Annotated in this window: 118 protein-coding genes, 1 other RNA gene, 1 riboswitch and 1 other annotated feature (1 of these 121 running past the window's edge); of the genes, 58 read left to right on the forward strand and 61 right to left on the reverse strand. The window is 35.1% G+C overall.

What is annotated here, in order from left to right:
* Window positions 1–125 precede the first annotated feature (125 nt).
* The 3 genes from RZ78_RS03135 to RZ78_RS03145 form a co-directional block, all read right to left on the reverse strand.
* Window positions 126–1010 (reverse strand): peptidylprolyl isomerase, encoded by an 885-nt coding sequence (locus RZ78_RS03135; protein WP_237756977.1) that lies wholly within the window; start codon window positions 1008–1010, stop codon window positions 126–128.
* 104 nt (window positions 1011–1114) lie between these two features.
* Window positions 1115–1426, reverse strand: coding sequence for a hypothetical protein (locus RZ78_RS03140; protein WP_034531224.1), 312 nt, complete (start codon window positions 1424–1426; stop codon window positions 1115–1117).
* Between the two features lie 2 nt (window positions 1427–1428).
* Window positions 1429–1857: an HIT family protein gene (locus RZ78_RS03145; protein ID WP_034531222.1), complete on the reverse strand. Its 429-nt coding sequence runs from the start codon at window positions 1855–1857 to the stop codon at window positions 1429–1431.
* 113 nt (window positions 1858–1970) lie between these two features.
* Here RZ78_RS03145 and RZ78_RS03150 point away from each other — a divergent pair, with 113 nt between their 5' ends.
* From RZ78_RS03150 to trmB, 3 genes are all read left to right on the forward strand, one after another.
* On the forward strand, window positions 1971–2708 hold the full coding sequence (locus RZ78_RS03150; protein ID WP_054483294.1) for an ABC transporter ATP-binding protein: 738 nt from the start codon (window positions 1971–1973) through the stop codon (window positions 2706–2708).
* Window positions 2701–3912 (forward strand): ABC transporter permease, encoded by a 1212-nt coding sequence (locus RZ78_RS03155; protein ID WP_054608105.1) that lies wholly within the window; start codon window positions 2701–2703, stop codon window positions 3910–3912. Before RZ78_RS03150 ends, RZ78_RS03155 begins: the two co-directional genes overlap by 8 nt.
* Before the next feature lie 121 nt (window positions 3913–4033).
* Window positions 4034–4684: a tRNA (guanosine(46)-N7)-methyltransferase TrmB gene (trmB, locus tag RZ78_RS03160; protein ID WP_034531218.1), complete on the forward strand. Its 651-nt coding sequence runs from the start codon at window positions 4034–4036 to the stop codon at window positions 4682–4684.
* On the opposite strand, the gene RZ78_RS03165 is transcribed toward trmB, so the two are convergent.
* Window positions 4685–4966, reverse strand: coding sequence for a hypothetical protein (locus RZ78_RS03165; RefSeq protein WP_054608106.1), 282 nt, complete (start codon window positions 4964–4966; stop codon window positions 4685–4687).
* A 140-nt stretch (window positions 4967–5106) separates the two neighbouring features.
* Between RZ78_RS03165 and RZ78_RS03170 the strand changes: the two genes are divergently transcribed.
* The 27 genes from RZ78_RS03170 to RZ78_RS03300 all read left to right on the forward strand — a co-directional run bounded on the left by RZ78_RS03170 (window position 5107) and on the right by RZ78_RS03300 (window position 30487).
* Window positions 5107–5424: a thioredoxin family protein gene (locus RZ78_RS03170; RefSeq protein WP_034531217.1), complete on the forward strand. Its 318-nt coding sequence runs from the start codon at window positions 5107–5109 to the stop codon at window positions 5422–5424.
* Between the two features lie 27 nt (window positions 5425–5451).
* Window positions 5452–6096, forward strand: a complete 645-nt coding sequence (gene ytpR, locus RZ78_RS03175) for a YtpR family tRNA-binding protein (RefSeq protein WP_054608107.1) — start codon at window positions 5452–5454, stop codon at window positions 6094–6096.
* A 64-nt stretch (window positions 6097–6160) separates the two neighbouring features.
* Window positions 6161–8731 (forward strand): DNA translocase FtsK, encoded by a 2571-nt coding sequence (locus RZ78_RS03180; RefSeq protein ID WP_191978836.1) that lies wholly within the window; start codon window positions 6161–6163, stop codon window positions 8729–8731.
* A 69-nt stretch (window positions 8732–8800) separates the two neighbouring features.
* Window positions 8801–10132, forward strand: coding sequence for a UDP-N-acetylmuramate--L-alanine ligase (gene murC, locus RZ78_RS03185; protein WP_034531212.1), 1332 nt, complete (start codon window positions 8801–8803; stop codon window positions 10130–10132).
* Between the two features lie 71 nt (window positions 10133–10203).
* Window positions 10204–10899, forward strand: a complete 696-nt coding sequence (locus RZ78_RS03190) for a Bax inhibitor-1/YccA family protein (RefSeq protein WP_054608108.1) — start codon at window positions 10204–10206, stop codon at window positions 10897–10899.
* Window positions 10900–11006: 107 nt separating this feature from the next.
* A complete protein-coding gene (gene polA, locus RZ78_RS03195) occupies window positions 11007–13655 on the forward strand; it encodes a DNA polymerase I (RefSeq protein ID WP_054608109.1) in 2649 nt (882 codons plus the stop codon).
* Window positions 13656–13675: 20 nt separating this feature from the next.
* Window positions 13676–14509 carry a bifunctional DNA-formamidopyrimidine glycosylase/DNA-(apurinic or apyrimidinic site) lyase gene (gene mutM, locus RZ78_RS03200; protein ID WP_054608110.1) on the forward strand — a complete coding sequence of 278 codons (834 nt, stop codon included), beginning with the start codon at window positions 13676–13678 and terminating at the stop codon, window positions 14507–14509.
* Between the two features lies 1 nt (window position 14510).
* On the forward strand, window positions 14511–15095 hold the full coding sequence (coaE, locus tag RZ78_RS03205) for a dephospho-CoA kinase (RefSeq protein WP_054608111.1): 585 nt from the start codon (window positions 14511–14513) through the stop codon (window positions 15093–15095).
* A gap of 14 nt (window positions 15096–15109) precedes the next feature.
* Window positions 15110–15580: a transcriptional regulator NrdR gene (gene nrdR / locus RZ78_RS03210; RefSeq protein ID WP_034531205.1), complete on the forward strand. Its 471-nt coding sequence runs from the start codon at window positions 15110–15112 to the stop codon at window positions 15578–15580.
* Window positions 15581–15592: 12 nt separating this feature from the next.
* A complete protein-coding gene (locus tag RZ78_RS03215; protein WP_081006887.1) occupies window positions 15593–16978 on the forward strand; it encodes a replication initiation and membrane attachment family protein in 1386 nt (461 codons plus the stop codon).
* Entirely contained in the window at window positions 16975–17907 is a 933-nt protein-coding gene (gene dnaI / locus RZ78_RS03220) for a primosomal protein DnaI (RefSeq protein WP_054608113.1), read from the forward strand. Before RZ78_RS03215 ends, dnaI begins: the two co-directional genes overlap by 4 nt.
* Window positions 17908–18229: 322 nt before the next feature.
* Window positions 18230–20173: a threonine--tRNA ligase gene (thrS, locus tag RZ78_RS03225; protein ID WP_034533642.1), complete on the forward strand. Its 1944-nt coding sequence runs from the start codon at window positions 18230–18232 to the stop codon at window positions 20171–20173.
* Window positions 20174–20217: 44 nt separating this feature from the next.
* Window positions 20218–20358, forward strand: a sequence feature (ribosomal protein L20 leader region).
* 36 nt (window positions 20359–20394) lie between these two features.
* Window positions 20395–20904: a translation initiation factor IF-3 gene (gene infC, locus RZ78_RS03230; protein WP_034533640.1), complete on the forward strand. Its 510-nt coding sequence runs from the start codon at window positions 20395–20397 to the stop codon at window positions 20902–20904.
* A gap of 47 nt (window positions 20905–20951) precedes the next feature.
* Window positions 20952–21140, forward strand: a complete 189-nt coding sequence (rpmI, locus tag RZ78_RS03235; protein ID WP_034531197.1) for a 50S ribosomal protein L35 — start codon at window positions 20952–20954, stop codon at window positions 21138–21140.
* Window positions 21141–21181: 41 nt separating this feature from the next.
* On the forward strand, window positions 21182–21538 hold the full coding sequence (gene rplT, locus RZ78_RS03240; protein WP_034531196.1) for a 50S ribosomal protein L20: 357 nt from the start codon (window positions 21182–21184) through the stop codon (window positions 21536–21538).
* A gap of 111 nt (window positions 21539–21649) precedes the next feature.
* Window positions 21650–22186, forward strand: coding sequence for a YqeG family HAD IIIA-type phosphatase (locus RZ78_RS03245; RefSeq protein ID WP_034531194.1), 537 nt, complete (start codon window positions 21650–21652; stop codon window positions 22184–22186).
* Window positions 22173–23306 carry a ribosome biogenesis GTPase YqeH gene (gene yqeH, locus RZ78_RS03250; RefSeq protein WP_034533638.1) on the forward strand — a complete coding sequence of 378 codons (1134 nt, stop codon included), beginning with the start codon at window positions 22173–22175 and terminating at the stop codon, window positions 23304–23306. Before RZ78_RS03245 ends, yqeH begins: the two co-directional genes overlap by 14 nt.
* Before the next feature lie 16 nt (window positions 23307–23322).
* On the forward strand, window positions 23323–23634 hold the full coding sequence (gene yhbY, locus RZ78_RS03255; protein ID WP_034533636.1) for a ribosome assembly RNA-binding protein YhbY: 312 nt from the start codon (window positions 23323–23325) through the stop codon (window positions 23632–23634).
* Between the two features lie 14 nt (window positions 23635–23648).
* Complete coding sequence (locus RZ78_RS03260; RefSeq protein ID WP_034531188.1) at window positions 23649–24266, forward strand: nicotinate-nucleotide adenylyltransferase; 618 nt, start codon at window positions 23649–23651, stop codon at window positions 24264–24266.
* Window positions 24259–24870, forward strand: a complete 612-nt coding sequence (gene yqeK, locus RZ78_RS03265) for a bis(5'-nucleosyl)-tetraphosphatase (symmetrical) YqeK (RefSeq protein ID WP_054608114.1) — start codon at window positions 24259–24261, stop codon at window positions 24868–24870. The genes RZ78_RS03260 and yqeK overlap by 8 nt, the downstream gene beginning before the upstream one ends.
* A gap of 14 nt (window positions 24871–24884) precedes the next feature.
* Entirely contained in the window at window positions 24885–25241 is a 357-nt protein-coding gene (gene rsfS / locus RZ78_RS03270; RefSeq protein ID WP_034531185.1) for a ribosome silencing factor, read from the forward strand.
* 4 nt (window positions 25242–25245) lie between these two features.
* Entirely contained in the window at window positions 25246–25980 is a 735-nt protein-coding gene (locus tag RZ78_RS03275; protein WP_054608115.1) for a class I SAM-dependent DNA methyltransferase, read from the forward strand.
* Window positions 25981–25984: 4 nt separating this feature from the next.
* On the forward strand, window positions 25985–27106 hold the full coding sequence (locus RZ78_RS03280) for a nucleotidyltransferase (RefSeq protein WP_054608116.1): 1122 nt from the start codon (window positions 25985–25987) through the stop codon (window positions 27104–27106).
* A gap of 87 nt (window positions 27107–27193) precedes the next feature.
* Entirely contained in the window at window positions 27194–27748 is a 555-nt protein-coding gene (locus RZ78_RS03285; RefSeq protein WP_034533630.1) for a DUF177 domain-containing protein, read from the forward strand.
* A 56-nt stretch (window positions 27749–27804) separates the two neighbouring features.
* On the forward strand, window positions 27805–27984 hold the full coding sequence (gene rpmF / locus RZ78_RS03290; RefSeq protein ID WP_034531177.1) for a 50S ribosomal protein L32: 180 nt from the start codon (window positions 27805–27807) through the stop codon (window positions 27982–27984).
* Between the two features lie 263 nt (window positions 27985–28247).
* Entirely contained in the window at window positions 28248–28934 is a 687-nt protein-coding gene (locus RZ78_RS03295) for a response regulator transcription factor (protein ID WP_034531176.1), read from the forward strand.
* Window positions 28931–30487 carry a HAMP domain-containing sensor histidine kinase gene (locus RZ78_RS03300; protein ID WP_054608117.1) on the forward strand — a complete coding sequence of 519 codons (1557 nt, stop codon included), beginning with the start codon at window positions 28931–28933 and terminating at the stop codon, window positions 30485–30487. Before RZ78_RS03295 ends, RZ78_RS03300 begins: the two co-directional genes overlap by 4 nt.
* A 43-nt stretch (window positions 30488–30530) precedes the next feature.
* Here the strand turns inward: RZ78_RS03300 and plsY are convergent, their stop codons facing one another.
* The gene (plsY, locus tag RZ78_RS03305; protein ID WP_054608118.1) at window positions 30531–31142 is read right to left on the reverse strand and encodes a glycerol-3-phosphate 1-O-acyltransferase PlsY; all 612 of its coding nucleotides are present in this window, start codon (window positions 31140–31142) and stop codon (window positions 30531–30533) included.
* 152 nt (window positions 31143–31294) lie between these two features.
* Here plsY and parE point away from each other — a divergent pair, with 152 nt between their 5' ends.
* The 7 genes from parE (at window position 31295) to msrA (ending at window position 39722) form a co-directional block, all read left to right on the forward strand.
* On the forward strand, window positions 31295–33265 hold the full coding sequence (gene parE / locus RZ78_RS03310; RefSeq protein WP_053791719.1) for a DNA topoisomerase IV subunit B: 1971 nt from the start codon (window positions 31295–31297) through the stop codon (window positions 33263–33265).
* Window positions 33266–33277: 12 nt separating this feature from the next.
* Window positions 33278–35746, forward strand: coding sequence for a DNA topoisomerase IV subunit A (gene parC / locus RZ78_RS03315; RefSeq protein ID WP_424580132.1), 2469 nt, complete (start codon window positions 33278–33280; stop codon window positions 35744–35746).
* A 128-nt stretch (window positions 35747–35874) separates the two neighbouring features.
* Window positions 35875–36843, forward strand: a complete 969-nt coding sequence (locus RZ78_RS03320) for a LysR family transcriptional regulator (RefSeq protein WP_054608119.1) — start codon at window positions 35875–35877, stop codon at window positions 36841–36843.
* Window positions 36844–36864: 21 nt separating this feature from the next.
* Window positions 36865–37791 carry a manganese-dependent inorganic pyrophosphatase gene (locus RZ78_RS03325; RefSeq protein WP_054608120.1) on the forward strand — a complete coding sequence of 309 codons (927 nt, stop codon included), beginning with the start codon at window positions 36865–36867 and terminating at the stop codon, window positions 37789–37791.
* 123 nt (window positions 37792–37914) lie between these two features.
* Window positions 37915–38622, forward strand: coding sequence for a nicotinamide mononucleotide transporter (locus tag RZ78_RS03330; protein WP_054605546.1), 708 nt, complete (start codon window positions 37915–37917; stop codon window positions 38620–38622).
* Window positions 38623–38745: 123 nt separating this feature from the next.
* Window positions 38746–39183 carry a peptide-methionine (R)-S-oxide reductase MsrB gene (gene msrB / locus RZ78_RS03335; RefSeq protein WP_054608121.1) on the forward strand — a complete coding sequence of 146 codons (438 nt, stop codon included), beginning with the start codon at window positions 38746–38748 and terminating at the stop codon, window positions 39181–39183.
* 17 nt (window positions 39184–39200) lie between these two features.
* The gene (gene msrA, locus RZ78_RS03340; RefSeq protein WP_034531164.1) at window positions 39201–39722 is read left to right on the forward strand and encodes a peptide-methionine (S)-S-oxide reductase MsrA; all 522 of its coding nucleotides are present in this window, start codon (window positions 39201–39203) and stop codon (window positions 39720–39722) included.
* 37 nt (window positions 39723–39759) lie between these two features.
* On the opposite strand, the gene RZ78_RS07605 is transcribed toward msrA, so the two are convergent.
* Entirely contained in the window at window positions 39760–40734 is a 975-nt protein-coding gene (locus RZ78_RS07605; RefSeq protein WP_054608122.1) for a DNA/RNA non-specific endonuclease, read from the reverse strand.
* A 73-nt stretch (window positions 40735–40807) separates the two neighbouring features.
* Between RZ78_RS07605 and RZ78_RS03350 the strand changes: the two genes are divergently transcribed.
* Window positions 40808–41353 (forward strand): metal-dependent hydrolase, encoded by a 546-nt coding sequence (locus RZ78_RS03350; protein WP_054608123.1) that lies wholly within the window; start codon window positions 40808–40810, stop codon window positions 41351–41353.
* A 27-nt stretch (window positions 41354–41380) separates the two neighbouring features.
* On the opposite strand, the gene RZ78_RS03355 is transcribed toward RZ78_RS03350, so the two are convergent.
* Window positions 41381–43093: an NFACT RNA binding domain-containing protein gene (locus RZ78_RS03355; RefSeq protein WP_054608124.1), complete on the reverse strand. Its 1713-nt coding sequence runs from the start codon at window positions 43091–43093 to the stop codon at window positions 41381–41383.
* A gap of 157 nt (window positions 43094–43250) precedes the next feature.
* Here RZ78_RS03355 and RZ78_RS03360 point away from each other — a divergent pair, with 157 nt between their 5' ends.
* From RZ78_RS03360 to RZ78_RS03400, 10 genes are all read left to right on the forward strand, one after another.
* Window positions 43251–44120 carry a DegV family protein gene (locus tag RZ78_RS03360; protein WP_053792674.1) on the forward strand — a complete coding sequence of 290 codons (870 nt, stop codon included), beginning with the start codon at window positions 43251–43253 and terminating at the stop codon, window positions 44118–44120.
* Between the two features lie 108 nt (window positions 44121–44228).
* The gene (locus RZ78_RS03365; RefSeq protein WP_054608125.1) at window positions 44229–45185 is read left to right on the forward strand and encodes a ketopantoate reductase family protein; all 957 of its coding nucleotides are present in this window, start codon (window positions 44229–44231) and stop codon (window positions 45183–45185) included.
* Window positions 45186–45249: 64 nt separating this feature from the next.
* A riboswitch (THF riboswitch) is annotated at window positions 45250–45344 on the forward strand.
* A gap of 65 nt (window positions 45345–45409) precedes the next feature.
* Window positions 45410–45955 carry a folate family ECF transporter S component gene (locus tag RZ78_RS03370; protein ID WP_054608126.1) on the forward strand — a complete coding sequence of 182 codons (546 nt, stop codon included), beginning with the start codon at window positions 45410–45412 and terminating at the stop codon, window positions 45953–45955.
* Between the two features lie 20 nt (window positions 45956–45975).
* A complete protein-coding gene (locus tag RZ78_RS03375) occupies window positions 45976–46443 on the forward strand; it encodes a glutathione peroxidase (RefSeq protein WP_054608127.1) in 468 nt (155 codons plus the stop codon).
* 54 nt (window positions 46444–46497) lie between these two features.
* A complete protein-coding gene (locus RZ78_RS03380) occupies window positions 46498–46953 on the forward strand; it encodes a hypothetical protein (RefSeq protein ID WP_054608128.1) in 456 nt (151 codons plus the stop codon).
* A 2-nt stretch (window positions 46954–46955) separates the two neighbouring features.
* Window positions 46956–47114, forward strand: coding sequence for a hypothetical protein (locus RZ78_RS07505; RefSeq protein ID WP_155451842.1), 159 nt, complete (start codon window positions 46956–46958; stop codon window positions 47112–47114).
* 247 nt (window positions 47115–47361) lie between these two features.
* Complete coding sequence (locus RZ78_RS03385) at window positions 47362–47892, forward strand: GNAT family N-acetyltransferase (RefSeq protein WP_054608129.1); 531 nt, start codon at window positions 47362–47364, stop codon at window positions 47890–47892.
* A 175-nt stretch (window positions 47893–48067) separates the two neighbouring features.
* Window positions 48068–48553, forward strand: coding sequence for a hypothetical protein (locus RZ78_RS03390; protein WP_054608130.1), 486 nt, complete (start codon window positions 48068–48070; stop codon window positions 48551–48553).
* A 141-nt stretch (window positions 48554–48694) separates the two neighbouring features.
* Entirely contained in the window at window positions 48695–49150 is a 456-nt protein-coding gene (locus tag RZ78_RS03395) for a hypothetical protein (RefSeq protein WP_054608131.1), read from the forward strand.
* 30 nt (window positions 49151–49180) lie between these two features.
* A complete protein-coding gene (locus tag RZ78_RS03400) occupies window positions 49181–49666 on the forward strand; it encodes a hypothetical protein (protein ID WP_054608132.1) in 486 nt (161 codons plus the stop codon).
* Between the two features lie 79 nt (window positions 49667–49745).
* On the opposite strand, the gene RZ78_RS03405 is transcribed toward RZ78_RS03400, so the two are convergent.
* From RZ78_RS03405 to RZ78_RS03435, 7 genes are read right to left on the reverse strand one after another with little or no spacing between them, the layout of a single operon-like run.
* Entirely contained in the window at window positions 49746–52247 is a 2502-nt protein-coding gene (locus RZ78_RS03405; protein ID WP_054608133.1) for a carbamoyl phosphate synthase, read from the reverse strand.
* 3 nt (window positions 52248–52250) lie between these two features.
* On the reverse strand, window positions 52251–53324 hold the full coding sequence (locus RZ78_RS03410) for a carbamoyl phosphate synthase small subunit (protein WP_041152254.1): 1074 nt from the start codon (window positions 53322–53324) through the stop codon (window positions 52251–52253).
* A gap of 33 nt (window positions 53325–53357) precedes the next feature.
* Window positions 53358–53885, reverse strand: a complete 528-nt coding sequence (pyrR, locus tag RZ78_RS03415) for a bifunctional pyr operon transcriptional regulator/uracil phosphoribosyltransferase PyrR (RefSeq protein ID WP_034531143.1) — start codon at window positions 53883–53885, stop codon at window positions 53358–53360.
* An 11-nt stretch (window positions 53886–53896) separates the two neighbouring features.
* Window positions 53897–54814, reverse strand: a complete 918-nt coding sequence (locus tag RZ78_RS03420) for an RluA family pseudouridine synthase (RefSeq protein ID WP_054608134.1) — start codon at window positions 54812–54814, stop codon at window positions 53897–53899.
* Window positions 54810–55262 carry a signal peptidase II gene (gene lspA / locus RZ78_RS03425; RefSeq protein ID WP_054608135.1) on the reverse strand — a complete coding sequence of 151 codons (453 nt, stop codon included), beginning with the start codon at window positions 55260–55262 and terminating at the stop codon, window positions 54810–54812. The genes RZ78_RS03420 and lspA overlap by 5 nt, the downstream gene beginning before the upstream one ends.
* A 12-nt stretch (window positions 55263–55274) precedes the next feature.
* On the reverse strand, window positions 55275–56930 hold the full coding sequence (locus RZ78_RS03430; RefSeq protein ID WP_054608136.1) for a formate--tetrahydrofolate ligase: 1656 nt from the start codon (window positions 56928–56930) through the stop codon (window positions 55275–55277).
* Window positions 56931–56959: 29 nt separating this feature from the next.
* A complete protein-coding gene (locus tag RZ78_RS03435; RefSeq protein WP_054605557.1) occupies window positions 56960–57343 on the reverse strand; it encodes an EbsA family protein in 384 nt (127 codons plus the stop codon).
* Window positions 57344–57374: 31 nt separating this feature from the next.
* Between RZ78_RS03435 and RZ78_RS03440 the strand changes: the two genes are divergently transcribed.
* Window positions 57375–57764, forward strand: a complete 390-nt coding sequence (locus RZ78_RS03440; protein ID WP_034533593.1) for a ribonuclease HI family protein — start codon at window positions 57375–57377, stop codon at window positions 57762–57764.
* On the opposite strand, the gene RZ78_RS03445 is transcribed toward RZ78_RS03440, so the two are convergent.
* From RZ78_RS03445 to RZ78_RS03460, 5 genes are all read right to left on the reverse strand, one after another.
* Window positions 57753–58877, reverse strand: coding sequence for an NAD(P)/FAD-dependent oxidoreductase (locus RZ78_RS03445; protein WP_054608137.1), 1125 nt, complete (start codon window positions 58875–58877; stop codon window positions 57753–57755). The two genes, RZ78_RS03440 and RZ78_RS03445, sit on opposite strands and share 12 nt — an antisense overlap.
* 12 nt (window positions 58878–58889) lie before the next feature.
* Entirely contained in the window at window positions 58890–60023 is a 1134-nt protein-coding gene (locus RZ78_RS03450) for a THUMP domain-containing class I SAM-dependent RNA methyltransferase (RefSeq protein WP_041152259.1), read from the reverse strand.
* Between the two features lie 85 nt (window positions 60024–60108).
* Window positions 60109–60484, reverse strand: an RNA gene (rnpB, locus tag RZ78_RS07435) — RNase P RNA component class B.
* Between the two features lie 18 nt (window positions 60485–60502).
* Window positions 60503–60889: a cell division regulator GpsB gene (gene gpsB / locus RZ78_RS03455; protein WP_034531132.1), complete on the reverse strand. Its 387-nt coding sequence runs from the start codon at window positions 60887–60889 to the stop codon at window positions 60503–60505.
* Window positions 60890–60958: 69 nt separating this feature from the next.
* Entirely contained in the window at window positions 60959–61525 is a 567-nt protein-coding gene (locus RZ78_RS03460) for a DUF1273 domain-containing protein (protein ID WP_054608138.1), read from the reverse strand.
* A gap of 101 nt (window positions 61526–61626) precedes the next feature.
* Here RZ78_RS03460 and recU point away from each other — a divergent pair, with 101 nt between their 5' ends.
* Together recU and RZ78_RS03470 are read left to right on the forward strand one after the other, a co-directional pair.
* Window positions 61627–62238 (forward strand): Holliday junction resolvase RecU, encoded by a 612-nt coding sequence (gene recU / locus RZ78_RS03465; RefSeq protein WP_054608139.1) that lies wholly within the window; start codon window positions 61627–61629, stop codon window positions 62236–62238.
* A 19-nt stretch (window positions 62239–62257) separates the two neighbouring features.
* A complete protein-coding gene (locus tag RZ78_RS03470) occupies window positions 62258–64573 on the forward strand; it encodes a PBP1A family penicillin-binding protein (RefSeq protein WP_054608140.1) in 2316 nt (771 codons plus the stop codon).
* A 57-nt stretch (window positions 64574–64630) separates the two neighbouring features.
* Here RZ78_RS03470 and RZ78_RS03475 read toward each other — a convergent pair whose 3' ends face one another.
* Genes RZ78_RS03475 through RZ78_RS03485 form a run of 3 tightly spaced genes read right to left on the reverse strand, consistent with a single transcriptional unit; the run spans window position 64631 to window position 68608 of the window.
* Window positions 64631–65365, reverse strand: coding sequence for a DnaD domain-containing protein (locus RZ78_RS03475; protein WP_054608141.1), 735 nt, complete (start codon window positions 65363–65365; stop codon window positions 64631–64633).
* A gap of 18 nt (window positions 65366–65383) precedes the next feature.
* Window positions 65384–65887 (reverse strand): DUF5590 domain-containing protein, encoded by a 504-nt coding sequence (locus tag RZ78_RS03480; RefSeq protein ID WP_054608142.1) that lies wholly within the window; start codon window positions 65885–65887, stop codon window positions 65384–65386.
* A 12-nt stretch (window positions 65888–65899) separates the two neighbouring features.
* The gene (locus RZ78_RS03485) at window positions 65900–68608 is read right to left on the reverse strand and encodes an exonuclease domain-containing protein (RefSeq protein ID WP_054608143.1); all 2709 of its coding nucleotides are present in this window, start codon (window positions 68606–68608) and stop codon (window positions 65900–65902) included.
* A gap of 159 nt (window positions 68609–68767) precedes the next feature.
* Here RZ78_RS03485 and mvk point away from each other — a divergent pair, with 159 nt between their 5' ends.
* Genes mvk through fni form a run of 4 tightly spaced genes read left to right on the forward strand, consistent with a single transcriptional unit; the run spans window position 68768 to window position 72813 of the window.
* A complete protein-coding gene (gene mvk, locus RZ78_RS03490) occupies window positions 68768–69697 on the forward strand; it encodes a mevalonate kinase (protein WP_237756978.1) in 930 nt (309 codons plus the stop codon).
* A 21-nt stretch (window positions 69698–69718) separates the two neighbouring features.
* A complete protein-coding gene (mvaD, locus tag RZ78_RS03495) occupies window positions 69719–70687 on the forward strand; it encodes a diphosphomevalonate decarboxylase (protein WP_054608144.1) in 969 nt (322 codons plus the stop codon).
* Window positions 70688–70707: 20 nt separating this feature from the next.
* Entirely contained in the window at window positions 70708–71772 is a 1065-nt protein-coding gene (locus tag RZ78_RS03500; protein WP_054608145.1) for a phosphomevalonate kinase, read from the forward strand.
* A gap of 3 nt (window positions 71773–71775) precedes the next feature.
* Complete coding sequence (gene fni, locus RZ78_RS03505; RefSeq protein WP_054608146.1) at window positions 71776–72813, forward strand: type 2 isopentenyl-diphosphate Delta-isomerase; 1038 nt, start codon at window positions 71776–71778, stop codon at window positions 72811–72813.
* 148 nt (window positions 72814–72961) lie between these two features.
* Here fni and RZ78_RS03510 read toward each other — a convergent pair whose 3' ends face one another.
* From RZ78_RS03510 to RZ78_RS03520, 3 genes are all read right to left on the reverse strand, one after another.
* The gene (locus tag RZ78_RS03510) at window positions 72962–74482 is read right to left on the reverse strand and encodes a TcaA 3rd/4th domain-containing protein (RefSeq protein ID WP_054608147.1); all 1521 of its coding nucleotides are present in this window, start codon (window positions 74480–74482) and stop codon (window positions 72962–72964) included.
* A gap of 21 nt (window positions 74483–74503) precedes the next feature.
* Window positions 74504–75298 (reverse strand): zinc ribbon domain-containing protein, encoded by a 795-nt coding sequence (locus RZ78_RS03515; protein WP_054608148.1) that lies wholly within the window; start codon window positions 75296–75298, stop codon window positions 74504–74506.
* A gap of 149 nt (window positions 75299–75447) precedes the next feature.
* Window positions 75448–76791 (reverse strand): RsmF rRNA methyltransferase first C-terminal domain-containing protein, encoded by a 1344-nt coding sequence (locus tag RZ78_RS03520; protein ID WP_054608149.1) that lies wholly within the window; start codon window positions 76789–76791, stop codon window positions 75448–75450.
* Window positions 76792–76877: 86 nt separating this feature from the next.
* Here RZ78_RS03520 and RZ78_RS03525 point away from each other — a divergent pair, with 86 nt between their 5' ends.
* A complete protein-coding gene (locus RZ78_RS03525) occupies window positions 76878–77684 on the forward strand; it encodes a Cof-type HAD-IIB family hydrolase (RefSeq protein ID WP_054608150.1) in 807 nt (268 codons plus the stop codon).
* A gap of 37 nt (window positions 77685–77721) precedes the next feature.
* On the opposite strand, the gene glpK is transcribed toward RZ78_RS03525, so the two are convergent.
* A complete protein-coding gene (glpK, locus tag RZ78_RS03530) occupies window positions 77722–79227 on the reverse strand; it encodes a glycerol kinase GlpK (protein WP_054608151.1) in 1506 nt (501 codons plus the stop codon).
* Window positions 79228–79243: 16 nt separating this feature from the next.
* Entirely contained in the window at window positions 79244–79432 is a 189-nt protein-coding gene (locus RZ78_RS03535; protein WP_034531102.1) for a 2-hydroxymuconate tautomerase, read from the reverse strand.
* 117 nt (window positions 79433–79549) lie between these two features.
* Between RZ78_RS03535 and RZ78_RS03540 the strand changes: the two genes are divergently transcribed.
* A complete protein-coding gene (locus tag RZ78_RS03540) occupies window positions 79550–80980 on the forward strand; it encodes a C69 family dipeptidase (protein ID WP_054608152.1) in 1431 nt (476 codons plus the stop codon).
* A 91-nt stretch (window positions 80981–81071) separates the two neighbouring features.
* Here RZ78_RS03540 and rplS read toward each other — a convergent pair whose 3' ends face one another.
* The 18 genes from rplS to RZ78_RS03630 all read right to left on the reverse strand — a co-directional run bounded on the left by rplS (window position 81072) and on the right by RZ78_RS03630 (window position 99095).
* Entirely contained in the window at window positions 81072–81428 is a 357-nt protein-coding gene (rplS, locus tag RZ78_RS03545; RefSeq protein ID WP_034531098.1) for a 50S ribosomal protein L19, read from the reverse strand.
* A gap of 126 nt (window positions 81429–81554) precedes the next feature.
* A complete protein-coding gene (gene trmD / locus RZ78_RS03550; protein ID WP_054608153.1) occupies window positions 81555–82301 on the reverse strand; it encodes a tRNA (guanosine(37)-N1)-methyltransferase TrmD in 747 nt (248 codons plus the stop codon).
* A complete protein-coding gene (gene rimM, locus RZ78_RS03555) occupies window positions 82291–82815 on the reverse strand; it encodes a ribosome maturation factor RimM (protein ID WP_034533544.1) in 525 nt (174 codons plus the stop codon). Before rimM ends, trmD begins: the two co-directional genes overlap by 11 nt.
* A 55-nt stretch (window positions 82816–82870) precedes the next feature.
* Window positions 82871–83128, reverse strand: coding sequence for a KH domain-containing protein (locus RZ78_RS03560; RefSeq protein WP_034531095.1), 258 nt, complete (start codon window positions 83126–83128; stop codon window positions 82871–82873).
* Between the two features lie 13 nt (window positions 83129–83141).
* Window positions 83142–83417, reverse strand: a complete 276-nt coding sequence (gene rpsP / locus RZ78_RS03565; RefSeq protein ID WP_034531094.1) for a 30S ribosomal protein S16 — start codon at window positions 83415–83417, stop codon at window positions 83142–83144.
* 92 nt (window positions 83418–83509) lie between these two features.
* Window positions 83510–83797, reverse strand: a complete 288-nt coding sequence (locus RZ78_RS03570) for a hypothetical protein (RefSeq protein ID WP_054608154.1) — start codon at window positions 83795–83797, stop codon at window positions 83510–83512.
* 4 nt (window positions 83798–83801) lie between these two features.
* Window positions 83802–85031, reverse strand: a complete 1230-nt coding sequence (locus RZ78_RS03575) for a VWA-like domain-containing protein (protein WP_054608155.1) — start codon at window positions 85029–85031, stop codon at window positions 83802–83804.
* 5 nt (window positions 85032–85036) lie between these two features.
* Complete coding sequence (locus tag RZ78_RS03580) at window positions 85037–86137, reverse strand: hypothetical protein (RefSeq protein ID WP_054608156.1); 1101 nt, start codon at window positions 86135–86137, stop codon at window positions 85037–85039.
* Window positions 86138–86190: 53 nt separating this feature from the next.
* Entirely contained in the window at window positions 86191–87669 is a 1479-nt protein-coding gene (gene ffh, locus RZ78_RS03585) for a signal recognition particle protein (protein ID WP_054608157.1), read from the reverse strand.
* A 14-nt stretch (window positions 87670–87683) separates the two neighbouring features.
* Window positions 87684–88025, reverse strand: coding sequence for a putative DNA-binding protein (locus RZ78_RS03590; protein ID WP_034531089.1), 342 nt, complete (start codon window positions 88023–88025; stop codon window positions 87684–87686).
* 25 nt (window positions 88026–88050) lie between these two features.
* Window positions 88051–89274, reverse strand: a complete 1224-nt coding sequence (gene ftsY, locus RZ78_RS03595) for a signal recognition particle-docking protein FtsY (protein WP_054608158.1) — start codon at window positions 89272–89274, stop codon at window positions 88051–88053.
* A gap of 3 nt (window positions 89275–89277) precedes the next feature.
* Complete coding sequence (smc, locus tag RZ78_RS03600) at window positions 89278–92829, reverse strand: chromosome segregation protein SMC (RefSeq protein WP_054608159.1); 3552 nt, start codon at window positions 92827–92829, stop codon at window positions 89278–89280.
* Between the two features lie 21 nt (window positions 92830–92850).
* Window positions 92851–93543: a ribonuclease III gene (gene rnc / locus RZ78_RS03605; protein ID WP_034531086.1), complete on the reverse strand. Its 693-nt coding sequence runs from the start codon at window positions 93541–93543 to the stop codon at window positions 92851–92853.
* 62 nt (window positions 93544–93605) lie between these two features.
* The gene (acpP, locus tag RZ78_RS03610) at window positions 93606–93854 is read right to left on the reverse strand and encodes an acyl carrier protein (RefSeq protein ID WP_034531085.1); all 249 of its coding nucleotides are present in this window, start codon (window positions 93852–93854) and stop codon (window positions 93606–93608) included.
* Between the two features lie 49 nt (window positions 93855–93903).
* Window positions 93904–94944, reverse strand: a complete 1041-nt coding sequence (gene plsX, locus RZ78_RS03615) for a phosphate acyltransferase PlsX (protein WP_054608160.1) — start codon at window positions 94942–94944, stop codon at window positions 93904–93906.
* A gap of 13 nt (window positions 94945–94957) precedes the next feature.
* Window positions 94958–96991, reverse strand: coding sequence for an ATP-dependent DNA helicase RecG (gene recG / locus RZ78_RS03620; RefSeq protein WP_054608161.1), 2034 nt, complete (start codon window positions 96989–96991; stop codon window positions 94958–94960).
* A 51-nt stretch (window positions 96992–97042) separates the two neighbouring features.
* Window positions 97043–98719 carry a DAK2 domain-containing protein gene (locus RZ78_RS03625; protein WP_054608162.1) on the reverse strand — a complete coding sequence of 559 codons (1677 nt, stop codon included), beginning with the start codon at window positions 98717–98719 and terminating at the stop codon, window positions 97043–97045.
* A 16-nt stretch (window positions 98720–98735) separates the two neighbouring features.
* Window positions 98736–99095 carry an Asp23/Gls24 family envelope stress response protein gene (locus tag RZ78_RS03630; protein ID WP_034531081.1) on the reverse strand — a complete coding sequence of 120 codons (360 nt, stop codon included), beginning with the start codon at window positions 99093–99095 and terminating at the stop codon, window positions 98736–98738.
* Between the two features lie 227 nt (window positions 99096–99322).
* On the opposite strand from RZ78_RS03630, the gene rpmB reads away from it, so the two are divergent.
* Window positions 99323–99508 (forward strand): 50S ribosomal protein L28, encoded by a 186-nt coding sequence (rpmB, locus tag RZ78_RS03635; RefSeq protein WP_034531080.1) that lies wholly within the window; start codon window positions 99323–99325, stop codon window positions 99506–99508.
* 87 nt (window positions 99509–99595) lie between these two features.
* Here the strand turns inward: rpmB and RZ78_RS03640 are convergent, their stop codons facing one another.
* The 16 genes from RZ78_RS03640 to xseA form a co-directional block, all read right to left on the reverse strand.
* Window positions 99596–100243 (reverse strand): thiamine diphosphokinase, encoded by a 648-nt coding sequence (locus tag RZ78_RS03640; protein WP_054608163.1) that lies wholly within the window; start codon window positions 100241–100243, stop codon window positions 99596–99598.
* Window positions 100244–100245: 2 nt separating this feature from the next.
* Window positions 100246–100896 (reverse strand): ribulose-phosphate 3-epimerase, encoded by a 651-nt coding sequence (gene rpe, locus RZ78_RS03645; RefSeq protein ID WP_053791762.1) that lies wholly within the window; start codon window positions 100894–100896, stop codon window positions 100246–100248.
* A 10-nt stretch (window positions 100897–100906) separates the two neighbouring features.
* Entirely contained in the window at window positions 100907–101806 is a 900-nt protein-coding gene (rsgA, locus tag RZ78_RS03650; RefSeq protein WP_054608164.1) for a ribosome small subunit-dependent GTPase A, read from the reverse strand.
* Between the two features lie 45 nt (window positions 101807–101851).
* Window positions 101852–103747: a Stk1 family PASTA domain-containing Ser/Thr kinase gene (gene pknB, locus RZ78_RS03655; protein ID WP_054608165.1), complete on the reverse strand. Its 1896-nt coding sequence runs from the start codon at window positions 103745–103747 to the stop codon at window positions 101852–101854.
* Between the two features lie 12 nt (window positions 103748–103759).
* Window positions 103760–104491, reverse strand: coding sequence for a Stp1/IreP family PP2C-type Ser/Thr phosphatase (locus tag RZ78_RS03660; protein ID WP_054608166.1), 732 nt, complete (start codon window positions 104489–104491; stop codon window positions 103760–103762).
* Window positions 104492–104493: 2 nt separating this feature from the next.
* Window positions 104494–105831, reverse strand: a complete 1338-nt coding sequence (gene rsmB / locus RZ78_RS03665; RefSeq protein ID WP_054608167.1) for a 16S rRNA (cytosine(967)-C(5))-methyltransferase RsmB — start codon at window positions 105829–105831, stop codon at window positions 104494–104496.
* Window positions 105821–106777: a methionyl-tRNA formyltransferase gene (gene fmt, locus RZ78_RS03670; RefSeq protein ID WP_054608168.1), complete on the reverse strand. Its 957-nt coding sequence runs from the start codon at window positions 106775–106777 to the stop codon at window positions 105821–105823. Before fmt ends, rsmB begins: the two co-directional genes overlap by 11 nt.
* 13 nt (window positions 106778–106790) lie before the next feature.
* A complete protein-coding gene (gene priA / locus RZ78_RS03675) occupies window positions 106791–109205 on the reverse strand; it encodes a primosomal protein N' (RefSeq protein WP_081006893.1) in 2415 nt (804 codons plus the stop codon).
* A gap of 18 nt (window positions 109206–109223) precedes the next feature.
* Window positions 109224–110414, reverse strand: a complete 1191-nt coding sequence (gene coaBC / locus RZ78_RS03680; RefSeq protein ID WP_337589038.1) for a bifunctional phosphopantothenoylcysteine decarboxylase/phosphopantothenate--cysteine ligase CoaBC — start codon at window positions 110412–110414, stop codon at window positions 109224–109226.
* Window positions 110415–110511: 97 nt separating this feature from the next.
* Entirely contained in the window at window positions 110512–110715 is a 204-nt protein-coding gene (rpoZ, locus tag RZ78_RS03685) for a DNA-directed RNA polymerase subunit omega (protein WP_041152297.1), read from the reverse strand.
* Window positions 110715–111332, reverse strand: coding sequence for a guanylate kinase (gene gmk / locus RZ78_RS03690; RefSeq protein ID WP_034531069.1), 618 nt, complete (start codon window positions 111330–111332; stop codon window positions 110715–110717). The genes rpoZ and gmk overlap by 1 nt, the downstream gene beginning before the upstream one ends.
* A 63-nt stretch (window positions 111333–111395) precedes the next feature.
* Window positions 111396–113087: a DNA repair protein RecN gene (gene recN, locus RZ78_RS03695; protein WP_054608170.1), complete on the reverse strand. Its 1692-nt coding sequence runs from the start codon at window positions 113085–113087 to the stop codon at window positions 111396–111398.
* Window positions 113088–113105: 18 nt separating this feature from the next.
* Window positions 113106–113912, reverse strand: coding sequence for a TlyA family RNA methyltransferase (locus RZ78_RS03700; protein WP_034531067.1), 807 nt, complete (start codon window positions 113910–113912; stop codon window positions 113106–113108).
* Between the two features lie 11 nt (window positions 113913–113923).
* Window positions 113924–114817 (reverse strand): polyprenyl synthetase family protein, encoded by an 894-nt coding sequence (locus tag RZ78_RS03705; protein ID WP_054608171.1) that lies wholly within the window; start codon window positions 114815–114817, stop codon window positions 113924–113926.
* A complete protein-coding gene (locus RZ78_RS03710) occupies window positions 114817–115047 on the reverse strand; it encodes an exodeoxyribonuclease VII small subunit (protein WP_034531065.1) in 231 nt (76 codons plus the stop codon). The genes RZ78_RS03705 and RZ78_RS03710 overlap by 1 nt, the downstream gene beginning before the upstream one ends.
* Window positions 115047–115343, reverse strand: partial view of an exodeoxyribonuclease VII large subunit gene (xseA, locus tag RZ78_RS03715; protein WP_054608172.1) — the 3' portion only. The gene runs 1044 nt beyond the window's last position; 297 of the gene's 1341 nt are visible here — the last part of the coding sequence; the start codon falls outside the window, past its right edge; its stop codon occupies window positions 115047–115049. The genes RZ78_RS03710 and xseA overlap by 1 nt, the downstream gene beginning before the upstream one ends.

Below are 115343 nucleotides of genomic sequence, written 5' to 3' on the forward strand. Positions count from 1 at the left end.
TAATCTTTAATGGCAGCTAATTTTAATTCTTTAGAAAACATAAAAGAACCCCTTAAGTTAGATTTCTCCAACTCAAGGGGTTCAGTTCAACTCCGGAAAATTCCGGAGTCTTTTTTATTTAACTATTATTTGCTGCTTGATGAGCTAGTTAAGTATGATGATAGGATGTTTTGTAAGTCCTTATCCTTAATTTCAACTCCACCATTCTTAAGAACCTTAGTTACAACGCTCTTTAGAGTAGTGCTGTCGCTTAACTTAGAAGTAGCAATTTGATCTTTTAGATCATTGATGTGGTCATTGTATGAACCCTTCTTAGGGTGGTTAACCATTTGGATGATTTGGTATCCGTATTGAGTCTTAACAGGTGTCTTAGTGTATTCACCGTTTGATAGCTTGTAAGCAGCTTTTCTAAATGCTGAATCGATGCTTGAGTCTGTGTTATCAAATGGAGTTACACGACCTGATTTGTTCTTGTTTGAAGTGTCTTTTGAGTACTTCTTAGCAAGATCTGAGAACTTCTTACCATCCTTAAGTTCTGAGATAACTTTTTCAGCAGTTTTCTTGTCAGATACTAAAATTTCGTTAACAGTAACCTTTGGTTGGTAGCTCTTGAATTGTTTCTTTAGGTCAGCAGTTGAGTATGAAATGTTAGCTCTAACAGCCGCCTTTAGAAGTAGGTTAGATTTTAGTTGGTTCTTGAAACTAGTAGTAGTTAAACCTTGTTGTTCAAGTAAAGTTTCAAATTCTGAACCGTATTGACTCTTGTATTGGTTGTATTGAGCGTTTACTTCTGATGAAGAAACCTTGCTACCATATTCCTTGTTCAATACCTTGTCTAAAATCATTTGTTGTAGAACTTGTTTACCGTTTGAAGTGTTCTTCATGCTGCTGTAGTATTCGCTTTGGGTAATCTTACCACCGTTAGTAACGGCAACAGTCTTATCACCACAGGCAACTAATGAAACACTTAGTAATGCACCGGCAAGTCCAACTAGAACTTTTTTATTCATAATGTAATACACATCCATTTCTTTATTTTATCTATCATTAACTGATAGTTTTACGTTAACACATAGTAAATTCTATCACAAAAAAACTTAAGAAATTTTTAAATTTATTTGGTGATATTATTAATTCTTTGGTTAATTAAATCTACGTGTGGATTAATTTTGAATTGATATTCATCAATATCTCTTTGCATAGCTTCAATAGTGGGCTTTGACTTGCTAACTTCATCCTGTAACTTTGAGATGTTAGCAGTTAGCTTATTTTTTTGATCTAAAACGTTTGAAACGCCATTGATTTTATCCTTAGTAGATGAATAAACACTGTTGGCAAATTCTTTTGGATCACGTTTAGTAACAACTAGATAAGCGGCCAAACCAGCTGCAGATAATCCTAGTAGCTTTAGCATTGATTTAATCATGCTTATTCCTCCAATGAACTAATAATATTTGCTTTAATTTGTTCAAAAGCTTCTTCATTGTACTTATCTGAGTTGTCTTGAAAGCTCATAGAGAAGCCATCGTTTTCACTATATCTAGGAATAAGGTGGAAATGTGAATGGAACACAGATTGATATGCCAATTCACCGTTGTTATTTACGATGTTCATTCCTAAAATGTCTGGAGCTGATTTTTGAATCGCTCTAGCAATCTTAGGAATTCTTGAAAATACTTGTTCAGCAAGCTTTTCATCATATTCGTAGATATTAGCAACATGTTTTTTTGGCACAACTAAAGTGTGACCAGGTGTAGCTTGTGAAATATCCAAGAATGCTTTCACATATTCATCTTCGTAAATAGTGTAGCTAGGAATTTCACCATCAATTATTTTGCAGAATACACAATCACTCATATTATTCTTCCTTTCTTTGATATTACTGTGATTATATACATATTAACATAAATTAAGCTTAAAGGAACTTGTGATATAATTGACGTTAATAAATTTCATAGGGGTGATATTCCGTGTCATTAAAAGTGGATAATTTAGTGGGTGGATACTCACGAATTCCAGTACTAAAAGATGTATCATTTGACGTAAAAGACGGCGAATTAGTCGGCTTAATCGGTCTAAATGGTGCAGGGAAGTCAACCACAATCAATCATGTCATTGGATTGTTAAGACCATTTTCTGGATCAATTAAGATTAATGGAATCGCAATGCAAGATGATATTGAAGAATATAAGAAACAAATTGCATACATTCCGGAATTCCCGGTTTTATATAAAGAACTAACCTTAAAAGAACATATTGAAACTACCATTAAGGCTTACGATCTAGACGAACAAGCTGCTTGGGAAGATGCTAATAAAATGCTAAAGATGTTTCGACTAGAAAATAAACTTGAATGGTTCCCGGTCAATTTCTCAAAGGGAATGCGTCAAAAAGTAATGATTCTTTGTGCGTTTATCACAAATGCCAAATTATTTGTTATTGATGAACCGTTCTTAGGCTTGGACCCGGTTGCAGTAAATGACTTGCTTAACCTAATTGAAGAACAAAAGAAAAAGGGTAGCAGCATTTTAATGTCTACCCACGTATTAGATACAGCCGAAAGATTCTGTGATCGTTTTGTTTTGATTCACAATGGGCAAATCAGAACAGAAGGAAACATTCAAAAGCTACAGGATGAATTTGGTAGCAAAGATAGTTCCTTAAATGATATTTACTTGAAGCTTGCAAAGGAAGAAGCTAATGAATAGTCTTTTTAATCAGCGTTTGCAATCCCATTTCACGCAAATGTCTAAATATTTAAGATATGTATTTAATGATTTCTTTGTGATTGCATTAATGTTTATCATCGGTGGAATTGGCTATCAATATGCGATGTTTATTAAACACCTTCAAGCAGGCCAATGGTGGGAAAAACTAGTCTTAGTAGTTCTTATATTAGTTGTTATTCAACTAAATAATTTGGTCACTTTTGTAAAAAGAGCCGACTTCGTCTTCTGGTTGCCAAAGGAAAAAGAATTCTTTGCTTTCCTACGTAGTGGCTTAAGATACTCGAAGTCACTGGCAGTCGTTGTCCAAATTGTGGCATGGTTTGTCATGATTCCATTTATTGAAAAATCAATGGTAAATACTAACATCGCTATAATTTCGATGTTTTTAGTAGTCATGGTCTTTTTAAAGATGATGATTTTAAACTTTCAAATGATCGATAACTACCATCACAATCGTAATATTTTGAATAAAAAAATATTCTACCGCGTGATTATTCCTTTGGTTATTGTTGCCTTAGCCGCTTATATTAATGTTTATGTAGGTGTGATAATTGGTATTGCGGTGTTGATTTTGTCGCATTTATTGGTTGCCAAATTAAAGCAACAAAGCATCGATTGGCAAGTAGTGATTGAAAAGACGGAAAGCCATGAAAACAGTCTTAATCGCTTCTTCAACATGTTTACCGATGTTGAAAACATGCAAGGGGCAATTAAGAGACGCAGCTATCTCGATTCATTGTTCAAAATGTTCAATGATGACGTTTATTCAGTTCTATATTCAAGAGGAATAGTTAGAGATAAGGAAATCAGTGGTCTATTAACACGGGTTTCTGTCCTGGGAGCAATCATCATTGGGGCAATTAAACTAGACTGGATGGCTATTTTAATCGCATTGCTATTTATGTATTTGATTGTGTTTCAACTAATTCCATACTTTACTAACTTCGATGATAATGTTTTTACATCGTTGTACCCAATTACCTTTGATCAACAAGTAAAATCATTTACCAACGTGATTGGCAAGATAATGATTTTAGTGGTTATCGTATTGATGATTGGTTCCATCTTCATGTTTAATTTATTAGGGTCAATAATGTTATTATTGGCGTTAGTTATTGAATGGATTTTATTAATTAAAATATATGTACCAAAGAAAATAAAAAAAGCCAGTTCAAATTATTGATGTTGCTTGACGTAGCTATTAAAAAGCCAGTAAAATAGGTAACAGAATAAAAATAGAACATTTGGCAGATTTAATTAGTCAAAACCTTGGTTTTGGCTATTTTTTATGAGGAGGATAATTCGTGAGAGTTAGAAATAAGCCATGGGCAGACGGTTATATCAAAGATAACCAAAAATATATTGTGACTGATCCTGAAAACTGGATTGGCAAATGGTCACAACGTTTTGAAAAAGAACAACCAATTCATATTGAAATTGGAACAGGGAAGGGTCAATTCATCGTTGAAATGGCCAAAAAACATCCTGAAGTGAACTTTTTAGGTATCGAAATCCAAAAGACAGTTATCGCAATTGCTTTGAAAAAAGTTGTTGAAGCTGATTTACCAAACCTACAATTGGTTCATACCGATGGTGCAGGTGTAGATACTTTCTTTGGTAAACATGAAATTGATACAGTTTATTTAAACTTCTCAGATCCATGGCCAAAGAAGCGTCATGCTAAGAGAAGACTTACTTCACCAACATTCTTAGATAGTTACAAGACAATTCTAAAGGAGGACGCTCCTGTCGTTTTCAAGACTGATAACCGTGGCTTATTTGAATACTCTGTAATTACTTTCAATAATTACGGAATGTACTTCGATTTATTATCACTTGATTTACACAATAGTGAATACATGGAAGATAATGTTGAAACTGAATATGAACATAAGTTTAGTAGTAAGGGTCCAATCTACAAGATTGTTGCTTACTTCAACAAAAAAGAAGACTAATTAATAGTCTTCTTGAAGTTCGTTAATCCATTTGAATTGATAGTTAGAATTAATTTCAAAGTATCGTTCAATTATTTCATCGTTTTCTAAAACGTTGATAGCACCAACGTAATCTTTATTGTTATTCTTTTTCATAACCCAGCTACCGTAAACTTTGCTTTTGTTTAAAGTATTTTTTGCATGAGTTATTTGTAGGTTAATTTTTTTAATATGCTTTTCTTGCTTAATCTTTTTAGCAACTAAAACACTAGTGCCGATAACTCCAATGGCAAGGGTTGACACGATTGCATTTTTAGACTTAATGATATATCACATCCTTTTGTATAGGATACATTATATTACATTCAAATTTATAATCAAACTGCATCGAAAATAGCAAGAAATAAGTTATAATAAAGAAAAAATAATTGGAGTGAATAAACATGGAACAATTACCAACAATGAACTTAGATGAATTAAAGAAGACTGTTAGCGATGGCAAGTACATGCTATTCTTCTCAGCTGACTGGTGTCCAGATTGCTCATTTATCAAGCCAGCAATGCCAGAAATTGAAGCAGAATACCCAGATTACAAATTTATCGCAGTTGATCGTGACCAAAACATTGATTTAGCTGCTGATTTAGCAATCTTTGGTATTCCAAGCTTTGTTGCATTTGAAAACGGTGAAGAAATTGGCCGTTACGTCAATAAAGACAGAAAAACAAAGAAACAAGTAGAAGAATTTATCGATTCTCTATAATAATTAATATGTGGAAGGTAAGATTTAATGTTAATTGCAAGTTATAACCCAAAACAAACTGGTGACATTTTAGTTGTCATCTTGGATGAAGATGCTAAAGAACAAAAGGTAGAACAAATTGGTAATGTTGTCAGAATTTCTGATGCATCAAACGACCACGTTACTGGTTTTAACTTTACTAACGCTTCAGAAGTATTACCACGTCTAAAAGAAGTAAACGGTGAAGTTACCTTAACTCAAGAAGATTTAGACGCCCTAAACAATTCATTATCTGATAATGGAATTGAGGACACTATTGAATTGGATACTGATCCAAAGTTTGTTGTGGGATATGTAAAATCTGTTAAAGAACATCCTAAGTCTGACCACCTAAAGATTACTGAAACTGAAATTAATGATGGTAAGACACTACAAATCGTTAGTGGTTCTCCAAACATGCAAGAAGACATCAAGGTTGTTGTTGCCAAAGTTGGTGCAATGATGCCTGATGGTCTAATCATTTGGCCTGGTGAATTGAAGGGTGAAGAAAGTAACGGAATGATTTGTTCAGGTCGTGAACTATTAATTCCAAATGCACCACAAAGACCAGGTGCTTTGATTCTACCTAACGATTACCAAGAAGTTGGAGAAGCTTTTGATTTTGATAAAGCTGACACATTATTTTCAAAATAAGTAAGAAAAAGGGGATTTAAAATCCCCGCTATACATAAATTTTTAGATTAAGGATGACGCTTGAATGGAACACTATGACGGACCTGCTTTTTACCGTAAATATAACGTTTTAGGTGAAAACAATGAATTAAAACATAATAATAAGTCTAATAAAAGTGAATCCCGAACTAATAGAGATGCAACTGTAAGACAAAATGATGATTCTGAAGATTATCTTCTACTTAACAGAGATAATCCAATTGCTAAAAGAGCAGCAGCTTTTAAACCTAGTCATAATTCAACTAGTGGCTCAAAAGTTCAATTCTACCAAAACGAAACTTCTAGCAAATTCAGAAAAATTATGAATCAACTTGATCGTCACAATGAAGAATTAATTGGTATGACAAGTGATGATACTGGAGCTATTGATTTGGATCGAGAAGAAATTAGCACTTCTGAAGACGAATCAATTGCAACTAGTCAAGCTGATGCAGTTGATAAACAATCAATCGAACAATTTAATGACATAGAAGCAGAACCATACTCAACACCTTATATCGATAGAAGTAAGGCTGCTGAAAGCGAAGCGAAAGCTCAAGAAGCAGTTGTGGCTGATAGTGAATCTGTTTCGGTAAGTGATACTGTTGATGATGATACTGAGACTTCAAGTAATGAAGTCCCACAAAGTGCCGAACAAAGCAGTTCATCTAATCAATCTTCATTTGATAAGTTTATGGGGATGGTAAACCACGATGCTGATAATCAACTGGATTCAGAATCAGAAAACGATAATGAAGATGACACGCAAACTCATGACTATTACGATGATGAATCTGATGGTGATAGTTACGCTAATTCAGATAGTGATGTCATTATCTCTTCACATGCTGAAGTAAATAATTCATCAGTTGATGAAGATACTACTCAATATGTTTCATCTGATTATGATGTTTCATACAATGAAGCAGAGAGTGACGAAATTGATGCAACAGCAACGAAAACAAGTGGTAATGACGATAATGAACATATCGAAGAACCACATGAAGAAAAGAGAAATATTGAAAATCATGGATTAGGACACTCTTTAGCATCAATCTTGAATCAAGAACAAAACGTGCAAAAAGACTTGTCTATCTTTAATGATCGTCCAGTATCGGAATCAGACGTTTCTGAAGAAGATGATATACCTGAGGAAGAATATCACCATGATGAAAGTGTGTCTGCTGACTACGACGATAAGGGCTATCAATTCCCATCTATGAATTTGTTGGAACCATCAGATGAATTTGAAGATGATTCAATGGATGATTGGATTGAAAATCAAGCTGAAATCTTGGATGAAACACTCCGTGCTTTTAATGTGGATGCAAACGTTGTTGATTGGACCAATGGACCAACAGTTACACAATTCCAAATTAAACTTCAACTAGGGGTGAAGGTAAGTAAGATTACTAACCTGACAGATGACTTGAAACTAGCATTGGCTGCCAAAGACATCAGAATTGAAGCACCAATTCCTGGAAAGACAACTGTAGGTATTGAAATTCCAAATCCAAAACCAAGACCGGTTAGATTATCCGAAGTATTGGACACGCCACAGTTTGAAAAGACTGATAAACCACTTACTGTTGCTTTAGGGGTCGACCTAACAGGTAAACCTCAAATGACAGACTTGAGCAAGATGCCTCATGGTTTGATTGCCGGGGCAACTGGTTCAGGGAAGAGTGTGTTCTTAAATAGTTTGTTAATTTCACTACTATACAAGGCAACTCCTGCACAATTAAAGATGATTTTAATTGATCCAAAGGCCGTTGAAATGGCTCCTTACGATAAATTGCCACACTTACTTTCACCAGTTATTTCAGATCCAAAACAAGCATCTGCTGCTTTGAAATGGTCTGTTAAGGAAATGGACGAAAGATATGAAAAACTTGCTGCAGCAGGGGCAAGAAACATCGAACAATTCAATCAAATGGCTGAACAAGCTGGTGAATACACCAAGAAGATGCCATACATCTTGATTGTAATCGATGAGTTGGCCGACTTGATGATGGTCGCTTCTAACGAAGTTCAAGACTACATCGTTAGAATTACCCAAAAGGCCAGAGCGGCAGGTATTCATTTGATTGTTGCTACTCAAAGACCTAGTGTTGATATTATTACCGGTACAATCAAGAATAATATTCCAACTCGTGTTGCCTTCATGGTATCCAGTCAAGTTGATTCGAGAACCATTATCGATACCGCTGGTGCCGAAAGGTTACTTGGAAAAGGTGATATGTTGTACTTAGGAAATGGGGCAAGTCAATCTGCTCGTTTACAAGGTACATTTGTCACTAACGATGAAATCGAAAGAGTAACCGATGAAGTTAGAAAACAAGGTGAACCTAAGTATGCCTTTCAACCTGATTCATTGTTGAAGAGCGTAAACCAAGTTGAACAGCAAGACGAATTAATGCCAGATGTTTTGGAATACATTTCCAATGAAGAAACAGTATCTACATCAAAACTACAAAGAGTCTTCTCAATTGGATACAATCGAGCGGCCAGTTTGATTGATGAATTAGAGAAGCATAATTATGTATCAGGTCAACATGGCTCTAAACCGAGAGATGTATATTTAACCGAAAGTGATTACAAAAAGTTAAATATTTAAAAAAGGGGCGCCATATCAGCTCAAATCTGATATTATAAGATTAATGAGAGATAAAAGGAGCATTTAATTATGGATGCAAAGAAAATATATCACTTTGTCGGTGTTAAAGGTACAGGAATGTCGGCAATGGCAAGAATCCTTAAAGATAGAGGATACGAAGTACAAGGTTCAGACATTGATAAATACACATTTACTCAAGTGGGTCTAGAACAAGCAGGAATTAAAGTACTTCCTTTTAACGTAGATAACATTAAAGAAGGTTTAACTGTAATTGCAGGTAACTCATTTACAGATGATCAACCAGAAATCAAAAAAGCAAGAGAAATGGGATTACCAGTATTTAGATACCACGAATTCCTAGGTGAAATGATTAAAGGACACACTAGTATTGGTGTTTGTGGTGCCCATGGTAAGACAAGTACTACTGGTTTATTAGCCCACGTATTGTCAGGAATTGCACCTACTGATTACCTTATCGGTGATGGTACTGGTAAAGGTGTTCCGAATGCTAGATTCTTTGCATACGAAGCTGACGAATACCGTCGTCATTTCTTGGCAACTAGTCCAGACTATGCAATCATGACTAACATTGACTTCGATCACCCTGATTACTACACAGGAATCGAAGATGTTAAGAGTGCATTCCAAACATTTGCTAACCAAACAAAGAAAGGTATCTTTGCTTGGGGTGACGATGAAAACCTAAGAGACATTAAAGCTGATGTTCCAATCTATTACTACGGAACTAGAGAAGACGATGACTTTAGAGCTGTTAATGTTGTTAAGAGCACTTCTGGTTCAGAATTTGATGTTGAATACAAGGGTAAGAAATTAGGTCATTTCCAAATTCACTTATATGGTGAACACAACGTGTTGAACGCATTAGCAGTTATCGCTGTTTCATACTTCGAACACGACAACCTAGACGAAGTTCAACGTGAACTAGAAACTTTCAAGGGTGTTAAGAGACGTTTTGCACAAAGAAAAGTTGCTGATATGACTATTATTGATGACTATGCTCATCATCCATCAGAAATTGACGCAACCATTGATGCTGCAAGACAAGAATACCCAAACAAGAAGATTATTGCGGTATTCCAACCACACACATTCAGTCGTACAATCGCTTACCTAGATGATTTCGCTAAGAGTCTAAACAAGGCTGATGACGTATACATCACCAAGATTTACAGCTCACCACGTGAAAAATCTGGTAAGATTTCAAGTGCTGACTTAGCAAACAAGATTACTAAGAATGGTGGATTAATTGAAGCCGAAAACATGTCACCATTACTTGAATATCATGACGCTGTCGTCGTATTCATGGGTGCTGGAGATATTCAAAAGTACGAAAGAATCTACGAAAACTTGTTGAATGATGTAACAAATAACATGAATTAAACACTTGTAGTTTCTTACGATTCTGGTAGAATACTTCTAACACATCGTAAACAAGGAGGTTTATGGATTTTATGAATAACTATGATCAAGCTGGACGTCGTTTAGTAAACGATGCTTTCGGTATGAACAGATTTTTAACTAAAACATACGGATGGATGACTCTTTCAGTATTAATTTCTGGAATTGTTGCATATCTAATGGGTGGAATGTACCACGCTAGTTTTAGCTCTGGAGCAACTATCGTAGGTTTCATTCTATGGTTTGTGTTAGCTTTTGCTACTCAATCAGTTGCTATGCGTAATGCATTCGCTGGATTTATTATGTTAGTGGTCTTTTCAGCATTAACAGGTGGATTATTCTCATACGTATTTATGTTTTACAGTCCAACTGCAATTGCCGAAGCATTCTTCACTACTACCATTGATTTCGCCATTATGGCAATCATTGGTCTTACTACTAAGAAGAGCTTAGATAAGATTGGAACTCAAGCAATGGCTGCATTTATTGCATTGCTTGTTGTAAGTATCATTAATTTGTTCTTACACAATCCATTATTTGACCTATTCATTTCATTTATTGCTGTGATTATCTTTACCGCATTTACTGCTTATGACAGTCAAAAGATTAAGGAAGCATTTAACGAATATGGTTCTGAAGTATCAGAAAATGGTTTAGCCATTAATGGTGCGATGATTTTATACATGGACTTTATTAACTTATTCCTAAACTTACTAAGAATTTTTGGTCTTGGTGATGACAACAGATAATAAAAAAAGATGGTGTTTATACAACACCATCTTTTTTATTTTTTATATAATATACTATGCGTGCATGTTAAAATTAAATTATCGAAGAAAACGGTAAGGAGAATTATATGTCTGATAAGAGATTATTATTAATCGATGGAAATAGTATTACTTATAAAGCCTTCTTTGCTTTAATTAAATTAGTAGATCGTTTTACTAATAACGAAGGGGTACATACTAACGCAATTTACGGTTTCAATAACATGCTAAATATCATGTTAGATAAAGTGAAACCTACTCACGTTCTGGTAGCCTTTGATGCCGGAAAAACTACATTTAGAACAGAAATGTACTCTGATTACAAGGCTGGTAGAGACAAGACTCCTGAAGAATTAGTTGAGCAATTCGACTACGTAAAAGAGCTATTAAAAAATCGTGGTATTAAATATTACCAACTAAAAAATTATGAAGCAGATGACATTATCGGTACACTTTCAAAACAAGCTGATGGTCTAGGATTCGATACCACCATTGTTACTGGAGATAACGATTTAACTCAACTATGTTCAGATAAGACAACTGTATCAATTTCTAACCGTGGTGTTTCTGGTGTTGTAAGATACGATACTGACTATGTTAAAGAAACAATGGGGATTACTCCCGAACAAATTATTGATTGGAAAGCCTTGAAAGGTGATTCATCTGATAATTACTCTGGTGTTACCGGTGTTGGTGACAAGACATCCCTAAAACTAGTAAAGCAATTTGGTAGCGTCGAAAACCTATATGACCATCTCGATGAGGTTTCAGGTAAGAAACTAAAGGAACACCTAATTGAAGATAAGGATGAAGCTTTCCTAGCCAAGAAGTTAGCTAGAATTAATCGTGAAGCTCCAATCGAAATTTCAATTGATGATACAGAATACGAGGGAGATCATTTAGACGATTTAATCGCATTTTATCGTCAAATGAACTTTAGAAAATTCCTTAGTGAAATGAACACCACTCAAAATGCTAATATGAAGGATATTGAATACGTTGAAGTTAGTGATGATACATTATCTGAAATCGCTAAACAAGACAGCGACAAGGTAACATTTTACCTTGGTATGGATGGTGACAACTATCATGATGCTCCATTCATTGGATTTGCTCTAAAGATTAACGATAAGATATATGTATCAAACGATGCTGAATATCTAAAGAGTGATCAGATTAAACAAATCATTGAAAGCAATGATGTTAAAAAAGATGTGTTTGATGCTAAGAGAACCTATGTTGGTTTAAATCGTTTAGGCATTACATTAAACAACGTTGATTTTGATTTATTGCTATCTTCATATCTGTTGGACACAAACGACAATAGCAATGATTTAGGTAAGGTCGCTAATCGTCATGATTATTTTGATGTTCAATCAGATGATGATGTATATGGTAAAGGTGCTAAGCGTGAGATTCCTGAAGGCGACAAGTTATTTAACCACTTTGCTAGAAAGTTAAATGCCATTGACGCATTAAAAGATAAGTTATTTGATGGTTTAAAGGAAAATAACCAATGGGACCTATATACTGATGTTGAATTACCATTAACATTCGTATTAGCAAGAATGGAAATTGCTGGTGTGGTAGTTGATAAAGACGTTTTAAACGAAATGCAAAGCAAACTTTCAGAACGTTTGGAAGAAATCAAACAAACTATCTATAACGATGCTGGTGAAGAATTCAATATTGCATCCCCTAAGCAACTGGGTGTAATTCTATTTGAAAAATTACAACTACCTGTAATTAAGAAAACTAAGACCGGTTACTCGACTGCAGTAGGTGTGTTGGAACAACTTGCTCCTGACTATCCAATCGTTGAAGCAATCCTTGAATATCGTCAACTATCCAAGATTCTATCAACCTATGTTGAAGGATTATTATCTGATATTCATGGGGATGGTAAGGTTCATACTAGATACCTACAAACTCTTACCCAAACTGGAAGATTATCTTCTGTAGATCCTAATCTACAAAACATCCCGGTAAGAACTGAAGAAGGACGTAAAATCAGACAAGCATTCGTGCCTAGTCATGATAACTACCAAATCTTCTCATCCGATTATTCTCAAATTGAATTGAGAGTTCTTGCTTCTATCTCTGGTGACAAGAACATGCAAGATGAATTCATTCATAACGATGATATTCATGCATCAACCGCCAGAAGAATCTTTGGATTGAAGGATAACAGTGAAGTTACTCCTGAACTTCGTCGTCAAGCTAAGGCCGTTAACTTCGGAATTGTTTATGGTATTTCCGATTTTGGTTTAGCAAAGAATACTGGAATCAGTCGTAAAGATGCTAAGGAGTTCATCGAAAAGTACTTTGCTGAATATCCTGGTGTTAAGAAATACATGGATGAAAGTGTTGAAAGCGCAAAGAAAAATGGTTATGTTGAAACCATCCTTCACCGTCGACGCTATCTACCTGACATCAATTCAAAGAACTTTAACCTAAGATCTTTTGCAGAAAGAACAGCAATGAACTCACCAATCCAAGGTAGTGCTGCTGATATCATCAAGATTGCAATGATTAAGATGGAAAACGAATTAAACAAACGTGGCATGAAAGCCAAGATGTTATTACAAGTGCATGATGAATTGATTTTTGAAGCACCTGATGAAGAAATTGAAGTACTAAGCGAATTAGTACCAAAGGTAATGGACTCAGCTGTTGAACTTAACGTTCCGCTAAATGTTAAAAGCCATTACGGTAAAAACTGGTACAGTTTGAAATAAATTAAGTGAGGTTTAATGATATGCCTGAATTACCTGAAGTAGAAACTGTTAGAAGAGGTCTTACTAACTTAGTGGAAAGTGCTAAGGTTAAGACAATTGATGTATTATATCCAAAAATGATTAATGTTAGTGCAAAGGAATTCAAGGATACTCTAGAAGACCACACTATTAATCGTATTGATCGACGTGGTAAATACCTATTATTTAGATTTGATAACGCAATGACTTTGGTCTCACATCTAAGAATGGAAGGTAAGTATGACGTTGAACCAGATGGAACTGAACCAACTAAACATACTCATATTATTTTTCATTTGGATGACGACCGTGAACTAAGATACAAAGATAGTCGTAAGTTTGGTCGAATGTACTTAGTTAAAAATGGTGACGAAAAGACGCTTTCTGGGTTAGGAACAATTGGTCCTGAACCAACAGATGAAACTCTAACATTTGATTACATGAAATCAATCATGAACAAGGCTAGAGGAAAGATTAAGCCATTTTTACTAAACCAAAGTAATATTGCTGGATTAGGTAATATTTACTGTGACGAAGTTTTATGGTTGACCAAGATTCATCCTGAAACTCAAACAAACTTAATTACTGATGAAGAAATTGAAGAATTAAGAAAGAACATTATTGCAGAAATAAAAATGGCAATTAAGGGACATGGAACTACTGTTCACTCTTATTCAAATGCATATGGAGAAGCTGGATCATTCCAAAACCATCTACATGTGTATGGTAGAAAAGGTGAACCTTGCGAACGTTGCGATACCTTATTAGAAAAGATTAAGGTGGCTCAACGAGGCACAACATTCTGTCCTAACTGTCAAAGAAAAGTGGTTGAATAATATGACAAGAGTAATTGGTTTGACCGGTGGAATTGCCACTGGAAAATCAACAGTGGCTGAGTATCTAGCAAGTGTTGGATACGAAATCATCGACGCTGATAAAATTACTCACCAGGTTCAATCAAAAGGCAGCAAAGGTCTAGAGGCTATTGCTGCCTTTTTTGGTAAAGATATTATCAAAGAAGATGGTGAGTTAAATCGACAAAAATTAGGTTCAATCGTGTTTAATAACAAATCTAAACTAATTGAATTAACCAGAATCATTGATCCATTCATTCGCAGCGAAGTGATTAGAAGAATTAATGAAACTACAAATGAAGTAGTAATCCTAGATGCACCGACATTGTTTGAAAATGGTTATCACTTTATGTGTGACGACGTTATCAGCGTTGTTTGTGATTTCGCTGAACAGGAGAAGCGCTTGATGGAACGTGATTCTCTATCTAAGGAAGATGCAGACGCAAGAATTAAGAGTCAATGGCCTTTAAAAATTAAGGCTGAATTGTCCACTTATGTGATTGATAGTAATGGAAGCATTATGCAAACACGCAATCAAGTGGTAAAATTGTTTAATAACATAGATTAATTGAGGTGAAACATATGCAATGTCCTCATTGCCATAAAAACTCTTCGAGAGTAGTTGACAGTCGTCCTGCCGAAAATGGCCAGGTAATCAGACGTCGACGTGAATGTGAAAATTGTAATTACAGATATACAACATTTGAAAGAATTGAACAAACACCATTATTAGTTATTAAGAACAACGGCAATCGTGAAGAATTTGATCACGAAAAGATTCTTCGCGGAATTATTCGTTCTGCTGAAAAACGTCCAGTGCCAATGGACGCAATGACATCTATCGCAGATAAGGTTGAAAACCGTATCCGTTCTTTAGGTGAAAACGAAGTATCAAGCCAACTAATTGGTGAATATGTGATGAAAGAACTAGTGAATGTCGATGAAATTGCTTATATTAGATTTGCTAGTGTTTATCGTCAATTTAAAGATATGACGGTCTTTTATAATGAATTAAAAGAGGTATTAGATAAGGACCAAAAAAATAAGAAATAGCGGGGAATTAATATGACAGATCAATGGCGAGAGGTAGATCCTCTATCCAAGTTTATATTGTTGGCAGATGATGATTTATCTGACTTACAAAGAACTTCTTTGGATGTTTTATATCAGCCAATCATTGGTGTCTTGCCATATGCTTTGATTAACAATTTTTGGCGTATGAGTCATGAAAGAAAGACACATCAAGCACATAGTCATTTTGAAACCTTGTCTTATTTGAGTGTCGACATGAAATCATTTTACGAGGCCCGCTTAAGATTAGAAGCGGCTGGTTTGATGAAGACATACATCAAGACTAGTGATAAGGGCGAAAAACAATACGTCTATCGTCTGGTTAGTCCACTATCCGTTAATGATTTCTTTATTGATGATTTACTAAGCGTTTCACTTTTACAAGTAATTGGTGAAGATAGATACGTTGACTTATACAATGAATTTATCCGACCTGGATTTGATTTGTCCGAATATAAAGACGTTTCAAGAAACTTCCTTCAAGTGTTTAATATTCGTGATAGCGAAGTTACCAACACACCAAAGGCTGTTCAACAAGTTAAAAATAGTATTAATGATAATAGTAGTCACGTTAAAGCCGGTCCAGTCATCGAAAAAAGTGATGACTTTGACTTTAATTTACTATTAGACATGCTAAACCAGTCTTACGTTAATACATCCGATGTTAAGAAGAATATCAATTTGATTAATTCAGAACATCAATTGTACGGTATCGATGAGATTGAAATGGCTAAATTGATTGAAAAGGCAACTAATGTTACCAATAACGTCTTTGATCCAAACAACTTTAAGATTTTGGTATCTAGACAATTTCAATCAAATGCGGATAACATATCACGTGAAGCCACCAATGCTGATAAATCTACCGAGGCAGATAGCAACGATTTAAACGCCCAGGAAAGACAATTGATTAAATCGGCCAGTGAATATGCACCAATCGAATTTTTAAACTATTTGAAGAATGCTAAGGGTGGTTATGTTCATAGCAATGAGGAACGCATGATTTCTGACTTGGTTTCTAGACAAATTCTAAAACCAGAAGTAATCAATATGATTGTTTATCATCTACTAATTGATCAAGAAAAGTCCGGTTTAAATAAGAACCTCTTTGAAGCAATTGCTGATAACTGGTCACAAAACAATGTTTCCGATGCAAGCAAGGCAATTACTTTCATCAAGAACAGACAAAAAGAATTAAACAAACCTAGAAAATCACGTTTCAATAACAATCGTAAGATGACGGTTAAAGAAACCCTTCCCGATTGGGCAAAAGATAACGAAAAGCCAAAGGAATATGGTAAGGTAAACGAAGATAAGAAAAAAGAACTAGAAGCTAGAATTCAAAAGCTTCGTAACAGTAGAAAAGAGGGTAGAGAATGAAAAACTTAAGTGATGAATTTGCCAAGACTTTAAGCAAACCAAAATACAATGAACGTTACCAACAATCAGTCAATGCTGTTTTAAATAATGAAGACGTTAAATCATTTTTAAACAAGCACAAAGATGAGTTGGAAGACGATGTTGTAAAACGCTCAATGTCAAAACTATATGAATTTGTTCAAGAGAATAACAAACTAAAGAACAATCAACCAACAACGATTCCTGGATATACTCCAGTATTAGTTGTTAATAAGGGATTGGTTGATATTTCATACGTTCCTACACAAGAAACTAAGGATAACATGAAGAAGGCCAAAGTGCTTAAACGAATCCATGCAGTTGCCATGCCTAAGAACATTAAGAACGTCACTTTAGATCAATTTGATTTAAGTGAAAATGATTATCGTATGAATGCGATGGGATTAGTTACTGATTTCATCGAGGAATATACCAACACGCCTAAGAAATGGCACCAAGGGATGTATCTATACGGTGAATTTGGTGTTGGAAAAACATTCCTAATGGCTGCAATGGCAAATGAATTAGCCAAGAACGGATTTGAAGTAACATTGGTTCACTTCCCAAGTTTTGCAGTTGAAATGAAGAGTGCGATTTCAAGTAACTTGGTTGCTGACAAACTAGATGCAATTAAGAAGACACCAGTCTTAATCCTAGATGATATTGGTGCTGATTCTATGTCATCATGGGTAAGGGATGATATCTTAGGTGTTATTCTTGAATACAGAATGCAAAACTCACTAAGTACATTCTTTACTTCAAACTTCTCAATGCAACAATTTGAAGAAGAACACCTAGCTATTAACAATAAAGGTGACGTAGAACCACTTAAGGCTAAACGAATCATGCAACGTGTTCACTACTTGGCAAAAGAAGTAGGGATGTTTGGTCAAAATCGTCGCCCACAATAATTAATGCTTGACAATTTAAGCGTGACTGTCGATAATAAAGACAGTTGATAAAAGACATGATTTCAGATCTCGACTTACAGGGAGAGGATACATTTGCTGGAAGTATCTTCATGTTCAGGTTTGAAGTTACCACTTTTATTTTTAATCAGAGGAAAATTCTGAATCGGGTTGTTTCGTTATAGACTATTATGAGGCCTATTTGTTCGTGCAAATAGGTAGAATTCGGGTGGAACCACGTTTATAACGTCCCTAGTGTCTATTTATTTAGATGCTAGGGGCTTTTTTGTTTCTATTCGAAAATTACACAAGGGAGTGCTCTATTATGGCAAAGATTTCATTTGAATTTCCTGACGGTAGCGTAAAAGAATTCGATCAGGGAGTAACTACTGAAGATATCGCTAAATCAATCTCAATTAGTTTAGCTAAGAAATCAGTAGCTGGTAAGATTGACGGAAAAATGGTTGAAATTGATTTACCACTTGAAAAAGGTGGCAAGATTGAAATCGTTACAAAAGATACAGAAGATGGTCTAAAGGTTCTACGCCAAACAGCTTCACAATTATTAAAAGCTGCCCTTGCTGACCAATTTAATAACATCCAATTTGGTGAAAGTACTTCTGACGAAGATGGTTTCTTCGTTGATACTGACAAACGTGATTCACAAGTTAGTGCCGATGAACTACCACAAGTAGAAGAACGTATTAACAAAATGGTTTCAGACAATGTAAAAATCGAAAGAAAAGTATTATCTCTAGAAGATGCTTTAAAGCAAGTTGATGGAGATCCATACCAAGCTAAGCTAGTTAACGAACTAGCTGAAGATGGTCAAGTTGTCTTCTACCAAATCGGTGACTACCTAGGTTTAGGTGAAGGTGTTGTATTACCAGAAGCTAAGGCTGTTAAGGAATACAAGTTACTTTCAGTTGCCGGTGCATACTGGGAAGGTAAATCATCAAACCCAATGCTACAAAGAATCTTCGCTACAGCATTCTATAAGAAAGCTGATTTAGAAGAAGATCTAAAGAGAAGACAAGAAGCTAAGGAAAGAGACCACAGAGTTATCGGAAACAAGTTAGACTTATTCTTCGTTGACCCTAAGGTTGGTGCTGGTTTAGCTTACTGGATGCCAAATGGTGCTACTATCCGTCGTGTTGTTGAAAGATACATCATTGATAAGGAATTAGCTAACGGTTACCAACACGTTATTACACCAGTTCTAATGAACCTAGATGCATACAAGACATCTGGTCACTGGCAACACTACCGTGAAGACATGTTCCCACCAATGGACATGGGTGATGGTGAAGAACTAGAACTACGTCCTATGAACTGTCCTAGTCACATCCAAATCTTCAAGCACCACATTCGCTCATACCGTGAACTACCAATGAGAATTGCTGAACTTGGTATGATGCACAGATACGAAAAATCAGGTGCTTTATCAGGTCTACAACGTGTTCGTGAAATGACTCTAAATGATGGTCACACATTCTTAAGACTAGACCAAATCCAAGATGAATTTAAGAAGGTTCTTGGTTTAATGGTTGAAGTATACAAAGACTTCGATATTAAGAACTACCACTTCAGATTAAGTTACAGAGATCCTAAGAACACTGAAAAGTACTTTGATGATGAAGAAATGTGGAGCAAGTCACAATCAATGCTTAAGGGTGCCATGGACGACCTTGGCTTAGATTACGTTGAAGCCGAAGGTGAAGCAGCATTCTACGGTCCTAAGCTTGATGTTCAAACTTACACTGCAATGGGTAATGAAGAAACTCTATCAACTATTCAATTAGACTTCATGCTACCTGAAAGATTTGATCTACACTACGTTGGTGAAGATGGTGAAGAACACCGTCCAGTTATGATGCATCGTGGTTTAGTTTCAACTATGGAAAGATTTATTGCTTACCTAATCGAAGTGTACAAGGGTGCTTTCCCAACTTGGTTAGCTCCAAAGCAAGTTAAAGTTATTCCAGTAAGTATGGAAAAATACGGTGACTACGCTAAGGAAGTTAACAGTAAGTTAGCTGCATTAGGTATCCGTACAAGTGTTGATGACAGAAACGAAAAGATGGGTTACTTAATTCGTGATGCTCAAACTAACAAGATTCCATACACAATCGTTGTTGGTGAAAGTGAAATGAACTCAAACCAAGTTTCTGTACGTAAGTACGGTGAACAAGATAGTGAAAGTCTAAGTCTTGATGACTTCATCAAAGAAATTCAAGAAGATATTAGTAACTATTCAAGAGAAAAATAATAAATGTTATTGACATGTACCACTCATGTGGTATTATATAAGTAACGAAAAAGCAGAAGCATCCCGCTTCTCGCCTGAGTGATCGAAAGAGATGGCTAGGCATGATATCGGATTAACCTTTGATTTAATGTTCAAAGGACCAAAAGCGGGTGCTCAATTGTGGGCATCCGCTTTTTTCTGCTTTTTAATATACTTGGAGGTGAATTACCATAGCAAACGATATGATGGTTAATGATGGAATTCGAGCTCGCGAAGTTCGTTTAATTGGTGCTGATGGTGATCAATTAGGTATTAAGTCAAAGGACGAAGCAATGCAAATTGCTGAAGCTGCTGGATTAGATCTAGTAGTTGTTGCTCCAAAGGCTAAGCCAATGGTTGCTAAAGTTATTGATTACGGAAAATACCGTTTCGAACAACAAAAGAAAGCTCGTCTATCTCGTAAGAAGCAAAAGGTAGTTAGTGTTAAGGAAATTAGATTAAGTCCAACTATTGATACTAATGATTTTAATACTAAGTTGAAGAGAGCTAAGACATTCATCGCAAAAGGTGAAAAAGTTCGAGTTTCAATTCGCTTTAAGGGACGTGCCATCACACATAAGGAAATTGGTCGTGATGTTTTAAACAGAATGGCAGATTCTACATCAGATGTTGCTAGCGTTACTCAACGAGCAAAAATGGATGGAAGAAGTATGTTCCTAATGCTCGCACCTAAGTCAAGCGATAAAAATTAGATAGTATTTTTATAATACTTAAGTTAAATTAAGGGAGGATTTTTTCAATGCCAAAGACTAAATCAAATCGTGCAATTGCAAAGCGTTTCAAGAAAACTGCTAAGGGTGGTTTAAAGAGTGCTAACGCATTCACAAGTCACCGTTTCCACGGTAAGACAAAGAAACAACGTCGTAACCTACGTGGTACAAGCATGGTAAACGATACATTAGCAAGCAAATACACAAAGATGTTTTAATTAATACTTTTAAGTAAGACATAATTTAGGAGGATTTAAATATGCCAAGAGTTAAGGGTGGAACAGTTACTCATGCACGTCGTAAGCGTGTTTTAAAAGAAGCTAAAGGTTACCGTGAAGGTAAGCACAGTCTATTCAAGACTGCTAAAGATCAAGTTATGAAGTCACGTGAATACGCATTCCGTGATCGTCGAGCAAACAAAGGAAACTTCAGAAGATTATGGATTGCTCGTATCAATGCTGCTGCTCGTATGAACGGCTTAAGCTACAGCAAGTTAATGCACGGTTTGAAACTTTCAAACATTGAAATGAACCGTAAGATGCTAGCTGACTTAGCAGTTAACGATGAAAAAGCATTTGCTTCATTAGCAGAAACTGCAAAGAAAGCTATTAAATAATCTATAAAAACTTTCACCACTTAAGGTAAGTAGGTGGGAGTTTTTTTCTTATTATGGGCACCGCTAATTTTGGTGCTCATATAATACATAATATTATTGAGGAGAATTAAAATGATTTCTAAGTTTAAACCAACATGGATGATTCCAGTCGTATATAATATTTCACCATCAAAACTAAAAGACATGGGGATTAAGGCCGTTTTTAGTGATCTAGATAATACCTTGATTCCTTGGAATAATCCTGATGGAACTCCTCAATTAAGAGAATGGATATCTGAGCTCAAGAAAAACAATATTGAATTAATTGTTATTTCAAATAATAAACATAGCCGAGTTCAAAGAGCGTTAAGAAGTTTGAAATTAAACTTCATCTCACGCTCCTTAAAGCCATTACCTAGAGGTATTAATAAGGCTTTGAGAGATTACCATTTACACCACAAAGAAGTAATTATGTGTGGAGATCAATTATTAACTGATGTTTGGGCTTCAAACAATGCAAACGTTAGAAGTGTGTTAGTTAAGCCATTAATTGAATCCGATGCTTGGAATACTAAGCCTAATCGCTTCTTAGAAAAATTAATATGGAAAAAATTAAGAAACAAATATGATGATTTAGACTGGCAGGAGGATATAAATGACAGAAATTAATCAATTACAAGATGAAGAAATTAGATGTATTGGTTGTGGTGCGTTAATTCAAACCACAAATCCTGATGAACTAGGATACACTCCTAACTCTGCTCTTGAAAAGGGAAAAGAAAGTGGCGAAATCTACTGCCAACGTTGTTTTAGATTACGTCACTATAATGAAATTTCACCAGTTAGCTTAACTGATGATGATTTCTTGAAACTATTAAACCAAATTAGAGATGCTAATGCGCTTATCGTATACTTGGTTGATGTCTTTGACTTTAACGGAAGCTTGATTCCTGGATTACACCGTTTCGTAGGTGATAACCCAATCATGTTGGTTGGTAACAAGTCTGACTTGCTACCCAACTCACTAAAACGTTCTAAACTAAAGGATTGGATTAGACAACGTGCTAATGAAGCCGGAATTCGTCCAATTGATGTTGAACTAGTTTCTGCTAAAACTAATGAATCAGTTGATGATTTATTGAAGAACATCGATAAGTACAGAAATGATCGTGACGTCTATGTTGTAGGTGTTACTAACGTTGGTAAGTCAACATTGATTAACCAAATCATTAGACAAAACACTGGAATTAAGGAACTAATCACTACTTCAAGATTCCCTGGAACTACATTAGATAGAATCTCAATTGATTTGGAAGATGGACATGAATTAGTAGATACACCAGGTATCATTCATAAAGAACAAATGGCACATTACCTAAACGGTAAGGATCTAAAGATTGTTCAACCACAAAAGCCAATCAAGCCAAAAGTTTATCAATTGAACCCAGAACAAACACTATTCTTTGGTGGTGTTGCCCGTTTTGATTACGTTCAAGGTGACAAGAAGCATGGTTTTACTGTTTATGTTGAAAACAACTTACTAATTCACCGTACTAAGTTAGCAAATGCTGACAGCTTCTACGACAAGCATTTTGGTGAATTATTAACTCCACCAAGTAGTGAATCAATTGATGATTTTCCAGAATTGGTTCGTTTCGAATTCAAGACCGATCAAAAGAGCGATTTAGTATTCGAAGGACTTGGATGGATTACCGTTCCAGCTGGTGTAGTTGTAGCTGGATGGGCACCTAAGGGTGTAGACGTATTAGTTAGAAGAGCAATGATATAAAAAGCGAGGTACAAAATTGAAATTACGCGGAAAACAAAAAAGATATTTAAGATCACAAGCTAACAGAATGAAACCTTTATTCTCTGTTGGAAAGAATGGTTTAAACGAAACTTGGTTAGAACAAGTATTGGATGCTTTACACAGACGTGAACTAATCAAGGTTAACATTCAACAAAATTCTGATTTAGAAGTTAGTGATGTTCAAGAATACATTGAAGCAAACAGTGACATCAATGTTGTTCAAACAATTGGAAAGACATTACTATTATTCTTACCTGCAAGTAAGGAAAAGTTCCAAATTTACTCTGTAGAAGTTAGAAATATTTAGAGGAGTTCTTATCAATGCATAGTGAAAAGGTGCAAACTTTACCTAAGTTAAAATCTTTAAACAAGCGCAAAAAAATCGGGATTATTGGTGGAACCTTTAATCCGATTCATAATGGTCATCTATTTATTGCGGATCAAGTAAGGAGTCAATTAGGACTAGAAAAGGTATACTTCATGCCTGATTTCATCCCACCTCACGTTGATCATAAAGATGCAATTGATGCTGATGACCGCGTCAATATGGTTAATCTAGCAATCAACGATAATGATAAGTTTGATATTGAAATGCTAGAAATCATCAATCGTGGTAAAAGTTACACTTACAACACTATGGTAGAATTAAAGAGAAGACATCCCGACTATGAATACTACTTTATTATTGGTGGTGACATGGTTGAATACCTACCTAAATGGTATCGTGTTGATGATTTATTTAAACTAACTCATTTTGTAGGTGTTAGAAGGGAAAATTATCCAATGTCGACTAACTATCCAGTGATATGGGTAGATGTCGCCAAGCTGGACATATCTTCAACCTTAATTCGTAAACTGGTATCTAACCATCAATCAATTCGATACTTGGTTCCAGATGCAGTTTTAAAATATATAAAGGAGCATCATCTTTATGAATAATGTTGAATTAACATATACAAATAAGTACATCCCTTTATCCAGAGAAGAACTAATCGAAAAACTAAACAATGCTTTAACCCAATCAAGATTTGAACACGTTTTACGTGTTGAACAAATGGCGATTGAACTAGCAAAGAAAAATAATGTAGATGTTGAAAAAGCAAGTGTTGCAGGACTTTGCCACGATTATGCTAAGCAAAGACCTGATGACGATTTCATCCAACTAATTAAGAAATATCGTTTGGATGACTTATTGTTGCAATATGGTAATGCAATTTGGCATGGTGAAGTTGGTTACTTAATGGTTCAAAACGAATTAGGTGTTACTGATATCGATATCTTGAATTCCATTAAGCATCACACCACCGGTGCAAAGTACATGTCAAAGCTAGAACAAATTGTATACATGGCCGACTATATCGAAATGGGACGCGACTTCCCAGGTGTAGAAGAAGCACGTGAGATTACATTTAATAATCTAGCTGACGGGGTGGCATATCAAACTAAGCACACTCTACAATATTTAATTAGTGCCAATAAACCCGTTTATCCAAAGACCATTGATACCTATAACGAATGGGTAAATGGATCAAACATCAAATAACGAGGAGATTTCAAATGAATAGTAAAGAAAAATTAGAAGTAATTGTTAAAGCAGCGGACAGTAAGAGAGCTCACAACATCGTTGCTTTAAACGTCCACGAAGTTAGTTTAATGGCTGACTACTTCGTAATCATGGATGCAGCATCAAACAGACAAGTTAAGTCTATTGCTGATGAAGTTGCTGACCAAGCTGAAGAAGCTGGTATCAGTGTTAAAGAAGTAGAAGGTAAAGACACTGCTAAATGGATTTTATTGGACTTAGGTGACGTTATTGTGCACGTATTCCAAGAAGATGAAAGAGAATACTACAACCTAGAAAAACTATGGTCAGATGCTGATTCAGTAGACGTTTCAGAATGGGTTAAGGACTAGTCAAATGATTTATCAAGAATTCGCAAAATTCTATGATGAATTATTTGATGAAACTATGTATGATCAATGGCTTTCTTTTATAAAAGCAAATGTATCAAAGAATGATTCAATTATGGACATGGCTTGTGGAACCGGACGCTTATTAGCGCTGCTTGCCGCTCAAAACTATAATGTTTGTGGTATGGACTTATCTGAAGACATGCTTACACTAGCAGAAGAACATTTAAGAGATATTAAACCAGATATGCCATTAATTCAAGGTGACATGACTGAAATGGAAGGAATTCCTAACTTTGATGTGATTACCTGTTTTGATGATTCATTATGTTACTTGCCAGATCAAAACGTACTACAGACTGCTTTTGAAAAGGTACATGAACATCTAAATGATGAGGGACAATTCTTATTTGATGTAATTACGCCATATCAAACAGATGTCGTATATCCGGGATACATGTATAATTACCATGATGATAGCAATGCTTTCATGTGGCAATCATACTTAGGTGATGAAGATCACTCAGTAGAACATGACTTAGTATTTTTTAAGTACAACGAGTCAATCAATGCATATGATCAATTTAGTGAAATTCATTTGGAAAGAACTTATAAAGTTGATATTTACATTGATTTATTAAAGAATGCAGGATTCAAAGATATCAAGGTTAGTGCTAACTTTGGTAAAGACGAAATCACTGATACTACAACTAGATGGTTCTTTGTATGTAAGAAGGGATGATTCGATGAAAGCTGTTGGTATAATTGCTGAATATAACCCGTTTCATAATGGGCATAAGTACCAAATTGAGCAGGCAAGACAAGCAACCAATGCTGACGCAGTCATCGTAATTATGTCAGGAAATTGGGTACAAAGAGGCCAACCTGCTATATTAGATAAATGGTCTAGGGCACAAATGGCATTGAAAAATGGTGCTGATATGGTAATTGAGTTACCAGTGCAATGTGCCGTGCAGCCTGCTGATATATTTGCTAGGCACGCAGTGAACATTTTAGCTAGTCTTAAGTGTGAGTGGCTATCATTTGGTAGTGAACATCCAAACATTAACTTTAATGAGCTGGCTAATGTTGATTTAAAGGAAACTAAAATAGATCATGATTACACCAAAAGCTATGCTGAGTTAATCAGGGATGCATTAACTAATGCGACTGGAGAAGATGTCAGTGCACCAAATGATGTATTGGCGTTAAACTATGCAATTGCTAACCAAAAAAATAATCACCGAATGAAGCTAGTTCCGATTAAGAGAAACGGTGCTAACCATCATGATTGTGATTTAAATAATGATGGGGTAATTGCTAGTGCTTCTGCAATAAGAGCTGCTATCTTAAATAATGGTAAGGAATTGGTCCAATATCTTCCCGATAGCATTGATATCGAAGCTTTAAAGAATCATGTTGATTGGGAAGATTTCTGGCCATTATTAAAATATAAGATTGAAACATCAAGTATTGATGAATTAAATCATATCTATCAAATGACTGAGGGATTAGAATATAGACTAAAGAAGTATATCTATGAATCACATTCTTTTGATGAGTTTCTACACTTGGTTAAATCTAAACGCTACACATACGCAAGACTTCAACGTTTATTCGTTTATACGCTCTTAAATTGGCGTAAAAGCGATGATTTGAGTCAAGAGTATGTCAGAGTATTAGGCTTTAATAAAAGCGGTAGAGCGTATTTGAATGACATTAAGAAGCAAGTAGAACTACCTGTAATTACTAAGATTAATAAGGAACTATCTGAATCAGAATTAAATTTTGATGTAGTATCTGGTAGGATTTATGAAAATATAAATCATATTCCTCAAGATGCAGGAAAAATTCCATTAATTTATTAATTTTTAGGCCGGGTATCAAGGATATGACCTTGACAAACTAACTTCTTAATATGTATAATTAACGCTGTTGCATTAGGAGGAATAGACATGAAATGGTTCTTAAAGGAACTATCCGAATACAAAAACAAGCCACTTTCAGTATCAGAAGATATGAACTTATCTGATGATATTATGAGTAGATATAGCAAATATGTTATTTCTGCTGATGACGATATTCACGTTGCTGCTAACGTTTTCTCTGAAAACGGTGATGCAATTGTGACTGCTCGTGTAACAGGTAAGATTGTGGTTCCTTCATCAAGATCATTAACTCCGGTTGAGTTACCATTGGATTTCTCAATTAACGAAGTTTATGTTGAAACTAATTTGCGCTTGAAAGAACGTGAAGATGAAGGTGAAATTGCTTTCCTAGTAGATGACGAAGGCGAAATTGATTTTGATAAATCAGTTGCCGACAACATCATCCTACAAATTCCAATGCACATTTTGTCTCCTGAGGAAATCGAAACTGGTAAAATGCCAGAAGGAAATGACTGGGAAGTTATTTCCGAAGATGATTTAGCCGAAAAAGAGGCAAATGATAAAAAAGTAGATCCACGTCTTGCTAAGTTAAAGAACTTCTTTGACGATAGTGATAATTAAGCAAGACTTAAAAATTTTTCACTAGTGGATATTTTAATATAAAGGGGGTTTTTGCATTGGCTGTACCAGCAAGAAGAACTTCAAAAGCTAAGAAGGGTATGCGTCGTGGTCACATTAAGTTGGCTAACCCAGGTTTGAGTGCTTGCCCAAACTGTGGTGAATTACGTAAACCTCACATGGTATGTCCTAGTTGTGGATACTATGATGGAAAACAAGTTGTTAATGAAAACAACTAATTAAATAAAAAAGCTACCAGAACACCATGGGTCCTGGTAGCTTTTTTTGTTATGTAAGTATAATTATTTTATTTATTTAAACATTTATATTAAACTTAAATCGAGAGAATGGTTCGTTTTCTAATTTAAAATAGTAAATTGGTGAAAAAATTTAAGATTTTAATAATAATATTCGGATTAAGCTCTTCTATTATGAGAAAAAACGTGATAAAATGTACAAAGTAAGTTAAGATTTTCTAAAATAAATGGAGAGGTGTAATTTAATGAGCCGTATTTTGATAATTGAAGATGAAAAAAGCTTAGCTAGATTTGTAGAGTTAGAGTTGAAGCATGAAGGTTACGAAACTCAAGTAGCCTTAGACGGTCGCGAAGGACTAGAAGAAGCACTAAACAACGACTATGATGTTATTCTTTTAGATCTTATGTTACCAAAGCTTAATGGTATGGAAGTTGCTAGAAGACTTCGTGAAAAGAAGACAACTCCAATCATTATGATGACAGCAAGAGATTCTGTTATTGATAGAGTTTCAGGATTCGATCATGGTGCAGATGACTACATCGTTAAGCCATTTGCTATCGAAGAATTATTAGCTCGTGTTAGAGCATTACTTCGTCGTATTGATATCGAAGGTGACGAAAACGCTGAAGATCAAAAGGTTGTTTACTTTAAGGACATTACTGTCGAAAAAGAAAGTAGAATCGTAAAACGTGGAGACGATATTATCGACTTAACTAAGCGTGAATACGAATTACTACTTACTTTAATGGAAAACGTAAACGTTGTATTAGCTAGAGACGTTCTTTTAACTAAGGTTTGGGGATACGATTCAAGTGCTGAAACAAACGTTGTTGATGTTTACATCCGTTACCTAAGAAACAAAATTGATAGACCTGATCAAAAGAGCTACATCCAAACTGTTAGAGGAACCGGTTACGTGATGAGATCATGATTTCCAACCATGATGATAAAGTTTCAAAGACAGTAAGCAGCAATCGAAGATGGTTTTCTCTTAAATGGAAATGGTCAATTGGATCAGCAATTATAATTTTTGTAATTCTATCAATTTTTTCTTTTTTGATTTACAACCGTTTTTCTGATGTCTTATTACACCAGGAGAACTCACGTACTATTGAATCGGATGTAACGATATCAAATCGATTAAGAACGATTAATCGATCATTGGATGAAAAGACAGTTAGTTCTGCTTTAAATCCAAACAGTGGTTTTAGGGACGGCAACCCTAATAATGGAATGTCGACAGACGTTTATTCTGATTCTATTTATACTAACTTATTTAGTAAGGATATCGTGGTTAGTGTATACAATAAGAATTCAGACCAAATCTTCTCATCGAAGAAGTCGCCAAAAAAGATTTACAATTTCAAACCGGTAGATAGCCGTAAAACGGTTATTACCAAGAACTCAGGTAAGACAATCTTAGTTTTAGATTCACCAATCTATTCTGCCAAGACGCATGAATTAATTGGTTATCTAAGAGTAGTTGATTCAATGTCTGACTACAATTTGTACATTAACAAATTAGCCGGAATTTTATTTGTAATTTTAATTATTGGTATCTTCTTCTCTGCTGCATTGTCGTACTTTCTATCATCATACATGCTTCGTCCAATCAAGATTATCTCTAACACCATTCACAGTGTTAAAGAATCTCCTGAAACGGACAGTCGTGTGCCTAAGTTGACTCAAAACGATGAGTTGACTGACTTAGGGGACTTATTCAATGATATGATTGATACAATGCAAAGATACATTGATCAACAACAGCAATTCGTTGAAGATGTTTCCCATGAATTAAGAACTCCGGTCGCTGTAATTCAGGGACACTTAGACATGCTTTCTCGTTGGGGAAAGGATGACCCTGAAGTCCTAGATGAATCAATTAAATCTTCAATCTACGAAATTAATCGTATGAAGAGTTTAGTTCAAGAAATGTTAGATCTTTCTCGTGCTGAACAAGTTGAAATCAACTATGGAAACAAGACAACGGATGTTCAAGATGTTGTTCATCAACAATACAATGATTTCCAAATGATTCACCCTGATTACAAGTTCATCTTAGATGATGATATTGGGGAAGAAACAATCATTCAAATTTACCGTAATCACTTGGAACAAATCTTGATTATCTTGTTAGACAATGCTGTTAAGTATTCTAAACAAAGAAAGGAAATTCATATTTCACTTTCTCGTAAGTATCGTTATGTCGATATTGCGGTTCAAGATTTTGGTGAAGGATTAAGCCAAGAAAGCATTGATAAAATCTTTAACAGATTCTATCGTGTTGATAAGGCTAGAAGCCGCAACCAAGGTGGTAATGGTTTAGGACTATCAATCGCCAAACGTTTGGTAGAGGCCTATAACGGTAAGATCAATGTTGAAAGTTCATCGGGATATGGATCAATCTTTACAATTTCATTCCCAATCCTTTCAAAGGATAAGATTGAACATTTGAAACAACTAGATAAGAATACTAAGCAATAAGCGCAATAAAAAAGCACTGCAATTAAGCAGTGCTTTTTTGTGTTTATTTATTGTTTTGATGTTTGTATACCAAACCAAATGGAACTAAGTTTTCGTTACCTTCTTTAATACGTTGAATGTTACTTCTGTGCTTAATGAAAATAAAGATTGTTAGAATAATACCAATAACGCCAAGTACGTAATCATGATCCAATAAAATCAAGATTGTGATTAATGGAAATGAAATCATACTTGCTACACTAACCATACTAGTTAGGTAAGTAAATGAAAGTTCAAAGATAAAAGCACATAAGAATAAGATTGGATGAATTGCTAGTAACATTCCGGCACTAGTAGCAACGGCTTTACCACCCTTAAACTTAGCAAAGATTGATAATGTATGTCCCAATACAGCGAATAAACCAAATACGATTGGTGATACGTTAGAGATATGGAAGAATGTTGGTAGCAATGTTGCAATGGTACCTTTTAAAATATCTAATACCATAACAACAGCACCGGCAGTCTTACCAAGTTCTCTAAATGTATTGGTGGTTCCCATATTTCCAGAACCTAACTTGGTAATATCTTTATTGAAAAAGACCTTACCAATCCAGATTCCATTAGGAATTGCCCCTAACAGGTAGGCGACAATTAATAAAATTGTGATTTTCAAAAATGGTTCCTCCCAAAAATTAACTATCTATTAATTTTACCATTTTTAAGCATTATGACAACATCTTCTCTATATAGGACGTTTAATATTCCCTTTTAAAAGCGTTTTAAATAAGGTAATATATTATATTGTATGAAAGGGAGTGCGTTACGATGGCTAAGAAGTCAGAAAATTATAATGATGACTCCATCCAGGTCCTAAAGGGTCTGGAGGCAGTTAGAAAGCGCCCTGGTATGTATATCGGTTCTACTGATAGCAAGGGTCTTCATCATTTGGTATACGAAATTGTAGATAATGCAGTCGATGAAGCATTAGCAGGATATGGTGACGAAATTGACGTTACTATCCATAACGATAATAGTATAACTGTGGTGGACCACGGACGTGGGATGCCAGTGGGAATGCATTCATCAGGTAAGCCAACTCCCGAAGTTATCTTAACCGTGCTACATGCCGGTGGTAAGTTCACCGAAAATGGTGGATACAAGACTTCAGGGGGACTACACGGGGTTGGATCAAGTGTTGTTAATGCACTTTCAACTCACTTAAGCGTGACAATCGTAAGAGATGGCTACAAATATGAAGAAGATTTTGAAAATGGTGGTCAACCAATTGGAACTTTGAAAAAAATTGGTAAGACAAGTGAACACAGTGGAACAACTGTAACATTTAAACCAGATTCAGCAATCTTTACTACCACAATTTATAACTATGAAATACTAAAACAACGTTTAAGAGAATCTGCCTTCTTGTTAAACGGAATTAAAATTACTTTGACTGACGAACGTGAAGGACAAGAACGAAGCGATGAATTCTACTTCAAAGATGGAATCAAGGAATTCGTTCAATACTTAAACGAAGACAAACACACATTAGGTAACATTATGTACTTTGACGGATCAAAAGATGGTGTTGAAGTAGAAGTTGCTGCTCAATACAACGATGGTTATACAGAAAACACATTATCATTCGTTAATAATGTTCGTACCAAAGATGGTGGTACGCATGAATCAGGATTTAGAAGTGCCTGGACTAAATCATTCAATGACTTTGCTAGAAGGGTAAAGTTACTTAAAGATAAAGAAAAGAACCTAGATGGTAGCGATGTTCGTGAAGGACTATCAGCAATCATCTCTATTAAGGTGCCTGAAGAAATGCTTCAATTCGAAGGACAAACCAAGGAAAAGCTAGGAAGCCCAGAAGTGCGTTCTATCGTCGACAACATCGTTTCCGAACAATTAGGTTACTACCTAATGGAAAACGGTGAATTCGCCCATGAATTGGTTCATAAGTCCCTTCGTGCCCGTAAGGCCAGAGAAGCTGCGCGTAAGGCCAGAGATGAAAGTAGAAATGGTAAGAAGAAACACAAGAAGGAACGTTTACTGTCAGGTAAGCTAACACCAGCTCAATCTAAGGATGTTTCTAAAAATGAATTGTTCCTAGTCGAAGGGGACTCTGCCGGAGGTTCTGCTAAGCAAGGCCGTGACAGAAAACATCAAGCTATCTTGCCACTTAGAGGTAAGGTTTTAAATACCGAAAGAGCTAAGTTAGACGATATTCTCAAAAATGAAGAAATTAGTACCATGATTTACACAATCGGTGCCGGAGTAGGCCCAGAATTTAACATTTCTGATGCCAACTACGACAAGGTTATCATTATGACCGATGCCGATGATGATGGTGCTCATATTCAAATTCTACTTTTAACATTCTTCTACAAATACATGCGCCCGATGGTTGAACAAGGTCGTGTCTACATTGCACTACCACCGCTATACAAGATTCAACAAAAGGCAGGTAAGAAGAATCATGTTGATTACGCATGGACCAATGACGAATTGACTGACAAGTTAAAAGAATTTGGTCAACACCCAGCTCTTCAAAGATTTAAGGGTCTAGGTGAAATGAATGCTGATCAATTATGGGAAACTACTATGGATCCTGAAAACAGAACATTAATTCAAGTTCAAATCGACGATGCTGCATTAGCCGAAAAACGTGTTACTACATTAATGGGTGACAAGGTTGAACCAAGACGTGAATGGATTGAAGAAAACGTTAAATTCACACTTGAAGAAGACGGCAGCATCTTAGATACCACCAAAGAAACAGAAAACGAGTAGATAGGAGGAACTATAGTGGTTAATCATTCAGTTATTGAAAAACTAACGCTTGAACAAATCATGAGTGAAAGATTTAGTAGATACTCTAAGTCAATTATTCAAGAAAGAGCGTTACCAGACGTTCGTGACGGATTAAAACCGGTGCAACGTCGTATTCTATACGCCATGAATAAAGACGGAAATACTTATGATAAGGGATTTAGAAAGTCAGCTAAGTCCGTTGGTAATGTTATGGGTAACTTCCATCCCCATGGTGATAGTTCAATCTATGAAGCATTAGTACGTATGAGTCAAGAATGGAAAATCAGAGAACCATTAATCGAAATGCACGGTAACAATGGTTCAATGGATGGAGATCCAGCTGCGGCTATGCGTTATACAGAAGCACGTCTAAGTAAGATTGCTTCTGAAATGCTAAGAGATATTGATAAGGATACTGTTGACTGGGTGCCTAACTTTGATGACACCGAAAATGAACCAACAGTATTACCATCTCGTTTCCCTAATCTATTAGTTAATGGTGCAACCGGGATTTCATCAGGTTATGCAACCGAAATTCCTCCTCACAATCTATCTGAAGTATTAGATGCTTTGATTTACCTACAAAAGCATTCAGACGCTACCTTAGACGACTTAATGCAATTCATTAAGGGACCAGACTTTCCAACTGGTGGAATCGTACAAGGCCTAGACGGTATTAAGAAAGCATATGAAACTGGACGCGGTAAGATTATCATCCGTTCTAAGACAGATGTTGAAGAATTACGTGGTAACAAGACACTTATTCGTGTAAGTGAATTACCATACGAAGTTAATAAGCTACAACTAGTTAAGCAAATCGATGAAATCAGAATTAACAAGAAGATTGATGGAATTGCTGAAGTTAGGGATGAAAGTGATAGAAACGGTCTATCAATTGCAATTGAATTAAAACGTGATGTTGATGCAACTGGTATTCTTAACTACCTATTTAAGAACACTGATCTACAAATCAACTATCACTTTAACGTCGTTGCAATTAATAAGATGAGACCAGAACGTCTATCATTAAAGGAAATTCTAGAATCATACCTAGATTACCAACGCTTGATTGTTGCTAAACGTACTAAGTACGACTTAGACAAAGCAATGGCAAGACAACACATTGTAGATGGTTTAATTAAGGCCTTATCAATTTTAGACAAAGTTATTAAGACCATTCGTGCAAGTGATAACAGAAAAGATGCATGTAATAACTTAATCTCTGAATTCGACTTCTCTGAAAAACAAGCAGATGCGATTGTTAAGTTACAACTATATCGTTTAACTAATACTGATGTAGTCGAACTACAAGCCGAAAAAGATAAGTTAAGTGCAGACATTCTAGAATACAACACCATCTTAAATGACAAGAACGAACTAAATAAGGTATTAACCGAAGAGTTCAAAGACATTAAGAAGGCTTATGGTAACGATCGTCTTACTAAGATTGAAGCAGAAGTTGAAGAACTTAAGATTAGTAAAACTATCACTGTGCCAGAAGAAGACGTTGTTGTACTAGTCAGTCATGATGGATATCTAAAACGTAGTAGTGTTCGTTCATACAAAGCTTCAGAAGTTGAAGAAAATGGTCTAAAGGAAGACGATTATCCAATCTTCTTAGAACAAATGACTACACTACAACACTTATTCATGTTTACTAATAAAGGTAATCTTATCTATCGTCCAGTTCATGAAATTACAGATGCTCGTTGGAAAGAAACCGGTGAACATATTTCTCAAACTATCGGTCTAGCCGATGACGAAGAAATCATGAAGGTTATGTCATTTAAGACATTGAAAGAAACTGGTAAGTTTGTAATCTCTACTAGTGACGGATACATCAAACAAACTGAGTTTGATAAGTTAACTCCTGGTAGAAATTACCGTTCAAGACCTGCTGTATTTGAAAAACTAAAAGATGATAGTGCAAATGTAGTTAATGTTGATTACCTAGCAGATGCAAATGCTAATCCAAATGTCTTTATTGCATCTAACGTTGGACTAGCTACTTGTTTTGAATTAGATGAAGTATCATACTCTGGTGCAAGATCTACTGGTGTTCGTTCAATGGACATTAGGGATGAAGAACAAGTTGTTGATGTGCAACTAGTAGAACAAGACGATAAGATAGGGATGATTACCCAACGCGGATTCTACAAGAACATGAAGGTAGATGAAGTACCTCTTGCTAGTCGTGCAAGAAGAGGGGTTCAAGTTCTAAAATCATTGAAGAAGAACCCACATGAATTGGTTGACTTTGTAAAACTAGAAAAGGCAACTGATAGCTTTAACCCAATTAGAGTATTTACTAATAGACGCCGTGTCCATGATATTATGCCAGGTGACCATCCAGTAAATGATCGTCAATCAAACGGTTCTGCTGTGATGGATGTCGATGCTGAAGGTACACCAACCAGCATGGCTGTATTACATCCTGAAGTAGTGGCAAATATTAAGTAATATAACTCCAATAGAAATTTATTATTATTATTATAAAATATATTGTTATTTTATGATGAATAGGTTATTATATTTTAATGAACTATTAATAGATAATAATATGTAATAAATGATATAGGGGTATAAGCATGAAAAAAACTAAGCAAGAAAATATTTTCTCGTCTAAGACACTTTCATACTTTTTGCAATTAGCAGAAACTATGAATTACACCCAGGCTGCGCAAATTTTGGGAATTACGCAACCTGCATTAACTCAACAAATTAAAAAACTAGAAAAGACAGTTGGCGCTCCATTGTTTTACTCAATTGGTAAAAAGCTAAAGTTATCATCTGCCGGTAACATTATGCTTAAGTCAACTAAAGATATTTATGAAATTCTAAACCAAACTGCTGATGAAATTGAACAATCTAACAGTGCATCAACTGGTGACATTAACATTGGTGTTCTATCATCAATTCAAGTTAAAGTTTTTGAAAAGTTCATTGCTCAACTTTACAAGAAGAATCCTGAACTAAAGGTTAACCTAAGAATGTTAACTCGTAAGGAAATTTGGGAAAGTTTGGAAAACAACCGTATTGATTTAGCAATTATGTACTTACCAGATTCATCAATTAAGAACTGGAAGCCATACGAAGCTCAAAAAATTATGAGCGATGACTTAATGTACATTCATCACAACGAAAAATTAGCTGGTAAGGATAAGATTAAGTTCAAGGACACATTGGATCGTCCTTGGGTTACTTACCCAGAAGATTACTTCTTAGATTCAATCCTAAAGACTGAATACAAAGATCAACTTCTAGATAATCCTAAGAGTGGCGCTTGCTTCTCAACTCCTGACCAAATTTTACGTTTTGCTGTTAATACTGGATTAAATACTGCTCTTCCAAGTTCATTTATGATTGACAAAGATGTCAAAACATTGGAAGATAATAATACATGGGTTGCCCGTTTAAATCCAAATATCAATTTTGATTTAGCATTCGTTTACAGAACTAACAAGAAGATGATTCCTCGTGTTGGTTCATTCCTAGACGAATTCGATGCCTTCTTAGATGAAGAAGACTACCTATCAAGATTAAAGGACAACTACTAAAAATACGAAGGAAGTTTTATTATGGCTAAAGAATTAGTTTTCGGACACCAAAGTCCAGATACTGATGCAATTTGTGCAGCTATCGAATATGCATATTTACAAAATAAACTAGGATACGACGTTGAAGCCGTTGCTCTAGGTACTCCAAACGAAGAAACTAAATTTGTTTTAGATTACTTCGGTCAAGAAGCACCTCGTGTTATTACTGAAGCTTCATCAGAAGTAGACTCAGTTATGCTAGTAGATCATAATGAACCTCAACAAAGTGTTTCAGATATTGATAAATTAACAGTTACTCACGTAGTTGATCACCACAGAATTGCAGATTTCAACACTGAAAAGCCTGTATTCTACCGTGCTGAACCAGTTGGTTGTGTAAGTACTGTATTATTTGAAATGTTCAACGAAAAAAATATTGAAATTCCTGAAAAATTAGCTGGTCTAATGCTTTCAGCAATCATTTCAGATACTTTATTACTAAAATCACCAACAACTACTGATGTTGATAAAAAGGCCGTTGCTGAATTAGCTAAGATTGCTAAGGTTGATGCTGAAGAATACGGTATCAAGATGCTAAAAGCTGGTACTAACGTTGATGCTAGATCTGACAAGGACCTAATCGACGGTGACGCTAAGTCATTCACTATGGGTGGCAAAGCAGTACGTATTGACCAAATCAACACTGTTGATTTAAATGACGTATTAAAACGTAAAGAAGACTTATTAAAGGCAATGGAAGAAGAAGCCAAAGCAGAAGGCTACGACTTATTCTTAGTAATTGCTACTAACGTATTAGACAGTAACTCTGAAGCTATCGTTTATGGTGAACCAAAGGATGCTGTAGAAAAAGCATTTAACCAAAAAGTTTCAGAAGATACAATTGCACTTCCTGGTGTAGTATCAAGAAAGAAACAAGTTGTTCCTCAATTAACTGATGTTTTAGACTAATACTAGGACGTATTGAAAGGACACATCCTAATGGGTGTGTTCTTTCTTTATATATAAAAATATCTGACAGCGTTGCTTCCGGAATACGGCTGTCTCAAATAAAAACAATAGGAGATCTTCAAAATGGTAAAGGTATTTAGAAATTTAGCTACTTCAAAGACAATGGATTTATTAGGAATCGCAATCATCTTCTTATCAGCGTTTCTTTCAGGTTATTTATTCGAATCACTAAACGATGTGACTCATTGGGGCCATTGGGCAATATTTATTCCGTTTGGATTAATCAGTGCCTTTGACGCTTGCATGTCAATCATGTCTACTAGATTGGTCGGCCGTTTTAGTAACCTAGGTAACTGGATTGGTGTTCCAGAAATCATTCTTGGATGTGCAATTGATTATTTATTGGGAAACCATGGGGCAATCTTAACTTATCCAATTAGTTTTATTATCCAAATTTGGGCAATTAGAACATGGACTAACTCTGATAAATTCAAGAAATCTGATTTTATGAATACCAAAAAGGGACAAATTGTTTTTGTACTATTGTCATTATTATCATTAGCATTCAGTTTTGGTATTAATTACATTGGATACGGTAGTTTAAATTCATCTGATTCAGTTTTATATGTATTAACTAGTTTTGTATTTGGAATTTCATTGATTGCAAATATCATGAATGCAATGAAGATATCAACACAATGGAAATTCTGGCTATTATACGACTTTATTCAACTAGCTAAGGCAATTAGCCAATTCAACTTTGCAAACGTCGGTAAGTACATTTATTACATCCTAATGGCACTTGCTGGAAATGCATATTGGAAGGATTAATTACTATATTTTTCTGTGCTAATAATTTGCATTATTTTTTATAATCGTTATCATTATAGTTATGTCGTGTACGATATATCTCCACCGGATATATCAGATCAAGCAAAAGGAGCTGTTACGATTATGAAGAAATACAGTGAAGAAGAATTAAGAAGTAGATTAACTGACGAACAATATGAAGTTACTCAAAATGCCGGTACAGAAATGCCATTTTCAAACGAATATGATAACTTTTTTGAAGATGGTTTATACGTAGATATTGTATCAGGTGAACCTTTATTCACTTCAAAAGATAAATACAACTCTGGATGTGGTTGGCCAGCATTTACTAAGCCAATTCAACAAAGCAGCATTAAGAGTAATTTAGATACCTCACATGGTATGGTTAGAAACGAAGTAAGAAGTAGCGAAGCTAACTCACACTTAGGTCACGTCTTTCCTGATGGACCTAAAGACAAGGGCGGATTAAGATACTGCATTAACTCAGCATCATTAAGATTCATCCCAGTTGATAAGTTAGAAGAAGAAGGCTACGGCCAATACGCTGCAGAATTTAAATAGGAAGGGAGATTTGTTTTATGAGTAAAGATACAGCTATTTTCGCAGGAGGATGTTTCTGGTGCATGGTTGAACCATTCGATCAACAACCAGGAATTGAAAGTGTTATCTCAGGTTACACAGGAGGACACGTTGCAAACCCAACATATGAACAAGTATGTAGCCATACAACAGGTCATACTGAAGCCGTTGAAATTACATTTGATCCTGAAGTAATTTCATACAAGGATTTAGTCGAAATTTACTGGAGACAAACAGATCCAACTGACGCTTCTGGTCAATTCCAAGACAGAGGTGACAGTTACCGTCCTGTTATCTTCGTTAACAGTGAAGAACAAAGAAAAGTTGCTGAAGAATCAAAGAAGCAACTAGCTGAAAGTGGCATGTTCGATGAACCAATCGTTACATCAATCGAAGATGCTAAACCATTCTATCCAGCTGAAGACTATCACCAAGATTTCTACAAGAAGAACCCATTACGAGCTCAAATTGAAGAATTAGGTGGCCGTCAACAATTCAAGGATACAAAGTGGGCTAAATAATAAAAAAAAGGTTCCTAGCATAAGCTAGGAACCTTTTTTAATACTTATGTCTATAATAGTGACGACGTGAATGGTATTGGTAATGTTTAGTATTTTTCTTATATTCTTTTCGATACTTTCTTTCGTAGTGCTTTTTAATTTCGTGATGAACGACACCTGCTACAACAGCATCTCTTACGTAATGATGTTTCTTGTATGAGTTACGGTGATTATTGAACGATGGCGCGTTTGCAGGTGTAGGCACCTTAATCTCGTTATTTATCTTGGATCTACCGGTTGCATAGTCGAATTCAACACCAGGTTGAACATTGAAGATGTAAACGTTAAAGTTCAGACTTCCATCAGTTGAAATGGCTTGCATATGAACACCGCGAGCCATTAATTCATTTCCTCTAAAAATAGGGGTGACTTGGAAAATAACCTTTTTATCTTTTCTAAGTGCTTCTCTAACTTGTGATTCGTAAATTGTTTGTAGTTTTTGATTACTGAATGCAGTTTGCGTAAATAGGTTCTTCAAATTATTTTGATCACCAGATTGTACCGATGGTTCGTATTTACCATTTACGCTGATTCCCTTAGATAAACTGTAGGCAATTTCATGACCACGATTGATAATAGCGTCGTTGTTAACGAATTTTTGGTGCCATCCAGTTGGTTGAACCACTTGTCTGGTTCTTAGGCTGTCATTGGCAATATTACGCTTTTCTAAGTATGCAGTATTACCTTCAGATGTTCTGTTTAAGGAATCAAGATTGGTGTATTCTACGTGGTTATATTTCCAATCAAATGTTTTTAAATTAGACGCATCATTATTCACGGTCATGATTGCTGACGTATTATTTTGATAGTTAAGTGATGCTAAATCACTTGTATTAGTATTGGGCAAATCTTTGGTAACGTCTGATGACTTGCTGCTCTTGGTAGCAGTGCTTTCATTACTATTATTTGCACAGCCACTGAGGACTAATGAAAGTCCAATAGTAATAGTAGCCATTAGTTTAGTATATTTCAATTAAAAATCCTCCTAATAAACCTATGTATGATAAAATAGTTGTCTAATGTTAAATACGTAAGGAATGTTATTTTTGGCGCTAAGAAAAACGCATATTGCTTCAGCAGAAGCAGTAATGATGGGTTATGCCATTTCGACTAGTCAACCATTACCAATTATCATAACTGAGGCAATTGGTGTATGGATTGGTAGTCAACTTCCTGATATTGATCAAAGACAAACTAGAATAAATAAGAAAACCGGTGTAGAAACATCCTTTCTGACCTTATGGGGTCATCGAACCTGGTCACACAGTATTTGGATACCAGCTTTCCTATTTATTTTAGCACGCTACAGCTCTAATAGCCCAATCCTAAATGGAATAAGTGTCTATGGATATAAAGTGATGGGATACTTTTATTTTACGTTGGTTTTGGGATACTTCCTGCATGAACTATTAGATGCTTTTTCGGTTGAAGGAATTAGATGGCTATATCCATTAGGAAATCGTAAAATCATACGTAAAAAGGGCATATTTAGATATAAAGTTCATAGTATGAAAGAAATCATGATTAGATATGTTTCCGTTACGATAGTAGTGATTGAATTGATTTTCTATTTATATAAAAACTTAAAATAAAAAGGGGTGCATCAAAGATGCATCCCTTTATTTATTTTCTATTAATTGATCAACGAATTCTTTACTTGGCGTTACAAAGATAGTCTTTTGACCTTCGTAAATAACAAATCCAGGCTTAGAACCATTTGGTTTTCTGATTTTTTTAACTTGAACATAGTCAACGGGAACGGTTGCTGAATCTCTTGCTTTAGAGAAGTAGGCGGCCAGCATTGCGGCAGTTTCGATGGTTTCATCATCTGGATTGAAGTCCTTGATGATAACGTGAGAACCGTGAATCTTTTGCGTATGCAACCAAGTATCTCTCTTATCAGCATCCTTCATTGTTAACTTATCGTTTTGAAGGTTATTCTTACCTACAAGAATATGAATACCTTTGTCAGTAATAAATTCTTCGGGTTTACTAATCTTGGTATTCTTATTCTTGCTCTTAGTATTACGGTTGTTATGATGCTTTAAATATCCTTCGTTTTTTAGTTCGACTTTGATGTCGTCTAAATCAGATGGGTTAGCAATCTCAATTTGTGAAAGGATGTTTTCAAAGTAGTCAATTTCATCATTGGTCTTCTTTAATTGTTCAGTCACAAATGAGACAGCATTCTTTTCCTTTTGATAACGTTTAAAGTATTTTTGCGCGTTTTCTGAAGGAGTCAACTGATTAGAAATACTGATGTCGATCTCATTTCCATTATCATAGAAATTAGGAAGGGAAATCTTAGTCATTCCTTTTTGAATCTTGTATAGGTATGTGGTTAGAATTTCACCCTTAATACGATATTCATCAGCATACTTAGTGTTATCCAAAATCTTTTCAAGTTTCTTCTTCTTGTTTTTATTCTTCTTTAATTCGCTTTTAGCAACCTTAATTAATTGGCCACCTTGTTCACGGACACGATCCAATCTAGCCTTTGTTTCGTAGAAGTTGTCTAGTAATTCACTTAATGTATCATATTGAATGTTATTGTCTTCAAATGGATAGACATTAAAACTATTACTCTTACCATGTTCAATCATGGTTGGGATTGGATTGTCAAAGTGATCGAAGAACTTATCAAACTTATCTTTGACGGTACCATCTTGATGCATTGTTTGAGCAAGATATAATGATGTGTCTTTACCTAGTCCTTGGATTCTCTTACGTAGTTCAGAAGAAAGCACTTCTTGGTTAGGGAATTCCTTGGTTAAGTCTTCAATTTGTTGATAGTCAACGTTTTCATCAAATGGATTAACCATGTCTTGGTTTGGTGGGGTGATGTATGTGTCACCAGGTAAGATGGTTCTGTATCTATTCTTATCTGCGCCAATTCGTTTGATTGCATCGATGATTCGCATATCATCTTGTGTATCTACTAAAATAATGTTACTGTGTCTAGCCATGATTTCTACGACTAAACGCATTTCCTTTAAATCACCAATTTCGTTTCTAGTTGTGAAATGAAAAATCATTACACGGTCATTATCAATTTGAGATACTTTCTTTAAAACTGATCCACTAAGATGTTTTCTCAATGTCATTGTGAAAGTAGTTGGTGTGTGCGGATTCACGTATGGAATTCTTGAAACTTGCACACGTGCATAGTTAGGGTTGGCTGAAATTAAAATAGGATAGTTTTCATGGTTTGAACGAACTGTTAACACAATTTCGTTATCATATGGTTGGTTGATTTTAGATACTCGCCCACCTGAAACTAATCGATTTAATTCACCAGTCATTGCATGAGTAAATGATCCATCAAATGACATTATCTCATCTCTCTTTCGTACAAAGTATTACATTCTAGTATAACTGATATGAAGGCAAATTAGCAAAAATAACAGAGTTCTCATGATATAAATATGTTTTAATGTTATAATTTTATTTATAAATAATCGTATGTATTATGAAAAAGGATGAAAGATAATGAAAATTGCAATCGTAACAGATAGTACTTCTTATTTATCAAAAGAAGAACAAGAAAAATATGGAATTCATATTGTTCATATGCCTGTAATGATTGATGGTAAAAGCTATGAAGAAGGCAGCAACATCTCAACAGATGAATTCTATGAAAAACTAAAAAACTCACAATCATTCCCAAGTACATCACAACCACCAATGGGTGAGTTGATTAACTTGTATGATTCGTTGGCAGATGAAGGTTACGACACTGTAATCAGTATTCATTTAGCAAGTACCATTTCTGGTTTTTACAATTCATTGTCAGCACTTGCACCAACCATTGAAAACATTAAGGTAATTCCTTATAACTCAAAGATTACTGTAAAACTAATGGGTAACTTGGCAATCGAAGCTGCAAAGAAGGTACAATCGGGGGCTAGCGTCGATGAAATCATTGAACATTTAGATCACGTTAGAGACACAATTGATGAAGTATTCGTTGTTGATGACCTACAAAACCTTGTAAGAGGTGGAAGACTATCAAATGCTTCAGCATTTTTAGGAAGTTTACTTAAGATTAAGCCATTACTAACTTTCGATAAGAAGAGTAATGAAATTGTGGCTTTTGAAAAGGTAAGATCTCGTAAGAAGGCACTTAAACGTACTGAAGAAATCTTCAAAGAAGCTGCTTCTAAGGTTGATTATCCATTAAAGGCAATCGTGATTAATGGTAATGATCCAGAAGCTGGACATGAATGGAAAGAAAATATTCAACAATTATATCCAGATATGAGTATTGAAGAAAGTTACTTTGGACCTGTTATTGGTACCCATTTAGGTAACAAATCACTTGCTCTAGCTTGGATGATTGATACTGACAAAAAGGACTAGTTTTTACTAGTTCTTTTTTATTATTAAAAAACAATTAGAAAATACATTGCTTTTTCTAATAATTAGTTCTATACTCATAACAACTTATAAAGATATGAGGTGTTGTTTATGAAATACGGAATTATTGGAGCAGGAGCAATGGGATACAGGTATGGTGTTTTATTGCAAGAGAATGCCGGCGTGGAAGTAGATTTCATCGAAACCTGGGAACCTAATGTTGAAAAGGTAAAGGAACAAGGTGGTGTTTACGTTTCACGTGACCATGAAAATAAACATTTAGTGCCGATTAATATCTATTACCCAGAAGACTATAAGGGACATCCTGATGTTTTGATTTTCTTCAAAAAACAAATGCAATTGGAAGAAGAACTTAAACGAGATAGTGCCGCTGGAATCTTCCATGACGATCAATATGCTTTTGCAGCGATGAATGGTATGGGCCATTTTGATAAGATTGAAAAGTATTTTGATAAAGATAAAATTGTTTGTGGTACAGCAATGATTGCCACCGTTTTAAACGGACCTGGTGATGTTGATTTCATGGGACCAGTAAACGGTGAATCAATGCACTTAGCACCATACAATGATAAAGAACCTGATGAAACTGTTAAGGCTCTATTTAATGACTTGAAAGACGCGAAATTAGGACCAATCATGGCCAATAACTGGATTAACATGTGTATGACTAAAGTTGTGTTCAACGCTGTTGTTAACACTCTTTGTACAATGTTTGAAGTCCAAATGGGACAATTCATTCAATATCCAAAAGCCCCAGAAATGGCAAGACAACTGTTTAATGAATCATTTGATGCTTGTGAAAGAGCTGGAATCTATATGGATCAAACCAGAGATGAACAAGTACAAACAGTTATCGATAACTGTCATCAACTAAAATTCCATTATCCTTCAATGTATCAAGACTTCTCAAAAGGTAGGGAAACGGAAGTTGACTACATCAATGGATACATTGCTAAATTAGGTAGAGATAACGACTACGTATGTCGTACTCATGAATTTGTTGTAAATCAAGTTCATTTGGTTGAACAAATGAGACAATTCAAATAATTAGACACCAAATATAATTGTTTTGTAATTATAAAAATGATAATATTAAGTTGCAACAAAAAATTTGGGAGTAGGTAGTTATGCGTAAAGTGCAGACGGAACGGAATGTGAACGTCTGACGAAAACTTAGGTTGCGATGTAACTGCCGCATTCGCCACAACTTTTTTATAATATCAACTTTTTATAATTATATGAGTGGCAGCTCCACTAGGAGATGTCTTTTGATGAATGTTTCAACTTTATTCAGGGTTCCACGTATTAACGTAAGGGACGCCGCTACAATTGCTATTTTAATGGCAATGACTTATGTTTTAGGAAGAGTCGGTATACATACACCAATCGTTGTATTTACTTTCTCATTTTTAGCTACTGCTGTATTGGCTTCAATGTACGGACCAATCGTAGCAGGAATCGTAGGTGGGGTATATGACGTATTCGTTACAATCCTAAGCGGTCAAATGTATTTGCCTGGATTTACTGTGTCAGCAGTTCTATCAGCTTTCATTTTTGGTTTATTCTTATACAAAAATGAAAAGTTCAGTCCATGGAAAGCTATTTTAGCTCAATTGGTCATCACATTATTAGTTAATACTTTCTTGAATACTCTATGGCTATCAATGTCTACATTGACAGCAGGTTACAGTTTCAAAGTATTCCTAATGACTAGATTGATCAAACAACTTATTACAACACCAATCCAAATGGTGCTACTAGTAGTTGTGCTAGGTAATCCGATTATGCAAAAGTTGATAAAATCTCGTTGGAAATAATTTAGATTTGGAGTGTAATTATGAGTACTATCTATGATTACCAGTTAACTGAAATGAATGGTCAATCCATCAATTTCGGTGATTTAAAGGGTAAAGTTATCTTAATAGTTAATACAGCTAGCAAGTGTGGTCTTGCTGGACAATTAAAAGATTTACAATACTTATATGATAAGTACAAAGATCAAGGACTTGTCTTAGTTGGTGTACCATCCAATCAATTCCACATGGAATTAAATAGTGATGAAAAGACCAGCGAATACTGTCAATTACATTATGGGGTTACATTCCCAATGGCTAAACAAGCAAAGGTAAATGGCAAAGATGAATTACCATTATTTACATACTTGAAGTCAGCATCTGGTAAGGGTCGTATTAAATTTAATTACACCAAATTCTTGATTAATAAAAATGGTGAATTCGTAAAACGTTACTCGCCATTAAAGAATCCACGTAAAATTGAACAAGATATTATCAATGAACTAGATTAATAACTAAAAGCATCCGTTTCGGGTGCTTTTGTTGTATAAAGGGGGAACTTGGCAATGTTTAATCAGGAAACACTAAAAGAAACAAGATTAAGAACAATTGAATCGTTAAAGGATTTATATGGTTTGTTAGTTTCATCCGCAATTGCATGGTTAGTAGCGTTAATTGGTGTTGCACTAGAGACATTTCAAAACTCGTTAGAACGTGCATATTACTTTTTACCAAGTATGACACCTAAACATTTTGATGAAATCTATCATAATGATTTATCAAACACGTTCAAATATGGCTTTTTAATAATAATCAGCGCGATAGTATTATTTATTATTCTAATGTGGTTACAACGTAAGCACGCATCTGTGATCCGTCGTATGGGTTGGTCAATCATTATTATTGTTCTTGGTGGTTTGGTAATGGCACAAACACTTACTAATGTTTACATGAATCATGATAAAGGTATCAATTATTATCATCCAGAACGCATGTATGAACACCATAAAGGAGGAAAATAACTATGATTGATTATGGATCCAGCTATGTAATACAAGGTTTTATTGCATTAATTGCTAAAGCAATATATTTATGGTTTATAACAACAGCCGTGGTATTGATCATAGTTATAGCAATGTTATTTGTCAGAAATTACTGGCGCGTAATAAAAGGAAAATATTAAATATAATAAAAGCATCCAATTCGGATGCTTTTTTAATACATATATTGATGGGGAATACAGAGAACACTTCTCAGTTTACTTAAAATTATCTACTTTACATAATATATATTATGCGAAGTAGACTTAAAAAGAAGAAGTAGCAATGATTTTCAATTTTACATTTATTTATAACTTAATTTGATTTATATATTCCCGTAATATGTTTATGGTATGATTTGTATAAATTCTTTGGAGGTTTTATTTATATATGATTACCTTTAGCAATCTATCTGATAATAATGATTCAAGTTATTGGTTAGATCTTTATTCAGATTCGTTTCCAATTAACCAACGAATTGATTTCAATGATTTAACTAATATTGCTAATTCTAATGACTACGTTCAAATGCTGTTAATTCAGTTAAATGCTCAAAATATCGGCATTATTTATCTTGTTGATTTTAACGATCAAGCATTCATATTATATCTTGCTATTGATGCTAATATGCGTGGTAACGGTTTAGGAAAATCTACCATAAACGCCTTGAAATCAAGGTTTAAAGATGGTTTTATCCTTGAATCTGAGTCTGTTTTAGTCGATTCTGCTAATCCTAAACAACGAAATGCTAGATATCGTTTCTATACCAGTAACGGTATGATTGATACTGACTTAGCAAGCAAGGATTCTGATGACGAATTCCACCTACTTACTTCTAATAAGGATGCTGGTGTTGATCTATACAAGAAAGCTAACCAAATCCTTGGCTTAGACGTGGATGTAATTAAATACAATAAATAGCAAAAAATAGGACGCTCTCTGCTGCACGTTTAAATGTTTATATGTATAGTTATACATTTGCGTGCAGTGTGAGACGCCCTAAATACATAAGATTATTTTGATAAGACTTATAATCATGGTTTTTAAGTTTCATATGATAGAATGCATTCATACTTAAATTTTAAGGAGAAGCAAAATGAATGTTTTAAAGTTAAAAAGATCTACATATTTAATTATTGGGATAATAATTATATTGGTTGCTCTAGGAATCAGAAACACTATTGATAATGGTAAGTTCTATCAATTTACAAATAACAATGCTGGATTGCTCGTAAAAGCTGATGAAAGCAAAAAAGTTATTTGGAAAATGGTAAATCAAGACTCAGATGTTACATATCTATATTTCAACAAGAATAACCAAGTATTAATTGCTGAGGACAAATCTGATCTAAATGGAATCTATAAGAATCCAAACAATTACAGTGATGATATCGGAACATTTAAAAATAACGGTGGCGAAATTACTTTCAACATCAAGTACGATGAAGAACAAGTTAATATAAAACTTTACAATTTAAAGAAGGTTAACGATAACAAGTTTGTTGGTATTAGTGAAACCGACTCTGGTAGTACTTCATTCAAGAAGAATATCACAATTACCAAAGATGGTTATATTAAATAAATTATTAAATAAAAAGGGACTTTTTCTGTTTTAAAAGACAAAAAAGCCCCTTTTTTGTACTATATGTACAATTTTATGTTCTGAATACCTTAAATTATGATATACTTATACACGTATCATTTTTTAATTAAGGAGTTTTTTATGAATTTTATCAAGAATCTTAAAGCCAAAAGCCCTATGGCATTCTGGTCAATTATCGTTATCGTTGTAGCCATTTTATTAGTTGGATTCGCTAATAAGAACAACAACGGATCATATTTTAGTTTTACTAAAACACCTGAAAAGATGATCCAAGATGCTGGAACTGATAAGGTTTGGAAGTTATCTTCTAACGGAAATTCTGAATATATTAAGTTTGGTGAAAATAATAAAGCATATGGTGGAGAAGATAAAGATAATATAGCCAGCATAAGCAATGATAATTACAAATATTTGAGTAATAATGAATTAAAGATTACTGGATTTAACGCTGACGATGGTTACATTCTAGATCTTAAGAATTTAAAAGTTGAAAAAAATGAAATTAAGGGATCAATGGACTATTCATACAACGGTGAACATAAAAATACGGATATTACATTAACTCAAGCAAACTAATAAAATAATTTTTCTTAATAGGAGTTTTTTATGAATTTTATCAAGAATCTTAAAGCCAAAAGCCCTATGGCATTCTGGTCAATTATCGTAGTTGTTATAACAGTTGTTGTAGTAGGTTTTTCTAACAATAAAAATAATGGATCACCTATGAGTTTTAGTGAAACTCCACAGAAGTTTATCTCTGAAGCCGCAAATAAAAAGCAAATTTGGAAATTAACATTTCCTGATGGTGAGACAAACTTCTTTAAATTTAGTGCAAACAGCGATGTTTTATATTTTACTTCATCTCACATTAACTACCATGTTGATTATGATGCTCAAGCAAAATATGATTTTGTGAAACCTAATAGCTTTAAAATGATTGCTGTAGTTGGACCATATAAGGGTCAAGCTTTAAGACAATTTAATGATTTAAAAATAGTAGATAATAAAATAGAGGGTAATATATATCAAAAGATAGCTGGAAAAGTGAATACAGGTAAGATAACCTTTGAACCAGCTGGTAATGATATATAATAAAAGTATTAATAAAAACACGTCAGCCGCTTTGACTACATTTTGATAATAAAAAAGCATTCCGTTTTGGAATGCTTTTTTATTTGTCATCGACTAATCTAAATTTGATTTTAGCCCCTACTTCTTGGGAACTATTAGCGTGATCAACTTTGACATTTAATTGTTTGAATGGGAAGGTTGCTTGCATATGAGTAACTCTGTTAGACATATCAGGCATATTCTTCATTAATTCGTTAATATCCAATCGCTTGGTGTAGAAACGAACAAGTGCCCTAACCCAATTAATTCCAGTTGCTCTGCTTAAGAATATTGTTTCGGTTAAACGTAGCGGTCTAATACCAACATACTCTGATTCACCCTTCTTGTTTTGATTGAACAAGATTTGGACTAATCCAATCCAATTGGAACTTTGAATATGGGATTTAGATTCTTCGATATCTCTTTGTAATGCTTCATCATCTAATACATATGGTGTCTCGTATGCAGTTACATAATCTAAGTCACTCTTGTTATTACTAATTAGCTTTTCTGATGAGATAAAGTAACTTTCATCTTGAGTTACAAAGAAGTTCAATGCATAGGTAACGTCCTTAGGTAAAACAACCCCTGTTTCTTGATCAGGTGGCAATACTTGAACGTTTAAATCAGTGTATTGCTTCAATTGTTTTAGTAGGAAATGTCTGTTTCCTGGAATGAATACTCTAACTGGTTTTTCCAGTTCAATAATGTTTAGAATTGCCCCTAATTGAATTGGTTCAATATATTGCTTATCACTAATTTGCGGACTTAATGATAATGCATTTGGGTTATTATTCATCACAATTGTCTTGTAACCGATTCTGTGTAGTTGGATTAACATTTCAGCTGTGTAGTAATCAGCTGCTGTATTAGGACCAAGCTTATTACCACCACGGCCAATTACCAAAGCGGTCTTTTCTGATTCTTGACTAGATTCGTTTTCAATTTCATAACTACTGTAGAAAGAACGAATGTTTTGATCAAATTCACCAGCTGAAGGTTCAATTGCCTTATATGTTGGGTATTCACCAGCAGCGTGGTATAGCTCTCTAACTTTTTCAATTGGTTGATGCCATGTTTCAGCCATCATACCATCACCAAAACCATGATCATGAGCAACTTCAATGGTGCTTAGTTTCATTGGTTCTTTAATGATTAGTTCTTCTACATCCAATAATTCTTTTAGTTTGTAGAAATAGAATTGATTAATCTTAGTTAATTCCTCTAATTCATCAACTTGGTAACCACGTCTTAGCGCTTCAATTAGCACTAATAAACGGTCTGACTTAGGGTGAATCAATTGACTGATTAATTCATCACTACTGATTTCGTACATGCTTGGTAGAACATCACGAGGTGAGAATTGAGAACTACGCAAAGCTTTCAACATTGCTTCTTCAACAGTTCTACCTACCCCAATCGTTGAACCAACAGACTTCATAGTAGTATTTAGATGTTGATTAGCTTCTGGAACATTATCAAATGGCCAGACCGGCATCTTAATTACCACGTGGTCTAATGTTGGTTCCATGATGGGTGTTAAACGATGATAGTTAGCATGTAATTGAATTTCTGGTAATGAATTACCTAGTAAAAGATTTGTACATACGTAAACCAATGGATAACCCGTTGATCTAGCAGCTAGTGCTGAACTACTGTTAATCATTGGATTAATCTTTGTGATGTAGTAATTGCTACCATCGTTAGGATCTAGTGCAAATTGAATATGGCATAAACCAACGATATTCAATAAGTCCATCATCTTAAATGTTGCTGTTCTTAGGCTTTGGTACTCAATATCACCCAGTGTTTGAACTGGTGAAATTACGATTGAATCACCAGAATGGACACCAACAGCATCAATATTTTCCAAACCACTAATTAGAATCTTGGTGTTGGTTTGATCTCTAACCGCAACAGTTTCGATTTGTTTGTAACCAACGATGCTCTTTTCAATGATACATACGCTGTCATCTTCAAATTCGTCTTCTAGCATGTCAGAAAGTTCTTCAGCATTATTACAAATGATTCTTTCAGTACTTTCCTTATGGTTAACTTTTTTGATGTTAACAGGAAAACCAATTTCTCGAACGACTTCAAATGCTTCGGATTCACTTCTAACGATTTTAGAAGGTACTGCTGGTTCATCGATACTATTAATAGCAATCTTCATCTTGTCTGGATTATTAATAACCTTTAAAGACTCTTTAGAGATCCCTAAAACACGGACTCCTAAATCACTTAGAATTCCTTGGTTTAATAGTTCCTGTGTAACGTGAATTGCTCTTAAACCCCCAGCGATTGGAATAATTGCATCAGGAGATTCCTTCTTAATTACATCAAGAACATTTTTTAAATTAATTTCTTTTATAAAGACATTAGCCGGTTGAACTTCTGAAAGTGTAAGTGAAAAAGGATTATTATCAATCACTAAAACTTGAACGCCATTTTTCTTTAAGGCTGTCATCATTTGAAATGCAGCAGCATCAAGCTCAGTTTCACTACCAATTTTAGAAGGTCCACCACCTAAAATTAATACCTTCTTGATTTTATTATCTATCATTAGTTATCTCCTTTGTGAGCTAACGTTTTCTAGAAATTCTTCAAACAAGTCTGCACTGTCTTGTGGACCAGGTCCACCATCTGGTGAGAATTGAACAGAAAAAGCAGGATAATCACGATGTCTGATACCTTGGACAGTACCATTAACTAAATCAACATATGTAATCAATAACTGATCATGAATGATTGATTTAGGGTCAACAGCGTATCCTTCGCTTTGTGATGCATAGATGATTTGATTGGTAATAACTTGTCTAATTGGATGATTACTACCGTGATGTTCACCGTCTAATTTGTAAACGTTGGCATCATTAGCTAATGCAAACAATTCATGTCCTAATCCCATCGCAAACATTGGGATTTCTTTTTGGACCTCTCTAATCATCTGTAGGACAGAATCTGGTAAATCTCTTGGAGAACCAGGTCCGGTTGATAAAACAACACCATCAGGGTCTAAATCAAAGATTTCCTGACTAGTTGTTTCAAATGGCATCACAATAACATTACAATCAAGGTCAGCCAACTTACGTAAAATACCGTATTTAAGACCGAAATCAATCAATACAATATTGTATCCATCACCAGTATTTGGAAATGGCGCTTTGGTAGAAACTTGATTTACTTGTTGGTTAGTAAGCACCGTTGCATGAAGTTGATCAAAAGCATGTTCATCATCCATATCAACAATACTTGCCTTCATTGTTTGTTTTCGATTTAAGCGACGTGTTAATTCTCTAGTATCAATTCCAGCAATACCAGGAATGTTGTGTTGCTTTAAAAATAAATCTAAGTTTAAGTTTCCTAATCTATTGGTAGAAATATTGGAGTATTCTTTAACAACTACCCCTTTTGAATTAGTTACAATCGCTTCAAAACTTTTGTGGTTAATTCCAGTATTACCAATAGATGGCTGTGTAAACACAATGATTTGATTATGGTAAATTTGATTTGTTATAACTTCTTGATAGCCTAACATATTAGAATTTACAATAATTTCTCCAGTTGTGGTTGCTTCAGCCCCGAAGGCTTTACCTTTATATGAAGTTCCATCTTCTAATATTAAATATCTAGTGGTCATAACAACAATCTCCTTAAATATTTTATTTAAGAGTTACTTTTCATCAATTTCAACAGAATCTTGATCATCGATTTCATCAACTTGAACATTGATGATTTCTTGTTTTGAAGTTGGAATGTTCTTACCAACAAAGTCAGCTCTAATTGGTAATTCACGGTGTCCACGATCAACTAATACAGCTAATCTGATGTTCTTAGGACGACCTAACTCAGCAATTGCTGATAAGGCAGCGTTAATAGTTCTACCAGTGAATAAAACGTCATCAACTAAGATGATGTTTTTGTCCTTTAATGAAACAGCTTCATCAGAAAGGACTGCTGGTTCGTTGTCAGTGTGTTGAATATCATCACGATACTTTGTAACGTCGATTCCAACAACAGGAACTTCTTTGTTTTCAAGTTTTTGTAAACGGTTAGCAATGCGTTTAGCAAGATAAATACCACGAGTCTTAATTCCAACCAATACTAGGTTATTTACCCCTTTGTTTTTTTCGATAATTTCGTAAGTAATACGAGTTAACGCTCTTTGCATGGCCATTTTATCAACAACGACTTTACTCATTACAAATCCTCCTATTTTTGATTGTACTTATTTCTTAATTTAGTAATTGTTTGTTCAAAAATCTCTGGCAATGGTGTTTCAAAAATCATTTGTTCGTTGGTTTTTGGATGAACGAAGCCTAATTTCTTAGCATGTAAGAATTGCCCATTACCCTTTAAAGTGTTCTTTGGTCCGTATAGAGGATCTCCAGCAAGTGGATGACCAATATACTTCATATGAACTCTAATTTGGTGCGTACGACCTGTTTCTAAGACACATGAAACAAGTGTATATTCTCCACCGAATCGTTCTAAAACTTTAAAATGAGTAACGGCATTCTTTCCATCATCTACGATTGCCTGTTTTTTACGGTCTTTTTTAGATCTACCAATTGGTGCGTTAATAACGCCGCTATTTTCTTTGATATTTCCATGTACTAATGCAATATATTCACGAATGTTTGATTTGTCCTTTAATTGTTTTGACAAAGATTCATGAGCATAATTGTTCTTAGCAACCATTAATAAACCAGATGTATCTTTATCAATTCTATGAACAATTCCTGGTCTATAGGTTCCATTAATTGTTGAAAGTGGTGAATGATAAAGTAATGCATTCACTAACGTATGATCAGGATGCCCTGGAGAAGGATGAACAACCATTCCTTGCGGCTTATTGACGACAATTACATCGTCATCCTCATATACAATATCAATGTTGATGTTTTCAGGTTCAACGTTCATTGTTTCTGGTTCAGGAATGGTTACCTGAATTACTTCACCGTCTTTAACATCGTATTTTGCCTTTTTCTTTTGCCCATCCACCAAAACTAATCCGTCTTCAATCAAACTTTTGGCTCTTGAACGACTTAAATCTTCAACGTTATCAGTTAATGATTTGTCTAGTCGAACATTTCCTTTTGTGACTGTATAAGTTACTGTATCTTTAATCTAAATCACCATCTCTTAATATTGCAAAAAATAACAAGATAATTCCAAATGTAATGCAGATATCTGCGAAGTTAAACACTGGGAAATTAATAAAATCAACTTGGAACATATCAACTACATAGCCTTGTAAGAAGCGGTTAATGAAGTTACCTAAAATTCCAGCTAATAAGATTGTTGTACTTGTTAAATAAAGCTTTCTACCTTTTAATTTTATCATAAAATAAACAATCGCTACGACTGCTACTAAAGTAATAATGGAAAATAACCATTGTTGGCCTTCCAGGATACTCCAAGCAGCACCACTGTTATGCAGATTGGTAATTGATAATACTCCAGGGATGATTGTTGTACTTGATGTTTCTGAAATGTTTGCAGAAATCCAAATTTTGATTGCTTGATCAATTCCGACAAGAGTACATAGGCTAATTAAAATATATACAATTGGCATTGAAAAACTCCTTTAGAATAGTCCGGTAATCTTACCATCATTATCAATATCCATGTCTAAAGCGGCTGGATGTGATGGTAAACCAGGCATTGTTAGAATCTTACCAGTTAATACAACGATAAAACCGGCACCTAGTTTAGGTTGGATGTCAGAAACATTAATTGAGAAGTCAACTGGTGCACCTAATTCTTTAGCGTTATCAGTGAATGAGTATTGAGTCTTAGCTACACAAATTGGTAACTTATCCCAACCATTTTTAACTAGTTTCTTTAGTTGAGTCTTAGCTTTATTACTTAAAACAACACCATTTCCACCATAAATTTTAGTAACGATGGCATTTAACTTGTCCATAAAGTCATCATCGCTATTGTATAGTGGTTTGAATTCTTGATTGTTGTCACAAACGTTAACTAATTCTTCAGCTAATTCAGTAGCACCTGCTCCACCATTTTCCCATACAGTTGTATTGAATGGTTTCACACCTTGTTCTTTGATGTAATCGTTTAGTGCGTTAATTTCTTTTTCAGTATCGCTGGTAAATTCATTTACAGCAACTACAACCGGTTTGTTGTATTGCTTCATGTTAGCAATGTGTCTACCTAAGTTCTTAGCACCCTTTAGTAATGCATCTACGTTTTCTTGATCTAAGTCGTTCTTATTAACACCACCATTTAGCTTTAATGCTCTAACAGTAGCAACAATAACGATTGCATCTGGACGTTTGCCTAACTTTTCAGATGTAATGTCTAGGAACTTTTCTCCACCTAAATCAGCACCGAAACCAGCTTCGGTAATTGCGTAATCCGCATGTTGAATGGCTGCTTTAGTGGCTAAAATACTGTTACAACCATGAGCGATATTAGCAAAAGGTCCACCATGAATGAATGCTGGGGTGTGTTCTAGTGTTTGCACTAAGTTGGGCTTGATTGCATCCTTTAATAGTAATGCCAATGCACCAGTAACACCCAAATCACTAACAGTAACTGGTTGTCTATCGTAGTTGTAACCAATTAGGATTTTACCTAATTTTTCTTTTAAGTCGTTTAAATCTTCACTTAAACATAAAACTGCCATGATTTCACTTGCAACAGTAATGTCAAAGCCGTCTTCACGAGGGACACCAGATGTGCGTCCACCCAATCCAACGATTACGTTTCTTAATTCTCGGTCGTTAATGTCAACGACTCTCTTCCATGTAATTGTTCTAGGATCAATGTTTAACTTGTTACCATGATGAATATGGTTATCAATTAATGCTGATAATGTGTCATGTGCTTCAGTAATAGCAGGAAAATCACCAGTAAAGAATAGGTTAATATCTTCCATTGGAGCTACTTGAGCATATCCACCACCAGTAGCACCACCCTTAATTCCCATAACAGGTCCAAGTGATGGTTCCCTTAGTGCGATTGCAACAGACTTATTAATTCTGTGGAATGCGTCACCTAAACCGATGGTTAAAGTTGTTTTACCTTCACCAGCAGCGGTTGGATTAATTGATGTTACTAAAATCAGTTTACCGTTTTTTGAACCAGCAAATGGTAAGTTGATTTTCGCTTTATATTTACCATAAGGATCCATTTGATCGTCACTTATATTTAAACTTGATGCAATTTCGCTAATGTTTTTTAACTCAGCTGATTGTGAAATTTCAATATCTGTTTTCATGGTAAGAACATCTCCTAGAATTATGTAATTTATTTTTTAAGTAAGTTGCTTAGCTCAATTATTGAATTGACAGGTAATAACAATCTGTAGTGCTTTTTGTTAACTTCAATGTCAGCAGTATGCTTGGTGAAACTAACGTTATCAATATCGCTAATATTTGCTTCCAACCATTTTGGATTCATTAGCTTACTTACTGTTATTTTATCATTTTCAATGGTGATTCTTCTAAAAATAATTTGAAAAATCGCAAATAAGAAGAATACTAAAAAGAAAAAGATTGTAATCCATTGAATCACTGTTACTTCAAGCCAGAAAATAATTCCAATAAATAGAAGAGCAAAGGTCCAAGCCCAGGTGATTACTGTATACAAAGGTTCTGGCTGGTATAAAAATGTTCGTTTTTGGGTTATCATTAAGTAAAACCTTCCTTTGGAGAATTAGATTATGTTTAAATTATACACTGATGCGGCCACAATGAACAATTCTGGGAACAGTTCTTGTGGAATTTTAATTGTTCATGATAGTGAACAATACCAAGAAAAACTTAAATTAACTTCAAAAGACAATCATGAAGCAGAGTTTGAAGCTTGTCTCCTCGGCTTTAAAGCGATTTCACCTTTAACCAATAAGGACTCAATCATTGTTTATTATACAGACAGTAAAATTGTTCATGAAAGTTTGGAAAAACAATACGCTAAACATTATCAAGAATATGTTGATCAAATTCTAGAAGAACAAGCTAAGTACAGCATGGTAATCAATAATTGGATTCCGGATACAAAAAATGAAGGTGCCCATAATCTTGCGACACAGGCCCTTCACTTATTTTACTAATTTAATATAATTTTCAATTGGTTTGCGATACTCATCGAGATCGTAATCGACTTTATCAGCAATCATTTCTGCTAAAATCTTACCTACTAAAGGTCCAGTTGTTAAACCAGATGATCCTAGTCCACTGCCGACTAGGATTTTTTCGTATCCAGGGATGCGTCCAAAGAATGGAGCAAAATCGGATGTATAAGCTCTGGTTCCAATTTTTACCCTAATTAAGTTTTCAGCATTAATTTGATTAGACATACTGTGAGCACTATTTAATAGTTCATCAATAATATCCGCATCGGCAGATAAATCAAACCCCTTATCATTTTCATGACTAGCTCCCACAATTAAACGTCCATTACCTAATGGGATGAAATCTGATTCACCTTCAGGCATCACAACCGGCATATCAACGTTAGCACCAAGGATTTGAGTGGTAGATAATTCGATTAATTGTCCCTTTTGTGGTCTAACATCAACATCTAAAGGAAGTTCTTTTAAAATATTCTTTGTCCAAGCACCAGTTGCTAAGATGATATTATCGAATTCTAGGACTTGTCCATCTAATTCAACATTACCATCTTTATTAATTGATACAGGTTGTTTGATTATTGTTAAATTCTTTTTCTTAGCGATCTTAGTCAAATGACTGGCGTATTTATCACCATTCAATCTAGCACCACCTGAGACAAATACTCCAGGATATGAACTATCAATAATCGGAACAAATCTCATTACTTCATCTGAAGTGAGTTCTTTAATTTCACCAATTGTATCAGTTTCTGCGCGACGTTCTTCAGCTAATTGATAAAGTTCCTTTAACTTTTCAGAATCTTCACGCGTAATGATGGTACCGCATTGGTTGTAAATACTTCCAGGCATTTTGGATTGCTTAGATATTTGTTTTAACAATGTTGCGCCATCACGGGCTAAGTTATACCATTTTTTGTTTCTTCTCTTTGATAACCATGGTGAAATGATACCTGCAGCTGCCTTTGTGGCTTGTCCATTACCATCATCAAACATGGTTACTTCAAAATCATTACCAGAATCTAGTTGGCTTAGGAAATAAGCAGCCGTTGATCCGACAATTCCGCCACCAATAATTGCTATTTTCTTGGTCAATATATACACCCTTTATTTTCTAATCTTTTTACCCCAGAATTGGAAATAATCGGTTCTTAAGTAACCATTGTATAGTTTACGAGTCTTAGTTGGAGCTTGTCCGTAGAACTTATCAAATTCCAAATCTGATGTAAGGAAGTACTTAGACCAACTAGTCATTGGTTTAAATACGCGTCCTAATCCCTTGTATAGCTTACGAACTTCTTGTTTATCACTTAGTCGTTCACCGTATGGTGGGTTTGAAACAACTACGCCATTAATCTTGTCAGTCTTGAAATCTAGAACAGATAATTGCTTAAATTGAATATCATGAAGTAATCCAACTTCTTGAGCATTAACTTTAGCAATATCAATCATGTTTCCATCTACATCAGAAGCCATGATATCTAATTCTTTATCGTAGTCAGCTTTTTCATCAGCTTTGTTTCGAACATCTTCAACGACGTCTTCATCTACCCAATCCCATTTTTCACATGAGAATTCACGGTTAAAACCAGGTGCAATGTTTCTTGCAATCATAGCTGCTTCGATTGGAATAGTTCCAGAACCACACATTGGATCTAAGAAAGGCATGTCTGGGTACCAACTGGTTAACATGATTAGTGCTGCAGCCATGTTTTCCTTGATGGGTGCAGGACCTTTGGCAACACGGTATCCACGTTTGAATAAACTTTCACCAGTTGTATCTAGAGTGACCATAACGTGATCTTTATTAATTCTAGTTTCAAGCTTGTAAAGTTGACCGGTTTCTGGAAGTCTTGTACGACGGTGATAAGTTTCATTTAACTTATTTACTACAGCCTTTTTAGCGATTGCTTGAACGTCTGGAACACTGTGTAATGCAGAGTTGTGAGAACGTCCATTCATCGGAAATTGAGCATCCATTGGTAACAATTCGTCCCAAGGAAGTGCTTTAACATTTTGGAATAGGTCTTCAAAAGTCTTGGCTTCGAATTCACCAACAATAATTTCAACACGATCGGCGGTTCTTAACCAAAGGTTAGTATTGATAATGTCTTCAATTGTTCCTTCGAATCTAACTCTTCCGTTTTCGACCTGCACTTCATAACCCAAGTCACGAAGTTCTCTACCAACTAAAGCTTCAATTCCGGCGGCACAAGTTGCCATTAATTTAAAAGTTTTCATTTAATTCATCCTTTTTATGAATTATTTATTTTCAATAAAAAAAGGGAGGAAGAAAACTTCCACCCTTTTCCTGAATGGTGTACATTCCTGTAAGCCATGTTTTGTGCTTTATATTTAAGTCAGGCCTTTAAATATAAAGTAGTAATCATCTATCTGAGAAATAAATTTCTCCCCCACACTTGGTTCAATTTCCGTGTGTGAAGCTCCCCTACCAAAGTTTGGGTTTCCCGCTCGCGGGGTTTACCGCGTTCCACCAGTATCGTTTCCGATCCTGTATCGTCACTGTGGCACTTTCAGAAGTACTAAAGCATAGCAAAACCTTAGCTCGTTTCTTCGCCATTACTACAAATTGTAGTCCCCCGGCTTATTTTTTCACCGAGCACGAACACTACAAGCATCGCAGCTTGTGCGAGAGTGGACTTTCCTCAGCCAACATAAGTTGACCGCGATTACTCAGAACATACACCAGTTATTAACGATTAATATCTGTCGATGCTACTTGGTCCTTCAGTAGAACCAAATACACGTTGTTCTAGGTTAGATACACGTTTTAGAAGTTCATTTTCAATACGTGTTCTACCTAAAGTATCATGATTTGATGGTGCTGAATTTGAATCATTGAAATAACCAGATGGAGAAACGCTTGGTTCTGGTGTAACAGTACCAGCAGATTGCTTTAATCTTTGTACTTCCATTCTTAGTTGATTGTTTTCGTTTTCTAGACTATTGATTCGGTTATCGAATGCTTGGTAGTCCTTGATAATACCGTCCAAGAAAGTATCTACTTCATTTGGATCGTACCCTCTCATCTTTTGAGAAAATGTCTTTTCTAAGATGTCCTTAGGGGTAAATTGTATATTGTTCATTATTCACACCTCATATCATAAATAATCACGAACAAGTATTATTGTACCAGAAATTTAAACATTTTCAATTTATTCCTCAAAATTATTTAAATTATTTTGGTACTCATTCGCGGCTTCTTGTAGTTCGTCAAAGTCAATTAAATGATAATCATAGTCATGTATTTCTGAAAATCTTTTAATCTGCTCATAATCATATTGTGTTTTACCAGGATTGTCAACATCATAGATTAGTAGCGCTTTATCCGTGTGGTTGAGCATAAAATCCTGATATGCTCTTAACTGCATTGGTGATTTATATGGATCATTAGAAACACTGGCAGAGAAGTCTACTTTATTAATACTTTGTGATAATTTCATTTGATTTTGTTCGTTCCATTGCTTACCAAACTCCTTGAATGGTAGCATCATAGAAATTTGAAATTCATCTGGATATTCCTCTTTTAGCTGGTCTGCCACCTCGATTGTCCATTGTTCGACACCCATTTGACCACCAGTTATTATCCAATCAACCCCATCTTCAATTGCTTGTTTTAAATTATTTTCGATTACATTTTTGATAACTAGTTCTTTTGGATCCTTATCACCAAACACGCCTAGTTCATAACTTCGATATCCGGTTACCCAAAGTCTTGAGATAGTAACGCCCCCTACCTTATTATTAACTTTTCAATACTAATGGTATAATATCATTAATAAACTTACAGTAATAATTTATTATTTTTTGAAAGGTGGTACACATGGCTATCCGTTATCCAAATGGTAAGTCTTATAATACCGGCTTGGATAAAAAGAGTTCATCACCCAAGAGTAGATACGTAAAACCAACATTATATGGTGGTCGTGGAATGACTCTTGAAGAAGAATTGAATCGAAGCAATGAGTATTATTTAAGTAAAGATATTGCCGTAATACACAAAAAACCAACCCCTATTCAAATCGTTAAAGTTGATTATCCTAAAAGAAGTGCTGCTACGATAAAAGAAGCGTATTTTCGTAAAGCATCTACTACCGATTACAATGGTGTATATAAAGGAAGATACATAGACTTCGATGCAAAGGAAACCAAAAATAAGACATCGTTTCCACTATCTAACTTTCATGAACATCAGGTAGAACATATGAGAAAATGCATTGATAATGGTGGAATTTGTTTTGCAATTATCAAATTCGTAGTGTTGGATGAAGTTTATTTATTTAAGGCTTCCGACCTCTTTTATTTCTGGGATAAACAAAATAATGGTGGAAAAAAATCCATAAAAAAGGATATAATTGAGGAACTTGGTTATAAAATTAATTATTCATTAAATCCCACGATACCTTATTTGGATGCCGTGGATGAATTAATATAGACCGTAAAGGAGAATAGTAATGTCTCAAAACAATCCTAACTTGGACAGTCGTGTCCAAAGAAACCAAAAGCAACATAAATCGTCTAAACACGCTACATGGATCAAAAAGGTCATTGTAGGTGGATTAGGATTTATTTCATTGCTAATTGTGCTAGGAAGCATTGTCTTCATGATTTTTGCCTCTAGCGCACCTGAAATTAGCTATCAATCACTATCAAGTGATAACTCAACCAAGATTTACGACAATTCTGGCCATGTTATTTCACGACTAGGAGTTCAAGATCGAGATTATATTAAGTCCGATAAGATTCCTAGCCAACTAAAGAATGCGATTGTCTCAATTGAAGACCGTCGTTTCTACAAGCATCATGGTGTTGACCCAATCAGAATTATGGGAGCTTCATTATCAAACATAACTTCTGGTTCTTTAAATCTTCAAGGTGGTTCTACACTAACTCAACAATTAGTTAAGTTATCAGTGTTCTCCACTGCTGCTTCTGATAGAACTTTCAAGAGAAAGGCTCAAGAAGCATGGTTAGCACTTAAGATTGAACGCACATATTCAAAGCAACAAATTCTAGAATTCTACATTAATAAGGTATACATGGGTAACAATGTATACGGTATGGAAACTGCTTCAGAATACTACTTCGGTAAATCATTAAGTAAACTATCTATAGCACAAACTGCTTTATTAGCTGGTATGCCTCAATCACCAAGTTACTACAACCCTTATGTATATCCTCAATATGCAAAAGAAAGAAGAAACGAAGTATTGAACGCAATGGCATCATATGGTGCTATTACCCAAAAGCAAGCTGCAGATGCTAAAAAGACAAGTATCAAGTCTGGTTTAGTTAAGAATCCTAAGAGCAGTTCATTTGAATCTGTTAAAGAAAAATATATTGATTCATATCTAAAACAAGTGATTCAAGAACTTAAAGCCAAGGGTTACAACACCCAATCTGGTTTGAAGGTTTACACTAACTTAGATTTATCTGCGCAAAAGAAACTTTATGATTTAGCTAATAACGATGCATCCGTTGGATTCCCTAACAACACTATGCAAGTTGGTGCAACATTAGTAAATCCAAAGACTGGTGCTGTTAACGCCATGATTGGTAATAGAAAAACTGATATTCAATTAGGTTTAAATAGAGCCGTACAAACTGATAGATCAAGTGGTTCTACTGCAAAGCCATTAATGGATTACGGTCCAGCAATTGAATACCTAAACTACCCTACTTATCAATTAGTTCACGATACTCCTTACACTTATGCTGGAACAAGCACAACTCTAAAGGATTTTGATGGTAGATATGAAGGTACAATTTCAATGCACAAGGCATTGGTTGAATCAAGAAATATTCCAGCCATCAGAACTCTTGAAAACGTTGGTGTAAGTAAGGCAACCGACTTCTTAAGTTCATTAGGTATGTCATTCAGTGATCCACTATCACTACAAAATGGTATTGGTTTATACATCTCAACCGAACAAGAAGCTGCCGCTTACTCAGCATTCGCCAACAATGGTGTATACCACAAACCATACTTAATTAGTAAGGTTGTTACTCCTGATAACGAATCACATGACTTCAGTTCTGAAGGTTCTCAAGTAATGAGTCCTGCTACTGCATTCATGATGACATCAATGCTAAAGGGTGTTATGAACCAATCAAATGGTTCTGGTACAGCAGCTTACATTCCTGGTTTATACCAAGCTGGTAAGACAGGTACTACTCAATACCCTGACAACACTTACAACGGTTACCTACCTGCATATGCAGCAATGGATTCATGGTTCACTGGTTACACTCAAAACTACGCCCTATCTGTTTGGACCGGATATGATCACCCTTATCAAACCGGTAATTATCTAACGGCCGCTCAAACTGATATCGCTCAAAGAATTTACAAGTACGAAATGCAATACATTTCTCAAAACCAAACTAATAGCGATTGGGTAAAACCAAGCAATGTAACTGCTGTTAAGTCTGGTGGTCAAACTGAGTACTACAAAGACGGCTACTCATCTATTCAAGGTGATAAAACAACCGGTTACGCTGGTGGATCACTTTCATCAGTACTAGATAGTACCAAGAAGCAAACAAAGGATACTAAGTCAAACAAATCATCAGATGATGATGACGACAAGGATTCTCAAAAGGATAAAAACGAAGCTAAGAAGAGTGCTGGTTCAAACGGTAACAACAATAATGATTCAAACAAGAATCAACAAAATAATAACCAAAACCAGAACAACAATAATGGTAACAACACAAACAATGCCAACAATAATCAACAAAATAACAACAATGGCAATAACAACCATTAATTTATAGCTACGAAAAAAGCACCTAGAAAAATTCTAGGTGCTTTTTTATTTATATTCTTATTTATCAATCTTAAATAAAGGAATGTCAGGTTTGTTTTGTGTTCCCTTATCGCTAAATTTAGCGCTCTTGTTAAACTTTTGTTCATGGTTGCGACGATTACGTTCAACATCAGCTGGCGTCTTGATATTGGCTTTTTCCCAGTTGACTAGAATTCTATCCATATACTTCAAACTGTATACCTGATTTAAAACAGACTCTCTAAGTGCCAACTTAATCATTTGAGGATCGTATTCATCATCATTAATCCATTGATTGATAGTTTCAATTTCAATCGGTGATAATGGTCGACCAAATTCTGATTCAATAGAATTAAATACTTTTTTACGATCAGATTCTGTAATTTCATTGGAAGCCATGTTACCTTCGAAAACTTCACTTGAAGTTTCGTCTTCTGAGGTTTCTGGATCTAATTCTGATAACTTTTCGTACATTAAAGAGAAATCATAGACATCAAACGCTTGTCCCTTTGTATTTGATAGTGTCTTAATTCTCATTAACTTTTTCTCTACCAGTTCATGCAAGACTTGATAAGCCTTTGCACTTGAAAAACCAGTTGAATTTGTAATGTCGTTGATATCAGGGAAATAATTACCTATATCGATGTTTCTTTTAATTTGAAGATAAATCACCAGTTGGTCACTAGTCATTCCTAATTTAGGATAATTCTTTAATAGATAATTAGAAATAGTAGTTTGACCTGATTGAAGTATCGTCTTTGCAAATTTATCCATTAAAACATACCCCTTTATCTATACGTTAGCAATAAATCTAAGTACTTTACCCGACTTAAAGTCAATAACAGCATAGTTTAATTCATTTTTTGAATTAAAGTAACTAACTGCCCAGGCAGGTTTTTCGTTAAAGATTGTTGGAGCAACACTAATCAATTTTGCAATTCTTTGCTTTTGATTAGCGACGCTTTTAGCTTCATTTGCTGAAATCCCATCTTTAACGTTGGCAACATTAATGCTACCAGTCTTCTTTTCAATTATTACGTATTGTTTTTTGTTGTCTTTATTAGGACCTTCAATAGTGTAATAAGTTCTATTTAAATCAGACATGTAGAAATGATCGACTGATTTAATACCAACCTTCTTTTCCGCCAATGTAGTCGCTTGGTGCTTAGCAGATGAAAGTGGTTGTCTAGCCCATAGGAACAGACCCATGATTATTAAAAATAAAACGATTATGATTCCGATTAACCATTTAAAAATTCTGAAATAGTTAATCTTCTTTAAAAACGAAACGTTCATCTTCTGACTCCCTTACACCTTTTTTAGTTTTTCGATAATCTTTCTTTTATCAAGTAGTTGTGGCTTAATATGACTCGGAATTAAGTCAATTAGATTACTACCATATGGTCCTTCAATGACTTCCTTATCTCTTAGATAAATTAATCCCTTTGAACCAGATAATTCTATCACATCTTTAATCGCATCTTTGATATTTAGGATGCTCAATGGGATAGACAATCCATCATTTGGATTACCATGCTCACTGTTGATTAAATCATATTGCGCTTGTAAGTAGATATCATCAAAAGAATCGATAGCCATTGAATCAATGATTAGTGTATTGATTGGTTTATTCTTGTTGCGTAACGATTTTAATAAATCATTATTTCCAACAATTATGTTCTGTGAATCAACCACAATCTTCTTGACGATTTTGTCGTCATTTCCGCTGAAATCCTGACTTAAGATGACGTTGTGTTCGTTGACGTCAGATTCATATAAGGACTTAGCAATTTCTTTTACTCGTTGTTTCGAACGTGTAAGAATAAATGAATTGCTCTTATTATACTTCATCACTTTTTCAAGTGGCATCGGAATTTGTAAGGATTCATCCAAGATCAAATTAACCTGTCCGTTTAAATCATTTTCATCTTCGAACTTAATCATTCGTGTATTTTGACGTTTTAATTCCAATTTATCGTAGAAATATTGAGAACGTTTTGACGAATAGATAGCACTATCTAAGAAGATAATCCCTTTGAAGTATTTGTATAGCTCATTTGGTAGAATGTTTTCATTTCTAACTAATCCACCATACAACAGTCCATTTTCAACATCCTTATCTTCATTAACGTTAAAAGCAAAGACTAGTTGTTTACCAAGCTTATTTAGCTTAAATAAACGGACTAGGTTATTCTCGATAAATGAACAATATTCTTCTAACTTATCGAAGAACGCATATAAGATAGCTTTGTCGTGACCATTGAAATGATTAATTGATCTCTTCATGTCATCAACAATGTCCAAAATAGTTTGTTGGTTTCTAGAGATTGAGTTAAATAATGATTTCTTGTTCAAGACAAATGTCTTAAATCTTTCAACATCCGGTTTAACAATGTATCCATCAACAGTTCGATTAAGCTTGCTCTTGGAATAAAATGCATTAAGGAAGTCATCCTTAATCGTTTCGAACTGATCACTATTCTTTGCTAATAGGTTTTCAATCTTTTTAGCCATGCCAGCAAGCTTTTTAGCTTTACTAAAGATATCAAACACGTTTCTGTTATGAGTTTGATACATCAAGTTAGTAATGTGATTACAAATAATCTTGTTTTCACTTAGCTTAAATTGGATTCGGTAGTTATCTAGTGCATTATCACTTAGCCTTCTAGAATCTTTAATCACTAAGTATGGGTCGTTTTGATGCAACCTTTGGACGTTTTGCAATAAATAGTCATGAGATACCAAGATAACGTTAGCGCTTTGGTAATCATGAGCTAACTTCTTAATGTAGTATCCTCTATTTTGTTCATCACTAACAACGTTTAAGAAGTAGTTCTGGTTATTATCCTTATCCAATTTTAGTTCGTTAATATCACCGGTTTTGGTAAATGTTAACCAAACCAAAATTTTACACTTTAGAAATTCGGTATTCTTAGAGTTGCTAACCACATTTAAACTATCTGAAAACTTATCCAAATCGATATAATCAGTTACTGGTCGAACAATCAAACATCTAAGACGGTCAGAAGTGATTTTATTGATGTTCTTCACTTGAGTAACCAATGATGATTCTGAGTTAAAATCTTCATCGCCAGCAATAACAATCTTTTGATCCTTCTTAAGTAGATAACTAAGTGGGAATAAATAACTAAAGTCATAGTTAAACTCCCTATTTTCCTCAATTAATAAATTATTACTATCTGAAGCGGAATGATAGTTTCCGTAAATCGAATTCATCAGCTTATTTTCGGTATTATTAAACTGAGTAACCCCTTTAAACATTTTTGATTTCTTTCTTTTATTATTAGGGTATTTCAACTCAACAAAGTCACTATCAGTATGATATTTAATTTTTCTAACCTTAAGATTCTTAATGTTCATAATCTTAGGATTATCATCTTTGTGTTTTAAATGGTAAGCACGTGTAAACATGATTAAAGTATCCATCGGAAGGGAAGGATTAATGTCTAAAATCTGTTTAACGGTCTTCTTTGGTAAATTATCCAACTGATGTAATAGGATAATTAAGATTTTAGCAGTTGCTAATGCGTCACTGCTTGATGAATGTGGATGATCATGAACAATATTTAGGTTTTTACTTAAATCTGTAAGTTTGTAGCTAGGTTCTGTTGGTAATAGCAATTGACTTAATGTAACGGTATCAATTGCCTTATTAGTAAGTTCTTTATGATTCACCCTTTTAAATTCAAAATTTAAAAACGGGAAATCAAAATTGACGTTATGCGCAACAAAAATTGTCTTATCTAGTAACTGATAAATCTTATCTGCTACTTCGGCAAATGTTGGTGCATTAACGACTGTTTGGTTTGATATTCCAGTTAATTTTGTAATTTCAGTTGGAATACTAATTTCAGGATTAATAAATGAATTAAATGATCCAATAATCTTGTTGTTTTGTACAAAAGTACAACTAAATTGGATGATTCGATTAGTATAGTTGGACTGACTACTACCAGTAGTCTCAATGTCCACCACTGAAAAAATGGTATTACTCATGATTTCGTTCACCAATCTTTCAAAAAATACTTAACTTAATAATACTACATTTATTAGGTGTTTATCTATTATTTCAGGACACAAATATAAATATTTAAGTTATTTTTATTATGATGATTTTATGATAATATTAACATTAAGAGAAAGTGAGCGATAACATTGACAAATCAAGCAATTGGACATAGTCATGCCAAAATAATACTTATGGGCGAGCACAGTGTTGTATATGGTCAACCAGCCATTGCACTACCCGTTCCTAAAATTGACTTAAACGTTAGAATAATGGAAAAACAAAATGGTATTTACATTAATAGTAAGTACTTCATTGGTAACTTAAATAACGTCCCCAATGACCTATTAGGAATTAAAAACTTAATTGATAGCACCCTTGCTAAACTGCACAAAGAGGAAGCCTCTTTTGAAATGATTATTGATAGTTCAATTCCATCTGAACGTGGAATGGGTTCTTCAGCAGCAACATCAGTTGCCATCGTCAAAGCATTATTTCACTACTTTAACGTCAGTTTTGATAAGGATTTATTGCTTGATTTAAGTAATGTTGAAGAAACAATCACACACGGTAACCCTTCTGGTTTAGATACAGCAACCGCTGGATCAGATAATCCTGTATGGTTTATCAGAAATGAAACTTTAAACGAAATTAATTTCAACTTAAATGCCGTACTAGTAATTGCCGATTCCGGTATCAAAGGAAGAACAGACATTGCGATTAACTACGTTAAACAACAACTAAATAACAATAAAGAAGATACCATGAAGTCAATTAAACATATTGGTGAACTTGTTACTCGTGCTAAGTTTGATATCGAAAATGATAATCCAATTGAACTTGGTAAACTAATGACTGAAAATCAAAAAGAATTAAAGAAATTAAAAGTAAGTAACGATAAGATTGATGAACTAGTTGAAATTGCAAATCGAAATGGCTCATTAGGTACCAAGCTAACAGGTAGCGGACTTGGGGGATGTATCATTGCTTTAGCAAGAAACATTCATGAAGCCCAAAGTATTGAAAATGCGCTATTAAAAGCCGGTGCTTTAGATACCTGGATTCAACCTTTTAACTAAAACTCGGAGGAATTATACAAAATGTTAGGTGAAAAAATTACCGCAAGAGCACACACAAATATTGCCTTAGTTAAATATTGGGGAAAAGAAAATGAAGAGTTAATTATCCCTGCTAATAGTAGCCTATCGCTAACACTTGATGAATTTTATACTGACACAAGTGTTCAATTTGATGAGTCTCTTAGTTCCGATGAGGTTACCTTAAACGGGAACGTTGTTGATGATGAAAAAATCACCAAATTTATGGATATCATTCGTCAAAAAACAAACATCAATACATTTGCGCGCATTGAATCAACCAATCATGTCCCTACTTCAGCCGGACTGGCATCTTCTGCTTCTGCATATGCTGCTTTAGCTGCAGCTGGTAGTAAGGCTTACGGACTTAATCTAAGTCAAAAAGATTTATCCCGTTTAGCAAGACGTGGTTCCGGTTCGGCAACCCGTTCAATATTTGGTGGTTTTGCAGCATGGCATAAAGGAACTGATGATGAATCCTCATATGGTTACAGTATTGAAGATCCAGTAAAAATGGACGTTAATATGATTGCAATCATTCTTGATAATCAACCTAAGAAAATTAGTAGTAGAAAAGGAATGAAGATTTCTATTGAAACTTCTCCCTACTATCAAAGTTGGATTCAACAAACTACCGCTGATTTTCAAACAATCGAAGAAGCAATTAAGGAAAATGACTTTACCACTTTAGGTAAAACAGCAGAACTAAATGCGATGAGAATGCACTCACTAACATTAAGCTCTGATCCTTCATACTTATACATAAATGCCGATAGTCTTGAAGTCATTAACATGGTTAAAGAACTAAGAGAAAACGGCGTTGAATGCTATTACACAATGGATGCAGGTCCCAATGTCAAAATAATCTGTCAAAGTGATAAAATCAGTGCAATTACTGATAAGTTGTCTGATAAATTTTCTAATGACCAACTCAAAGTATCTGGACCTGGCGAAGGAATAAAGTATCTATAAATTGAAAGGACTAATTTAAAATGATTTCTGTAAAAGCACCCGGAAAGCTATATATTGCTGGTGAATATGCTGTGGTTGAAAACGGATATCCAGCTATCATTGTTGCAATTGATCAATATATTACAGCTAATATTAGTGAATCCGAAAATAATGTTGGTGTTATTCATTCAAAACAGTATGAAAACGACAAAATTGAATGGGTTTACGATAATAATCAAATCAAACCTCTAAACGATAACAGTTCTTTCAACTACGTAATTTCAGCAATGAAAACATTCGAGAAATATGTCGAAGAATTAAATATAAAACATAAATTATATAACATTGATATTGATAGTAATTTAAACAGTGAAGACGGTAAGAAATATGGATTAGGTTCCTCAGCAGCTGTCACTGTCGCAATAATCAAAGCTCTAAACGAACTATATGGTTTAAACTTAAGCAAACTACAAATATTCAAGCTAGCTGCCATTGCTCATTTAAGCATTCAGGGTAACGGTTCATTGGGCGACGTCGCTGCTAGTAGTTTTGGTGGTTGGATTGCTTATAGTTCATTCGATAAGAAATGGTTAGCAAATCAAACCAATTTAAAAGACGTGATGGAACAAAGTTGGCCTCATCTAATGATCGAACCACTTACCCCACCTTCTGACCTCGAATTACTTATTGGCTGGACAGGAACTCCTGCTTCAACTTCCAATTTACTTAAGAGCGTTGAATCATCATCAAATGTTGATAGATACAAGCAATTCTTAGTTAAGAGCAAGAGCTGTATCGATAAGATGATCAATGGCTTTAAAAATAAAGATATCGCTGTTATTAAGAATCAAATTAAAGAAAACAGAAATATCATCGTCGAATTGGCCAGTTTCACTGGTATCGACATCGAAACAAGTAAACTAAAACGACTATGTGAAATCGCTGAAGAATATAACGGTTCGGGAAAATCCTCTGGTGCCGGAGGTGGAGATTGTGGAATTGCCATTGTTGAAAAACAATCCCCCATTAAAGATATCGAATCAAAATGGACAGAAAATGGCATTATCCCACTTCATCTAAATATCTACTCAGAACAGGAGGCATAATCAATGGTTAGTATCCAATCTCATCGAAAAGATGAACACGTTTCATTAGCTATTAAGTTCTACGATAAAACCAGTCATGCAGGTTTTGATCAACTAAGATTTGTCCATCAAGGGATTCCAGAAATCAGTTTGGATGATATCGATACATCAACAACTATCGAAAATATCAAAATGGACTTTCCAATCTATATCGAAGCCATGACCGGTGGAAGCGAATATACAAAGAAGTTAAATCAAAAGCTAGCTAGAATCGCAAAGATTACTGGGATTGCTATGGCCACTGGTTCTCAAAGTGTCGCTTTAAAAGACAATTCAGTTGCTTCTTCATTTGAGATTGTTAGAGAAACCAATCCAAATGGAATTGTATTTTCCAATTTAGGCGCTTCAGCTGATGTTTCAAGAGCTAAGGCAGCGGTAAAAATGATGAATTCCGATGCAATTGAAATTCATATTAATACTCCGCAAGAAATGATTATGCCTGAAGGTGATCGTGAATTTAACTGGATTGAAAATATTAAATCCATTCAAGAAGAACTAGCTTGCCCCGTTATCGTAAAAGAAGTCGGTTTCGGTATGTCTAAAGAAACCATTCAACAACTAGTTGATGCTGGTATTAAAAATATTAATATCAGCGGTAAAGGTGGCACTAGTTTCAGTATGATTGAAAACTACCGTAGAAAGAAACAAGAAATGGACTACCTAGAAGATTGGGGACAAACAACCGTTGAATCCCTTCTAGAAGCTCAACTATTTAAAAACAAGGTTAATATCATTGCTTCCGGCGGTATCAGAACACCACTTGATGCTATTAAGGCAATCGCACTTGGTGCTAATTCCGTTGGAATTGCAGCCCCTATTCTATATTCACTAATCAAAGACGGTGAAGAAGAAACCATTGAATTCATTAATGACTTTATTTATGGAATGAAATCAATAATGACTATACTTGGTGCCAAAAACTTATCTGATTTACAAAGTAAAAAATTAATATTGAGTTCGGATCTTCTATCTTACGTTTCCCAACGAGGACTTCCCTACTAATTTAAGCAAGCGATTTTTGCTTGCTTTTTTCTTTTATTTTCACAAGTTAAAGTAACTTTATACTTTTAACCAAAATAGATTAAGTTAACTAATTTTACAAATAAAAAAAGACCTCTACATTTAAGTAGAAGCCTTATTTTTTTATGATTTAGTCATCATCGTCATCGCTTTTATCATAATCTTTAAGTTTATCTGGCGCCTTAAGTGTTTGTAGCTTAAGTGAACCATCTACCTTCTTCATGTTAGAAGTAAACTTGAAGATTTGAATGTGATCGTGTTCGTCACCGTCGTCGTCAGGAACATCGAAGGTATACTTCAAAGTACCAGAAACAACTGAGTGGTCCCCTGCAGGAACAACAGAATCCACTGATGAATCAATGCTTACGCTATCATATTTGTTATCGTTAACTTGATCAGCTTGTTGTTTTGCCCAAGTAATGAAACCTTGTGCATCACTGTTATTTGAACCATCAACGAAGTAATCACTTGGATCAAAATCGTTGTTGTCATTAACAGCAGAACTAAGGTCATTTGAGAAATTACTGATTAGATTTGAGGCATCGTCTTTATCAACTGCCCCTGGATAGTTTAGACTTACTTCTTGTCCATCGTCACTTTCACTCAAATGATACTTGTCTGAGGTAACTGACTTACCATCTGAATGCATTACACCATAGATGTAAATTGCAGATGAGAATGGCATGTCTGAAACCTTGTAGTCACCATCGCCGTTACTTGTACCAACTTTCTTATCATTGATGTAAATATCAGCATTGGGACCAGCCTTAACAGTGAACTTAATAGTCTTCAATGGCATGTAGATGTTGTCATTGTTATCAAGGTAAGTAGTTTGTGCGTTAGTAACTTTTTTACCTGATAATGTCTTTGAAACAGTAATGTCATAGTCACCTGGTAGGATGCGACCTAAACTAAATTCTGAATCTGAGTCAGATGTTTGACCAATCTTATTATTGTTCAAGGTAACATCTGCAGACTTTTCACTAGTTGTAATTGTTGGAACAACTGCTTTTACCTTAACTTGGTAGTTAGGGAATATTAACCATTTGCGTCCGTCTTGAACATATTCAAAATTACCATCCTTTGAAGTACCTGAATCACTTAGTTGGCCCTTCAATGATTGTAATTCGTCATTATTCTTGTTCATGTGTTTAGATAATGGTGCCATTGTGCTGTCATTTAAAGTAACGCGACTATCAGTTGATTCAAAGTATGAATCGGTATTCTCGTCACTAGTTAATGAAGTCATCGCACGATCTAAGACTGCACTCTTTGAGTAGTAGTGGTTTCCGAAAAGGTATCCGATAAAACCGAATACAACAACAACTGAAACCACGATTCCAATAATTAGGTTTCTAGTTTGATGTTTTTTACTCTTCTTAAAACCGTTCCTTGATGCCCTAACGTTCCCATTGTTTGCTGGTTGTTGAGAAACGTTATTACCGTTATTAAATTGTGGTTGTTGGGCAGCATTATTGTTATTACTTTGAGGTTGTTGGTAATCATTAACTGTATTATCAACACTTGCTTGACTAGATTGATTTGTTTGATCAGTTACTTCGTTGTCTAATTGTGCACCACAGTTGTGACAGAATTGTTCGTCAGCATCAACTTTAGCACCACAATTTTGACAGAATCTTGATTCCCCCATAATTTAACCCCCTAATTTAAATTAAGCTGTTAGTGACTTAATGAAAACAATAAAGAATACAATAACTAATGATAAGTGAGCTAATAATAGAACATACAACTTATCAAATTTGTTTGAGTTTTGACCATCGATAATTGCGTAAGTAAAACCAATTAGGTCGTTAATTACAACAAATAGGAAGATAAACATGTTTAATGGTAATGCGATAAGACCACCAATTAGTAGGAATAAGAACATGATAGCTGATAGCATAACTGAAATGTTAGTGTATGCAGCTAATTTGTTAATGAATTCGAAGAAATCAGTCTTTTCACCAGTACCAGCAACTGCAAAAGCTCTAAAACCATATGCTAATGCAACGAAAACAACGATCATTAATACTGAGAATAATTCAACTTTACCTGCACCATCACTTACTAAGTTTTGGAATACGACAACGAGTGATGAAGCTGTATCGCCACCAAGACCGCTTGAAGCTAGGTCAATTGCGCCGTTAATCTTTGAAGTGATCAACATAATAGATAAAATAGCAAATACTGCGCTGGCAACAAATGAAGTTAGACCAAAGTATTTGTTTGAAGCCTTTCCACTTAGTGAAGGATGTTTAACGCTACTCCAGAACCACTTAAAGAAATCCTTAGCATAGTTCTTAGCTTGTTCTGCGCTTTGGTTAGGAACAACGTTTTGATTTTGTGCACCGTTGGTGTTAGCACCATTTGGTTGTAGGTTTTGTACGATTTGAGCTCCACACTTAGGGCAGAACTTTGCTCCTTCCTTTAATTCGTTACCACATTTTGGGCAAAATTTAGCACTCATATAAAATACCTCCAGAAATATGTAATAAAAAATATTATACCAGTATTAATCATAACACATTTTTATTTAATTATCTTATCATTCAATAAATTATTTTATATACAAACGTATAAAAAAGAGCTGCAATTTAGTGCAGCTCTTTTGATTTATTAATCTACGTTAAATCTTAGTCCCTTAGGGAAGAAGTTTTTAATCGTACCATTTACAACCTTACCAAAACCAACGGGTTGATTCTTACAGATTAGTTGGTACCATCCCTTCTTAACATCCTTATCACAGTTGATAACATCCCCATGGACGTATTGTTTCCAATCATCCTCAGATATTTCTAAACGATTAACAACCTCATCACTATGCAAAGCCAATGCTAATGCATAACTTGGTTCAAAACGTTTCTTCTTAATTGTTCCTAGATGTAGTCCTGGACGCATTACCTTTAATCCCTTCAAGTCAGGAAGAGTATTATCAAAGGTGTATAATTGATCCCCAAATAAAATTAAATGTTTTGGATCAAAGTTATTTAGATTAGCCTCCTTGAATTCATTCCATAGTTTCTTATCATCAATCGATAGGTTACTTTGTAGACGATGTTTAATCTTCTTAGCATTGCCTTCATCATTACTAGATAATTTTGAAACAAAGTGGCCTTCTCCTTTGAAATGATTAGGGAATAATCTAACGGTATTAGCTAATTCTTCATTACCGTCTGCCCATTGTGGTTTACCACTTAACATCCCTTCGTATTTCTTAATTGGCTCGATGGAGAAGTCATAAGTGTCTTTCATCCATTCAACAATTTGTTCATCCTCTTCTGGAGCAAACGTACATGTTGAGTAGATAATCTTTCCACCTGGTTTTAACATCTTAACTGCTTGTTCGATGATCTCCTTTTGACGAGTAGCACATTGACTTGGATAGTCTGCGTTCCAGTATTGGATAGCATCGTTATTCTTTCTAAACATCCCTTCACCAGAACATGGAGCATCGATTAGAATCTTGTCGAAGAAACGTGGGAAGTGCTTGGCTAGGTTATTTGGATTTTCATTTAAAATTAGTGCGTTTCTAATCCCAAATCTTTCGACGTTTTCTACAAGGACTTTTGCACGCTTATGATCGATTTCATTGGTTACTAGTAGCCCTTGGTTATCCATGTAACTAGCAACATGGGTTGTCTTCCCACCGGGAGCAGCACATAAGTCCAAAACGTAATCTCCTGGTTTAATATCTGCTACTTCACCTACATACATCGCACTAGGTTCTTGTGAGTAAATCGCACCACTTTGATGTTCAACACTCTTACCGTTTACATCACCATAGTATCCGTATTGGCAGTATTCGATTGATTCATTATTGGGTTCTGAAGGCATATGTTCCTTTAATGGATTAATTCTAAATCCAGGATTGGTCTCTTTATCTAGACTGGCAAAGAATGATTCTGCATCATTCCCCAGTAGTTTTTGATATTTAGTTTTAAAATCGTTTGGTAATTGCACGAGATTACTCCTTTTGCATTGACTTACATTTTTTAATTAGTTAACATATTACTATTATATTTTTTTAAAAGAGGTGAAACAACTACATGGATAAGAAACTTATCGCAATTGACCTTGATGGAACTACACTGAATAGTGAGTCAAAGGTTTCACAAAAAACTATTAATACTTTAAATAAAGTAATTGATTTAGGTCATGTTGTCAATATTGTATCAGGTCGTCCACCACGTTTGATTACAGACATCTATAACCAAATTGGTTTAGACAATCCATTAATTAGTTTTAACGGTAGTCTGGGATACAATCCACTAACTAATTGGAATAAGGCCTACGAATACAATATCAATCGAGATATCGTCTTTGATGTCTTAAAACAAGATAAAGACTTAGGCATTAACCTAATGGCCGTTGAAGGTAAAGAACTATTCTTGGCTAACCGTGAAGCAAACGATGAAGTTGGTTTCTTCCCAACTAGTCTTGAACCTTCTGAATTCATTACTAAAGAGAACTTAAACGAAAACCCAATTTGTCTAACCCTACAAATTCAACACAATAAGATGGATAAATTCATTAACTATGTAGATCGCAACTATGGTGATACCCTACAAATCTCACCATGGGGAGGTCCTGATTCAATCGTTGAATTAGCATCTAAGAACGTTAGTAAGGAAACTGGTCTAGAAGTACTATCTGACTACTACAATATTGACCAATCTAACATCATTGCTTTTGGTGATGAATTTAACGATGAAACCATGTTGAAGTACGCTGGCTTAGGTGTTGCTATGAAGAATGGTCAACCTAAGATTAAACAACTAGCCGATGACGTTACTAAATACGATAACGATAATGACGGTTTAGCTCGTTACCTAGACGAATACTTTGAACTATAAAAAGACTTGAGATTAACTCAAGTCTTTTTTCTTTTGCTTATTTATTTGGATGAAACATTTGCGTACTCTTAACCGCTAATTGCCAACCTTCATAGTAGTGATTACGTTTGTCTTCATCCATCTTTGGATAAAACTCGTCTTGTTTGGGTTTTATTTGCTTAATCTCATCGATATCTTTCCAAAATCCAACTGCTAATCCCGCTAAGTAAGCAGCACCTAATGCAGTTGTTTCAGATATGGATGATCTTTCAATTGGTGTATTTAAGATGTCTGATTGGAATTGCATCAAATAATCATTTTGCGCAGCCCCACCATCAACCTTTAAATGTTTCAAATCCAATTGAGTATCATCAACCATGGTATTAACAACATCCTTGGTTTGATATGCTAGTGAGTCTAAAGTAGCCTTAACAAAGTCTTCCTTGGAAGTAGCTCTAGTTAACCCAAAGATTGCTCCTCGACTGTCTTGGTCCCAATATGGGGCACCTAGACCAGTAAATGCTGGAACAACGTAAACATCGTGATCATTGGCAGAATTAAATGCTAATTCCTGTGTTTCCTTAGCATCATTAATCATTCTAAGGCCATCTCTTAACCATTGAATGGCGGAACCTGCGACAAAGACACTTCCTTCAAGGGCATAGTTAACCTTGCCGTCAATTCCATATGCAATGGTTGTTAGTAACCCACGATCAGACAATACTGGTTTATTACCCGTATTCATCACAATGAATGAACCAGTTCCGTATGTATTCTTAATACTTCCGGCTTCTAGTCCTAATTGACCAAATAACGCAGCTTGTTGGTCACCGGCAATTCCTGAAACAGGAATTTGCACACCATAAAAAGCATAACCGGCAGTGTAACCATAAATCTCAGATGATGATCTAACACTTGGCAATATTTGTTTTGGAATATCCAACGCCGCTAGGATTTCATCATCCCAACTTAGCGTGTGAATGTTATACAACATTGTTCTACTTGCATTGGAATAATCAGTCGCATGAACATGACCACCGGTTAGTTTCCATAGAATCCAGGTATCAATGGTTCCAAATAAGACGTCACCATTTTCAGCCTTTTCTCTAATCCCATCGACGTTGTCTAACAACCACTTAATCTTAGTGGCTGAGAAGTATGAGTCGATAACTAATCCGGTCTTTTCATGGATCATCTCGGTATAACCAGCAGCTTTTAAATCATTCGCAATATCACTGGTTTGTTTTGATTGCCACACAATTGCATTATGAACTGGTTCACCCGTAATTCTATCCCACATGACTGTGGTTTCTCTTTGGTTGGTAATCCCAATTCCACGAACCTTATAAGGCGGTATCTTGGAGTGAATTAATGCTTCTGAGATAACGGTCTGCACAGCGTCCCATATTTCATTTGCATCATGTTCAACCCATCCTGATTGAGGGAAAAACTGCGTAATTTCCTTTTGTGACTTACTTACCACTTCGCCACTATGGTTAAAAATCATGGCGCGAACACTGGTAGTTCCCTCATCAATTGACATTATATACTGTTCGTTTTGCATGTTATTTCCTCAGTTATTATTTTTCGTCGCTCTTTAGTTTACCTGCAACACTGTAGTTACTCTTCTTCATTTCGTTTAAAACGATGTGAACGTGTTCAGCTGGTGCACCAGTGTTCTTTACGATTGCGCTGGTAACATCAGCAACTAGTCCCTTTAATTGTTCTTCGTTTCTTCCTTCGATTAAATCAATATGTACTAATGGCATAATCATTCTCCTAACCTATAATTTTATTCTGATTATACTTTAGATACTTATATATTTCAATTTTTTAAAAGTTTAATGTACAATTATAGAAATGAAACTAACGAGGGAGTGTTTAACATGCCAAAGTTTCCAGAATACGATGCATGTACTAGTATCTTAATCGGTAAGAAAGCATCTGTTGATGGTTCTACCATGATTGGTCGTAACGAAGATTGCAAAGCAACCTGGCCAAAACATTTTGTTGTTCATCCTCATAAGGAGTATAAGGAAAAACCAGTGTTTAAAGCTCAAGAAAACGCCTTTACAATGGAATTACCTACTGTTAGGGGTAAATACACCGCTACTCCAGAATGGACTAATAAAGAGGGATTATTTGAAGAAGAAGGTATTAATGAATACGGTGTCGCTATGAGTGCTACCGAAAGTGCCTACTCAAATAGTTATGTATTAGGATTTGATCCACTAGTTGAAGACGGTATTAGCGAAGCTTCTGTTGTCACTGTTGTTCTACCATACGTTAAAACAGCACGTGAGGGTGTTAAACGCCTAGGTGAAATCGTCTCAAAATATGGTTCCAGCGAAAGTAACGGAATCTTATTCTCAGACCAAGATGAAGTTTGGTATTTTGAAATTGGTTCCGGTCATCAATGGGTTGCGATGAGAATCCCTGATGATTGCTACGCAGTCGTATCAAATCGCTTAGCCATTCAAAACATCGATTTCGATGACCCTGATAACTTTATGTGGTCAGAAGATATCATTGATTTTGTGAGAAAGAACCACTTAAATAACTCTAATAATGGTAGTTTTAACTTTAGAGAAATCTTTGGAACTAGAAATGAGTCTGACCTATACTACAACAACCCACGTGTTTGGTACGGTCAACGCATGTTTAACCCAGAAATTAAACAAGATCCGGAATCATATGACCTACCATTTGTCAGAAAGCCAAGTCGCTTAATCTCAGTTCAAGATGCTAAGGACTTCCTAGCATCACACTACCAAGGCACTCAATTTGACCCAGTTGGTAAAGGTAGTCACGAGGACAAGACCAGATACCGTCCAATCAGTTTGGCAAAGGCCCAAGAATCTCATGTCTTACAAATTCGTCCTAACCTACCAATCGAAGTTGGTGGTATTCACTGGTTATCAATGGGTGTTGCTGCACAAAGCGTCTTTGTTCCATTCTTTGCCGGCATCAAGGATACCCCACTTGAATACAAGATTGGTAAGTTAACCTATGAACCAAAGTCAGCTTATTGGATTTTCAAACTGGCCGGAGTGTTATTAGATCCACACTACAATACATTTGTTGACGTTGTCGGTGATGTCCAAGAAAAACTTAATATCTACTTCCAACAAAAGATTAACGAAGCTGATATCAAGGCCAATGATTTAGCACCACAAGAAGTTTCTGATTTTGTCACAAAGATCAGTAATGAATGTGCTGAATATGCAATGGACAGTTACAGACATCTATCATACGAAATGATCTCCAAATCAACCGACTTTTCGAAGTTAAACTATAATACTGACGAAAACCTATAAAATAAAAGGATGGCTTAATTGCCATCCTTTTTTTGTACAAAAAAAGAGCAACGCATAAGCGTTACTCTTCATTTTAGATATAAATTTTATCTTAACGACGACGTGCTTCTTTAATACGAGCAGCCTTACCATGACGTTCGCGTAAGTAGTATAGCTTAGCACGACGTACGGCACCACGACGAGTTACTTCTAACTTAGCAACACGTGGTGAGTGTAGTGGGAAGATACGTTCAACACCTACACCTGAAGTAATCTTACGAACAGTGTAAGTAGCTTGGATACCTGTACCGTGGCGTTTGATAACAACACCTTCGAATACTTGGATACGTTCGTTGCTACCTTCAACAACCTTTACAGATACCTTTACAGTATCTCCGGCTCTAAATTCTGGAACATCACTCTTTAGTTGTTCCGCGTTAATCTTTGAGATTAATTCGTTTTGACGCATAATATAACATCCTCCAACTAGCATTCTTGTCTTTACTTGTTGCAACAGCGGAATACCGTTTTTATTTAACTATAAAAATAGTCAATTAGAATACTAACATAACCACAATTACTTGTAAAGATTATTTTATTCTTCTTCTATTTTTACTTCCGCTAATAGTTTCTTTTGTAAATCAGTTAATTGACTATAATCAATTAGATCTGGGCGTCTAAGGTAAGTCTTTCTTAGCGCCTCTTTTTCGCGCCATTCTTCAATCTTTTGGTGATTACCACTAGTCAACACATCGGGTACTGTCATGCCCCTAAAATCTGCTGGTCTAGTGTATTGAGGATATTCTAGTAATCCACTTGAGAATGAATCACCAGGTGCAGATTCATCGTTACCCAAAACGTCAGATAATAATCGAGCAGTTGCATCAATCATTACCATTGCTGGTAATTCTCCACCGGTTAAGACAAAGTCACCTAATGAGTATTCATCGGTAACCAATGTCTTAATTCTTTCGTCATATCCTTCATAGTGACCACAAATGAAAGTTAAATGGTCTTCCTTAGATAACTTTTCGGCCTCTTTTTGATCAAACTTCTTTCCTGCTGGATCCAACAGAATTACACGTCCCTTAGAAATGCCTTCCTTAGCAGCCTCTTCTTGGGTATGAGAAAGCGCATCAAAAATTGGTTGAGCTTGTAGTAGCATTCCTGCACCACCACCAAATGGGTAGTCATCAACGTTACCATGCTTATTGGTCGAATAGTCTCTAAAGTTAGTAATATTAATATCTAGTAATCCTTTATCCTTTGCTTTTCCAAGGATTGAATCACCCAAAGGGCCATCAAACATATCTGGAAATAAGCTTAAGATATCAATCTTCATCGTCGAGCCCCCTAGGAACATCCACAGTAATTACTTCATCGTCTAAATTAACATCTAAGATGACTGAATCAATCTTAGGTAATAATAAATCGGACTTGTTATCACGTGAGACAACCCAAACATCATTGGCACCTGGTGAAAGAATTTCCTTAACGGAACCAATCTTTTGTCCGTCAGTATCTAAAACATCTAAACCAATGATTTGGTGATAGTAGTATTCGCCAGGTTGTAAGTCATCACTATCAAGTTGATCTTCAGCAATCTTTAATTCTGAAGGTTTTAAGTATTCAACGTCATTGATAGTTGGCTTGTCTTTAAAGTGTAGTAAGATGAAGTTCTTATGAGTTCTAACACCATCGATCACTAGCTTTTCACTCTTAGTATCATTTAAAAACGCATAAACTTCATTACCAACTTTAAAACGTTTTTCAGGGAAATCGGTAATAGACATTACACGAACTTCACCACGAAGTCCCTGAGTATTTACAATCTTTCCAATATTATAAAAGTTCATTATTCATTTCCCCTTTTATGTTAAAAAACTCTTAAACAAAACACCAAGGTTTCATTTAAGAGTTTTTATTCTTACTATCATCAATAATCAGTCTTACGCGCTTATCACCAGAAACACGAGCACTGTAAACAATCGTACGAATTGTTTGCGCTACATGGCCCTTTTTACCAATAATTCTACCGACATCGGCAGGATTAGTAACAAGATGATATTCATAGAAACGATCCGATTCACTATGATCGATAGCAACATCCTCTGGGTATTCCACCAGTGGTTTTACGATTTTTTTAATCAGCTCATCAAAATTAGTCATAACTCGATATCACTTATTTCTTAGAGTATTTAGCTTCATGATATTTCTTCATGATACCAGCATCAGATAGTAAGTTACGTACAGTATCTGAAGGTTGTGCACCCTTGTTTAACCATTCGAAGATATCTTCTTCTTCTAGTTTAACAGTACTTGGTTGAGTTAATGGGTTGTAAGTACCAACAGTTTGGATGAAACGACCATCACGAGGGCTACGTGAATCAGCAACTACAACACGGTAGAAAGGACGCTTCTTTGAACCCATTCTCTTCAAACGAATTTTAACAGACATTAATAAACACCTCCTGTATTTCTTTTAACGATATTAAATATAACAGTTATTTAGATGCTTGTAAAGGTTTTTTTCTTTACACCATGATTTTTTTATTGAAAATCAGCTAAAAGAGCACTTTTTGCCAGTTCATCCATGTATTTTTCGTTATTAATAACAAAATTATGGACGTTTTTATAATCATCGAAATCGATTTTAACATTCTTAAATACCTGATTTCTATCTAACTCTTTAGCCAAATTAACATCATTAACTGACATCTTTGCCACAAATGGTGAGTCTTCATAAATCTCATCCCAAGAATTAGATAGTAATGCCTTTGCTCTTTTAATATTTACGTTATTATTAATCGCCATTTTTAATATATCCGGTTTTAACATTTTATCACATCCTAATTTGGTCTAAATATAAGACGTTGGCCTTTTGATTACGTACTGATAACTCGTTCTCGTATCCCAATAATACCCATGTGATATTGAAGTTTGGTTGGTTCAAATATTCTTCACCCTTACCATCGGTGAAAACGATGCATCCCTGACTAGCTAATTTATGTTCATGCACATAGTCAACGATACTTTGATACTTGGTACCACCTTGCAATAAACGCTGATTAGAAATGAGACTATCGCTAATCGCATGAACTTCAGCATCAAACGTATAGCAATTAACCTCAATATTTGGGATCGATTGAATTGCCTTAACAACACTAACCATGTTGGCATACTGTTCATCACTGATTGAACCTGAACTATCAATAAAAACATTCACATGTTCACTCTGACCTCTAATTCTCCCTGGAAGATCCATGCGATATGGCTGCCTGCGATTAAATCGAGTATAGTTTTTCTTTGGTCGATTACTTTTATTTCCAGTAATCCTTCTAACGATTTGCTGCAAATTAATTCTAGGCATCACAACGGACTTAATCTGTTTGTCAACTGCCATTGAAAGTTCACCACGATATTGGCTATAAACATCCCTTAACAGCCTATCAATTGATTTCTTTCTTTGGTTATAGTCTTGATTACTGATATTGCCTTCATCATCAAAGTATCGATGATCATCGACAATTCGTACGTTATCGTTATCCAATTTACCAACACCATCCTGTTTATCCTGACTAAACAAATCATAAAGCTGCTTAGCATACTGACTCGAATCCAAATGTGGTTTCATATCGAGATTGTATTGGTAGTTAAGCTTATCTAAAGTCCATCCCTTGGAATAAACATCTGAGACGTATTGGTTAACCGCTACATCGGAGGCCACGTCGTTCAATTGGTTGTGATTGAAGTATCTGAGGGGATGCAACCAAATGATATGCATCGCTAGATGCTCCAAGATAGCAATCAAATCATTAGCATCTGCCAAGTCATCTTTTAAATGAGTAGGATTATATGCCAATTCCAATCGGTTATTTGACCACTTCAATGCTAGAAATGAATCAATCGTATCATCTGCATCCCTGTTTAAATGAAGCAAAATTTCGCCATAGAAGCTCTTATTACGAATTAAGGATAAAATCCCTTTAGAAATGATTCCATCTACCTCAGTTGGACTATTTTGCTGTGAATCGATATTAATTAGGTTGTAAATATCACTATTGAGTGTCATATTAATCACCTGTATGCATTAAAACTAATTTCGGTTAACTTATCATATAACTTTTTAGCAGCTAAACTGGTTTCGGCCATGTTGTAGATATCATCGATTAAACCACTGTCGTTAATCAATGTTCGAGCAATTGCGTATTGACCATCTGAACTTAATAAATCGATAAAATTTGTTAAACGGTGACAAACATCATCGCTTAATGTTGATACTGATTTTACATATTCACTGACTAATGATTGCTTAGTAATCTCATCTTTAGATGCTAGTTTATCAACAATATCCTGTAAGTCACCATTTAATTCAATCTTGTCATCGAAAGATTGATGCATGAATTTAACAAAGGATTCTGCGATGGATGGACCGACATTTCCTGAGACGACCTCGATTAAAATTTCTTCATCATAATCGTCATTGTATTGATTAACGATATTGGACACACGGTGCCAAGATCTAGGCGTTGGTTTAATCTCATCATTCCCATGGTCTAAAAACTCTGGATTGTCGCTAATAAAATTAATGACTTGTTGATTAACTTTGTTATCTTTTGCCCACTTTAACCAGTCATTAACATCTGTTTGCATGTTAACGCGCACAGTTCTATCAGTAATGGCATCATCACTAGCATAAACATCATAATTAGCATTCATGTCATCTGGGTTTTCAGCAATGATGATGTGGACTTGTTTTGGTAACACCACCGAATTAATGCGGCGTTGTAAAACCAGATTCATTAACTCACTTTGGACATCAGAGGTTCCACGATTGAATTCATCTAGGAACCAATAAATTGGTGTATCAGGATTGGCCTCGGCATATTTGATAATTTCAATAATGGTGTGGGAGTATCCGAATTTAACATCCGCTAATGTCCCATAATTATCAGTCTCAATAAATGATTTGTCTGTTAATGGTGGCACCGGAATCGCCAAGTCACCTTTCTCGGATAAACTCACGACCGTAGTAAATAATCTGGCATGATTTTGTTCAGCTAATTGATTTACTAATGCCGACTTACCAATCCCGGCAAGACCAACAATATTTGCCACAGCACCACTTTTTTCAATCAAATTTACTGCTTGCATTGTTTTAATAAAACCTAATGCCATAAAAATCCCTCCTAAAAAAGACACAACTACCCAGGGTAATTATGCCTTTTCCATTATTTACGCTTCTTGTTACGTTTGCGCTTGTTTTTATTCATTTTCTTGCTAATTTTTCTGCTCATACGTTTCATTGCCATTTGTGAGATCTTGCCACCTAGGCCGCCACCCATTCCTGGCATTGAAGGCATTCCATCCATGCCCATGTTACCCATCATTTGTTCCATACCAGACATGTTACCGTTAGACATCTTATTCATCATGTCCTTCATTTGATTAAATTGCTTAATCATACGGTTAACTTCTTGAATTGGACGTCCACATCCACGTGAGATACGACGTCTTCTTGATGGATTTAATAAATCAGGGTTATTACGTTCTTCATAGGTCATTGAATAGATAATTGCCTTGATGTGTTCTAAATCCTTAGGATCCATGTTCACGTTCTTCAAGGCAGGATTATTAGCCATCCCTGGAATCATCTTCATGATTTCATCCAAAGGACCCATCTTTTGAATTTGTTCTAGTTGGTCTAAGAAGTCTTCAAATCCAAAAGTGTTATTTTGCATCTTTTCGGCTAATTCTTTGGCTTGCTTTTCATCATAATCGTTTTGAGTCTTTTCGATTAATGATAAGATATCACCCATTCCAAGGATACGAGAAGCCATTCGGTCTGGATGGAAGACATCAAGTGCTTCCATCTTTTCACCTTGTCCCACAAACTTAATTGGTTTTTGGGTTACTTCACGAATTGAAAGGGCAGCCCCACCACGAGTGTCACCGTCTAACTTAGTTAGAACAACACCGGTAATATCTAGTGCATCGTTAAAACCTTCTGCGGTATTAACGGCATTTTGACCGGTCATGGCATCAACAACCAATAGAATTTCGTCTGGATGAGTCAATTCCTTAATGTTCTTTAATTCGTCCATTAAGGATTCATCGATTTGTAGACGACCAGCAGTATCAATTAATACATAGTCATTATGGTCCTCTTTGGCCTTAGCCATCCCATTTCTAACAATTTCAACTGGATCGACGTCAGTTCCTTGTTGGAAAACTGGAACATCAATTTGCTTACCAACTGTTTCCAATTGGTCAATGGCAGCTGGACGGTAAACGTCGGCTGCGATTAGTAATGGACGAGCATTTTCTTCTTTTTTAAGTTTTAAAGCTAATTTACCAACAGTGGTAGTTTTACCTGCCCCTTGTAAACCAGCCATCATGATAACAGTTGGAATCTTTTCAGACTTGTTCAATGGGACTGCTTCTTCACCCATTGTCTTTGTTAATTCTTCATTAACAATCTTTACGATTTGTTGAGCTGGATTCAATCCTTCCAATACTTCCGCTCCACGAGAACGTTCTTGGACACGCTTAACAAAATTTCTTACAACTGTGAAGTTAACATCGGCTTCAAGTAAAGCAAGTCTAATTTCACGCATTGTTTCTCTTAAGTCAGCTTCAGAAACTTTACCTTTACCACGTAAATTACGCATTGCTTTTTGAAGACGTTCTGTTAATCCTTCAAATGCCATTTATTTCACCACTTTCATTTTTCTTCAGTTATTTCTAAATCATCAACTAATTGATTTAGTTTATCGTCATTTGGATAGTTATCCTTAACGTAATTTCTAATTGCATCAGTTTGATCATTTCGTTTCACAAAATCTGCATACAAATGAAGTTGTTCTTCATATTTTTCCAGAATCACTTCTGTTCTTCTTATGTTATCATACACAGCCTGTCTACTGACATTAAACTCTTCAGAAATTTCTCCCAATGAGTAATCGTCAGCATAATAAAGTTGAATATAACTATCTTGCTTATTTGTTAATAATGGACGATAAAATTCGAATAAAGAGTTAATTCGATAATTTTTTTCCATTTCCAATTAAATCAAGTCCTTTCAGTTCAGACTATTTAATTAGACCCTTAAATAATCCATATACAAAATCATTTGCGTTAAATTCTCTTAAATCTTCTACCTTTTCACCTAAACCAACGTACTTAACTGGAACGTGAAGTTCGTTTCTAATTGCTAAAACAATTCCACCCTTGGCGGTACCGTCTAGCTTAGTTAGTACGATACCAGAAACATTGGTTGTTTCCTTGAATAGCTTAGCTTGGTTTAAGGCATTTTGACCTGTGGTTGAATCTAGAACTAATAAAACTTCATGAGGAGCGTCTGGGATTTCTCTAGTTAAGACCTTCTTCATCTTAGCAAGTTCGTTCATCAAGTTAACCTTGTTTTGAAGTCTACCAGCAGTATCTACGAATAAAATATCATAGTTTTCATCCTTGGCCTTATGAACTGCTTCATAAACAACTGCAGATGGGTCACTTTGTTCCGGCTTCTTGACAATATCAACGCCATCACGTTTTGCCCATTCATCTAATTGTTGAATAGCACCAGCTCTAAAGGTATCAGCCGCAGCTAATAATACCTTCTTGCCTTGTTGTTTATACATATTAGCCATCTTACCGATGGTAGTTGTCTTACCAACACCATTAACCCCAACGAATAAAATAACAGTTGGACCTTGGTCAGCAAAATGAATTTCTGTGTTTTCATCATTACCATTTTGATCGTAGATATCAATCATCTTTTGAATGATAACGTTTTGCACGTCGTCTTTGCTTTTGGCATTTTGTAACTTAACTTCATCTCTTAATTGGTCTGTTAAGTTAACAGCCATATCAAAACCAACGTCTGATTCAATTAAAGTATCTTCTAAATCTTCGAAGAAGTCTTCGTCAACAATTCTAAAGTTAGCAAACAAACGGTTTAGACGTTCACCAAATGTACTTCTGGATTTTTCTAGTCCTTCAGTAAACTTAGTTTGATCATCTTCAACAGGCTTTTCAAAAGCAGGTTGTTTCTCATCAGTTTGTTCTTCAACTTTTTCTTCGTCAGCGTTGTCATCAACGTCTGATTCTTTTGAAGATTCTTCTTGGTCAGATGATTGTTGTTCTTCTTCACTAGTTACAGTTTTTTGTTCACTAGCTTGGTCGACTTTATCATCTGTTTTTTGTTCATCATCAACAGCAGCATCAGTTTCATCGTTTTTTACTTCTTCAACTTTACTATTGTTGTTTTCTTCTTCGTTATTACGCTTTTTAAAAATATCAAATAATCCCATAGCTTATTCCTCCGCGGCATTAAATTTATTTAGGTTAGCTGTAACCACTTTAGAAACTCCGGAATTTTGCATGGTAACTCCATACAATGTATCGGCATAAACCATTGTTTCTTTTCTATGCGTGATAACGATGAATTGAGTTCCATCGTCTAGTTTAGTCATGTATCGAGCGTATCTATCGACATTTTCTGCATCCAATGCGGATTCAGCTTCATCTAAGATACTAAAAGGTACCGGCTTAACTTTTAACACGGCGAAAAGTAATGCAATGGCTGTTAATGCTTTTTCTCCACCTGATAATAGAGACATATGACGGTACTTCTTACCAGGTGGCTGTGCCATAATTTCAATTCCAGTAGTTAACAAATCATTTGGATCCGTAAGTAATAACTTCGCTTTTCCACCACCAAAAATTTCGTTATAAACTTTTGAGAATTGGGTAGCGATTGCATCGAAAGTATCCTTGAATTTCTTTTCAACAGTAACATCAATCTTGTTCATGGTATCAGTTAGTTGTTGACTAGAATTCTTCAAATCATCTGATTGTTGTACTAGGAATTCGTATCGTTTTGATACTTCCTTGTACTCATCAATTGCGGATACATTGACAACCCCTAGATGGTCGATGGAACGACGTAAATCGTCAATATGAGCCTTAATGTTATCGATAGTATCGTTGACAACGATATCATCAATTTCATTTAGGTTAACCTCATACTTACCAATTAGTTGTTGTTTTAGACTAGCAAGTTGCTTTTCCAATTGATCAAACTTATTAGTTTGTTTATTTAGATAATTTTGTTGGTTAACAGAATCCATTGTTTGCTTATCAATTTGGTCTTCGACTTGCTTGATTTCAGCTTGGTGTTTATCAATGGATTCTTTGCATTCTTGTAGATTACTTTGGATTGATTGAATTTGTTGGTTAACTAACTTAATTTCGTCATCTTGGTTTACTGAAAGCATATTATTACTAATTGCTTCGTTTAACTCATCAATGTTTTCTTTTTCGTCATCAATGTCAGCATCTAATCGGTCAAAATCTTCAATTAGATTTGCTTTTTGGTCACGGAAATTGGATAGTTTTTCCTTCAATACAATTAACTTTTCACGAGTTGATTGTACCTTTGAAGAGTTATTATCCTTCATTGATTCCAAAGTTTCAATCTTTTCTTGAATATCTTTTGATTTAGTTTGATTATTGACCAAATCAACATTCAATTGTTCTTTTAGTTTCTTGTTTTGACGTTGTTTTTCATCAATATCATCGTCAAACAATCCACCATTAGACATTCTGATTGCCTTTAGTTCACGTTGCTTTCTAACTAGGGATTCCTTAGCAAAGGTCAATTTGTTATTGATTGAGTCTAGTTGACCATCGTATTGACGCTTGTTGTCATAGAAAGAATCTGACTTCGCATTTAACTCTTTTAGTTGATCTTGTAATTCAACCAACTTAGCCTCAGTTTGCTTGGCAACCTCTTGGCTTTCCTTAAATTGCTTTTCTAACTCTTCTAACTTATTCTTTTGGGTCAAGACACCATCATATTGACGTTTGTTAGAACCACCGGTGATTGAACCACCAGCATTAACGATTTCACCACTTAAGGTCACAATTCGGTTAGAATGTCTAATCTTGTTACTAATATCGGTAGCAGTATGTAAATCTTTAACGATTAAAACATTACCTAGCAAATGACTAGTAACAGATTTAAGTTTGTCATTAATTTGGACCAATTCGTTGGCTACACCAATGAATCCATCGCTATTTTGACAGGTACTTAAAACGTTATTGTTAACGCTGCGTTGTGAAATTTCATTAACGGGCAAGAAAGTAGCTCTTCCCAAACGATTATCGTTTAAAAACTTAACCGCTTGTCTAGCAGAAGCATTGTTAGTGACCACAATTTGTTGTAATTGATTACCTAAAGCAGTTTCAATTGCTGTGGTATATTCAGCAGGTACTTTGATAAAGTCGGATACTGAACCCAATACACCATTAAGATGGTCTTTATTGTTTAAGACACTTTGGGCACCACGATAGAAGTTACTGTGGTCGTTTTGCAAATTATTCAAACTATTGTATTTAATTTTTAAATTTTGCGTATCTTCTAATTGTTTATACCAGATGGCTTGTTGATCATCTACTTGTTTCTTTAAACCGTTCACCTGAGCTTGATAGTCGTTAAAATCGCTTTGCACCTTTTGAACTTCTTCGTTCTTCTTGTTGTAGGCTTGATTTAACTCTTCAACTGATTGTTCCAATTGATTGATTTCATCGTTTACTCCAGAAATCTTTTGACGATTGGAATCATTTTGAACATCAGCTTGTTTTTGGGTCTTTTCTAGATAAGTAGATTCATTGTTAACATTAGCAATTTTTTGCATAATTGCTAAATATTCACCACGAACATCTTCATACTCTGCTTTTTTATCAGCAATCATTTGGTCAATCTTATCTTCATCGATTTCTTCAAGATATTGTTTATGCTTATCAATTTCTTGATTTAACTTGTCGATTTCAGAGTTGATTTCTTTTTCTTTTGCTTGTAAATCAGTAACTTGTGAATTTAACTTTTCTAGGTTGGACTTATGTTCCTTCAAGCTAGTCTTTTTAAATTCAATTTCTTGCTTAGAAAGATTTTGTTGACCAGATAACTGTTCAATCTTCTTAGAGTAGTTCAAAAGATTAACTTGTTGTTCTTCCTTCTTGGTTAGAAGCACCTCAAGTTGTTCATTCAATGACTTCTTTTGACCGGTAAGCTCATTTAAGTGTTTGTTAATATCTTCGGCGTTTTGCTTTTCTTCAGCAATAATCGCCTTGGTATTATTCCAGTCAGCCCCAACTTGATTTAATTCAAGCGCAATTCTTGAAACATCGTATTTTTTCAATTCTTTTTTTAAATCTAAATACTTAATTGCTGTTTCACTTTGCTCTTTTAATTGGTCATTTCGATCTTTAAGTTCGAAAATAATGTCTTCAACACGATCAAGATTTTCATGAGTTTGTTGAAGCTTTAAGTTGGCATCATGTTTTTGTTGTTTATACTTAAAAACACCGGCTGCTGTTTCAATAATAGAACGACGATCTTCAGGTTTACTGTTAAAGATATCTTCAACACTACCTTGAGAAATGATTGAAAATGAACCAATTCCCATCCCTGTGTCCATAAATAAGTTATTGATATCTTTTAATCGACATTCAGAATTATTAATTAAGTATTGGCTTTCACCACTACGATACAAACGTCTTGTAATGATAATTTCTGAATATGAACTATTAATGTATTGGTCGGTATTGTCCAAGGTTAACTTAACTTCGGCACGATTGACCGGTTTATGAGTACTAGAACCAGAAAAAATAACGTCGGACATCTTTGAACCACGTAAAGTCTTAGAAGATTGTTCCCCGAGTACCCATCTGATAGCTTCGATAACATTACTTTTACCACTACCATTAGGACCAACAATCGCAGTTAAACCATCTGTAAAGTTAATGGTTGTTTTGTTTGCAAAGGATTTAAATCCAGCAATCTCTAATGATTTTAACTTCAAAGCGATTTCCCCATCCTGTTTTTATTCTGTAAGGTTTTTAATTGCCTTCTTAGCAGCACCTTGTTCTGCATTCTTCTTGGAGTGACCTAGGCCAACACCTTTTTCAACACCATCGATGGTAACGGATACCTTAAAGCGACGGTCGTTTTCCGGACCATTTTCGTCTAATAAGTGATATTCAATATCGACTGGTCCATTTGATTGTGCTAATTCTTGTAATTCAGTTTTGTGATCAAAGAATTCGTCGAACCATCCCTCGTCTAATTTAGGGAAAATTACTTGATGACAAAACTTAACTACAGGTTCCATTCCTTGGTCAAGGTATACCGCACCAATGAATGATTCAAAAATATCACATAATAGTGAATCTCTAGTTCTAGCTTGAGCTTTTTCTTCACCCTTACCTAAACGAATGTATTTATCAAATTCACATTCTCTAGCAAAACTACTAAAGCTGTGTTCATTTACCATTGCGGCTCTTAATCTAGTTAAGCGGCCTTGTGGTAAATTTGGATAACGTTTGTAAATGTATTCTGATACTACTAGTTCGTATACAGCATCACCCAAAAATTCAATTCGTTCATAAAATTTTAAATTCTTACCTGGATGTTCATTAACGTATGAAGCTTGAGTAAAGGCTTCATCTAATAATGATTCATCCTTGAACTTAATGTTAAATCGTTTTTCTAATAAATCATCAAATTCTTTTTCCAAGTCTTTCCCTCCAGTGAATAATACAACAAAAGACGATTACTATTGAGTAATCGCCTTTTTAATTATTTGTTATCAGCGTTAGACATAACGTAGTCTACAGCTTCATCAATAGTCTTAATGTTTTCTGCATCTTCATCTGAGATATCAGTACCAAAAGTACTTTCTAGAGATAATACAAACTCAACAAAATCAATTGAATCAGCGTCTAAATCGTTTTGAAAGTTTAAATCACCTTTGATGGTATCTCTATCAATACTGAATTGATCAGCAACCATATCAGCAATTTTGTTAAATACTTCTTCTTTTGTCATAATCTATCTCCTTAAAATCGTAATTGATAATTCTAATTATAACAGATTTTTAGTTATTTTTGGCGTTTTGTTTGATTTGTTGCATATCATCAGCATGCTTATCAAAGTATTCAACAACGTCATCAATAGTCTTATTATCAATCATTGTCTTAATTTGGAAAATAGTGTTCTTGATTGTAACAGCTTCACTACTACCGTGAGCCTTAACAACAGGAGCCTTAGTACCCATTAATACGGCACCACCATATTGTGAGTAATCCATTTCCTTAGCAATCTTCTTAAATGTTGGCTTAAGCATTAAAGCACCAACTTTTGACTTTACGCCACCAGACATGATTTCACCCTTGATTAGAGTAAGTAATGAAAGTGCAGTTCCTTCGATTGCCTTCAATGCAGCGTTACCAGTGAAACCATCAGTAACAACAACATCAGCAGCACCATTTAATAATTCACGTGATTCAACGTTACCAATGAAGTTTAGGTTTTCATCCTTAGAAAGCATTTCGTTAGCTGCCTTATGTAATGAATCACCTTTATCTGCTTCAGTACCGTTGTTTAATAGACCGATACGTGGGCTTTCAATATGTCTAACAGTTTCAGCATAGTACTTACCCATGAATGCGTATTGGTATAGGTTGAATAGTTTTGATTCAGCATTAGCACCAACATCTAGCATAACAAAGTTATCATGATCTTCATCATTTACGATTGGTAAAGTAGTTGCAAGACCTGGACGGTCAATTCCCTTAATTCTACCAATAATAAATAGACCAGCAGCTAGGATAGCACCAGTGTTACCAGCTGAGAAGAATGCATCTGCTTCTTTGTCCTTAACAGCTTGAGCAGCCATGTCTAGACTTGAGTTTTTCTTCTTCATAACAGCCTTAACAGGTTCTTCACCCATTTCAATAACTTCGTCAGATTGAACTAGTTCAATTCTTTCTTCATTTTGAATTAATGGTTTAACTTTATCGATTTGACCGAATAACTTGAACTCAATATCAGGATATTGGTCTCTTGCCATTTCTACCCCTTTAACAACTTCTAGTGGGGCGTTGTCTCCACCCATGGCATCAATTGCGATTTTCATTTATAAAACTCCTTTAATCAAACATTTTCTTATTATTTTTTTGGTGAACGTAACTATATAATTTACTATACATTGGATTGTTTTGCCAATCATTTGTACTTACGATCTGAATTGCCTCTTGTTGAGCAACACTTAGCATCGTTAAATCTGCAACCGGATCTCCTACCTTAAAATCAGGAAGACCAGATTGTGCTTTCCCCATGATATCACCAGGTCCTCTAAGTTCTAGGTCCTTTTGCGATATAACGAAACCATCGTTACTTTCGACCATGACATTCATTCGTTTAACACCTGTCTCAGTTTTGGGATCAGATACTAATAAACAGTATGACTGACTACTTCCTCTTCCAACTCGACCTCGTAATTGATGTAACTGAGCCAATCCAAAATGATCAGCATTAAATACGATCATCATAGTGGCATTACTAACGTCCACACCTACTTCAATAACTGTCGTAGAGACCAAAATTTGAAACTCATTGTTTTTAAATTCTGTCATCACCAAATTTTTATCTTCATCTTTCATTCTACCATGAAGTAGACCAACTTTGAATTCTGGTTCAAACATATTCTTAAAATTGTCATAGATGTTGATGGCATTCTTCATGTCGACAGCTTCTGATTCTTCAACCAATGGTGTTACCACGTAAATCTGTTCTCCGGCATTCAATCTTTCTTTAATAAAACCAACAGAATTATTGAATTGACCTTCCTTTATCCACGCTGTTTTAACCGGTTGGCGACCATTAGGAAGTTCGTCAATAATTGAAACATCCATTTCTCCATAGGAAGTAATGGCTAAGGTTCTAGGAATTGGTGTTGCCGTCATTGCTAAAACATTAGTTCCATCGTTTTTCTGCCTTAACTTGGCACGTTGGTTTACACCAAAACGATGTTGTTCATCGATGATAGCTAAACCTAAATTCTTGTATTCAACGCTATCCTGAATCAAGGCATGAGTTCCAATAACCAAGTTAATTTCACCAGACTTAATTCTTGGTAAAAGTTCTTTTCTGGCAGCTTGTTTCGTATCTCCAGTTAACAACGCAACATTCACTTTTGTATCTTTAAAAAGTGTTGCTAGTTTATTAGCATGTTGTTCAGCCAATATTTCAGTCGGTGCCATTAAGGCTGCTTGATATCCGCCATCAATACATGCCAGGATTGCTAAAGCAGCCACAATTGTTTTACCAGATCCTACATCCCCTTGAAGCAAACGGTTCATCTGACGAGTAGATGATAAATCGTTTTGGATTTCATTTACCACACGCTGTTGTGCATTTGTTAATGAAAATGGAAGTTGATTAATAAAAGCATCCATATCGTCTTGATTAAACTTAATGGCTAAACCAGCATCCTTTTGTTCTTCACTCTTTAATGATTGCAAACGCATTTGAAATAAGAAGAATTCATTAAACTTTGCAGTTCTTCTAGCTAGGTATGCATCCTTTGTATCATTGGGGAAATGCATATCCTGAATAACTTGCTTTTGTGATTCCAATTTATATTTTTCAATGATGTCTTCTGGAACGACATCATCAATTACATTCTTGTATTCATCAAACGCTAGCTTCACCAAATCACTGATTGTCTTTTGACGAATATGCTTATTAGCCGGATAGATTGGATTCATTTCATTACCATCAACCGAAGATAAAATCTTGATTCCAGATAATGACGCCTTAGCCTTATCAAAACGACCGTATATAAGAACTTCCTTGCCAACCGGAAGCTGTTTTTTTAACCATGGTTGATTAAAAAATGTAACCTTTACGACGTCGTTATCAACTAATAGTCTTATGTTCAATAGATTTCTTTTCCGACCGAAGTGTGCAACCACTGGATCAGCTGCAATCTTACCTTTAATCGTTACCTTTTCTTGGTCTTCAATTTGCGATAAGTCTTTTACTTGAAAATCATCGTATCTAAATGGGTAATATGTCAATAAATCATATATAGTATCGATACCCAATTCATCCAAAGCTTCGACCTTTTTAGGACCAACACCCTTTAAAACGGACACACTATCGTTTAAATCTTTCAACATATCACCTCATTTTACTTATGTAATAAAAAAATCGGAGAAAACTCCGACATTTTATTCAACAGAAATTAAGTATGGGTAGACTGGTTGTCCTCCCGGATGAACTTCAACTTCTAAGTCATCATCAATTGCTTCAACTTGTTCAGCTAATTCATCAGCTTGATTTTGTGTCATGCCTTCACCATAAATAATGGTTACGACTTCACTATCTTCATCAAGCATTTCCTTAATCATATCGATAGTAGTTTCATTTAAGTCGTCTTTAACAACCTTAATCTTACCATCGATAATTCCCATGTAATCGTCTTTCTTGATTTTAACACCATCAATTTCGGTGTCTCTAACAGCGTTAGTAACATCTCCACTAACTACAGTGTCTAACATATCTTCCATTTCAGATACGTTATCGTTTAGACTAGCATCAGGATTGAAAGAAAGCATTGTTGTTAAACCTTGTTGAATTGTCTTTGCGTGAACAATTTCAACAGGAATTTCGGCAACATCAGCAGCTTGTTGAGCAGCCATGAAGATATTACCGTTATTTGGAAGAATAATTGCTTTCTTAGCATTGCTATTATTAATAGCATCTAGAATGTCTTGAGTACTTGGGTTCATGGTTTGACCACCCTTGATAACATCAGTAACACCTAGACTGGTAAATAGTTCACCAATTCCGTCACCAGAAGCGACTGCAATAATTGCTGTTTCTTTTGGTTCTGACTTAGTTTCTTTCTTAGATTCATCGTCTTTTTCAATAATTGTTTCTTGTTGTAAACGCATATTATCAATCTTAACGTTGGCTAAGTCACCGAACTTTTGTCCCCATGAAATAACTTCACCAGGTTGTTCAGTATGAACATGGACCTTAACAATTTCATCATCATTAACAACTAATAATGAGTCACCTAAACCGGCTAAATGATCGTAGAACTTATCGTAGTCAAAGTCGTATTCAACTTCCTTACCGCGACCAATTCTCACCATGATTTGGGTACAGTATCCAAACTTAATGTCGTCTGGGTTTAACTTACCTTGTGCACTTTCATGACTTTGTTCATGGCTTGCATCAATCATTTGATCCATTTCACCAGTATTTGGTTGATGGCTAGTTTCAATTTCTCGTCCATTTAAAACATCACTAAATGCTTTAACAACGAAAACTAAACCTTGTCCACCTGAATCAACAACACCAACTTGTTTCAATACTGGTAACAAATCAGGTGTTGATTGAAGAGCTTGTTCAGCAGCATCAGCTAAAATATCAAATAATTCAGCTAGGTCGTTTGTGGTTGCACTTTGACCTGCTTCAGAAATCCCTCTAATAACTGTTAGAATTGTTCCTTCAGTTGGTTTCATAACTGAACCATAAGCTGTTTTTTCACTGTTTTTAAAAGCTTCTACGATGTCTTGAGCAGAAAGGTTATCCTTTTCAGCAACAGACTTTGAAAAACCTCTAAATATTTGTGACAAGATAACTCCAGAGTTACCTCTTGCTCCCATCAATAGCCCTTTAGCTAATGATTGAGCTAATTCTCCAACAGATTCGCTAGTATCACGACTAACGTAATCAGCCCCACTTTGGAAAGACATACTCATATTAGTACCAGTATCACCATCTGGAACTGGGAAAACATTAAGTGAGTTTATAAATTCTGCATTATTATTAAGGGTAGTAGCAGCGGCTTGCACCATTTGATCAAATTTTGATCTATCTATATTTGAAATAGACACAAAAATGAACCTCCTTTTAGTCTAGAACTCTTACACCTTGAACAACGACATTAACAGAACTTGCACTAATGCCAAGCATAGATTCCAAATTGTACTTAACCTTGCTTTGAACATTTTTACATACTTCTGAAATTTTAGTACCGTAGCTAACAATAATATTTACTTCAATTGCAACATCATTGTCTTGTTGTGTTACCACAACTCCACGGGAATAGTTATCTTTTTTCAAAATATCGTTTACATTGTCTCGAATTTGATTTTTACTTGCCATACCAACAACTCCGTAGTTATCAGTAGCAGCTCCACCAACTACGGTGGCAATTACATTGTTATCAATATCAATTAATCCATAATCAGTTCTCATTTTTACGGCCATCACAATAGCCTCCTTAAAAGATAGATTTCTTAATATATTCGTAATATAATATTACCACATGTTTAAAAAAAGCTAAAGTATTGATATAATGAATATCGAAGGCTGTCAAGTATATTCACTTGAAAGAAAAGCATTGCAAAACAGGCTTCAATATGCTAAATTATTAGAGTGAGATGTAATAAAAGCAACGCTTTTGACTAGAAATCAATTAAAGGAGGAATTTACCAATGGCTAAAGATTTTATTAATGGTAAAAGAACTCATTATGGTAACAAACGTTCCCATGCTTTGAATTCTTCACGTCGTAGCTGGAAGCCAAATCTACAAAAGGTTCGTATCCTTGTAGATGGAAAGCCTAAGAAAGTTTGGGTTAGTGCCCGTACTCTAAAATCAGGTAAAGTTACTCGTGCCTAACAATATTTAAGTCTGACTCTTAATGTCAGACTTTTTTTATACCCTAAATAACAAAAAAGAGAACTGATATAATCAGTTCTCTTTTTTCTATGCATCTTTACTTTGGATTACACATAATACCCCATCATCAAAATCGAAGTGACATTTATCACCATCGAATTGATTGCTGGAATAAGCAAACGGTCTTTCAACATAGTAGTTATCCAGTTTATATACCGCATCAAGAATTGATAAGTGCATTGCATTCATTGGAATAAACGCTAAGTAATGCATCATATCAATCTTTGTAATTTCATGTTCTCCCGGAGTAAAGTATTGAATTACATTTTGTTTATCAATAATTCTAATTTTTTCAACGATATCCCTAAATTTAGGTTCAGTCGCCAATAAGTAGTTAGAAATAAAGTGATCAATTCTACCACCAGTAGCACCAAAGATATTAATAACATCCGCCTTTAATTCATCAGAAGCAATTTTTAATGCTAGTTGGGTATCAGTATAGTCTTTATCAGGATTATAAGTTCGAATATCAGAAACGTTGTTTGAAATAATTTCAAATTCCGATTGATCCATTGAATCAAAATCACCAATTGAAATTAATGGTTTAATTCCCATTTGAACTAACCACACATTTCCTCGATCGACTCCAATCCAATCACCATTGATTTTGCCTTGTCTTAAACTATCAGGCCATAAATCAGTTGGCCCACCGACTAATAAATTGATCGTTTTCATAATTATTTAGTAGCGTCCTTAATTGCTTGAATTCTTTCAGCAGGATTTTCAGCACCGAATACGTATGAACCAGCAACTGCAACAGTTGCACCAGCTTTGGCAGCAGCTTGAACAGTTTCGTTGTTAACTCCACCATCAATTTCGATGTCAAAGTCGTATCCTTCAGCCTTCTTGATGTCGTCTAATTGCTTAATCTTCTTAACAGTTTCGTCTAGGAACTTTTGACCACCAAAACCAGGGTTAACAGTCATTACTAGAACTTGGTCAACCATGTATAGTACTGGTTTGATAGCTTCTACAGGAGTACCTGGGTTGATTACTACTTCAGCCTTAACACCCTTATTCTTAATCATTTGTAAAGCACGGTGAATGTGTGGAGTTGCTTCAACATGCACACCAATAATGTCCGCACCCTTGTCTGCAAATTCATCAACGAATCTTTCTGGGTTAACTACCATCAAGTGAACATCTAATACTAAGTTAGAAATCTTTCTGATTTGTGGAACCCAATTTGGACCGTATGAAATTGCTGGAACAAATGAGCCGTCCATTACATCAATATGTAATAGTTCTGCGTCCTTTTCAACTTTTTCAATATCTCTTTGTAGGTTTAAGTAATCTGCACTTAAGATTGATGGTGCTACTTTAATCATTATTAATTCCTCATTTCTTTTTATTATAAATTGGTTTTTTATTCTTTAATAAATCATATAACTGAACATAATCATGATAGCGTTCATGTGATAGTTCATCTTCATCTAACATTGCCTTGATTGCACAACCAGGTTCGTTGATGTGAACACATCCCCTGAATTTACACCTATCAGCATTTGCTCTGAATTCAGGGAAGTAATCCCTTAGTTCTTCAGGTCTGATGTCAAAAGCTTCGTAAGATGAGAAACCAGGTGTATCAGCTACTAATCCATTATTAATTTGAATAAAGCTAACTTTTCTAGTTGTATGTTTCCCACGGTTTAATGCCATGGAAATTTCACCAGTTGCTAAATTTAAATCTGGAGAGATTTGATTCAACAATGTTGATTTACCTGCCCCTGTTTGACCCATAAAGACAGTTTCTTTATTTTCAAACAATGATTTAATTTCATTAACTGATTCGACTTTATCCTCGCTGTTGCTAGGAAGGATAACCTTATATCCAGCTTGTTCATAAACCTCTTTAAGACCCTTAAAGTACTCAAACTGTTTATCATCTAATAAATCAGTCTTAGTAAAGTAAATGATTGGTGTAATTTTGTTAATTTCAACCGCAACTAATTGACGGTCTAACAAATTATATGAAAAATCTGGCTGAACAGCGGAAGTAACAACTACGGCTTGATCAATGTTCGCAATTGGAGGTCTCACCAATGAATTTTTACGGTCAAAAATCTTTAGTAAGTATCCTTCTTTTTGTGAACTAGATTCAAACTCGACGTCATCACCAACTAAAGGAGTTATTTTTCTTTTTCTAAAGTTACCTCTAGCTCTTGTTCGGTATATCTTTCCGTCACTAATAATATCATAGAATCCACTTAGGGATTGGAAAATTTTTCCTTCAGCCAATGTATCACCTCGTTAATTTATTTACTATTTTTATTATACCTTGCATTACTTCATTATCAAATCACCATTTCGATAAATTCGATATTGTGGTTTTTGATTTTTCTTTAAACTGTAAGGAATGCTGATGGTAGTATCTTTATTTATATAGACGGTTCGATAAAATTTTTCGTTACCGCCATCCTTATTAGAGTAGATTGTGATCTTATTTAGTCCACTGCTATCAACCTTTTTATAAGGTAATTTTACCGATACGTTAACGCTTCTTCTTAGATTTTGGTTATCAGAGCTTCCCTTCGATATCCAAAGTTCTACCTCGTCTCCGTAACTTAACAATAAACCAGTTGATGGACTTTGTTGGTAGACTTTTCCGGCAGGTTGACTCTTAGAATTTTCGTAGAAAACCTTAACATTTAAATGGTTTCCCTTCGCGTAGTTTCTTGCCTGTTCTTCGGTCTTACCAATTAAATTAACCATCTTAAAATTTCTAGTGTTAATTGCCACTACCAGGTTAATTGTTGTGTTATGTGGTTCCACCAAAGTTCCAGGGCGAATGCTTTGGCTAAGAATGGTGTCAGACTTAAATGAAGTATCATAACTGTATGATTTTTTAACCGTGAATCCCATTGTTGTCAATGAATGTTCAGCAGAATCGATTGAATCACCTAGGTAATTATCCATCTTGACCTTCTTATAACCACCCGAAACCTTCAAAACGATTCCAGAATGGTTAATCATCTTGGTTCCCTTGGCTGGATCAGTACCAATTACCTTATTCACAGCAACGTCAGTATTATAAGTGTATTTCACCTTGCTGACGATTAAGTGGGACTTCTTTAAAACCTTCGTAGCTTTACTAATTGACATGTTGGAAACGTTTGGTACCGTTACTCGGGTGAAGAAAGTGAAGTTAAAGAATAAGAATATTCCCGAAATAAACGCAAATAGTATCACAATTAATGTAAGTAATTTAAAGATACGATATTTATCCTTATATTCATGTTCTTCATCTACATGATGATCATGATATTTGTTTAAATCCTTTAGGTCCAAGACCTTGGTTTCACCATCATCGATTTCAGTCTTCGGAATCATAAAGTGTAATTTCGCTTCATCCATTCTTTCTTTGCTCATTGAAGTAAGAAGGTCTTCCTTCATGTCTAAAACAGAACTGTAACGATCCGATAATTTTTTGGCAGTTGCCTTAATCACAACATTTTCTAGCGCTTGTGTAACTAGACTGTTTTGTTCAATTATCGAAGGCAAGTTTTCCTTGGTATGCTTCATTGCAATGTTTACTGGTGAATCACCATCAAAAGGAACTTTCCCTGTAAGTAATTCGTACAAGATAATTCCCAATGAATAAACATCCGATTGGGTAGTAACCTTCTTGCCCAATGCTTGTTCAGGTGAAATATAGTGAATTGAACCAACAACTGCATTGGTTTGAGTTAATGCATTTTGACTTTCAATTAAGGCAATCCCAAAGTCTGTTACCTTAACGACACCCTTCTTATCAATTAACACGTTCTGTGGTTTTAAATCACGATGAATAATTCCATGACTATGCGCTTCATAAACCGCATCAATTAGTTGCGTCATGATTGCAATAACTTTATCAATACTGATTGGATAGTGCTTTTGAATGTAATTCTTTAAGTCCTGTCCATCAACGTATTCAGTTACCAAATACTGTAAATCACCTGATTGATTCAAGTCGTATACCTGAGCAATATGCTTACTATTTAATTTATTAATAGCTAGTTTTTCATACTTAAAATGACGTTTAGCTTTTTGACTACCTTGAAAATCAATTCGAATAATTTTAATTGTAACAAGACGGTTTTCCTTCATATCATATGAAAGATAGACATTAACCATCCCACCTTCACCAATCTTATCGATGATTTTATAGCGGTCATTTAAAACGTATCCTTTTTCCATAAACGATCACTCCTAACCCAAATCATCGATTAAAATAGCGGAAATATTATCTTTTCCACCGTTATCATTGGCAGTATCGATTAAACGATCAACCTTTTGTTTCCCACTTAATCGCATGTTTAAAATTTTTGAGATTGTCTCATCACTAACCATTTTGGTTAAACCATCACTACATAATAATAGTTGATCACCTGGTCTAAATTGAATGTTTGAGATGTCTACATCCGCATCTGAAGAAACTCCCAATCCCTTTACAATTACGTTTTGTAAATTGGAATCGATGCTTTCTCCATCTTTAACTTCGCCTTTTTCAATTAAAAAGTTAATGTATGAATGATCAACGGTAAGTTGCTTAAGTTGACTACTTCTTAATAGATAACAACGACTATCACCCAGATGGGTTAGTAGATATTGATTTCCAAAGAACAATGCGACAACAACAGTGGTTGCCATTTTACTTAAACTTTCATCCTTAATTCCCATTTCAACAATCTTATTATTTACATCGCTAATCGTTTGAGATAGCCATGATTTAGTATCAATAATTGAACTAATATGATGATTTTGAAAAGCTTGTCCAATAAAATCAACCGCTGTTGAAGCAGCAATTTCACCACCATTGCTTCCCCCAACTCCATCGGCTAGTATTGCAATTAAAGCGCCCTGTTGATTTTTAAAATAGCCAACATAATCTTCATTACTAATTCTTTGTTTACCAATAACAGAATTAGCAGCAACTTCCATTTCTATTCACCACCATTTTTTATTAAATTACATACGAAGAATCCGTCTGAATCGTAATCATCTGGGTAGATTCGAATGTAACCATCATTTAGCGGAATACCCATTTTGGAAACTGGATCAACACGTTTAAAATCAGGATTTTGCTTTAAGAATTCAGCAATCACGTCTGAATTTTCTTGATTTAGGATGGTACAAGTACTGTAGACTAGCTTACCACCTTTTTTAAGTTTTTTGGCCGCAGAAGTTAAGATGTCCAATTGGATGGATGCTAACTTTTTAACATCTTCCATCTTCTTTTCGTATCTAATTTCTGGTTTTCTTCTAATCAAACCAATTCCTGAACATGGTGCATCAATTAAAATTTGGTTGAATGTTTCATCATCATATAAATCATCAAGCTTTCTAGCATCACATGCTTGAGTGGATAAAACATCACTAACACCTAGTCGTTTAGCATTCTTTTGCACTTGTTTCAAACGATTATTGTGCAAGTCCAACGCTTCAACGTGGCCACCAGCTTCTTTGGATAGTTGTTCTGCAATTTGAGTGGTTTTTCCACCAGGTGCTGAACAAGCATCCAGAATTACATCGGACTCTTTAATGTCCATGGATTCCACTGGTAGCATTGCACTTTCATCTTGAATTGTCATTTGACCGTTCTTAAAAGTATCACTGTAACTAGCAGACTTCTTGGTTAAGATTAGTCCTGAATCAACCAGCTTACTGTTTTGTACACCATAACCATCAGCTTTTAGTTTATCTGATAATGATTGCTTACTAATTAACTTAGAATTAAAACGCACTGACTGCTTTGAAGGTTGATTAATACTCTTTAGGATGGAAAGTGTCTTCTCTTCACCCACTTGTTTATTCAATTCTTCAATCATCCATTCAGAAATACTGTATTCGATTGAAAGTTTCTTAATCGGATCATCAATGTCAGAAAAGTCCGGTAACCCTTTTCTTTCAATTTGATGGAGAACACCGGTAACTAAGCGTCTAATACCATCATGGCCCATTTTCTTCGCAATCTTGATGGTTTCATTAAAGACGGCTCTAGTAGGAATTTTATCCAAGTATTCCATTTGATAAATCGCTGAATACAATAATTCCTTGACCCAATCATCAACCTTATTGGCATTCTTTAGGAAGCGGTTTAACTGGTATTCTAATGTTAAACGATGTTGAATAACACCGTAAACAATGTTGGTAAGCAATGCGATATCACGACTGCTTAAGTCACTATTTTCAATGACTTGATTTAATTGTAGGTTGGAGTATGCTCCGTTTGAAATTTTACTAAGCGTCTTTACAGCCAGTAATCTAGGGTTACTTGACATCTTCTATCACCATATCTCCTTGTTGAATTGATTGACCTGCACCATTTAAGAAGGCGTTAATTGGTTGTTTTGGTTTACCTGAAGGTTGGATTTCCAAAAGTTGTAGAACAGTTCCATCTCCACAGGCAATCTTCAAGGCTTTCTTTGTCTTTTCGACCACTTGGCCAGGTTTTAAGTCAGTGGTTTCGTCTAAAGGTTTAGCACTCCAGAACTTAGTACGTTTGCCTAACATCATGGCAAATGCATTTGGTGATGGACGTAGCGCTCTAATCTTTCGATCGACTAGAAAGGCTGACTTAGAAAAGTCTAGTTCTTCTTGTTCTCTTGTGATGTTTGGTGAAAATACCACCTTGTCTTCATCTTGCGGAGTTGGGTTAACATCCCCAGCTGCCACCTTAGGTAAGGTTTCAAGAAGTAAATCTCGTCCAATGATACTTAACTTATCAAATAATGATTGGGTATCATCATCTGGTTGAATATCCAATGCTTGTTGAGATAATACATCCCCCGCATCCATCTTCTTAACCATGTACATGATTGAAATTCCTGTTTGCTTATCACCATTAATCAATGAATATTGAACTGGTGCACCACCGCGGTACTTTGGTAACAATGAACCGTGAACGTTAACTGCGGCAATCTTAGCAGCATTCAATAGCTTTTCCGGTAAGAATTGACCAAAAGCAGCAGTGATAATGAAATCAGGATTAATTTCTACAATCTTAGCCATTTCATCGCTACCACTAATTTTTTCAGGTTGTAGCACTGGAATCGATAATTCTTGTGCCGCTTCCTTTACCGGTGATGGTTTTAATACTCTTTTTCTTCCGAAAGGTCGATCTGGTTGGGTCACGACAGCTTGTACATCATAGTCGTTACTTTCCACTAACCCTTTTAATACAGGAACTGCAAACGATGGAGTTCCCATAAATACAACTTTTTTCATTTTATCTACATCCTTACATAAAGTTCAAAGGATCAGGGTCTATGTTTACATATAGTCCCTTTTGAGCATCCTTTTGATAATGATTTAATATATATTCCAAACATGGCTTCATATTTGGTTCGTTTTTATACTTAATAATAATTTGATAGTAGTACTTATTCTTTAATTTTAAGATTGAACTAGGAGATGGTCCTAACATAATTGCTTGGTCACTTAGCTTGGCCCTTAAAATCTTCGCAATTTCGTACATCTTTGCAGCTGCCTTAGCTTCGTTGACATCAGAAGCTGATATCTTAACAGTGAAATAATAAGGCGGATAGTTAGTCTGATGTCTAACATTCATTTCCTTACGATAGAACAATTCATAGTCCTGTCTTTGCGCTAGTCTAATTGCATAGTGATCCGGATTAAAGGTCTGAATATAAACCAATCCTTTTTTCTCTGCACGACCAGCACGTCCACTCACCTGAGTTAACAAATTAAATGTTCTTTCACTAGAACGAAAATCAGGTAAATCCAGTGAGGTATCAGCATTTAAAACACCGACAAGTGTAACGTTAGGAAAGTCTAGTCCCTTCGCAATCATTTGAGTTCCAAGTAAGATGTCGGCTTCACCGTTACCAAACTTTTGTAAGATTCGTTCGTGTGAACCTTTTCTTCTTGTGGTATCAACGTCCATTCTTAGAATCCGAGCGTTGGGTACCAATGATTGAAGTTTTTCTTGGACCTTTTGAGTTCCAGTACCGTAGTATCTGATTTTTTTACTACCACAGTTTTTACACTTATTAGGAATTGGTTCCTCGTGACCACAGTAGTGACACTTCATCGTTCTTGAATCCATGTGTAGAGTAAGTGAGATATCACAGTTTGGACAATGCAATACGAAACCACAACTACGACACATGACAAATGATGAGTATCCTCTGCGGTTTAACATCAACACAATCTGTTCGTGTTTTTGTAAACGATTGTTAATCGCAGATAGCAATTCAGATGAAAAATCTTCTTGACCGCTATTTTTAACCTCTTCCTTCATGTCAATAACCCTAACCTCTGGTAGGGCTTGGTTATTTATTCTGTGTGGAAGTTTGATTAGTTGATATACGCCCTTGGTAGCTCTTGCTCTTGATTCCAATGAAGGAGTCGCACTACCTAAAACTAACGGACAGTTGTGAAAAGTTGCTCGCCATTTAGCAACGTCTCTTGTATGGTATCGAGGTGAATCATCCTGCTTATAACTAGCTTCATGTTCCTCATCCATGATGATGATACCGATATTATATAACGGAGCAAAGATGGCAGAACGGGCTCCAACGACCACGTCAGCTTCACCATTATTGACTCTGCGCCATTCATCGTACTTTTCACCATTTGATAAACCACTATGTAACATCGCTACTCGATTACCAAATCGACCTTTAACTCTTTTTACCATCTGAGGAGTTAACGAGATTTCAGGGACTAGCATTAATGCCGTCTTGCCTAATTCAAGCGCCTTTTGGATTGATTGAAGATATACTTCAGTCTTTCCAGAACCAGTAACACCTTCTAGTAAAAAGACCGTATCCTGGTTCCGCTTAGTTGCTGCACTAATTCTATCGACAGCACTTTGTTGATCGGCGTTTAATTTTAACGGTTTGTTTGTGCCAACTTTACCTTGGTATGGATTACGGTATTCTTCTTGCAAGAACCTAGTAAACCATCCCTTGTCAACCGCACTTTTAATCGCAGCTTCAGGAATATCAAAGTCATGAACCAACTTACGTTGAGCAATCTCTTTATCATTATGATTGACGATAAAATCTAGAATTTTAATCAGGTTCTTTGAGTTCTTACGGACCTTAGTTAACTCTTTTTTTGCTTGTTCAGTTGTTAGACTTGGTTTAATGGCATAAATCTTTTTAGCCTTTGCACCATCTGAAACCTTGTATTCGACAGAAAGTTTATTTTCTTTACGATATTGAATAATCTTCTTTAATACTGCTGCTGGATATTCATCCACGTCAAAATCAACGACAGTATCATCACCAAAAATGGCTAAAATATCGTCGTCGATTTCACTTGAAGCATTTAACACTAGTTGTTTTTGATACTTCGCTCTCATTACACTTGGGAGCATTGTTAAAATACAACTAATTTGAAAGGAATAGGTGTTTTCTGCCATCCATTTAGACATGTCCAGTAATTCAGTATTCAATACCGGATCCAAATCCAATAGTCCTGAAATTTCCTTTAATTCACCGTCAAAGGTTCCATTATTATCGATATCCCAAACGATTCCCTGGATTTTGCGTCCACCATTTCCAAATGGAACAATGACACGCATCCCTTTTTGAAGCTTATCGCTTAACTCATCTGGCACTAAGTAAGTATATGGTTCGTTAGTTTGCATTGTTGGCACATCAACAATTACTTTTGCTAAATTCAATCTAACTCCCCCTTTAATTTAATCGATTCTTTCACTAATGATATCAATCAATTCATTAGCAATTTTATCCTTACTTTCTACATCGCTTTTCTTAAATACCCCGTTTTCATCGATAAATGAAACTTGGTTATTATCACTGTTAAATCCGATTGCCTTGTTGCTAACATCATTAGCTAACAATAAGTCTAATTTTTTCTTGGCTAGTTTTTGTTTGGCGTTATCCAATAGGTTTTGAGTTTCTGCAGCAAAACCTACGACAAATTGATCATCCTTTATCTTTGATAATTCCTTTAAAATATCAGGTGTTTTTACCAAATGGATGTCTAATTCATCACCATTTTTCTTGATTTTTTGTTCTGAATATTTGGCTGGTGTGTAGTCAGAAACAGCTGCAGCCATTACTAAAACATCAGCATCATTGAAGTTATCCTCAATCGCACTCTTCATTTCACTGGCTGAACTAACATTGATAACGTTCACATTACCGTTGATATGTTGAGTTTCTGAAGATGAAATTAAAGTCACATCGGCGCCAGCATTCATGGCCGCTCTGGCAATCGCATATCCCATCTTACCTGATGAATTATTACTAATGTATCTAACCGGATCAATGGCTTCTCTTGTTCCACCAGCTGTGACAATCATCTTCTTACCAGCTAATCGATTATCTTGTTCAACCATTAATTCTAGTCTTTCGATAATCTCTTCTGGTTCAATCATTCTACCCTTGGCTTCGTATCCTTCAGCTAAGAATCCTGAAGTTGGATAGATAATTTTACAACCATCAGCCTCGATTCGTTGAATATTTCTTTGGGTTGCAGGATTATCCCACATATTATTGTTCATTGCTGGAACAATCACTTTTGTAGAAGGTGTTGCAAGCAGTGTCGTAGTAACTGCTTCGTCACCAATCCCATTAGCCAACTTGGCAATAGTGTTTGCTGTGGCTGGGGCAACAATTGAAATATCAGCCCATGTTGCAATATCAATATGAGTGATTTCATTAGCATCCTTTTCGTCAAAAGTATCAGTGAAAACAAAGTTTTTAGTCAATGTTTGAAAAGCCAATGGTGTAACGAATTGTTGTGCACCACCGCTCATAACGACTCTGACATCGTTTCCATTTTTAACTAATAATCGCGCTAAGGTTAATGACTTATATGCGGCAATACTTCCGGTAACATATAGTGCTATTTTTTTATTATTCACCAATCAAACCTCCCATATCTTAAGAACTTATTACCTATATTGTATCAAAAAATCAAAATAAAAACCCTTGCATTGCTGCAAAGGGTTAATTTATTTATTATTTGTTATCTCTAGTTAGTTCAACCTTGCCGGCAACGATTTCTTCAAAAGCCTTACCAACAGATTTTCTAGATTTGTATGAGTCTAATAATAATGGTGATCCAGCATCAATATCATGAGCTCTCTTACTTGCTAGCATGATTAATGAGTATCTTGAATCAACTCTTTCAAGTAGTTTGTCAACAGATGGATATAATAGCATTAGTCTTCTTCTCCTAACATTGATAGATAATCCGGCATTACGCGGTTAACTTTTAGTCTTTCGCTGTTAACGATAGTCTTAATTCTATCTACAGCATTTTCAACTTTGTCGTTTAATACAGCATAGTCATAATTTCTCATCATCTTGATTTCAGAAACGGCTGTCTTGATACGCTTATCGATAACGTCCATGTCATCAGTTCCACGACCAATTAAACGATTCTTTAGCACAACTAAATCAGGTGGGGTTAGAAATACAAATACTGCTTCTGGGCAATTAGCTCTAACCTGCATTGCACCATTAACTTCGATTTCTAAGAATACGTCATGACCTTCATCCAAAGTCTTATTAACATAGTTCAATGGAGTTCCATAGTAATTGTCAACGTACTTTGCATATTCTAGCATTTCACCATTTTTGATATGGTCTTCGAATTCTTCTTTACTAACAAAGAAATAGTCTTTACCGTTTACTTCACCTTCACGAGGACTTCTAGTAGTCATTGAAATTGAGTACTTGAAATCAACGTCTGGTTCGTTAAACAATGCTTTTCTAACAGTACCTTTACCAACACCAGAAGGTCCTGAAAGAACAATTAGCATTCCTCTTTTTGCCATTTTAAAACCCCTCAAAATTTTATAATACTACCATTATGGCCTATTTTACTGATTTTTTCAAATTTATTTTTTGGTTTCATCAGCTAACTTTAATAATTCGTTAGCGTGTTGAAGTGTTAAATCAGTGACCGTTGTACCAGATAACATTCTAGCAAGTTCATCAACACGTTTTTGAACTGATAACTTGATGATACTTGTCTTGGTACGATTCTTATCAATCTTCTTTTCAATAAAGTAATGATGATCAGACATTGCAGCAACCTGTGGTAAATGCGTAATACATAGAACCTGAGATTTTTGCGCAATCTTGCTGATTTTTTCGGCGATTGCTTGAGCAACTCTACCGGAAACACCAGTATCTACTTCGTCGAAGATGATTGAAGTAACACCTTGCATATTAGTGAATAAAGTCTTTAATGCCAACATAATTCTAGATAGTTCACCACCGGAAGCAATCTTTGATAGTGGCAACATTGCTTCACCTGGATTGGTTCTCATATAGAATTCAACACGTTCTGTTCCGTATCTGTGAAATTCACCGATTGGTAACTTTTCAAAGTTAACTTTGAATTCGGTCTTAGCCATGTATAAATCAGATAGTTGATCATGCACTGCTTCTTCAAGCTTGGTTGCGACAGCGTGACGCTCTGTGTTCAATTCATCAGCTAAATCACTCAACTTGTTTACGGTTGATTCATATTGTTCATTTAAATCTTCACCAGTAGTTTGGTCGGCTTGCATGGTTGAAAGTTCCTTAACCACATTATCGTAATGCTTTAGGATTTGTTCAATTGAATCACCATACTTACGTTTTAAACCGTAGATGACATTCAATCTTTCTTCGATTTCTTCTAAATGACCTTGGTCGAATTCTTGTAAGTCCATTTGATCAGAAATGTTGTCAGAAGCATCTTGTAGTAAGTAAAAAGCATTCTTGATGTTGTCAGAAATTTCTCTAAATTGAGGGTCAACTTCTTCAATTGATTCCATTGAATTCTTGGCTTCACCAATTACATCTAAAGGATTGAATGTTTCATCACCGTTAATGGCACTAAAACTCATGTTTAAGGCATCAACAATTTTTTGATAGTTAAGCAAATGGTCTCTTTGGCTAACTAGTTCTTCTTCTTCGCCAACTTCTAGATGAGCATTGCTAATTTCATTTTCCTGAAATTCCAACATATCAAGACGTTGTGACCATTCTTTTTCATTACCACGTTTTTCTTTGATTGATGCTTTCAATTGTTGGTAGTGATCAAAAGTTTCTTGGTACTTAGTTAAAGTATCGCCAATTTGTTTATGACCAAATTCATCAAGTAAATGAACGTGTCTTTCTGGTTGCATTAATTCTTGATGTTCATTTTGACCATGGATGTCAACGATTGTCTCACCAATTTTCTTTAGCATTGTGGTATTAACAAGCATCCCATTGACACGACAAATATTACGACCATTTCTATAGATTTCTCTTTGTAAAATGACGCTATTATCGCTATGATCAATTCCCATGTCATCTAACACTTTATAGGTTAGACCATCTTCAGGGAACACAAATAAACCTTGAATTAATAACTTGTTACTACCAGTTCTAATAAAGTTTTGTGAACCTCTGCCACCAGCTAATAGGCCAACGGCATCGATAATAATTGACTTACCAGCACCAGTTTCACCAGTTAAAACAGTCATTCCATTGGAAAAATCAATTTCCAAATGGTCGATAATCGCAAAATCGCTAATTGATAGGTTTTCAAGCAATCAAAAGACTCCCTCTCATTACTTTAGTTCGTCAGCTCGTTTGATAGTATCTTCAATCGAAATATCTGGATTAATTGAAGGATTATCAACAGACTTTAAGTCTACTAAGAATTCAATGTTTCCTTCGCCACCCTTGATTGGTGAGAAGTCTAATCCTTCAACTGAGTAACCAGCGCTAACGGCAAATTTTATAATATCTTCCAAAACTTCGGCATGAACAGCGTGATCTCTAACGATACCGTGTTTACCGATTTTATCTCTTCCGGCTTCAAATTGTGGCTTAATTAACGCCGCAACGTGGCCATTTTTTACAAGAATATCTTTTAGTGGTGGCAAAATCAAGTGAAGTGAAATGAAAGAAACGTCAATTGAAGCAAATTCTGGTTGACCTTCTGTAAAATCATCTAGCTTTGAGTATCTAAAGTTGGTGTGTTCCATCACAACAACTCGTGGATCTTCACGAAGCTTCCATACTAGTTGGTTACTACCAACATCCAAAGCGTAACTTTTTTTAGCACCATTTTGTAACATCACATCAGTAAATCCACCAGTGGATGATCCGATATCTAAAACAGTCTTATCTTTAACATCAAGATTAAATACCTTCAAGGCTTTTTCAAGCTTTAGACCACCTCGACTAACGTATGGCATTGGTTTTCCTTTTAAATGCAACTTTGTGTCTTCAGGAATCTTAACACCTGGTTTATCCAAACGTTCTTCGTTTTTACCTAAAACTTCTCCGGCCATTACGGCTCTCTTGGCTTTTTCTCTTGTATCAAAAATACCCTGTTGAACAAGTAGCACGTCTACTCTTTCTTTTTTCATGCGAACTACTCCTATTTTTCTATTTTAAAGTAATCTAAAAATGATGATAACAATTTTGTATCGACATCATTTTCATCTTTTAATTCGTCTAAAATTTGACGGCTATGGCTAATTGTGTCTTCTAAGTAAGAATATGCCTTATCTAATCCTAAATGATTAGTATAAGTGTTTTTGACGCCATCTTGGTGCACTGGTTTTCCTAGTTCTTCTTGACTGGAGACAACATCTAAGATGTCATCGTAAATTTGAAAGGCCAAACCATAGTCGGCACCAAACTGATCTAACTTATCAATCACATCATGATTAGCATTTGCCAAAATACCACCAGAAATCATGGCATATCTAATCAATGCACCAGTTTTTCCTTCGTGTAATTTCTTAATTTCATGCAAGGAAAGCTGTTTGTTTTCATTCAAAATATCCATTGATTGACCGGCAACCATCCCTGATGGGCCAGCAAATTTAGATAGATAATAAACTAATTGAGCCTTTTTATGCTCATCTAGGTCATTATCGGTTAACCATTGAAAGGCTAATGTTAATAATCCGTCACCGGCTAATGTGGCTAAACCGGCACCATAAATAACATGATTAGTCTTCTTACCACGTCTTAAATCATCATCATCCATAGCGGGCAAGTCATCATGGATTAATGAATAAGTGTGTAGTAATTCAAGTGCACTAATCGCCTTTAAATCATCGTCTGTCATTTCGTGATTTAAAGTATTTAATGTCGCAATGCTCATTAGTGGTCTTAGTCTTTTTCCACCGGCCATCAATGAATATCTCATTGAATCAGCAAGTTGATCATTGCTAACATCTTTTTTTACTTGATTAGCTAGTTGACTTTCAATTTGTGGTTTATATTCATCAATAAAATCAGATAAAACTACAGATTGACTCATTACTTATCTTCACTTTCTTTTTCGAACGCAACTTCAGAATCATCATCTGTCATTTCTTTAGCTAATGTCTTTTCAGCATTCTTCAAAGTACTTTGTAGTTCGCCACTTAGCTTAACACCTTTTTGGAATTCACTTAGTGCCTTTTCCAAAGGAATGTCACCTTGTTCTAATTCGGAAACGATTTGTTCTAGTTTGTTCATGTTATCTTCAAAACTTGCTTTTTCAGCCATTATTTACTCTCCTTTTTGACTTCGTTAACAGTTGCTTTCGCATATCCATCAATTAATTTTAGTTCAATATCATCATTTTGCTTAATGTCGTCAACTTTCTTTACGACCTTGCCTTCGCTGTTAGTTGTAAAACTAAATCCACGAGACATAACTTTTAATGGGCTTAGATGATCTAACGCATCAACTCTTTGTGTTAGTTGATTTTGTTTATTTTGAATCAACAACATAATGTTTCTCTTTAATTGGTCATCTTTTACCTGTAAAACTTGTTGTTGTTCTTTGATTAAGTTCTTTGG

Source organism: Apilactobacillus kunkeei (assembly GCF_001308195.1).
Classification (GTDB): Bacteria; Bacillota; Bacilli; order Lactobacillales; family Lactobacillaceae; genus Apilactobacillus; species Apilactobacillus kunkeei_C.

Excerpts from the sequence above, each read along its gene's own strand:
- yqeH (WP_034533638.1), top strand. The coding sequence starts at position 22,173 with ATGACAGAAATTAATCAATTACAAGATGAAGAAATTAGATGTATTGGT.
- RZ78_RS03540 (WP_054608152.1), top strand. The coding sequence starts at position 79,550 with ATGCCAAAGTTTCCAGAATACGATGCATGTACTAGTATCTTAATCGGT.
- infC (WP_034533640.1), top strand. The coding sequence starts at position 20,395 with ATGATGGTTAATGATGGAATTCGAGCTCGCGAAGTTCGTTTAATTGGT.
- RZ78_RS03435 (WP_054605557.1), bottom strand. The coding sequence starts at position 57,343 with ATGATAACCCAAAAACGAACATTTTTATACCAGCCAGAACCTTTGTAT.
- plsX (WP_054608160.1), bottom strand. The coding sequence starts at position 94,944 with ATGAAAATCGCAATTGATGCCATGGGTGGAGACAACGCCCCACTAGAA.
- RZ78_RS03280 (WP_054608116.1), top strand. The coding sequence starts at position 25,985 with ATGAAAGCTGTTGGTATAATTGCTGAATATAACCCGTTTCATAATGGG.
- RZ78_RS03570 (WP_054608154.1), bottom strand. The coding sequence starts at position 83,797 with ATGTTAAAACCGGATATATTAAAAATGGCGATTAATAATAACGTAAAT.
- murC (WP_034531212.1), top strand. The coding sequence starts at position 8,801 with ATGGATGCAAAGAAAATATATCACTTTGTCGGTGTTAAAGGTACAGGA.
- RZ78_RS03330 (WP_054605546.1), top strand. The coding sequence starts at position 37,915 with ATGGTAAAGGTATTTAGAAATTTAGCTACTTCAAAGACAATGGATTTA.
- ytpR (WP_054608107.1), top strand. The coding sequence starts at position 5,452 with ATGTTAATTGCAAGTTATAACCCAAAACAAACTGGTGACATTTTAGTT.
- msrB (WP_054608121.1), top strand. The coding sequence starts at position 38,746 with ATGAAGAAATACAGTGAAGAAGAATTAAGAAGTAGATTAACTGACGAA.
- coaE (WP_054608111.1), top strand. The coding sequence starts at position 14,511 with ATGACAAGAGTAATTGGTTTGACCGGTGGAATTGCCACTGGAAAATCA.
- RZ78_RS03535 (WP_034531102.1), bottom strand. The coding sequence starts at position 79,432 with ATGCCATTAGTACATATTGATTTAATCGAAGGAAGAAACGAAGAACAA.
- rplT (WP_034531196.1), top strand. The coding sequence starts at position 21,182 with ATGCCAAGAGTTAAGGGTGGAACAGTTACTCATGCACGTCGTAAGCGT.
- RZ78_RS03580 (WP_054608156.1), bottom strand. The coding sequence starts at position 86,137 with ATGGCATTAGGTTTTATTAAAACAATGCAAGCAGTAAATTTGATTGAA.
- RZ78_RS03245 (WP_034531194.1), top strand. The coding sequence starts at position 21,650 with ATGATTTCTAAGTTTAAACCAACATGGATGATTCCAGTCGTATATAAT.
- acpP (WP_034531085.1), bottom strand. The coding sequence starts at position 93,854 with ATGACAAAAGAAGAAGTATTTAACAAAATTGCTGATATGGTTGCTGAT.
- RZ78_RS03365 (WP_054608125.1), top strand. The coding sequence starts at position 44,229 with ATGAAATACGGAATTATTGGAGCAGGAGCAATGGGATACAGGTATGGT.
- RZ78_RS03480 (WP_054608142.1), bottom strand. The coding sequence starts at position 65,887 with ATGAACGTTTCGTTTTTAAAGAAGATTAACTATTTCAGAATTTTTAAA.
- rpmB (WP_034531080.1), top strand. The coding sequence starts at position 99,323 with ATGGCTAAAGATTTTATTAATGGTAAAAGAACTCATTATGGTAACAAA.
- RZ78_RS03140 (WP_034531224.1), bottom strand. The coding sequence starts at position 1,426 with ATGATTAAATCAATGCTAAAGCTACTAGGATTATCTGCAGCTGGTTTG.
- RZ78_RS03300 (WP_054608117.1), top strand. The coding sequence starts at position 28,931 with ATGATTTCCAACCATGATGATAAAGTTTCAAAGACAGTAAGCAGCAAT.
- RZ78_RS03560 (WP_034531095.1), bottom strand. The coding sequence starts at position 83,128 with ATGACTAATTTTGATGAGCTGATTAAAAAAATCGTAAAACCACTGGTG.
- glpK (WP_054608151.1), bottom strand. The coding sequence starts at position 79,227 with ATGCAAAACGAACAGTATATAATGTCAATTGATGAGGGAACTACCAGT.
- recG (WP_054608161.1), bottom strand. The coding sequence starts at position 96,991 with ATGTTGAAAGATTTAAACGATAGTGTGTCCGTTTTAAAGGGTGTTGGT.
- rplS (WP_034531098.1), bottom strand. The coding sequence starts at position 81,428 with ATGCGTCAAAACGAATTAATCTCAAAGATTAACGCGGAACAACTAAAG.
- dnaI (WP_054608113.1), top strand. The coding sequence starts at position 16,975 with ATGAAAAACTTAAGTGATGAATTTGCCAAGACTTTAAGCAAACCAAAA.
- rimM (WP_034533544.1), bottom strand. The coding sequence starts at position 82,815 with ATGAACTTTTATAATATTGGAAAGATTGTAAATACTCAGGGACTTCGT.
- pknB (WP_054608165.1), bottom strand. The coding sequence starts at position 103,747 with ATGGAAAAAGGATACGTTTTAAATGACCGCTATAAAATCATCGATAAG.
- RZ78_RS03400 (WP_054608132.1), top strand. The coding sequence starts at position 49,181 with ATGAATTTTATCAAGAATCTTAAAGCCAAAAGCCCTATGGCATTCTGG.
- RZ78_RS03180 (WP_191978836.1), top strand. The coding sequence starts at position 6,161 with ATGGAACACTATGACGGACCTGCTTTTTACCGTAAATATAACGTTTTA.
- RZ78_RS03135 (WP_237756977.1), bottom strand. The coding sequence starts at position 1,010 with ATGAATAAAAAAGTTCTAGTTGGACTTGCCGGTGCATTACTAAGTGTT.
- gmk (WP_034531069.1), bottom strand. The coding sequence starts at position 111,332 with ATGGCAAAAAGAGGAATGCTAATTGTTCTTTCAGGACCTTCTGGTGTT.
- fni (WP_054608146.1), top strand. The coding sequence starts at position 71,776 with ATGGTTAGTATCCAATCTCATCGAAAAGATGAACACGTTTCATTAGCT.
- mvaD (WP_054608144.1), top strand. The coding sequence starts at position 69,719 with ATGTTAGGTGAAAAAATTACCGCAAGAGCACACACAAATATTGCCTTA.
- nrdR (WP_034531205.1), top strand. The coding sequence starts at position 15,110 with ATGCAATGTCCTCATTGCCATAAAAACTCTTCGAGAGTAGTTGACAGT.
- fmt (WP_054608168.1), bottom strand. The coding sequence starts at position 106,777 with ATGAAAAAAGTTGTATTTATGGGAACTCCATCGTTTGCAGTTCCTGTA.
- recU (WP_054608139.1), top strand. The coding sequence starts at position 61,627 with ATGGCTATCCGTTATCCAAATGGTAAGTCTTATAATACCGGCTTGGAT.
- yqeK (WP_054608114.1), top strand. The coding sequence starts at position 24,259 with ATGAATAATGTTGAATTAACATATACAAATAAGTACATCCCTTTATCC.
- RZ78_RS03260 (WP_034531188.1), top strand. The coding sequence starts at position 23,649 with ATGCATAGTGAAAAGGTGCAAACTTTACCTAAGTTAAAATCTTTAAAC.
- RZ78_RS03485 (WP_054608143.1), bottom strand. The coding sequence starts at position 68,608 with ATGAGTAATACCATTTTTTCAGTGGTGGACATTGAGACTACTGGTAGT.
- trmD (WP_054608153.1), bottom strand. The coding sequence starts at position 82,301 with ATGAAGATTGATATCTTAAGCTTATTTCCAGATATGTTTGATGGCCCT.
- gpsB (WP_034531132.1), bottom strand. The coding sequence starts at position 60,889 with ATGAACAATATACAATTTACCCCTAAGGACATCTTAGAAAAGACATTT.
- rpsP (WP_034531094.1), bottom strand. The coding sequence starts at position 83,417 with ATGTCTGTTAAAATTCGTTTGAAGAGAATGGGTTCAAAGAAGCGTCCT.
- mutM (WP_054608110.1), top strand. The coding sequence starts at position 13,676 with ATGCCTGAATTACCTGAAGTAGAAACTGTTAGAAGAGGTCTTACTAAC.
- RZ78_RS03575 (WP_054608155.1), bottom strand. The coding sequence starts at position 85,031 with ATGACACTCAATAGTGATATTTACAACCTAATTAATATCGATTCACAG.
- RZ78_RS03405 (WP_054608133.1), bottom strand. The coding sequence starts at position 52,247 with ATGATAGATAATAAAATCAAGAAGGTATTAATTTTAGGTGGTGGACCT.
- ftsY (WP_054608158.1), bottom strand. The coding sequence starts at position 89,274 with ATGGGATTATTTGATATTTTTAAAAAGCGTAATAACGAAGAAGAAAAC.
- lspA (WP_054608135.1), bottom strand. The coding sequence starts at position 55,262 with ATGCCAATTGTATATATTTTAATTAGCCTATGTACTCTTGTCGGAATT.
- polA (WP_054608109.1), top strand. The coding sequence starts at position 11,007 with ATGTCTGATAAGAGATTATTATTAATCGATGGAAATAGTATTACTTAT.
- RZ78_RS03295 (WP_034531176.1), top strand. The coding sequence starts at position 28,248 with ATGAGCCGTATTTTGATAATTGAAGATGAAAAAAGCTTAGCTAGATTT.
- RZ78_RS03375 (WP_054608127.1), top strand. The coding sequence starts at position 45,976 with ATGAGTACTATCTATGATTACCAGTTAACTGAAATGAATGGTCAATCC.
- RZ78_RS03710 (WP_034531065.1), bottom strand. The coding sequence starts at position 115,047 with ATGGCTGAAAAAGCAAGTTTTGAAGATAACATGAACAAACTAGAACAA.
- rpmI (WP_034531197.1), top strand. The coding sequence starts at position 20,952 with ATGCCAAAGACTAAATCAAATCGTGCAATTGCAAAGCGTTTCAAGAAA.
- RZ78_RS03380 (WP_054608128.1), top strand. The coding sequence starts at position 46,498 with ATGTTTAATCAGGAAACACTAAAAGAAACAAGATTAAGAACAATTGAA.
- rsmB (WP_054608167.1), bottom strand. The coding sequence starts at position 105,831 with ATGTCAAGTAACCCTAGATTACTGGCTGTAAAGACGCTTAGTAAAATT.
- RZ78_RS03660 (WP_054608166.1), bottom strand. The coding sequence starts at position 104,491 with ATGGAAGTTGCTGCTAATTCTGTTATTGGTAAACAAAGAATTAGTAAT.
- RZ78_RS03325 (WP_054608120.1), top strand. The coding sequence starts at position 36,865 with ATGGCTAAAGAATTAGTTTTCGGACACCAAAGTCCAGATACTGATGCA.
- rpoZ (WP_041152297.1), bottom strand. The coding sequence starts at position 110,715 with ATGCTATTATATCCATCTGTTGACAAACTACTTGAAAGAGTTGATTCA.
- RZ78_RS03640 (WP_054608163.1), bottom strand. The coding sequence starts at position 100,243 with ATGAAAACGATCAATTTATTAGTCGGTGGGCCAACTGATTTATGGCCT.
- RZ78_RS03390 (WP_054608130.1), top strand. The coding sequence starts at position 48,068 with ATGAATGTTTTAAAGTTAAAAAGATCTACATATTTAATTATTGGGATA.
- ffh (WP_054608157.1), bottom strand. The coding sequence starts at position 87,669 with ATGGCATTTGAAGGATTAACAGAACGTCTTCAAAAAGCAATGCGTAAT.
- RZ78_RS03395 (WP_054608131.1), top strand. The coding sequence starts at position 48,695 with ATGAATTTTATCAAGAATCTTAAAGCCAAAAGCCCTATGGCATTCTGG.
- RZ78_RS03510 (WP_054608147.1), bottom strand. The coding sequence starts at position 74,482 with ATGGGGGAATCAAGATTCTGTCAAAATTGTGGTGCTAAAGTTGATGCT.
- RZ78_RS03190 (WP_054608108.1), top strand. The coding sequence starts at position 10,204 with ATGAATAACTATGATCAAGCTGGACGTCGTTTAGTAAACGATGCTTTC.
- RZ78_RS07505 (WP_155451842.1), top strand. The coding sequence starts at position 46,956 with ATGATTGATTATGGATCCAGCTATGTAATACAAGGTTTTATTGCATTA.
- RZ78_RS03285 (WP_034533630.1), top strand. The coding sequence starts at position 27,194 with ATGAAATGGTTCTTAAAGGAACTATCCGAATACAAAAACAAGCCACTT.
- RZ78_RS03430 (WP_054608136.1), bottom strand. The coding sequence starts at position 56,930 with ATGAAAACAGATATTGAAATTTCACAATCAGCTGAGTTAAAAAACATT.
- pyrR (WP_034531143.1), bottom strand. The coding sequence starts at position 53,885 with ATGAGTAAAGTCGTTGTTGATAAAATGGCCATGCAAAGAGCGTTAACT.
- RZ78_RS03525 (WP_054608150.1), top strand. The coding sequence starts at position 76,878 with ATGGATAAGAAACTTATCGCAATTGACCTTGATGGAACTACACTGAAT.
- RZ78_RS03215 (WP_081006887.1), top strand. The coding sequence starts at position 15,593 with ATGACAGATCAATGGCGAGAGGTAGATCCTCTATCCAAGTTTATATTG.
- RZ78_RS03515 (WP_054608148.1), bottom strand. The coding sequence starts at position 75,298 with ATGAGTGCTAAATTTTGCCCAAAATGTGGTAACGAATTAAAGGAAGGA.
- RZ78_RS03705 (WP_054608171.1), bottom strand. The coding sequence starts at position 114,817 with ATGAGTCAATCTGTAGTTTTATCTGATTTTATTGATGAATATAAACCA.
- RZ78_RS03145 (WP_034531222.1), bottom strand. The coding sequence starts at position 1,857 with ATGAGTGATTGTGTATTCTGCAAAATAATTGATGGTGAAATTCCTAGC.
- RZ78_RS03450 (WP_041152259.1), bottom strand. The coding sequence starts at position 60,023 with ATGAAAACTTTTAAATTAATGGCAACTTGTGCCGCCGGAATTGAAGCT.
- RZ78_RS03470 (WP_054608140.1), top strand. The coding sequence starts at position 62,258 with ATGTCTCAAAACAATCCTAACTTGGACAGTCGTGTCCAAAGAAACCAA.
- RZ78_RS03630 (WP_034531081.1), bottom strand. The coding sequence starts at position 99,095 with ATGGCCGTAAAAATGAGAACTGATTATGGATTAATTGATATTGATAAC.
- rsfS (WP_034531185.1), top strand. The coding sequence starts at position 24,885 with ATGAATAGTAAAGAAAAATTAGAAGTAATTGTTAAAGCAGCGGACAGT.
- RZ78_RS03500 (WP_054608145.1), top strand. The coding sequence starts at position 70,708 with ATGATTTCTGTAAAAGCACCCGGAAAGCTATATATTGCTGGTGAATAT.
- rpe (WP_053791762.1), bottom strand. The coding sequence starts at position 100,896 with ATGATTAAAGTAGCACCATCAATCTTAAGTGCAGATTACTTAAACCTA.
- parE (WP_053791719.1), top strand. The coding sequence starts at position 31,295 with ATGGCTAAGAAGTCAGAAAATTATAATGATGACTCCATCCAGGTCCTA.
- RZ78_RS03475 (WP_054608141.1), bottom strand. The coding sequence starts at position 65,365 with ATGGATAAATTTGCAAAGACGATACTTCAATCAGGTCAAACTACTATT.
- RZ78_RS03410 (WP_041152254.1), bottom strand. The coding sequence starts at position 53,324 with ATGACCACTAGATATTTAATATTAGAAGATGGAACTTCATATAAAGGT.
- thrS (WP_034533642.1), top strand. The coding sequence starts at position 18,230 with ATGGCAAAGATTTCATTTGAATTTCCTGACGGTAGCGTAAAAGAATTC.
- RZ78_RS03440 (WP_034533593.1), top strand. The coding sequence starts at position 57,375 with ATGTTTAAATTATACACTGATGCGGCCACAATGAACAATTCTGGGAAC.
- RZ78_RS03155 (WP_054608105.1), top strand. The coding sequence starts at position 2,701 with ATGAATAGTCTTTTTAATCAGCGTTTGCAATCCCATTTCACGCAAATG.
- RZ78_RS03320 (WP_054608119.1), top strand. The coding sequence starts at position 35,875 with ATGAAAAAAACTAAGCAAGAAAATATTTTCTCGTCTAAGACACTTTCA.
- msrA (WP_034531164.1), top strand. The coding sequence starts at position 39,201 with ATGAGTAAAGATACAGCTATTTTCGCAGGAGGATGTTTCTGGTGCATG.
- RZ78_RS03360 (WP_053792674.1), top strand. The coding sequence starts at position 43,251 with ATGAAAATTGCAATCGTAACAGATAGTACTTCTTATTTATCAAAAGAA.
- RZ78_RS03275 (WP_054608115.1), top strand. The coding sequence starts at position 25,246 with ATGATTTATCAAGAATTCGCAAAATTCTATGATGAATTATTTGATGAA.
- RZ78_RS03170 (WP_034531217.1), top strand. The coding sequence starts at position 5,107 with ATGGAACAATTACCAACAATGAACTTAGATGAATTAAAGAAGACTGTT.
- RZ78_RS03355 (WP_054608124.1), bottom strand. The coding sequence starts at position 43,093 with ATGTCATTTGATGGATCATTTACTCATGCAATGACTGGTGAATTAAAT.
- RZ78_RS03700 (WP_034531067.1), bottom strand. The coding sequence starts at position 113,912 with ATGAAAAAAGAAAGAGTAGACGTGCTACTTGTTCAACAGGGTATTTTT.
- RZ78_RS03370 (WP_054608126.1), top strand. The coding sequence starts at position 45,410 with ATGAATGTTTCAACTTTATTCAGGGTTCCACGTATTAACGTAAGGGAC.
- RZ78_RS03385 (WP_054608129.1), top strand. The coding sequence starts at position 47,362 with ATGATTACCTTTAGCAATCTATCTGATAATAATGATTCAAGTTATTGG.